The organism is Peribacillus sp. TH16, assembly GCF_016651095.1.
Classification (GTDB): Bacteria; Bacillota; Bacilli; order Bacillales; family DSM-1321; genus Peribacillus; species Peribacillus butanolivorans.
The window spans coordinates 2191517-2306859 of record NZ_JAEKEM010000002.1; the positions used below are offsets into that span (position 1 = coordinate 2191517).

Here is a 115343-nt window from a genome sequence, read left to right on the forward strand (position 1 = left end):
AAAAGACATATATGAAGGTGCTCCAAATCGGGTTTCTAGTTTACTTGGTATGGCGAGTTATTTCAGTTATCCTTCAATGGTATACATATAAATACCAAATTAAAGAAGGAACCGTTCATATTACATCAGGGCTTATCTCCAAGTCGTTTCGAACAGTTCCGTTTCTTAAAGTACAAAACGTACAGCGACGTACAACTCTATTCCACAAACTTTTCAACTTAACTTCATTAACATTTGAAACCGGGATGACTGATGATCAAGGTTCTGTACCATTTGAGGTTATTTCTCAAAAAGAGGCCCAACGACTTGAACAGGAATTATCGTTAATACAAGAACTTTCTGTTATCGAAGTCGCTGGTACTGAAGAGGATATCCTGGAAATTGTTGAATCGGTTTCTGAAAAGACGATTCATTTTACACCTACCAAACAGGATGTGCTGAAAGCCTCCTTTACATCACTCAGCTTCCTGGCGCTTATTCCGATTGTCGCTACTATTTATAATACACTCGATGATTTTTTCAATATGGAAAATGCCGAAGGGTTGCTTGCAACGTTATTAGATACATGGTGGATTGTAACCATAGCTCTCATCGGCATTATTTGTATAGCCGTTGCATTCGGAATTATTTCCACGTTCGTTAAATATGGGAAGTATGAAATATCATCAGACCATGAACGCGTGTATATTAAGAAAGGTGTACTTGACGAATCTGCTTTTTCGATTCAGAAAGAAAAAGTACAAGCAGTCGAGATCACCCAATCACTCATTAAAAGAATGCTTGGTTTAGCGGAAGTAAAACTGATAAGCGCAGGAAGTACAGGCGATAAAGAACTAGAAACAAATACTCTCTATCCGTTTTTATCGGTTGACCGTGCGTATGCGATGATAGAAGAGATTTTACCTACTTACAAAGTGGAACGTTCGATGGAACGCTTATCGAAACAAGCGTTCAAAGTACGAATGTTGCGGCCCAGCTTTTTCTGGATCATTACGACCGTGGCAATCTATTATTTTAAACCGGCCATATGGTATGTATCAGTGATTTTACTCGTCCTTATTTACACATTGCGAATATTAGATTACAAAAATAGTCGTTATTTGTTAAATAACGAGATTATTCAGTTCAAATCAGGAAGCTTAGAAACGTCACTGTTTATTACAAAAAGAAGCAAAGTCATTCAAATTGAAGTAGAACGCTCGAAATTACAAAAACTCTTCGGGCTTGCCTCAATTGAAACTGTTAACCGCTCCAAACCAGTGCATCATACAAAGCTTCAAGACGTATCAGTTGAATATGCTGACGAGTTTTACACATGGTATACTTGCCGAACGCAAAATATTCAAGTCGAATAAGGTTAAAAAACGGAAGAGTTGACTATGACAGTCAGCTCTTTTTTTATTTCATCTATATTCCCCCCTCTCTTCCATCTGTAATCTGCTCTGATAAAGATACCTAACAACATTATTAATAGTTACAAGAATATTCCAACTAAAAGCTTCAAAAAAGTAAAAACATGCCGAAATATCTATTGAAACCATTTTAAAAATTTGAAGTACTTAAGGAGCATCTCCCACATGAAAAGACTAACAGAATGGTATTTTAATTCTCTAAAAAAACAAATTTTAATTCCTTTTTTAGCTTTGATCATGATTAGTGGATTGGTCATTTCTTATAATAGCTATAATAATAGTGTTGATTTGAGGACCCAGGAACTAACGGTATCGACGAAAGAGCAAGTAAAATCAATAAATAATTCTTTCGAGATTTTCTTTCAAAAAACGGAAGATCATTTAGATAGAATAAGCAAGTATCCCATCATGAATTCTTTTAATAAGGACCCTGAATCTATAATGGCTGAGTTTTCTACGACACATTCCAGCAATGAGGAAATAAATGGATTGTACATAGCCACCGAGAAGGAAGGAAAAACCTTAATATTCCCTAAAACTGTTTTACCAGTTAACTTTGATCCAAGACAAAGAGATTGGTATCAAGCTGCATTGAAAGAAAAAAATAAAATTATTTGGACGGAACCATATACCGATAAAGCAACGAACACACTTGTCATTACCGCAGCCAAAGCCGTTTATGATGGAGATAAATTGATTGGTGTGCTCGGTGTCGACATTTCGATTGATACTTTAATCACGATGGTTAATCAAACGGAATTGGGTGAAACTGGTTATACCGTTTTATTAGATAAGAAAGGATCATTCGTTACGCATCCAGATAAAAAGAAAATCCAACAGGATATTTCAGAAGAAAATATTTTCAAAAAAATGAATAGCGAATCTGGAACAATGATTGAGGAATATGAAGGACAAAGCCGAATCATCAGTTATGTATCCAACCCTAAAACGGGATGGAAAATTGCAGGTGTAATAGATGAAAATGATGTGAAATTACGTGCCAATTCGATGATAATCGACAATATCATCACACTGATAATCGTCTTTACCATCACTGCCGTTTCTGCAATCTTCATCACTCGATCTTTAACAAAACCTATAAATAGGCTGCAAGAATCCATTCGAAAAATGACTGATGGTGATTTCACTTCCACTAATTCCATTTGGAGGAAAGATGAGATTGGGCAGCTTACAGAATACACAAACATAATGACCCGGAATATGAGTCACATGCTGGAAAAAGTTAATAACCTCTCCCATAAAGTAGCTGACTCCTCTATGACGCTCGTCGCCAGTGTAGATGAGAATTCTGCTTCGGCAAACGAAGTAGCTTTGACGATGGAGCAAATTGCGGCGGGGGCCATAGACCAAATTGAAATCGGTCAGAATAATGAAAATGCTGTAAAGCTTTTGGCTGATAAAATCCATGACCTTGAGACACGTACGAGCAAAATGTCCATGGAATCCGATAATATGTTCAAGGCTTCGGAAGATGGAATCGTTCAAGTCCAAAACCTAAAACAGCAATTCAATGAAACGACCCTGATTTCCAATAATATGAGCGAGGCGGTTAAATCATTGGATGTACGTTCCCGTGATATTAGCGATATTGTAAAGACCATTAGCGGAATTGCGGGGCAAACTAATTTACTCGCTTTGAATGCAGCTATAGAGGCAGCAAGAGCTGGTGAGCATGGAAAGGGTTTTGCAGTGGTTGCTGATGAAGTTAAGAAATTGGCCGAGCAAACGGAGCAATCTCTTAAGGAAATCTCGAAAATCATTCATGCCATGCAAACTGATACAACGAATACGGTTAATTTAATTGACCAAGTCAATCAAAAAATCCATCACCAGGATACTTTTGTAACCGATACAGAAAACGCCTTTAGTCACATAGCAAAGATAATTGCGAACACATTCAGCAATTTTGACGAAATTAAAATGATGATGAACGAGATGGTTGCTCAGGTCTCACAGATGTCTAGTAATGCAGAGCATTTAAACTCAATCAGTCAGGAAACGGCTGCCGGTACTGAAGAAGTAACTGCTTCTGTCGAAGAAACGAATGCCTCAATGGAGCAATTAAATGCCCTTGCTAATGAATTAGATACCCTATCCCAGGAAATGCACAACGAAATAAAAAAATTCACATTCTAACAAAAAAGGGACGGACCCTAAGGATCCGTCCCTTTTTATCCAAATCTATTAAAGCGGTCTACTTTTAGTAAGCGTTTCATCCGTTTCTGTAATACCTGAGTAGGAAGAATGGGCTTTTCTCGCATCTGCATCAACTAACACAAGTAGCTTGCCATTCTTCACATCTGTTTCATATCGATTTGCCTCTTCTTCAGGTATACCTAGACCAATTAATGTGCCGGCCAGGCCGCCTGTACCAGCTCCCACGGCTGCACCAGCCAATGTAGCAGCGAGTGGTCCAGCCGCTAATACAGGTCCAATTCCAGGAATCGCTAACGCCCCTACTCCTGCTAATAAACCAGCTGCACCGCCCAAGATGCCTCCGGTCGCTGCACCAGCAGCAAGTCCTTCTTCAACTTTTGTACCCGTTTCTTCATTCACTGTCCTTAATTCTTCTTTATCTTTCGCTACGACTGAAATATCTTCACGATTATATCCTTGAGCTTGCAAAGCCTCAACTGCCTTAATGGCCTCTTCTCCAGTTTCATATACACCAATTATACGTTTATCCATATCTATCATCCTCCTTAAAGAATGTAAATTGTCGCTCCCCCTTTACATACCCTGAGAAATGAAAAGAATAAACGTTTTTTAATAGGAAAATATTTTTGATTTAACCCTTTCTTAATAAGGGTATATATAATTATAGTATGCATATTTTTAGGAGGTTTTCTATTTGCTCATCGAGTTACTTAAAGATTTAGTATCTATTGACAGTTCATCAAAAGAAGGAGCCAACGAAGCAGTTGAATACTGTGCGGAATGGCTTAACAAGCAAGGACTTACCGTGAATGTAATAGTAAATAACGGGTACAAAATGCTTGTAAGCGAAATTGGCAGTGGAGAAAAAACCGTGATTTGGAATGGCCATGTCGATGTTGTCAGCGGGACGCCGGATCAATTTTTCCCTGAGATTCATGAAGGGAAATTATATGGACGTGGGGCAGCTGATATGAAAGCGGGGATTGCAGGCATGATGTGTGCATTTTCAGAACTAAAAGATAGAGACTTAGGTCTAAAAATCCAGCTCCAAATCGTATCAGATGAAGAAATTGGCGGTTTGAACTGCTCTGGATATTTAGCGAAGCATGGTTATAGAGGGGACTTTGTAATCTGTGCAGAGCCGACGCAGTTAGGGATCGGCCTGCAGGCCAAGGGAGCCCTTCGTCTGGATATTGAAGTTTCAGGTAAATCCGCACATGGAAGCCGGCCATGGGAAGGAGTGAATGCTATTGAAAAGGCGTATGATCTCTATCAAAAAATTAAAGAACTTCCCTTCACTCGGGAAAATTCTCCACTTTACACATCCCCCTCACTTAATTTGGCTAAAATAAAAGGTGGAGATGTCTATAATAAGGTACCGGATGCCTGCTTACTCAGTCTTGATATCCGTTATCTCCCTACCCAAACCATGGAAGAGATTATTGCACAGATTGAAAGCGTGACAGGAAATAATATCCATCTGAACATGTACAGCAAGCCTGTAAAAACCGAAGAGAATGACCCATTCATCACTCTTCTTCGTCCAATTATTGAAAAGAACACTAATCAGGAAGCTATCATTTTTGGGCAGCATGGCTCCGCTGATACTGTCTTTTTTGCGGCATATGATATCCCGGCTATTGAGTTTGGCCCAAAAGGTGAGAACTGGCATGGCGACAGGGAATGTGTAAGTCTCGAATCTGTTGCTGTTTATCAACAAATGCTCGTCGATTTTGCTTCTGAATTCGTTTTATCTTAATTTATTACATGTTACAAGCCGACATTCCTTATAGCTGTCGGCTTTTTCATGCGTCTATTATTACAATGATAAACTTCTTTTTACTAGATGAAGAGATGATAGTGAAATCATTGAAAATCCCGCAAATAATAGAAAACCTCAAGAACTACGAACTTCATTTCACAAGTGAATAAGAATTGATAACGCTATCCACTAAAAAAACAGAAGAATTCAGCTCTTTATGTGTTGCTTTTTTACAAAAAATACAGGCCTTTAAACCTAAACAAAACACAACCATATTTTATTTTTTTAAACAAATTATGCCATTATATCAAGGGTATTAAACAAAAAATCTATTATATTGACAAAATACATAATATTGGAACATTTAAATGATTAGTTCTTTTTACCTGGTTTATATTACAATTGTTTATCAGCAGAAACGCTTTTGTAACACAATTACTATTCCAGCGAAACATTATTGTCATATATAACTGTTATTCTAAGTCTACGATTTAAAACAAAGGAGACTATTCATTTGAAAAAAATACTACTTCCAATTTTCACTGCTTTCTTCCTGGTATTTAGTTTTTCCGGAGTTTCATCGGCTGCTACTACTACATACAAAGTTAAAAGCGGCGACTCACTATGGAGTATCGCCAATAAACATAATATAACAGTCAATCAACTCAAAAGTTGGAACAACCTAAAAAAAGATAACATCCATCCAAAACAAGTTTTAAAGGTCAAGAAGACTTCGACCTCTGCTAAACCTAAAGCTAAAACGTCATCATCCAAGAAATATAAAACGATCACCGTGAAGGCTACAGCTTACACTGCGAACTGCAAAGGTTGCAGCGGTATTACAGCATCGGGTCTTAACTTAAAGAAAAACCCTAACGCAAAAGCGATCTCAGTCGACCCTAAGGTCATTCCACTAGGAACAAAAGTTCATGTAGAAGGATACGGGGATGCCATTGCGGCAGATAAAGGCGGCGCAATCAAAGGGAATAAAATTGACGTCTTCTACTCTTCTCACTCAAAAGCTATCAATTGGGGCAGAAAAACCGTTAAAGTAAAAATCTATAATTAACAAAAAAACAGCCTGATAGATTTCAGGCTGTTTTTTTGTTTTTTCATGCTCTACTAACTACTAAACTATAGGTTTCTTTATATTTGCTGAATAATATTGGTAATGCCTAAGGAGACCAAAAAAGGCGCCTACGTATGAGGCACCTTCTTGTAATGTTCTCATTTTCTTCTTGCGAAATCGACGAATCGAAATTTATCAGGACGATGACGAGATTCGGTGAATTGAAATAAACTAGCATTATCAAGGTAAACGTGACTTTTGACAACGACTATGCTGTGAAAACCTTCAAGGTCGAGTAGTTTCCGATCTTCCTTTGTTGGCTCCTCAATCGTGATTTCTTTTTTGGCAAAGCCAATTGAAAGACCCAAATCTTCTTCCAAATATTCATAAATGGATTTCCGACAAATGTCTATGGTCAGAAGAGGGACATACTTCTCTGCAAGGAAATCTTTATCAAGGATAATTCGTTCTCCATCAATTTCACGAACACGGATGACTTTCCATACTAGTTCATCTTCTGTTTGCTTTAATGCTTCCTGCAAGGCAGGGCTCGGATTAATCTTCTCGAAGGTTTCAACATATGTTTTCGCCCTCCCGCCCATTTTTTGGGTTAGCTCCTTGAAGCTGACAAGTCCGGAAACGGGGAAGTCAAGTCGCTTCATTTCCAGAACAATTGATCCTTTACCCTGGACTTTGTGAATGTACCCATCTTCCGACAGCATCTTCAGCGCCTTCCTAATCGTTTCCCTTGACGCAGAATGACTTTCAGCCAATTCATTTTCAGACGGCAGCATATCCCCCGCGATTAGACGTCCATCAAGTATTTGTTTTGAAATATTTTCATATATCTTCATAAATTTATTTTTCATTAATTATCACCCAAAGTATTTTACCATTTCTTTTTCAATTGATAAACGACGGATTCATAAGGTCGAATTTCCATTTTGCGACATAGAGGCAATGACTGAGAATAATTTCCGATGAGTATAGTCTCAGATTCATTATTCAGAAGTTCCGCAGGCAGAATTAATTTTGTATCTTTTGCATAAAAATTATTAACCACAAGAAGCTGTTCGTCTTGGTAGCTACGGACATAGATAAATAACTCAGGATGTTCTGACTGAATTATTTTATAATCACCGCTCGTTATTATTTCATATTCTTTGCGAAGCTGGATTAGTTTCTGGTAATGATAGAAAATTGAATCCTGATCATTCAATGCTTGTGCTGCATTAACATCCCGATAGTTTTCTGCCACTGGAATCCATGGGGTCCCTTTCGTAAAACCCGCCTCCTTCAATTCATTCCACTGTACAGGCGTTCTCGAGTTGTCTCGTGACTTATGCTGTAATATACAATAAATCTCCTGCTCTGACATCCCCTGCTTCTTCATAATTCGAAAATAATTCAATGTTTCTACATCCCGGTACTGCTCGATTCTGTCAAAATTCGGATTTGTCATCCCAAACTCTTCGCCTTGATAAATGAATGGTGTCCCCTGCATCATATGAATCGTTGTTGCCAACATTTTCGCCGATTCTTGATGATATAACGCATCATCTCCATAGCGTGAGACAATTCGGGGTTGATCATGATTGGACCAAAATAGTGCGTTCCACCCCCCACCCTGATGCATCTCCATCTGCCACTTTGAAAGAATCTGCTTAAGAGATAGAAAATCAAATTCGCCAACCGCCCATTTTTCTCCGTTTGGGTAATCCACTTTTAAGTGATGGAAGTTAAACGTCATACTCAGTTCATTCCGCTCAGGAGAAGAATAAGAGATACAATCCTCAATCGTCGTCGAAGACATCTCCCCGACCGTCATGCTGTCATAATTGGAAAGTACACTTTGGTTCATCTCATGCAAAAATTCATGTACGCGCGGCCCATCCGTATAAAATTTTCTGCCGTCTCCAGGTGCAAGTGTACCGTCGTCATTGGGGAATTGCTGATTCTTAGAAATGAGATTGATTACATCAAGCCGAAAGCCATCAATCCCTTTTTCAAACCAATAATGCATCAGTTTATAAATTTCCTGCCTAACCTGAGGGTTTTCCCAATTTAAATCAGCCTGAGTTTCATCAAAAAGGTGCAAATAATACTTACCGGATTTTTCATCCAGCTTCCAGGCTGATCCGCCAAACTTAGAAAGCCAATTGTTCGGTTCATGACCGTCTATCGGATCTCTCCAAATATAAAAATCGCGGAATCGAGAATCATCACTTTCTAATGCTCGTTTAAACCATTCATGCTCAGTCGAGGTGTGATTTACGACAAGATCCATGATGATTCTAATTCCGTGTTCATGAGCTGCAGCTACCAGGTCTTCAAAATCCCTCATCGATCCATATTCTTCATCAATTGAATAATAATCACTAATATCATAGCCATTATCTTTTTGAGGTGATTTGTAAATCGGTGTAAGCCAGATAACATCCACTCCGAGCTCGTTTAAATAGGCAAGCTTTTCAATAATTCCCTTAATATCACCGATGCCATTTCCGGTCGTATCATTAAAGCTCTTCGGATAGATTTGATAAACAGTCGCTTTTCTCCACCATTCCTTCATCATGTCACGTCCTTTCTTTTATTAAACTTAGACGCTATGGTCTTCAATTCTTGTATTCTCTTTACTATTTAGAGTATATTTTTTTGATTTCCCCAGGAAAAAAGTAAGAAAAAAGGGGATGATAATTGCTATGACCATGCCGATGCTAAACGGAATCCATTTATTTGGAAAAATCGAGAATATTGCTGGTATTCCGCCAACACCGATAGAGGGTGATGTGACAGCATTTAGCATAATATAGACAGCCCCAAGTGCCGAACCGATCATTGCTGAATAAAACGGAAAACGATAACGCAGATTTACCCCGAACATAGCTGGTTCAGTTACACCAAGAAACGCTGAGATTGATGACGTCAGCGACAGTCCTCGCAGTTTTTCATCATTTTTCGCCAGAAACATCATGGCAAGTGCCGATGCACCTTGGGCAATATTCGAAAGTGCAAGAATCGGCCACAGGAAGGTACTTCCAATCGAACCGATGAGCTGAAAGTCAACCGCTAGGAAGGTATGATGCATGCCAGTAATAACCAGCGGAGCATATAATGCACCATATAGCAGCCCTCCTATAACAGGCGCCATGTCGAATATTCCAACGAATAAGGAAGTGATCCAGTTTCCAATCGTAAAAGTCACTGGTCCGATGACGATGAAGGCTAGAAAACCAGTGATTAGTAATGATATCGGTGCGACTACCAGCAATTGAAAGGAATCGGCAACCCGTTTATTTGAAAACACTTCAATTTTCGCCAGTACATAGGAAGCTACTAAAATAGGGAGCACCTGACCCTGGTAGCCTACTTTTTCAATCTGAAGGCCAAATAAATTCCACATACCAATATCGCCAGCTGCCTTTGCTTTTGGATAATCCCAAGCATTTAATAAGCTTGGATGAACCAGCATCAATCCTAGAATAATTCCAAGCAATGGATTACCACCAAATCGCTTCACGGCTGACCAACCGACAAGTGCCGGCAGGAATGTGAAGGCCGTGTTGGCTATTAGGTTAATGATATCGGCAAAATCACTCCACTGGGTATAGACTTGGACAAGGGATTTTTTTTCAAAAAAGATACCTGTCCCAGTCAGGATATTATTGATTCCCAATAATAAACCAGCCGTCACGATTGCAGGAAGGATTGGGATAAAGATATCAGCTAACGCCTTAACCGCCCTTTGAAGTGGATTTAAATTACTTTCAGCAACTGATTTCGTTTCTTCCTTCGTAGCAATCCCAATTCCGGTGGCTTCGACCATTTCCGCATATACCTTGTTTACCGTCCCCTGCCCGATCACGACCTGAAATTGACCATTAGCGGAAAAGGCACCCTTCACCACATCGATTTTATCGAGTTCCTCCTTATCCACTTTCGTTTCATCTTTCAATGCAAACCGAAGCCTTGTAACACAATGCGTTGCAGACTGGATATTCTCTTTTCCTCCTACTCCTTTGACGATTCCTTCCACTATCTGACTATATTCCTTTGCCATAACAATCCCTCCCCTTAACATTTATTGTTCGTCTCTTCCCTAAAATTGTATATACATGTTTGTTATTGATAGACTAACTTGTATATACAAGTTAGTCAAGAAAAAAATGGAACCGCTTTCTTTATTTCATCAGCCTCCGATTTTTAAACTACACCGCTTTTGTATCTTTTGGCTGTGTTCGTAAATACATAGTTTAAGAATACAACCTTATTATTCCACATAACATTTACTGAAAATTCAGTCGATGTTATGATTAGGACATCCTAATTAAAAGAGAGGTGCGCACTTTGAATATTGTCATTATTGGGGCTGGTGCATTAGGTTCCTACTTTGGTGGAAGGTTACAACAGGCCGGACAGCATGTTCAATACCTTGTCCGAAAAAAACGTGCCCAACAATTGAAAGAAAATGGCCTAAAAATAACTAGTCCTCATGGAAACTATGATTTTAACGAGCTACATATCATAGAAGATGTAAAGAAAATAGAACAAGTTGATCTAGTGATTCTTGCCGTAAAAGGCCAGCACTTGCAGGGGACCATCCCTGACTTGAAGCTTCTTGTTGAAAAAGGCGCGAAGATCCTTCCGCTTTTGAATGGAATAGAACATATCTCCATTTTGCAAGACGAACTAAGTGAAGCAGCCGTCATAGGGGGAAGCGCCTTCATTATCGCTACCCTAAACGAAAAGGGCCATGTAATTCACTCCAATAAGAATCACGATTTAATCTTTGGCCCGCTTCATCCCTCACAAACAAAGATTTGCGACGAATTTGAACAGGCAGTCAGTTCAGCTATCATGGGGGCAAGCAGAACAGAAAACATTTTAATCAGGATGTGGATTAAATATATGTTCATTACCGCTTTCTCCGGTGTAACAACCGCTTCCAACCTCCCTATTGGCACAATACGGAGATTCCCTGAAACTAATAGGTTACTAGAACATGTCCTTATTGAAATGAAGAAACTTGCAAATGCTTATAACGTCGGAATAACAGAACAGAATGTTGCTCAGGCACTAGAAAACATGGCAGGTTTACCGGACGAATCAACCTCTTCCATGCATCAAGACCTTCGAAAAGGCCAAACCCTTGAAGTAGAGCATTTACAAGGTGGTGCACTGCGTCTAGCTGAAAAGGTCAATTTAAAACTTCCCGTTATTGAAACCCTTTATGGACTCATAAAACCGTTTGAAAATTGATTTTCTCAAGTACCGGTGCTACTACACCGGTACTTTTTTTGCGGCTTTTCAAAGTAGATCCTTAATGAATTCAATATTACTTCAAATTCCTTCTTTCCCTTCAGCTACTAAACTATCCCCAAGACCAAAAAGACCAAAAAGAACAATATCACCAAAAGAATATTCTGACTCTTCCTTCTGTTACACTAAAGTTAAGTTAAGAAAGCGCTATCATATAACAAAGGAGAATGCACCTTGAAAATATTAAAAAATCTAACCGTTCAGGTCATCATCGGTATTATTCTAGGTATTACAGTCGGTTTCTTCTTCCCTACTTTCGGTGAACAACTGAAGATATTAGCTGATTTATTTATTAAAATGATTAAAATGGTCATTGCACCAATCATCTTCTTAACGGTCGTAATCGGAATTGGCGGCATGGGCGATATGAAGAAGGTTGGCCGTATCGGAGGAAAGGCCCTGCTATATTTTGAAATCGTTACCACCTTCGCCCTTGCTATCGGAATTATCGTAGTTAATCTGTTAGGACCTGGTAAAGGTTTCAACATTGATTCAGTCGAAGGCGGAGATGTATCACAATATACAACAGCCGCTTCCGAAACGGAACATGGCGCAGTTGCCTTCATTTCTAACATCATTCCAGATAATGCAGTTGCTGCGATGGCTGGTGGCGACTTGCTCCCTATTTTATTCTTTGCTGTATTATTCGGATTATCAATGGCTGCGATGGGACCAAAAGTACAACCTGTCGTCTCCTTCCTTCAGCATATTGCTGATATTTTCTTCGGCATCGTTGGTATGATTATGAAAGTATCTCCATTGGCAGCATTTGGGGCAATGGCTTACACAATCGGTAAGTTCGGTCTTAGTTCTCTAAGTTCTCTTGGACAATTAATGGGTAGCGTATACATCACGATGGCCCTATTCATTATTCTTATCCTTGGTTCAATCGCAAAAATCTACGGTTTTAATATTTTCAAATTCATTGCCTATTTAAAAGAAGAGATCTTATTAGTATTAGGAACATCTTCATCGGAATCTGCTCTTCCAAGCGTAATGAAAAAACTAGAAAAATACGGTTGTTCAAAATCCGTAGTCGGTTTGGTCGTCCCAACTGGTTATTCTTTTAACCTTGATGGCACATCCATTTACTTATCCATGGCAGCGATTTTCATCGCTCAAGCATATGGTATCGATTTAAGCATCTGGCAGGAAATAACCCTTCTAGGAATCTTGATGTTAACATCTAAAGGGGCTGCAGGTGTAACAGGATCTGGTTTCATTACACTTGCTGCAACATTAGCCGCATTCCCGATGATTCCAGTTGAAGGTATGGCTCTCCTATTAGGGGTTGACCGCTTCATGTCCGAAGCACGTGCCATCACTAATCTTATCGGTAACAGTGTTGCGACTGTAGTCATCTCTAAATCAGAAGGCGAATTCAATCCAAATCAAGCTCTCTCCGACAATGTCGGTGAAGTAGCCGTCTCCTCGGAAAAATAAAATAAGCTATAAAAAAAGAGGTGTGCAACTTGCACCTCTTTTTTTTGATAATCTATTATTATAAAAACCTTCCCGATTTTCATCCTGATTTCCCATGTCTTTTCCCCTTTCTTCACTTTATTACAATGGCTCAAAAAAATAGCCAATCAAATAAATTTCAGAAACTCCAAAAAGTGTTTATAATTTTATATAACAGGTATTGGTATAAAGGTAAAAGATTTTTAAGTAGTTTGATGGATTTAACCAAAATAGGAGGTTTTATCATGAAGGATTACGGATTATTTATTAACGGTGAGTGGTCAGATTTTGGACTGGATAAAATTGAAGTGAAAAACCCGGCAACGGATGAAGTCGTTGCCACCGTACCTAGAGGTGGTGCAGCTGAAGCGGCCAAGGCTGCCGATGCTGCTTATGAGGCCTTTACAGGTTGGGCAGCTCTCTCAGTCTATGAACGTGCCGATTTAATTTGGAAATGGCATCGATTAATCGAAGATAATAAAGAAGAATTAGCTAGAATCATGACAGAGGAACAAGGTAAACCCTTAAAAGAGGCTCTTGGGGAAATGACCTATGCTAATGGATTTTTATCTTGGTTTGCCGAAGAAGGAAAACGAGTGTACGGTGAAACAATTCCTGCTTCCGTGTCTAATAAGCGACTTTTCGTGACTAAACAGCCAGTCGGAGTGGTAGCCGTCATTACACCATGGAACTTCCCAGCAGCGATGATTACAAGAAAAGTGGCACCTGCCCTTGCTGTCGGCTGTACGGTCGTCATTAAGCCGGCCAACCTGACTCCTATTACAGCTTTAAAAATGGCAGAATTAGCAGAAGAGGCTGGTATTCCAAAAGGCGTCATCAATGTCGTGACAGGGAACTCATCAGAAATCGGTGAAACCTGGCTTAAAGATACACGTGTCCGTAAATTGACATTCACCGGTTCAACAGAAGTCGGTAAAACCTTAATGAGGGGCTCCGCCGATACAGTAAAAAAAGTCTCACTTGAACTTGGCGGACACGCGCCTGCCATCGTCTTTGAAGATGCTGATATTAATAAAGCAGTCGATGGCATTATCAGTTCTAAATTCCGTAATGCTGGACAAACATGTGTCTGTTCAAACCGTATTTATGTTCACGAATCCATTCAAGAAACCTTTATCGAAAAACTTGTGGCTAAAGTCAACGAACTTAAAGTAGGCAATGGGCTAGAAGAAGGCGTCGACATTGGTCCACTTATTGACCAAGATGCGGTGGATAAGGTTCAAAAACAAATCGATGAAGCAATCAGTAGCGGAGCTAAACTCGAAGCTGGTGGAAAATCAATCGGCGGGCTTTTCCTAGAGCCAACAATTCTTTCCAACATCGATGACAGCATGCTCTGTATGAAGGAAGAAACATTCGGTCCATTAGCTCCAATCGCCTCCTTTAAGACGGATGAAGAAGCTATTAGGCGTGCAAATGACTCCATTTTCGGGTTAGCTGCATACGTGTTTACCGAAAATATCACCAAAGGCATCAAAGCTACTGAAGCACTAGAATTCGGAATTGTCGGCTTAAACGACGGACTTCCCTCCGTTCCACAGGCTCCATTTGGTGGCTTCAAGCAAAGTGGGCTCGGCCGCGAAGGCGGACACCAGGGAATTGAAGAGTTCTTAGAAGTAAAATATATTTCTTTAGGTTTGTAATATGTTCAAGTACCCTTGATTATTGGGGAACCTTTCTTAAAAAAGAAAAACGGGACCAACTCTTTTGAGTTGGTCCCGTTTTTCATTCTAATATATCTTCTTCAAGCTTTTCCTCTTTCCGGATCCTGATGAACTTTACGATATTCAACACAATCGTTTTTACAACGGAATATGTCGGAACTGCCAAAATCATTCCGATGATACCTGAAATGTTTCCAGCAACGAGTAAAAGGATGATTATCGTAAGCGGATGAGTGTTCAATTTTTTCCCGATGACTAACGGTGAAATGACATTACCATCCAGCTGCTGAATAATCGTTACAACAAGAATGACCAATAACGCTTCTGTCGGTGAATGAATCAACGCCACAATGACCGCAGGAGCCGCTCCGATAAACGGACCTACATATGGAATGATATTGGTTACCGCACCAATCAGCGCAAATAAGAACGCATAAGGCAAACCAATGATTAAATATCCAATAAACGTTCCAATCCCGACAAACATGCAAACTAGCATCTGTCCTTGAATATAAGTAGTAAGCGTCTCTCCCGTTTCCTTAAGTACCGTTAAAGCTGGTTTTCTGTAACGAACGGGTACGAATTTCATGATGGAACTTGGAAGCTTATCCCCATCTTTCAGCATATAAAATAGGATGAAAGGAACCGTCACGACTACTAACGTAATATTCGTCACTACACTGAAAACCGAAGACAAACTATTCGTTATATTACTCGGTAAATTCGTCAAATATTTTTGAAGCGAATCTCCTACTTCTTGCAAAGGGACATAATCTTGTTCCACAGTCCACAAAAACCATTTTGACTCAGCTGAATCTTCAATGAACTTTCTTACTTGATTGAAATAATCCGGGAGGTTATTGACTAAATCTGTGACCTGTCTAGAAAGCGATGGGCCCACTAGGCCGACCAACAAACTAATCAATCCAAGGAAAAATACGTAAAGCAATAAAATCGCCAATCCCCTCGGCAATCTCCGTTTAACTAAAAAGTCAACAGTTGGGTTGAACAAAAAGAAGAGGAAACCTGAAATCAAGATTGGAAAGAACAAAGTTGAGGTAAAAATCACAATTGGCTCAAAAAGAAAAGAAATCTTTGTACCAACATAAAAAAGTAAAGACAATAATAATAACTCTAACGTCCAAAAATGCAGTTTTGTCTTGAACAAATTATCTCCTCCAATATAACCATTCTATATAACTCCCTATTTCTAAGGAAACGACATATATAATGTAAAATTCTATGTATGATAATCTTTCATTGTTAGCAGTTTACCATACTTCTATAACCTGAACGTATAATTATATACAAAAATAATCTAAAAAAACCTTATGATACAATTCCCACTCTTTTGGATACTTAAGCATGATTTATTATTTATTAAAATCTAAAAACCAGTTAATATATTGCAAATAATACAAAAAGAAAATATACAATGAAAACGGGTCATTTGAATTCGATCAGCAATTTTTGCTGTAGGGTCAGAGCAGGCATCTCAACATCAATAATAGAAACCATGCTTTAGTGAAGAAAGGAATGACTCTTAGAATCACTATCCAATGACATGCTACAGTAAATACATATAAAAAGAGGCTCAGCGCTATGTGCTGAACCCCTAAAAAAACCCCGCTATAATAGCGGGGTGGTCATATATCTTATTTTTGATCTTGAAGAGCAGCTTCAAGCATTGTACCGTTTTTAGCAAGGCTTGTATGCCAAGAGAATGCTTTTTCAAGAATATGTGGAGTTTGATGTCCACCAGTTTGAGCAACTGCTTCAGTAAAGTATGCACGAAGTTGCGGACGGTAATCCGGGTGTGCACAGTTTTCGATGATTAATTCTACGCGTTCTTTTGGTGCTAGACCACGTAAATCAGCAATACCTTGCTCTGTCACTAGTACATCCACATCGTGCTCAGTGTGGTCCACGTGAGAAACGAAAGGAACGATACTAGAAATTTTGCCGCCTTTAGCATATGATTTCGTTACAAAAATACCTAGGCGTGAGTTACGAGCAAAGTCTCCTGATCCACCGATACCATTCATCATTCTTGTACCAGAAACATGCGTAGAATTTACGTTACCGTAAATATCGCACTCTAACGCAGTATTGATTGAAATCAAACCAAGACGACGGATGATTTCAGGATGGTTAGATATTTCTTGTGGACGAAGAACGAGTTTATCACGGTATTTATCAAGCTCACCGTAAACTTGTTTTCCTTTTTCTTCAGCTAATGTAATCGAGCAGCCTGAAGCAAATTTTACTTTTCCAGCATCAATTAAATCGAATACTGCATCTTGTAAAACTTCAGAATACACTTCTAAATCTTTAAATTCAGAATCAAGGAAACCAGCGAATACTGCGTTTGCTACTGAACCTACACCAGATTGGAGCGGAGCAAGGTTTTCAGTTAAACGGCCAGCCTTGATTTCTTCACGAAGGAAGTTAATAAGGTGATTGGCAATTGTTGCTGTTTCTTCGTCTGGTGGCACGATTGTAGAAGGTGCATCAAGATCTGTAGAAACCACAATCCCTCTAACTTTTTCAGGGTCAACCGGAATACCAATTGATCCAAGACGATCGCTTGCGCTAGTCATTGGAATTGGTTGGCGCTCACCTTGTTTAGCGGGTGTATAAATATCATGCATGCCTTCTAATCCTTCTGGATGAGACACGTTTAATTCAATAATTACATTTTTAGCTTCTTGAACGAAGATGGCTGAGTTACCTACAGAAGTTGTTGGGATGATTAATCCTTCTTCTGTAATAGCCAATGCTTCGATGATTGCAAAATCGATAGGTCCGACAATGCCTTGACGAACTTGTTCAGCTGTATGAGATAAATGCTGATCCACATAAGTGACTTCATCAGCATTGATTTTATTACGAATACCTTTATCCGCTTGGAACGGTAAGCGTTTGTTAATGATACCGGCTTCCGCCATATGTTGGTCGACTTCTGGCCCTAATGAAGCACCAGTATAAACGTCAACTTTAAATTTTTCAGTTTTAGCTCTTTCAACTAGAGCCATCGGGATAACTTTAGCATCACCAGCACGAGTGAATCCACTCATACCAAGTTTCATCCCATCTTTAATCCAAGAAGCTGCTTCTTCCGCTGTAACAACTTTCCCCTTAAATTGTTCGTTGCGAATTTTTTTGAAAACGCTTTCGTTCATACAAAAGACCCCCATTTTTCGCTTTTCTTACACTTAATTTTATCAAGCCCGTGTAATTGTCACATTCGTTTTCGAATGAAAAGCCTTAAATAGAGCACAAACCAGCATTTTTATCACATCAAGGAGAAACATTAAAATCCTAGAGCTCTTCTGAATTGACTTGCATATGTTTGACTAACTTGGATTTTAGACTGATCCTTCATTACCAGTAAAAATGTAGAGTGAAAATCAGGAAGAATCTCCTGAATATAATTAATATTGACGATGTACGAACGATGAACCCTAATGAACAAATCATTCGGTAAAATAAACTCCAATTCACTTAAGTTCATTTTATGAAATCCATTCACGCGTTCGGACTGAATTTTAGTTTTCCTATTTTGCGCTTCTAAATACATAATTTCGTCATATGGAAGTGGTATCCAGTGGTCATCTGTTTTGATTGTTAAAAATGAAGTCGGTAATATTAACTGCTTTGACGGCAAAATGGCTGTTACTGCCCCTAACGGATTACCCTCGTCCATTATTGGTACGCTCAAACCATAATAAGGTACGCCAAATACATTACTTTCAACTTGTACACCAATTTTTTTTCGGACACTCAACGCTTTATAAGTAGCTGTTTTTTCACTTATTAAATCTCCTGGTTTAATTCCTAAGTCAACCTGCTTGCTCGGTTGGTAATAAATGTATTTTTCTGAGTCAGCCACAGAGATTGAAGCATCCTGCGGAACAAATTCCCTGATGATATTTAAAACGGACTCGACCGTAAATTGATCCATTTCCCCTCACCTCATAAAAGAACATATTTATAAATTCCCCTCACTATAAACAGGGCATTCTCGAACCTACTTCATTATTTATGGAAGACTTACAATTTTTTTGAAGTTTTTTTTCGCAAAATAAAGAAAAATTGAATTAACTAAGCTAAAAACGTCAAAAAAAGCAAATAAATTGGATTAAAATTTTTGTCCATATTCATTATAGTAGGAATACTCATCGATTTCTATGGGAGATAAAAAAAAGTTCCCTTATATAATAAAAATCACTTCCAAGCTATAAACTTTTAAAATCAATTGCCGATGAAATGCAGTAAAAGCATAAAAAAGCCGTTCTCCTTTATATAGAAGAAACGGCTGCAAAATGTTATTTTTTATAACTCTGATTTTGAAACGAGGATTTTATTCGAAGTGATAAAATTTCTTCTAAATTTTTCAATGGTAATTCTAATAAAAAGGGTCGGTCAGCAGGTTGATATACATTCTCTGATATGAGTGTATTAACAATCTTTTGTTTTTTTGCATTAACAATTCGGACCAGTCTCCCCATATTTAGCTCCTTTCTCTAATCTGCTGAATTCGGCACATAATGTTAGATTAATTAATCCTTCTAGTTCTCGTTTTTTAAAGCATCATGTCCTTCTTTTCCTGTTCGGATATTCACGACATTCGCTAATTCATAAATGAAGATTTTGCCGTCACCAGGTTTCCCTGTGCTCAAAAATTTCCTTGCCACATCCACAACATCCTGAACTGGAACTTCACAAACAACAATCTCGATTTTCATCCGATCATGTAACGACATTTCCCGATTTCGACCGCGATACGTTTCCACATAACTTTTCTGAAGTCCTGTTCCTTTTACTTCCGATACAGTTATTCCGCTTACCCCTATTTTTGCAAGCTCTGTTTTGAATTGTTCAAACTTAATAGGACGTGTAACGATTTCAATTTTCGTTAAAACCTCAGACATATGATCAACCTCCATTTAAAGTGATTCGTGATAGGCTTTTTCGCCGTGAAGTGTAAGATCAAGCCCCATTGACTCATCTTCTTCACTTACACGCAATGGAACGAAAAGATTTATTACTTTTGCAATGATATAAGTGACCACGGCCACGAATATATACGTTGCAACGATGGCTATAATCTGCTTCCAAAGCAAGTTGAAATCTCCGTAGAATAAACCATTAGCTCCACTTTCGTTTACGGAAGTAGTAGCAAATAATCCTGTCGCGATTCCACCCCAAGTTCCACCGATGCCATGTAAACCGAAAGCATCTAAGGCATCGTCGTATCCTAGTTTATTTTTCAGGAAGAATACACCCCAGAAGCATACTGCTCCACCAACGACACCGATAATGATGGAAGATGCTGGTGTTACGAACCCACACGCTGGTGTAATGGCAACTAACCCAGAAATCGCTCCAGATACTGCACCTAGCAATGTTGCTTTTTTATTCGCCATATACTCAACAATTAACCAACCGAGGATACCTGCAGCTGCTGCAACAGCTGTATTCACGAATACATTCATTGCTACCGCATTAATTGTCAGTGCGCTTCCGACATTGAAGCCGTACCAACCGAACCATATTAATGATCCGCCAAGGAATGTTAATGGAAGATTATGTGGTGCACTGTTACCTGATTCTTTCCTTTTTCCTAACATGATTGCTAAAACCAGACCTGCAACCCCGGAAGAAATATGAACAACGTTACCACCAGCAAAATCAAGAGTACCGAGTTCAGCTAACCAGCCGCCTCCCCATACCCAGTGAGCAACAGGAGCGTATACGAATAGAGACCAAAGAATTGTAAAAATTAAGAATGCTGAAAACTTCATCCGCTCTGCAATACCTCCTGCAATGATTGAAACGGTTAATACAGCAAAAGTCATTTGGAATAACATGAATAAACTATGAGGAATTGTTTCGCTGTATGGACCTGGTTCGAAGCCTACATCTTTTAAACCAACCCAATCCAGACCGCCAAGGAGTGCATTTCCTGGTGAAAATGATAATGAATATCCAACTAGTACCCAAAGAATAGAAATGACGGCCAGTGGCATATAACTATGCATTGCCGTATTCAGGACGTTTTTACTTTTTACCATCCCACCATAAAATAAGGCAATCCCTGGTGTCATTAGCCAAACCATCATTGTTGCCAAAAACATAAAAACCGAATCTGCCATTTGCATTTTGTTTCCCCCTTTTTTATATATGTTATGTTATGTTATTTAACATCATTATGTTATTTTTTTTATCATATACTTAATTTTCTAATAATTCAACTTTATTTTTATATTTTATCAAAAGAGCGTTAGATTTTATAACATTAGTATGAATAAATAACCGTAAATCTAAAGAATTTTGCCTTAATACCATTTCAAAAGAAATTTTTTTAGTCTAATGTTCTTATAATCCATCCCTACTTATTTCCCACGCTAAAAAACGAACCAAAAAGGGCCCTCAAATCGAGGGCCCTTCAAAAAAATAATTAGTTAACAACAACGAGACAATTTACCACCTTTAGCATTATACCGTTCATCCTGCGCTTCACAGAAAAATTCTTTCCTAGTTTTTACTGGATCTTTGGGATGGTGGACCTTCATATGGTCTACATAAGTTTCATAACTAGGTACGCCGACAAGCAAACTTACAAACTGCTTTCTGAAGCTAAGAATCTTTGTTAATCTTTTCAACATTGTCTTCCCTCCCTTATGACCTTGATACATAAGGTGATTCATGTAAATCTATTTTTTGATTTTTCAAGACCTTGATCCATAATCTTATGGCTGAAATCAGGACAGTGATGACAACAATCATGAAGATGGCACAAAGGGCTGCATCCACATAATCATTGATGATAACTCGTTTCATTTCGGCTAAGTTAGCTGCCGGGGCAAGAACCTCCCCTTTATCATAGGCGGCTTTAAATTTGTCCTTATGCGCCAAAAAGCCAATCGCCGGGTTTTCATGGAATAGCTTTTGCCAACCTGCCGTCATGGTTACAATCAATAAGAATACAGTCGGTACAAGCGTAACCCATGTGTATGCTTTTTTGCCCATTTTGAAAAGGACAGTTGTACCAAGCAGCAATGCAATGGCTGCAAGCATCTGATTTGCAATACCAAACAACGGCCAAAGTGTATTTATTCCACCAAGAGGATCAATAACTCCTTGATAAAGGAAATAACCCCAACCAAGAACACAAATGGCCGTCGCAATGATGTTTGGCAGCCATTTACTCGTCTGTGCAAATGGCTTATAAAAGGTTCCGAGAATATCTTGAATCATAAAACGCCCTACCCTTGTTCCAGCATCAATGGTCGTTAAGATGAACAATGCCTCAAACAGGATCGCGAAATGATACCAGAACGCCATCAGTGAAGCTCCACCAACCACCTGCGAGAAGATATGAGCCATTCCAATTGCAAAGGTCGGTGCTCCTCCAGTACGGGATAAGATCGTTTCTTCTCCGACATCATCTGCCAGACCAGTAATCATCTCTGGTGTCAAAATGAATCCCCAATCGGAAATCGTCGCTGCTACCTGAGCTGGCTCCGTTCCAACAACCGCACCTGGGCTATTAATCGCAAAGTAAATCCCTGGTGTCAGTACACAGGCTGCTATCATCGCCATGATGGCAACAAAGGATTCAGTCAGCATAGCTCCGTATCCTATTGGACGCGAATGAGATTCACGTTCAATCATTTTAGGTGTTGTACCGGAAGAAACAAGGGCGTGGAATCCCGACACTGCTCCACAAGCAATCGTGATGAACAAGAACGGGAATAGATTCCCTGAGAAAACAGGTCCTGTTCCATCAATAAACTGAGTGACAGCAGGCATTTCAAGGCTTGGCATGACGATAAAGATACCAAGCGCAAGCCCGATGATCGTTCCGATTTTCAAGAATGTACTTAAATAATCACGTGGTGCCAATAGCATCCATACTGGCAGAACAGAAGCAACAAATCCGTATACGATCAACATGATAGCGATTGTTTCACCACTGAACGTAAACATTGGCGCCAATGTCGCGCTTTCGGATACAAATCGACCGAAATATAAAGCAAGCATCAATAAGATAATACCAATAATTGAACCTTCACCAACCCGACCAGGCCGGATATATCTCATGTAGACGCCCATAAGGACTGCAATCGGGATGGTTGAAGCGATCGTAAACATCCCCCAAGGACTGCCAATCAAGGCTTTTACGACTACAAGGGCAAGTACCGCTAATAATATAATCATGATACCAAGAATCCCCACCATTGCAATCAAACCTGTAATAGGTCCAATTTCCTCTTTAATCATCTCACCAAGCGATTTGCCGTTACGGCGCATCGAACCGAAGAGTATAATAAAATCTTGTACCGCTCCGGCTAAAACAACTCCAACTACAAGCCAAAGTGTTCCCGGCAAATATCCCATCTGTGCAGCAAGGATCGGTCCTACAAGCGGACCAGCTCCAGCAATTGCTGCAAAATGGTGACCAAACAACACCCATTTATTTGTAGGGACGTAGTCTTTTCCATCATTATTTGCTTCTGATGGAGTCTGACGATTGTCATCTAGCTCAAACACTTTCTGTGCGATAAATTTACTATAAAAGCGATACGCAACCGAATATACACAGAGAGCTGCAGTGACTATCCACATAGCATTAATACTTTCTCCTCGGTTTAAAGCAACGAACCCAAAACTTACTGCACCAACCGCCGATATAATCCCCCAAAGAATGACTGACTTAAGCGCTTTCATTTTTTCATCTCCTATCTATTAAAATTATTAATTACTATAAAAAGTCTTCATTTCATATGGCAATATGCTTACATACTTCCCCCTTAATCAAACGAATTTAAAGAATTTTGTATATATTCAGAATTATATGTCATTAAATGGTTACTTAGCAATAGTTAATTAGTCAATTTGTAATGGATTTATAACCACTTTTATGGAATATACCGTCTTTCTTCCTGATTTGTAGGCACTTTCACGGGCCGCCAATACCACAGCTATTCCGTTAACTAATCCATGTATCCAAACGAAGCAATGGATTAACCTCATCAAACACATTGAATTAACTATGAACAAAGGCATTCCTGCTGATTCAGAGGAAGGAAGGCTGATTGCTGAAGACTTACATTTGTCTGAGTTGATTTTCGAGGGAAACAAAGAACTAGAGGAGAAATTCTGGGATGTGCGTAAATCGGAGACTGACTCTTCTTCCGCAGGCTTGTACCCGGTAAAGGCAGAGCTCCTTGCTTTTTTAGACGAAGCAATTGCATCATTAAATGAAATCGAATGCAATTCCTAGGGATAGGGTTTTGACTTTACAGTACCAACGCAAAAATGTGCGCCCAGCGGCACACATTTTTTTCATCCGGTCTGATTTTCCTTTAATGAGCTTCGATATAGTTCGGAATAAAATCCTCGCTGCTGCAAAAGCTCATTATGAGAACCTTTTTCAATGATTCTTCCTTCATCAAGTACCAGAATTTGATCACTTTGCTGAATCGTATTCAATCGATGAGCAATGACAAAACTCGTTCTTCCCTCCATCAATCGGTGTAACGCTTCCTGGATTTTCAGTTCGGTAATCGTATCTATACTGCTTGTCGCTTCATCTAAGATTAATAGAACGGGATCTGCTAAAATCGCTCTTGCAATCGATAGAAGCTGGCGCTGCCCCTGACTGATTCCACTACCATCCTGATTCAAAATGGTATCATATTGATCTGGAAGCTTCATGATAAAGGAATGGGCATTTGCAAGCTTGGCTGCATCCACAACTTCTTCATCCCCCGCCTCTAATCGTCCGTAGCGGATATTTTCAAGAATGGTCCCCTGAAATAAAAAAGAATCCTGTAAAACAAATCCCATATGCTTACGGAGGCTGGCTCTCGTTACCTGCCGGATATCCTGGCCGTCGATCAAGATCCGACCACTGTTTGGTTCATAAAAACGGGCAAGCAGATTAATGATTGTCGTTTTACCTGCCCCCGTTGGCCCCACAAGGGCGATGGTTTCTCCTTTTTCAGCATGAAAGCTGACATCATGTATTGTTTGATCCTCTTCATCATATGAAAAGGAAACTCCTTCAAAGTCCACCTCACCACAGACATTCCGAAGTTTACCGGCCTGTTTCTCATCCATTTCCTCTTCTTTTTCATCAAGAATGGCAAATACACGCTCAGCACCAGCAACAGCCGAAAGCAGCGTATTAAATTGGTTAGCCAGGTCATTTAATGGCCGGGTGAATTGCCTTGAGTACTCGGTGAAAATGACAATGACCCCGATGGAAACCGTACCAACGCCACTCAGTGCCAAAAATCCACCGACAGCAGCAATTACCGTAAAGCTTAAGTTGTTCAGTAAATTCATTAGCTTTGGAATCAGCCCTGAATAAGATTGCGATAAAAACCCAGCTTTCTTTAAGTTTTCACTCCGGGTAATAAAATCGCTGATAACTTTATCTTCCTGTGAAAAAGCCTTCACGATCCGCTGTCCGGAAATTGTCTCCTCGATAAACCCGTTCAGTTCCCCAAGATTTTTCTGCTGTTCTTTAAAAAGCTTTCCTGTCCGGTTTGTGATCCATCTCAACCCGAAGAACATAAGCGGAACGATAAAGAGAGTAAGAAGCGTTAGCAATGGGCTCAAATACAGCATCACTCCGATTGTTCCTACCAATGTCAGTATACTTGAAAAAACCTGAATCACAGAACTATTCAAAGTAGAACTGACATTTTCAATATCATTCGTTACCCGACTCATCAATTCCCCATGCTGACGGCGGTCAAAAAAGGGGATCGACAACTGATGAAGCTTTTTAAACAATTGATTGCGCATCACATACACCGTATCCTGCGCAATCCCGATCATCCAATAATTCTGCAACCACATCGAAAGTGAATAGAAAATATAGACCGCAAGAAGCCCGAACAACAGGTTTATTAGCCCTCCGCTATCCTTGGTGACAATATAATCGTCTATGGCCATCCCAACAAGAAAGGGTCCGAGTAATCCCAATACCGAGCTTATTAGTACCATAAGCAGGACATAGAATAGCAGACCTTTATTCGTTGCTAAATAGGGGATTATTCGTTTTATCGTATTCCATGAGTTGGATGGTTTTGACTTTGCATTAGCGGGAGATATTTTTCGACTCAAGTGAAATCCCCTCCTCCCCAAACTGTGAGTGAACGATTTTTCGATAAAGAGTACTTGTTTTAATCAACTCTTCATGTTTTCCTTCCGCAAGCATTTCACCATTTTCAAGCAATAAAATTTTATCTGCCTCCATGGCTGTACTAATTTTTTGTGTAATGATAAGTGTCGTGCATGTATAGGACTTTAAAGCATTAAGCAGTTTACTTTCTGTTTTTAAATCCAGGGCACTTGTACTGTCATCCAGCAGAAGAATCTTCGGTCTACGCACCAATGCCCTTGCAATCGATAACCGCTGTTTTTGCCCACCTGACAGATTCACTCCTTTTTGCCCTAACTGCGTTTCATATTGTTTTGGCAGTTTCATCACGGTCTCGTGAACCTGAGCATGCTCGGCTGCTGTCATAAGCTCTTCCATCGTGGCGTTTTCTTTCCCCCAAGCAATGTTATTCTTTATGGATCCTGAAAAAAGCAAGGCTTCTTGCGGTACATAGCCAATCCTTTTTCTAAGGGAATCCAAGGGAATATTTTTCACATCTTGGCTGTCTATAAAAATGGATCCGCTTTCAACTTCGTACAATCTTGGAATTAGCTGAAATAAGGAGGTTTTCCCTGAGCCTGTCGCTCCGATAATAGCAAGCGATTCTCCCGCTTCAACAGTGAAACTCAAATTTTTCAATACCGGTGTACCACTTCCAGGATAACGGAATGATACATCCTGAAACTCGATGCTTCCTGCTTTAACGGCCCCACTCTGACTTTCCATCTTACCTTCATCTAGATCTATGGGGGTTTCAAATATTTCAGTCACGCGTTCAGCTGAAGCCTTTGCTCGTGAAATGACCATGATCAGCCACGAAAAAACTGAAAGTGATGCTGCAATCCTCGTTGCATAGTTAACAATCGCCACCACTTCCCCGACCTGTATATCTCCAGTTGCAATAAATTCGCTTCCAAGCCAAAGAATGACCAGGATGGCCAAATTCATAACCAGCATCAGCACCGGCATCGTTGTTTCAATTAAACGAAGGGAAGTTACAGTCTTTCTTTTCAACTCGTCATTCGCCTCGTCAAATCGTTTGATTTCATGCTCCTTACGAAGAAAAGCTTTAATTAAGCGCATGCCTATCAGATTTTCCCGCATGACGCTATTAACATTATCGAGCTTTTTCTGGACGAGTTTAAATAGTTTAGCCGCTCGTTTCATAACCCACCCTAAAAAGAACACAAGAATGGGAATCGAAATGACTAACACAAGAGACAGTTTCAAATTGACCGTAATCGCCATGATCGCGCCACCAAGTACAATTAATGGAGCTCTTGCCATGATACGCAGACCCATGAAAACCGTATTTTGAAGCTGAGTCACGTCATTCGTCATCCTTGTAATCAAAGATGAGGTCGGAATGTTATTCAAATTAGCAAAAGAAAACGCCTGAATTTTTCCAAAAAGGCTTTTCCTGACATCATGGCCAAAACTCTGACTCACATGAGATGCTGTAAACGAATTAACGATTCCTCCAAGAAATGAAAAAATAGAAAGTCCCACCATAATGCTTCCCCACTTAATCACTACTGATAGATCTTTCTGTAAAATACCATCATCAATTATTTTTGCAATAAATAGCGGTTGTAACAGTTCAACACCGAGCTCAACAATCATTAAAAATAAAGCGAGAGTAATTAAGAGTCGGTATGGCTTTAGAAATGAGAACAGTTTTTTCATCTATGACACCCTTCAATTCTTCATATGTAGAAAGCATTTTTATCTTTTCATTATACATTTTTATACAGAATTTATAAAAGATTTTGAAATAATTAATAGGATTGGTAAATAACTTGAAATTTTTTTTAGAAATACTCTTGACAAATAACAGGAAATAAGAGAAAATTCTAATTGATAATGATTTTCAATTTCATTATCGATCTCTGAAATTTGATAAGTAAATACGATAATCTATTATCGTACCCTTTTGATATTGTACATAGATACAATGTCGCCCCGGCTTCTCTGTGCCTAGTAAAAATTATATGCTTAGTAGCGAATGCAAGTCACTAGAATATTGCCCCCTCTTTATTCAAGTCATTTTATTCACGTTGAAAGCATATTAGGCAGCCGGGGATTATTTTTTTTGAAAACTAATAAACGTACATATATAGATAAAAGGAGCAGGATGAGCATGAAACTTGAACAAATCATTAAAGAACGGCGCAGTATTAAACGATTTAAGGACATTCCTGTTCCCCTTGATACCATTCAATCCTTATTGGAAACATCGACATGGGCACCTAATCACAAAATGACCCAGCCGTGGCGCTTCATCGTCGTGCAGGGGGATAGCCGTTTAAAACTGGCTGAAGCAACCCGTGCTTTTATGGCAGGCAAGGAAAAGGATCCAGAAAAGAAAAAAGAAGCTGGACAGCGCGGATATAATAAACTAAAAGATGTTCCAATGTTTGTCGCGGTTGTAATGGACGAAAACCCAAATCCGATGACTCGCGAAGAAGATTATGCAGCTACAAGTGCCCTGATTCAGAACTTCAGCCTGCTTGCCTGGGAACAAGGAATCGGAATGATTTGGGAAACATACGGCATGATTCACAGCACAGAGTTCCGTGAAGCTTTAGGCGTAAATCCTGGTGAAAAAATCGTCGGTAGTCTGCACGTTGGCTACCCCGATATGATTCCCACCCCACGTCCACGGAAATCGATTGAACAACTACTAACAGTTATGAACTAACTAAAAAGGAAAGCCTCCAATCTTCAATTTGGAGGCTTTCCTTTTCTTTATTATAGATGTCGATTACGTTTTATAAATAAAACTTCATATGAGACTTTTCCTGTTTATAATAATCCAGCCTTTCCTGTAGTGTTCCCGTATGGAATTCGAACTTATGCCCATCTAAATCAGTAAAATAAATAGACCTTTTATCTCTCTCATTTCTCTCCCTGCCTGTAAGGATATTCACCTGTAAGCTTTCCAGCTTCTCATAGATTTCATCAAAGTCTTTTTCATCAATTGAAAACGCCACATGTGTATATGAATCTTTTATTTCATTTCTTGATATATCCTTTTCTAAATTAAGAGCGATCCACATACCATTCAAATCGAGGTAGGCCGTGGAATTTCCCTTAACTAGCAACTTCGCTCCAAATACAGCTTCGTAAAATTCAGTAGATTTATCTAAATCAGAAACTGAAAATAAAAAGTGATTCAACCCTTTAATATTGATAAACTTCCTCTCCCTTCCTGTAGAAAATAATCATTTGCCACAAAAAAACTATTACATAATCGCGGGAACTTTAATTTTCAGGGAGAATTCTTCACTTTTATAGGTGAAATCCAAATAGCCTTGATGTTTTTTCACGATATCAGCGATGGTTTTCGTTCCCATCCCTTCATGCGGCCCCAATTTCGTGGTTTGACCGTATTTTTCAAACAGTGCATCCAGAATGGGATTAGGTATGGGCAGACTGCTGTTGCTACATGATAAAAGGTACATACCGCTCCGTTTATAAAAATGAAGCGTGATTTGTGCTATCTCCCCTTTTTCCTCCTGCCATGATTCAGCTGCTTCAATCGCATTAGTAAGCACGTTCCCAATCAATGAGACTAGTTCCTGATCCTTTATAGGTAAAGACGAAAGCGGGACATCGAGATGATACACAATTTGTACTTGATTTTCCTTTGCCCTCCGGTACATTTGATGAAGAATCCCGGCAACGACCCCTTTTTCACCTTTAATTGATAGATTCGTTTCTTCAAACACATCTACTAATTCATTTATGTACTCTTTTGCGGTTGCCACCTCGTCACGTTCGATCATAAACTGAAGTGCAGACACGTGCTTCAGAAAATCATGACGCTGACTGCGTACCACCCGGAAGGTTTCATTAACCTGCATCCGTTCTTCTTCCATTTGCTTCTGCTGATTTTTAAGCCGGAGGAAACTTCTCCCCATATTGACCCTAATCATTTCTATCCCTATGAACAAAAGGAAAAGACCCAGATACGCGATTGAAGGTTCTATCCATGCATAAAGTATCGCAACAATCAGCTGCGTGCCTGATAGAATAGCAGTCACATAGTTTCCCAGTGAAATTTGCTTATAGAGGTGAGAATACTTTCGGTAAAGGAAAAAAGCAAGAAAGCAGATGAATATCGCTGATATGTATAGCGGGAAAGGCAAAGAAAGTAATTCTGTTAATCCATAAACATTCCATGCCCCTAATAGAGCCACAATTATCGGTAATGCATTCATAGTCTTCACACCTTAAAAGTATTGAGCTTGCAAAAAGTCCACTCTTTCCTTCGTGATCATCGCCTGCTCCTCGATCCCCTCGAAGTTCACGAGGTAAGAATTTTTTGCATACAAAGAAAAATTTTTCACAAAATGAATGTTAATGATGAATGAACGATGAGATCGGATAAAATCTCTTTCCCGCAACTCACCTTCCAGTTCATTCAAAGTCTGATAGGTTTTAATCGGACCGTTTTTCGTATGTATTGTGGTCGAACGTCCAGAGCGTTCGATGAAAACGATATCCTTTTTTTGTAAAATATGAATATCATTTTTCAGTTTTAAAAAAAGCCTTCCCGCCACTTCAGCTGTTTTTGATTTTTCCAGAAAACGATCGATTGATTTGACGAGCCTATCCTTCGAGTAAGGCTTCATGATATAGTCATGTACATTTAGCTCAAACGCATGGACAGCATACCCACTGGTACCAGTCACAAAAATGACAGCAATATTCAGTGCATGAGAATGAATGATGTCTGCCAATTCATATCCTGACAAATTGGGCATTTCGATATCCGCTATAAGTAAGTCAATCGTTTCCTGCTTAATCTGCTCATAAGCATATTCCGCGGAATCAGTAGAAAAGACAAGCTCGATACCCGGTATCTGGATCACAATACCATTCAGCTTGTCCAAATCAATTCTCCGGTCATCCACAAGTCCTACCTTCATTTTCAACTCTCCTCATCTAAAATTATCTTTATTTTACCATTTAGATTTGGAAAAATGACCTTTTCGCGACAATAAACGGCATTTTCGCGACAAAACTACAGTTTCTCATTTAGTTTATTTGTATGATTAAAACAACCAAAGAGATTGTAGGAGGTACCGAAATGATCGAAATTCATGAAATCACAAAAACGTTCCAAGATAAAAAAATATTTATAACCGCTCTTAAACATGTTTCCCTTGATGTGAGAAGAGGCCAGATTGTCGGATTGCTTGGAGAAAACGGGGCAGGAAAGACAACCTTGCTGCGTTCTATTGCCACACTTTTGACTCCAACAGATGGATATATCAAAGTTGCCGGATTTGATACTTTGGATAACCCGAATGAAATTAAGAAAAGAATCGGCGTCTTGTTCGGTGGTGAAACCGGTTTATATGACCGCTTAACCACACGTGAAAACCTCGCTTACTTCGCCACACTTTACGGATTAAGCAAGCACGAAACAAAAGTACGGATTGAAGAGCTCGCTGTCATGTTCGGGATGAAAGATTATCTCGACCGAAAAGTTGGAGGATTCTCCAAAGGTATGCGTCAAAAGGTCGCCATATCACGTACGCTAATTCATGATCCTGACATCATACTTTTCGATGAGCCGACGACAGGACTTGATATCACTTCATCTAATGTATTTCGCCAGCTTGTTCTTCAACTGAAACAGCAGGGTAAAACGATTATCTTCTCAAGCCATATCATGGAAGAGGTTACTTTACTCTGTGACTCCGTAGCAATGATGCATAAAGGGGAACTGATTTATAAAGGAAAGCTTGAGTCTCTTTATATAGAAGAAAATAGTCGTGACCTGAATTATATTTTCATGTCCAAACTTGTAAGGGGGAACCAATCTCATGTTTCTTAATATGTATGTGAAAGAAATGAAGGAAGCTTTAAGAGATCGTCGCACATTGATTTTGAGTGTATTCCTACCTATTCTCTTATTGACTGGGTTAACACTATTTTACGAAAGTTTGATGACCACAGATGAGAATGAAACCTATACCCTGGCAGTCGATCCGTCATTCAGCAAAGACGGCAAAGCCTTGCTTAGTGATTTTCCACAAATCGAAGTCAAATCATTCGATAACCCGACCAAAGCCATAGAAGAAGGCAAAGCCGCTGCAGCCCTGCAAGTAAGCGACGGTTTCATGGAACAAATTAAAAAGGGCGAACAAGTCACGTTCAGCCTCTCCGGTGACACGTATAGCCAAGATAGTTCTTTCGCCCTTTCACAGGTCGAGTCAGCTTTAACACTTTTTGAAAAGCAAATCATTCAAGAACGGCTGCAAAACATCAATACTGACTCTAGTCTGATTAGTCCGCTGCAAGTCAACATCAAGGAAGTGGGCCTTGATACCGATAACGGGGCGTCACTGAGCATTCTTTCAATCTTTTTACCGATGATTATCACGATGGCCATCAGCACTGGGGCCTACCCGCTTGCCTCTGACTTATTTGCAGGAGAAAAAGACCGCAAAACGATGGAAGCCCTGCTAATGACTCCCGTCAGCCGTGGGAAAATCCTTGTAGCCAAATGGCTTACAATTTCATCCATCGGGGCGCTTGCAGGAATTGTCTCTATTCTAGTAGTCACCTTGGAGCTCATTTTTCTAACGGAAGAACTTAGAAAAGGATTTGATTTCGGTAACGACCTATGGATGATCCTCCCTACTGCCCTATTGATTACGGTATTATTTTCAATGTTCATGGGGGCTTTGCAAATGTCAGCTAGCATTATATCCAAGACCGTCAAGGAATCCCAAAACTATATATCACCGATAACAATGCTCGTCATTATGCCTGCACTATTCTTAGGCGGAACAGGCTTACATGAATTAACAACCAAACACTTCTTGATTCCAATTTTCAATATTTTTGCTCTCTTTAAAGAATTGATTTATGGCGTGATTGATTATCAAAACATCTTCCTTACAGCCAGTAGCCTCATTGTCTCAATTGCTTTATTCTTTGCTGTATCTAGGATTTTATTTTTGAAGGATAAATGGGTATTGAATTAAAGTAGACGCGCTGAACTCTCAGCGCGTCTTTTACCTGGCGAGATTTTTGATTTACAGTAAAAAACCTCCTTTTCAAGGAGGTTTCTAAAATCTCATTCTCAAAAAAACTCGTGATATAAAGCCTGAATTGCCGTCTCTTCACTATGACCTTTTACACCGAACATCATGCTCACCTCAGAAGAGCCTTGGTTGATCATTTCGATGTTGACCTTAGCTTCAGCCAGCGCTTTTGATGCTCTTGCCGTTGTACCCACATTATGACGCATGCCTTCCCCGACAACCATAATTAACGCAAGGTTATGTTCCACAATCACTTCATCAGCATGAAGCTCCTGCTTAATGCGCGAAACGATCTTCTTCTCAGCTTCCTCTGTCATTTGATCCTGCCTTAGTATAAGCGTCACATCATCAATACCGGATGGAATATGCTCATATGAAACCCCGTAATCTTCAAGGATATGAAGCAGTTTGCGTCCAAATCCGACTTCACGGTTCATCAAGTATTTACTAATGTAAATACTGCAAAACCCTTTGTCACTCGCAATCCCAATAACCGGGCCATTCGTATTATCGCGTGTGCTCACAATACGCGTCCCCTGAGCCGCTGGGTTATTCGTGTTTTGGATATGAACAGGAATTCCGGCACGAAATGCAGGAATTAAAGCCTCGTCATGGAACACCGAGAAACCAGCATAAGAAAGCTCACGCATTTCGCGATACGTTAACTCTCGGATCCCCTTTGGATTGGAAACCACGTTTGGATTCACAGCGAAAACGGCATCCACATCTGTAAAATTCTCATACAATTCGGCCTTAACCCCATTGGCAAGAATCGAACCCGTAATATCCGAACCACTCCTTGAGAACGTTAAAACATCGCCATCTAACGTGTAACCGAAGAACCCTGGGAATACTACAATTCCCGGCTCATCACGTAGAGCATATAACCGCTCATATGATTCGGGCAGCACTTTAGTGTATCCATCTTCATCCTTTACAATCAAGCCAGCTTTCTTCGGATCCATATACTGCGCCTCTACCCCACGGCTTTGAAAATAAGCCGCAACCAGCTTCGCATTATTATCTTCACCGCTTGCCTTTAAAGCATCCATATAACGCTTCGGATTATTTTGATCTGCACGTAACAACGTGTGCAAATCTTCACGAATCTCTTTAATGACATCCTCTGAAATATCTAATTCTTCAGCAATACTCGCATACCGAGTGACCACATCTTCTATCAAGAGCTGGCCATTCTCACCGCGCAGTTGCTGTTCGGCAACTTCAATCAATAAATCCGTCACCTTTATATCATCGGAATTGCGTTTCCCTGGAGCCGAAACAACAACAATCTTCCTCTCTGGATCAGAAACCACAATTTCGAATACTTTTTTTAACTGTTCACCTGACGCAAGTGAACTCCCGCCAAACTTCGCAACTTTCATCCCGACATCCCCTATTTTTAAAAATATTCTGTCAAAATCAACTCTCCCTATTATTACGTGTTTTGACAAAACAATCAAGAGTTAATTCCGTTTCACAAGGACATTTGTGTTTTCAATAAAGACAAAGTCGATAAAATTATTGAATGAGGATGCAGAAAAACGTATAATAATCACTCTTCTTTGTAGCACTTTTCACATTTTATACGGTTCATTTACAAAAAAAAACGTCAAAACAAAATACCTAGATTCTGTTTTGACGGGTTAAATTAAATATCTTAGAATCAGTGAATCCCTCGATAGGATTCATCCTGTGTAGCTGTGTTTTTCTGTACTTTTCCCTAACCTAGTAACTGGCGATAACTGCCTAAGAGCACCATTCTTAATGAGCTTTGATTACAGAATGAAGATCCTCTTCTTCTGCATTCGGTGATAGGTACATTGCGTCTGCCAGACAATAGGCTTCGTAACAGTCATTTTTGAAAAATGACCGGAGGGGCTCCAACCGCATAAGAGGCTCCTCTAATGTTTAGCGATTATCTACAGTTTCCGGATACAAGTCGTGATTCATCAAGCGGAAATTCGCCATTTCCTCAAACTTCGTCCCTGGTTTCCCGTAGTTTGTGTATGGATCAATAGAAATTCCGCCCCTAGGTGTGAACTTGCCCCAGACTTCAATATATTTCGGATCCATCAACTCGATTAAATCGTTCATGATGATGTTCATGCAATCTTCGTGGAAATCACCATGGTTGCGGAAGCTGAACAAATAAAGCTTCAAAGACTTGCTTTCGACCATCTTCACACTAGGAATATAGCTAATGTAAATGGTTGCAAAGTCCGGCTGGCCAGTAATTGGACATAGGCTAGTAAACTCCGGACAATTGAACTTGACAAAGTAATCCCGGTTCGGATGCTTGTTATCGAACGACTCCAAAATTTCAGGCGCATAGTCGAATGTATATTTTGTGCCTTGATTCCCAAGTAATGTGATATCTTTTTTTAATTCTTCTTCTTTTCTTCCAGACATAAAAAGTCCTCCTCTTCCACGTTTCACAGGGAGATTCATAAAGTGGGCCTCTATATAACAAAAACCATATCTCCTCAAAGATATGGTTGATTCGCGAAAAATATCAAAGCCATAGTTTTTTTAAGAGGGTGATGCTATGAACCTCTCCCGTTTTTCGGGAAATATTTTAAAATTGTCATAGTAAATATAGAAAAAAATATCTAATCTGTCAATCATACTTTTTTAATTTAGTTTGATTCCTACATGTATTCAGCTTAAAATGTAGAAGAAGTTTATCCTACATGAAGGAAGAGATTAAAGTAATGTGGATCTTTGCAGCACTCATCACCAGTTTGTGTTTCGGAATCAATAACAGCATTTTTAAATGGAGTAGCGGAAAGGGTTACTCAAAGGTACATATCCAATTTTTCTTTTATTTTGTAGCTTTTATTTTGTCCATAATTTATGGAGTACTTGTGGATGGTTTGAACCTGAACTTGCTTTCTATCATGCTAGGTGCAGCAATTGGTGTACTGAACACTAATGGAAATATCCAGATGGCAAGCGCCTTTGAAAAAGGTCCGGCAAGTTTGACATCTCCACTAATTGCAGCGAATGCAATATTCCCCATTCTCTGTGCAGCATTAATTTTTCACGAACATATTTCTTCCTTGCAGTGGAGTGGAATAGCCTGCATGCTTCTCGCTACCTTAGTCATTCAGTATACACCTAATGCTAAAGGTAATCATCAATATTTACCTTGGATTATGCACACTTTATTTTCCATTTTATCTTTTGGTGTGCTCGGCATCTTAATGACGACATCAACACGTCTTCATTTAAACTCCCTTGATATTCTAGTATCAATGTATGGGGGCGGAACTCTTTATCTTCTTTCGGCTTTGGCCTTTAAGAATGAAAAAATCAAGCTACAAGAAGTTAAAATTGGTTCCTTAGTAGGTTTTTTAAGCATCATAGCCTATGGATGTTATTTCTTTGCGTTGAATAGCGGCATCGCAAGCATCATTTTCCCTGTCGTCAGCCTAAATTGTTTAGTGGTCGTATTTGCTGGATGTTATTTATTCAAAGAAAAACTAAAATCCTATCAAATTGCCGGCGTATTTGCAGCCTTAATCGGAATTATCTTAACCAAAATTTGAATAATAAATTTTCTAAAACAACCTGCCTGTTATGCAAACTAGCCAGGTTGTTTTTATTTGGGAAATAGGGTCTGACCCCTACACAACAAACCTTTAACACTGATACAACAATCTTTATGCACATACAAAATCTCGGGAAATGGGGTCTGGCCCCAAAAAGTGTTGACATTTCTTTTTAAATATCAGATAATTATGAATATTAAATCTTCACATTCATTGCTTTCGAAATGTTTGAAAAATATTCATCTTTGGGAATAAAAGAAGTACGTACAATACTCCCATTTAATACTGAATTAAGAAAGGAAAGATGCATAATGGTAAAAGTTACAGTAACAGTTGATTTCCAAGGAAAATCTTATCAAACTAACGTCCTTACTAAACCAGGTACTAATCAAGAAGAAATTTTACAACAAGCCCTTCATCAAGTGGAAAAACAATGGAAAGCATAAAAAAGCAGGCTTCGTTTTAGAAACCTGCTTTTTTTATTACCTTTTCAGATGTAATTTACCTAAATTACTTTTTACATGCACTTATACTAATAAACAAATTAACCCTTTTCAATACTGTTTTATTTATGTACTTCTATTGTTTTATTATCCTAATGCATTTTTTTGAATTTTTTCTATTCGAAGAACCCCTCGATTTCAATCCCCCCACTTTTAATTATTTTTTCCATATGATACTAATATAAAGACGTCAGTTTGTGAACGCTTTTACACTCAATCTGAATAACTAGTAATTTTTAGTATTTTCAATAAAGAAGGAAAGAAAGGTCCCTAAATGAACAGGGCTTTATTAACTATAACTTTTACCATCGAATAAAAAAATGGATTACACAATAAATAATTTTAGAAAAAAAGACAGTCTTTTTAAAGACCGTCTTTTTTTATGTTCCTTTTAAACAAAATCCCTTATTACTGGCATAGAACGTTCTTGCAGGCTATCGGAAAGCAAACTATACGCAACTAACTTCTTCTTGTACTGTTTGACTACATCCACGTGGTCGTTGTAAATGTACACAAGTAACCTAACATCCTTTTTGCCTCTTTTAGTATCAATGACTAATGGGGTCCCACTGTTTTCTGGATGTAAAAACAATTGCTCGTTCCCTGGAAATATATGATTTTTTTTCAAAAATTTAGCTTCATTAAAATAATTAATAACTTGAATTTTATCTTCACCTTCCAAGCGTTTTCCGTCAAAGGTTACGATGCAATTCGCGTCACTAAGTTCTGAATGCAGTTTAAATTTGCTTATAATCCAATTCACTGCATCGGTTGGAAGACAGGTAACTAATAGCTTAACCAAGCTTATGAGAATTGTTAAAATCAAAACAGGCAATGTCATATTTCATCATCTCCGCTAAGTTCTAAATTAATTATTATATCCCTTATTATATCAAAGGGGGCGGACAGTATTTCTTTGAAGATGTGACCGTTCTATTAACGTTTCACTTATTGTGAAACGTTGTACTTAAACAAACGGGTTCTTGAAGAAGGGCACTAAAGATACGAAGACGTAGATTAATGCTTAACCAGTCTAAAACGTACACAGTATAGTAGAAATTAAGGAAATTATAGAAGCCACTAAATTATTTTAACGGCTTGTTGCTTTCTTTTTTATATAAAAGGATGATTATTATTCTCTTCAAAACCCGGAAGAATTATTAAAGGCATTACCATTACCCTCTCCTCCAAATGAATCTAAGGTAAGCCCGTCGATAATCCGATCAAACAGTAAAAGACCCAATAAAGGGGCCGCTATCTCGTCCTAGAAATAATGAGCAATGATCAGGGTAAAAACTCAACATTTATTATTTAAATTATTATGAAAAAAGATGTTTTTTTTTGAAGATTCCTCGAATTTTCAAGGAATTCTTGTGTATAACGAATCTAGCTCCTATCTTCTTACCCATATTTTCTACCATTCCCTGTAAATAAAACATTCTGAAATGGTTATACTAAACTTAATTGGTTCATCTTCATCCTTCATAACAATACAAATTTCTATGATGAAGTGAATAGAATGATATATAAATTCCAAAACTTACTATAATTAAATACAAAAAAACTGGGCGTCATCAAGACGCCCAGTTTTGTAGGAATGGATTATTGATATCCCCAAATCATTGTTAGCATTGTACCGAAAATTGTAACCAATGCAACAAACAATCCGTAATAAACGTTTGTGTAAATCGATGCTTTATCCTCAGACTCTCCTGCATGCATGAACATTACCAATTGAAGTGCTGCTTGCATGAAGGCTGTAACAAGTAGGATGATCATTGCCATTTTAAGTGAGAGATCAAACACTATAACTGATAGTGCAACCAAAGTCAGGATTAGTGAAAAGGCAAATCCCATAACTTGGCCCCGTGGGAATAATTGTTTCATATTACATCATTCCTTTCAGGTAGACGAAACTGAAGATGAAAATCCAGACAACGTCTAAGAAATGCCAGTAAAGAGAAAAGATGAAAGCTTTGTTTGCTGTTTCTGGAATCAGACCGCGTTTTTTAACCTGCAGAATGATGAATGTTCCCCAGAATAAACCAAGTGTAACGTGAGCTCCATGCGTACCTAGTAACGTAAACAAACTAGATAAGAAAGCACTTGTTTGAATCGTTGCTCCTTCATGTACATACTCCACGAATTCATAGATTTCGACTCCCAAAAAGCCTAAACCAAGAATTAGAGTAATAACGAAGAAACTAAGCATCGCTTTCTTACTACCAAGTCTCATTGCATTGATTCCAAGTCCAATGGTAAAACTACTAGTTAAAAGAAAAATTGTTTGAAGCATTAGGGTTGGTACTTTAAAAAGGTGTTCCCCTGTTGGACCATTTCCAGTACCGTTAACTAATACAAAATAAGTGGCGAACAGTGTAGCGAAAAGAGCTATTTCTGCTCCTAGGAAAATCCAGAACCCAAAAATCTTTAAGCGATTTTCTTCCGTGCTATATTCTAGTGGCAGCGAGTTATCTATTTTCATTACTTAGCACCTCGCAATTTATTTTCAGTTTCTTCAATCTCTTCAACGGAGATATAACGTCCGTGATCTTTTTCGAATGAACGGTGAGCCATACAAGCAAAGATACCAAGTGTTGCAATGATTGCAATGATCCACATGCTGAATACCATTGCAAAGCCCCAAACGAAGAAGATACAGCTCATGATAAACGGCACGCCACTGTTATTTGGCATATGAATCTTTTCTACTTTACCGCCAAATAATTTAAAGCCCTTTTTCTTAGAATCCCAGAATGCTTCTGTAGAATCAACTGTAGGCACAATTGCAAAGTTATATTCTGGTATTGGTGTATGAGTAGCCCACTCTAGAGAACGTGCATCCCATGGATCGTTTGAAATATTTCTTGATGCATAACGAGTACTCCAATAGATGTTGTACACAATAAGCGCGAACCCTATTGCTAAGCCAATCGCTCCAACGAAAGAGAGCATATTCAATGGACCATAGCCTGTTGATTCAGAGTACGTATACATACGACGTGCTTGCCCATCCAAACCAGTGATGAACATCGGGAAGAATGTTACATTAAAGCTGATTGTAATGAACCAGAACGACCATTTCCCAATTTTTTCGCTCAACATGAAACCAAACATTTTTGGCCACCAGTACGTGAAACCAGCAAGTACGGCAAATACAGTACCAGGGATTAAAACGTAGTGGAAGTGAGCTACTAAGAACATTGTATTATGGTATTGGTAGTCAGCACTTGCCATGGCAAGCATAACCCCTGTTACCCCACCGAGCGTGAAAATCGGAATGAAAGCTAGAGAGTATAACATTGGAACAGTAAAAACGATTTTACCTTTCCAAAGCGTGAACAACCAGTTGAAAATCTTAACACCGGTCGGAACGGCAATTGCCATCGTGGTAATCGAGAAGATACCATTAACCATTGCACCGTGACCCATTGTATAGAAATGGTGAGCCCATACAACGAAAGATAGAGTAGAAATAGCTACCATAGAGATAACCATCGAATTATATCCGTACAGGTTACGACGTGCAAAAGTTGAAATGATTTCACTGTAAATACCGAATGCCGGAAGAATAACTATATAAACTTCAGGATGTCCCCAAACCCAGAACAAGTTTGCCCAAAGCATATCGCTACCGCCATTGGCCATCGTAAAGAATTGAGTTCCGAATAGACGATCCATTGTCATCAACGCAAGTGCCACTGTCAATACAGGGAAAGCGAAAACGATAATGAAGTTTGTGATCAAGATAGACCATGTGAACATTGGCATTTTCATTAAGTTCATACCAGGTGCTCTCATTTTCAAGATGGTTACGATAAAGTTGATACCAGTCAGTAATGTACCGATACCAGCTATTTGAATTGCAATCGCGTAATAGTTCGAACCTACTGATTCACTGAAATCGTTACTTGCCAGCGGGAAGTAAGATGTCCAACCTGCATCAGGAGAACCACCGACTACGAAAGAGATGTTAAATAGCATTGCCCCCATGAAGAATAACCAGAAGCTTACTGCGTTTAGACGTGGGAATGCTACGTCACGCGCTCCAATTTGTAATGGTGTAACAATGTTCATTAACCCAATGATAAATGGCATAGCCATGAACAGGATCATGACGACCCCGTGTGTTGTAAATATTTCATTATAATGCTGTCCATCCAACAAACCGTTATCAGGCACAGCCGTTTGAGCACGCATCATGATAGCATCGGCGCCACCACGGAAAAGCATAAGTAGTGCTGACAAGATGTACATGATACCAATACGTTTATGGTCAACCGTTGTTAACCACTCACGCCATAAGTAACCCCATTTTTTAAAATAGGTAATTCCGGCAACAACCGCAATCATGGTTAAGCCAATGGCAACCATGGATGCATAAATTGCAGGACTTGGATGAGGTACGGCAAATCGATCAAAGTAATCCATACTTTTGTGACTCCTTTCAGGAAAATATTCCTTATCTTGTAAACCTAGTTGTTTTATCGAACGAAATTAATTCTTAGTGATCATGATTCATGTTGCTGTGTTCTGAATGTTCCTCGTGTGAATCTTTGGAATCATTTTCTTCAGTATCAGAAGATCCGTGGTCATGACCAGCATGTTCCCCTTCAGGAGCTGGAGAAAACTCTAAGTGAGTTCCAGTGTAAGTGGATTGTCCCACATGACCAGGTTCTAATAATTTATTGAATTTTTCCTCAGTAAGCGGTTTAGCAGTAGCTTTAATTTCATCTACCCACTTATCGTATTCTTTTGCAGACAGTACATTAACGTTGAACGTTTGCTGAGCAAAACCTGAACCACTGAAGTTTGAATTTCGACCCATATACTCTCCTGGTACATCAGCTGCTAAGTGCAACGTGTTAACCATGTCCGACATCGCGTATTTTTGTCCTCCAAGTTGTGGAATCCAGAAACTAGAGATTGGTCCGAATGAATAAAGTTTAAATTCAATTGGTCGGTTAGTCGGTAAAAACAGATAGTTAACTGTTTCGATATCTTCTTCCGGATAACTAAAATGCCACTTCCAGTTAGAAGATGAAGCATAAATAACTAACGGTTCTTGCTCTTGGTATCCTTTAGGTGTTGCCTCAACTTCATTTGTTGTTTTAACAGTAACAACTGATAGGAAAGCGACGATTAAAATTGGGATCGCAACCCAAATTATTTCAAGAACCTTACTTCCTTCAATATGAGGTGGTTCATAATCATCACGCTGTTTGGAAGCACGATATTTCATTATCATGAAGATATACAGTACAATAACGACAAGAACGACAAAGGCCATTGTCCATATCGAAATCATAATAACATCTGCTTGTGTTGCAGCTACTGGCCCTTTAGGGTCCAAGACCATTAATGGGTTATCGCAACCGGTTAGCACAGTGGCAATAGTAAAAAGTATAGTTAATAAAGCCCATTTTATTTTCATAGTACTACCCCTTTCTTACATAATAAAATTCCTATTGGTAATTATTCGGACAAAGTGTTACCATGTTCACAAACCCCGACATACCAATATTAATCCCAAGTGTATAAAAAGACAATACAAAGTGACATCTGTCACATAAAGTTCATGAAAGAGCAGTAAGAAGATGGTAACTGAACTGAAATGTTCGAAAATCTTTATGAAATGAAATATAATAAATGTTTAATATCTTACTTACGGAGAATTCGCTTATTAGTGAGGATTTGCAAGTATCCCCGGTTTATTTTCCATATAATGTTACTTTAATATAATGAATTTTCACATTATATTCTTCCTCGTACATTACTCAAGACCTGATTTAAATTACCGAATATTTAGAATTTTATTACCTCTCCTGTTAAGAAGATAGCTATCAATGGAATCGTTATTGGATGTTGATGGTATCCAGGATTAAAAACGAATTTTTCTCACTCGACCATGGACTCGGTAACGGCATTGTATATGATGTTGTGTTCCCTGCTTCATTACCCTTGTCGTACAACACTTGCCCTTAAATATATATAAGGAAACAAAGAGTGTGAAATGAACATTTTGATCCTTTATGATGCCTACTTGAATGCCTTTCTAGGACATTTGCTGTGGCACATTTAGCCATTCTAATAGGCTTGGTTAAAATAGGGGAAAGGAAAATGGGGGCTTGTACTCTATAATCGGGTTAATCTTATTTAAGAACAATAATAAAATATGATTGGTAATCAGGTTCCTTCTTCTCGCAATACTTATTGCCCTGTCAGTATTACTTTTCCTAAACTGCTGTTTAGTCCTGTCCTCCTATTTTTGCGGGAGCAGGCTATTTGTGTTTTGTAAATATGAATGGGGCATGAAAAAGGGATATCCTTTCACACCTCAAAATTTATAAAGTGACCAGGGGGCAGGCCGTTTCTCCACATGTTACTTCTAGCGCATTAGTCCATTCACTTTTCTGGAATTCCTCCACCTACGAATAAAGGAAACTCACTACTTAAATATCCAATTTTGACAACTGCATCCCTTTTGTTTCTTTTATTATATGCACATAGAAAAACCACGAAAAATGGACCTTTTTAAAGTGTCCATTTTTCGTGGTATAGATCAGAGTTCAGAATGTAGAGTTAGAACTTTTCATTCAGGAATGTAGTGAGTTTGGTGTGGATGGCCAAGCCATGTTGTATGTACACATATTCTAAATCAACTGGATTTGGATCATTGAATATGCTTTCATTGTTGGAGCACTTGTTTACTAGTTGGTTACGCTTTAATCGTGTACAACCTACTGCCATACCCAAGAAATATTTCAAGCGATCCTTTGAATACACGTTCTCTAGAGTGGGCTACTCTCTGTTCCCAGTTCCAGAATACAACTTCACTATCGTACCGACAGCTGATTCTTCACTAGCATTCCGGATGTAGATTCATCTACCTGAAAGGAAATTTGAGTATGAAACAGTTATTTCCACGTAGACATGTAATGGGGTTCATATTCTCCATGGTTCTTACAGCCGTAGCTCTTGGTGTTGATATATATGACCTTTCTTTCAGAACAGGAATGATAGTCCTTATAGTAGCTTCATTCCTGCAAGTAGCGAACAAATAGTTATGTTCATGCATGTTTGTGAATCTGATGAAGAAGGCCATCTATACAAACGTTTATTACCCTCTATTAATTGCTTTAGTTACTGAATTCGGTACTTCTTTTTGTTTTAACTTTTGAATTTATTTTTATGATTTTAGTTGTTTCCGGTACAACTCTTTCACCCTTATGTGTGTTCATCACCATTTCTTCTGTCAGGACAAAAAATATACCAACTAGGAAAATGGCAGCTGCGCTTAATGTAATGGCCATTCCAACAGCAGTTAAAATATAATCCTTATTGTAATCGCTTACAAATAAACTTAAAGCAAAAATAATAATTCCGATTACACAACCTGTGCCTGATACCCACTTCACTGCATCTAACATCTTCTGATTAGCTTCCATTATTTCATCCCCTTTCTTTCTATTTTATGACATTTCACAAATTTGTCAAACTTTTTATAATTTTCAATATATTCACAATGAAAACCTTGACAAATTAAAGTGATTACAACTCACTTTTAGGTATTCAAGACTATATGGAAAATAAACCAAATAGTTAAAATACACTACCTATTTTTCCGATAATATCCATTTTTTATACTATCATTTATTTTTTATTATTTACCCAAATATTTTATCGACTCATTAGCTATAAAAATGACTCCTGCCAATTGCTCAGGAGTCATTTCTCTTTTTTTATGAATTTTGTAACGTAATCGTTAAGGTTTTCTCTTCATTACCTCGATACACTTTAACTTTTACTTTGTCGCCAATTTTCTTATCTGTGTATAGATGTTTCCTTAATTCAGCAGAGGTACTAATTTTCGTTCCATCAATCTCTACAATGATATCCTGTTGCTTAAGTCCACCATTTGCAGCAGCCGATCCAGTTTCTATACCCGTTACCATTACTCCTGACTTTGCAGCCTCAGGGACATTTTGAAGATAATACTGTGGAAGTTCTTCTGTGTTCGCCAAGCTGACCCCTAAATATGGCCGCGTGATTTTTCCATTTTCTATCAGTTCCGTTACAATCGGTATTACGTCATTACTTGGTATAGCGAAACCTAAGCCTTCCACACCGCTTTCAGAAATTTTCAAACTGTTTATGCCTATTACTTCACCAGCAGTATTGATTAATGCACCTCCACTGTTGCCAGGATTAATTGCCGCATCTGTTTGAAGGACATCAAGTTCCCACTCTCCGTCAGATGTATCGACTGATATAGAACGCCCAGTTGCACTTACAATTCCTTGCGTAACCGAACGTGAGAAATCAAGTCCGAGAGGGTTACCAATGGCCAAAACTTCTTCACCTGGACGCATTCTATCTGAATCCCCAAAATTAATTCCCTCTGGTGCTACCGAGGCATCAATCGTCAAAACCGCTAGGTCTGTTAAAGCATCTGCACCAACAACTGTTGCAGTTGCCTTTTGTCCATCATACAATGAAATTTCTACTTCCTTAGCTCCTTCAATAACATGATTATTCGTGATGATATAGGCCTTACCATTATCTTTTTTATAAATAACTCCTGACCCCGTGCCGCTCTCAACAGTTTCGCTCTCCGTGCTTTGCTGCTGGAATGGGTTCTGATTTTGCATCTCTTGTAAATTTACGACACCTACAATCGATTTTGAAGCTGATTCAACCATATCTGCTCTTTCATTTGAATCTGTGCTTGTCGATAACTTTTCTGTATTTATACTCTTATTCTTTTCCACGCTCTCGGTTTGTTCTGCCCCTGCAGTTTGTGATGATTCGGTCACTGTATTTTTCTCTGCATCTATAAAATCTCCGCCAAATACAAACACAGAAGATGTAACTATAGAAGCAACAGTTCCAGAAACAAGACTAGTTAACCAAAGCGACTTTCCCTTTTTCGGTTCAGCTTTCACCCGAACTTGCTCATCCCCATTATAATTCTCCATCCTTTATCCCTCCTATGAAAGTCCTTTACTTGGCTCCATCATAAACAGTAATTATTAAAAAATTCTTAAGAAATAAAGAATACGGCAAACTTTTTACAAAAAAGATAAAATTAATGTAGATTTGACCGAAAAAAGAACAATATTGACTGGTTAATAGCTCTGAGATTTCTTACCCCCCATTACGAAAAAAGATGCCTCAAATAACAAGGCACCTTTTTCATCCATACTATTTCTTACATAAGCTCATAGACTTCTTTTGTCTTCTTATTCACGCCATACCAACCCCAAGTAGCCTTATGCCCACTTCCCTTACTGTCATTGACCATTTCAAACACTTGGAATATGTAATCTCCCTTTTCATCTTCACGATCATATTGGATTTGAAGCTGAGGATAGTTTTCCATGTCAGCGTAGTCTTTCACCAGATTTTCCGCCTGAGCTTTCGTCAATGTCTTATCTGAATCCTTGTTACTCTCGTGATTTCCTTTATCAGCTAGCTTCGATGTGGCGGGGGCCTCCACTGGCTCATCCTCTTCTTCTGACTCGATAACTGGGTCTTCAGACTCACCCCTCGATTGCTCTGCCTCAGTGTCTTCAACTGGCTCTGCACTGGCTTCTCCAACTTCTGAGGACATTCCAATTGCCTTTTGTACCATGAGTTTACCTTTCTCATAATTTGCCTTATATGCAGCAGCTTCTTCAAAAAACACTTGAGCCGCCTCAAAATCTTGTTCCTCGTATTTCTTCATTCCATCTGCCAAAAGGACGCAAAGTTCCATTAACTCTTTCGTCTCCCCTGTTTGGTTTTCTTTATACGCTAATTCAAATGCCTCATGGGCCTCTAAATAATTTCCCTCTTCCACCTGACTTTTTCCTAGCTCCATGTTGGAATCGTAACTCCTGGTTGTACAGCCTGAAACAATTAATGCCATCATTAAAATAAATATGAGTAATCTCTTCAAAAAGTCACTCCTCACTTTTACTGAATACACATACACTTCCATATTATTCTATAAATCTATCTTACCCGATTTCACAAGAAATATCTGACATCTTTATCTCTATCGATTTATTATGGAGAATGTTCACTTTTATGATTATATTTTTACAAATAGTGGTACATCATAGATAAACGCTTGAAAGGGTGATGAAAAAATGATGCAGGAAAAACAGACCTATCATGTGGATTTGGTCAGCGGCGATGTACTAGGAAAAAAACTTGAGGAAAATCCAAGCTTTACTATACACGCTACAGATGAAGAACTAGCAGAATTAAAGCAATGCCTAGAGGAACATCGAACAGATGACTTGGAGTCATACGCTCGTTCTCATGTACCTTATCTTCTCTATCATCATGACCGGGCAAATGATAAATACGATGAAGCTATGAAAAAGCTGTACGCCATCATTTATAAATTAGGCGATGAAACAGCCCGAAACCATATTGAAGAAATCGGCATATTGGCAGATAACAAATTCAAAGGCAACGAGGAAATCCAAAACTTTAAATAGGAGAATGCTTAAACAGAACCTGAAATAACAAGTTTCTATTTTTTAAAAGAACGAGGATGAAAAAAGCATCTTCGAAAGAAAGTGATTTAACATATTGGGTACATCAGACGATCAGAGTGTTTGGAGTTTTTCAGGAAGAAAATTATGATGGGATTAGTTTTGAAAATGCATAATCCAAAATAAAAATATACCAGAACTGTTGCATTCAATAGGTAACGATTCTGGTATATTTAACGTTTTGCGGATTACTTTACGATGAAAAGTAAGGTGTCATTCACACATAAGTCTAGTGTTTTTGCTTATAATAGGTAACCGCTAGCGCTAGGGCAAGTACGGTTCCTTTAACGATGTCCATCGCGTAGTATGGGACAGACATCATAATCAGTCCGTTTTGAAGGATTCCAATCAGGACTGCACCGATGAAGGTTCCGAAGGCATTCGGTTTCCCTGCTCCTAGAACGGATGAACCAATAAATGCTGCTGCAACAGCATCCATTAAGTAAGGAGACCCGGAATTGATTTCGGATGTCATGACACGGGAAGCAAGGACAATTCCCCCGATTGCGGCAAAGAGAGCCGAAAGGAGATAGGCCAGTACTTTGTATTTATTTACCGAAATTCCAGAAAGTCTGGCAGCTTCCTTATTTCCCCCAATAATGTACATATAACGACCGTGCTTGGTATAAGTCAAAAAGATATGGGTAGCTATCACAATGACTGCCATGATCAGAATAATCCAAGGGACCTGTCCAATCTTAGCGAAAAATGGGCTGATCAGTCCTTCAGCGAACGTTCCATCAGGCATGACCATATTTTGTGAAACCGTTGCTCCTTTTGTATAGGTAAGAGCAATCCCTTGGATGATGAACATGGTCGCTAATGTCATAAGCATGTCAGGAATTCTCAATTTTACAATCATGAATGAATTTAATGCTCCTACTACAAGCGACGCACCGATTGCAGCTAATATGGCAATCAGGGTATCCTGCGAAAACCAAACAAACATCGAAATGACGATCGCATTAGCCAATGATGCTACAGAACCAACGGATAGGTCAAAACCATCCACAGTTAAGGATATCGTAATTCCAATCGCAATAATGGTCACGATTGAAATAGAACGCAGAATGTTAATTAGATTATTAGCTTGAATGAAAGATGGATTTGAAACGGCAAATATCCCAACCAAAATGATAATCGTCAAGATTGTGCCGTATTTATAGAAAAAGTCGAATAAGTCTACTTTTTTCTTCGCTTTTGTTGTCTGTGTGAGAACAGGAATCGGTGTGCTCATCCTATTTGCCTCCTGTTGAGTAGAATAGTAGTTCTTCTTCATTGGTTTTGCTTGTCTCTAATTCGATGACTGTCTTTCCACCATATAACACATAAGTTCGATTAGTAATACCGATGATTTCAGACAACTCAGATGATGCATATATAATTGCCTTCCCATTTCTGGCAAGTTGGGCAATCAATTCGAATATGTCCTTCTTGGCCCCTACATCGACGCCTTTTGTAGGTTCATCAAATATGTATACATCTGCATCAGCAATCAGCCACTTTCCGATAGCGACCTTTTGTTGATTACCACCTGACAAGTTTTCAACCTTAGCTTCCTCTGAAGGGGTTTTAATACCAAGACTCGTAATAAGTTCCTTCGCTTTTTTCTTTTCCGCCTTACGATCTACAAAGCTGAATATCTTGCTGAATTTTCCGACACTTGCTGCAGTCAAGTTCGTTGCAACTGATTCCTGAACAAGAATGCCTTCTTTCCTGCGTTCTTCCGGTACAAGTGCCAGACCACTTTTTACTGCATGGTGCGGTGTTTTCAATGAAAGCTTTCTACCATTCATCACGACTTCCCCTGTTGTGATAGCAGTATGACCGAATAGGGTTTTACACAGCTCTGTTTTCCCTGCTCCAACCAATCCTGCCAAACCAACAATCTCTCCTGCTTTTAGATGAAGGCTAACATTTTTAACTTTTTCGGCATCTGACAGTCCCTTCACTTCCAGAACAACTTCACCAATCGCAGCATTTACAACAGGGAACTGTTCATCCATTGTTTTCCCAAGCATTCCCTCGACCACTTCGTTTTGGGTAATATCCGCTACTTCTCGACATGCAACACTTTTCCCATTCCTCATAATCGTAATTTCTTCACAAATTTCAAAAATCTCTGGAAGACGATGGGAAATAAAAATGATGCCAACGCCTCTTTGCTTTAATTCATTTACAATTCGAAATAGTTCTGACGTCTCCGTATAACTTAACGGAGCAGTTGGTTCGTCGAGGATCAGGAATTTGCATTCCGTCGAGACTGCTCTTGCAATCAGAACCATCTGTTTTTCAGCCAAGGTAAGATCTCTCACCAGCTTTTTCGAAGAGACACCAATTTTCATCTCTGCCAGGATATAAGTGGCTTTTCTATGCAACTCTTTCCAATGGACCATCTGTTTTTTGCCCATGTTTTGCACCGTATCATTCAACATTACATTTTCCCCAACAGTTAAATAAGGAATGAGTGCCGTATCTACTTCCTGATAAACAATTTGAATACCTTGTTCCTGTGCAGCCTTCGGTGAACGGATATCCTGCTTCTTTCCATCCAGAAAAATTTCACCTGTATAATGGGCATGAGCGCCCGATAAGACCTTCATTAGCGTAGATTTCCCTGCTCCGTTTGCGCCGACCACTGCATGGGCTGTCCCTGATTGTACTGAAAAATCAACTTCACTAAGCGCCTTTACTCCCGGAAATTCAATCGATATCTTTTTCATTTCTAGTTGTGTGCTCATGCCCATTCCCCCTATTAAACAGACACTCTCTTCACTAGAAAGAGAGTGTCTAATGACTCTGTTTTTTACTTTTTATAATGATCTTTCAATACTTTCATCCATTCTTCTTCAAATTCCGTTGATACTCCCCATCCTTCGACAATACCGGACAAGTTGGCCATGTTGACCGCTTCTTTTGAAGCTTGAATCTGCTCTTGTGAAATAAGTGAAGCTTCTAAGTCATATGTTTGCGGTGTTTCTTCACCCGCTAATTTTTTTGCCAAAATCCTCATATTCACTGCACCAATCAATTTCGGATCGACAGCTGCCGTGTAAGACCAAGAGCTGCCTTTCGCTTGAATCTCTTGAAGATCAGCATTAGATACGTCGATTCCGTATATCTTCACTTCATCGCGGCCAGCTTCTTTAATCGCACGAGCCGCTCCAATTGCGAATGCATCCCATGTTGCGAAAATCGCATCTAGTTTGCCTTTGGGATATTTATTCAACATTGCGGCTACCGCATTTTGTGTCTGAACCGAAGTATCTGCAGATGCTACTCCGAATCTTTCGACTTCTTTAATCCCAGGATTTTCTTTTAATTTTTCCTGATACACCGCATTTCTTCTCACCATTGGCGGGAAACCATCTACCCAAAGGTATGCGATCGCTGCTTCACCTTTTTGTTCTTCTATCAATTTATCAAAAGCCAGTGTTGCCAATGCTTCATCATCCTGTGAAGTTAAGGTCACACCGTCAATTTTAGATAAGTCGCTAATAGAGTCGAATGTAACAACGCTCTTTCCTGCATCAACCAACTTTTGAACGTCATTCACTGTTGCTGCATCATCACCATGGGAGATAATATAGCCGTCATAATCTTCTTGTAAAGCCTGGGCGATTGCATCATGGAATTTAGCCGTATCGCCATTTGCTGTATACGTATCCACTTGAAAACCTAATGCTTCTCCTTCTTCCTTCGCTCCAGCTAAATATTGAGCCGTATGATCATCTCCGCCAATTTTACGAATGACTTTGATTTTGGCACCTTCCCCTTTTGCAAATCGTTCTGGGACATTTTTAAAAGATACTTTTTCATCCTTCTTTGATTCTGTTGAACTTTGTCCTGAAGAGCAGCCCGTTAAAAGCAAAGCCGAAGCTATGACCGAAACGAAAACCCTTTTAAAAATTGACTTCCTCATTTTAGTTCCCCCTACTTTTCACTCATTAATCTTATCAATTAGGTTGGTGTAAATCCCAAAATAAAAACCTCTCTAGAATAGAGAGGTTTAATCAGCTGATTTGCAGACTTGTCCCTCTCTTATCTGTCAAAACATTTCTGTTTTGCAGGATTTAGCACCAATTCCTAATGGAACGGTTGCTGGGCATCTTAGGGCCAGTCCCTCCGCCACTCTTGATAAGAGAATATAATGTGTTACGTTTTTCGTAATTACCACTTTATAGGGATATAGTCGTAAAGTCAATAGATTTTTGAATATTTAAAATGTTTCTTATTACACTTATTTTCTTTGTAGCTTAGCCAGACGCTTTTTCTCGATCTTTTCAAGTCTTTCTAACTGACGTAGTTTCACTTCAAATAGAGTAATCGGGTCACGGTATACTTCCGGATTTTCTCTCATATGCTCCAGTGCTGCCTGATGATCTTTGATTTCAGTCTGTGTTTGTTCTATCGTTTTTTGAAGTAAGGCAAATGAACCGCGATAGAAAAGTGAGATATCTCTATCCAAAGATTTTTCAAACAATCCGAATTGTGTAAGGAAACGGTCACTGATCATCTCTGCAACATCCTGGTAGTCTTCACTTTCTAGGTACTTCTTATACCGGTTGTACATATTAGCTTTATTTTGCGGAATCGCTCCAAACAGCTTCCCTGCCCCTTTAAGCAGCAATTGCGATGGGGTCCGGCGTAGTAAAATATTAACGTCTTCAATGCGGATACTGCTTGTCATCCGATCCGCATCACGGCGCCAATCATCCAAAACTCTAAAGTCTCCCGCAAGTGTAATTCGCTCTTCTTTGTACAATTCATTGAACCCTGTGCTCATCTCATCCATAAACTGTTGAATTTGTGTAAATTCCAACTGAGATGTAGCAATCCAGTCTTGAAGAGAACGGTAATATTGCGGCATAATCTTGTCTGAAATATATGCCTGAATCTGCTCATTCATTTCATCGTTCAACTGTATATGAACTTGGCTGAAATCGCTACTTTCCGTTAATGATTTAGAACATTCTCTTAGTAATTCAGGGATTCTTGAAGAAAGCTGTTTTTTCACTTCTTCTTTAATTGAACGATACGACCTTATGATATTTTCACTTTTTTCTTTTTCCAAATCTGCCAGTTGATTGACGGCTCCATTCAATTTGACTTCCATCTGCTCATTCCAAGAAATGGAGTGCTCGCATTTCCGCTCATTAGCTGCCCGTTTTTCTAGCAGGTAAGATAACGTTTTGCGAATGAATGCAAGAATCTTCTCAGATCTTCTTTCCTTCCAATTATCAGCTTGATAATTCGAATCAAGGAAGGATGAAAGGTCCTGTAACTGCTGTTTGCTGTCATAAAGTTTGGAGAACGCAAATACTTTTGCGTTCGGGAAATACGCATTCACTTTATCCCATGTTTCATCTTCCATCCGGACTGCCACTTGGTCACTGTAAATCGTATCCATCTTATTTAGTAAGAAATGAATCGGAAGTTTCGGTGCCATCATTTGAATTTCCAATAACAAATCTCGTTCACTACCGGTGAAAGGCGCTCGTGCATCGAGAACAAACATCAATCCATCGCTGCCCTGTAAATACCCTTGGAAATCAGAGTCTACACTTTTTTCCCCATTGAACCCTGGTGTATCAAGTAAACGCAGGCGATTATTTCTTAGGTAGTCACTAATAAGGGTCACGTCGACAATGGTTCCGCGCTGACGGCGTGTTTCATCCAATTCAGTTAACTCACCAACGACTTTGTGATCTGTATCTGTAATTTCATAGATTTCCAGATTATCTCCATCTTTGACACTGACAAGGGACGAATGGTCCTCGGCAGCAATACTCTCTCCAGCAAGTGACTGAATAAAGGATGTTTTGCCATTGCCTGTGCTTCCGACAAGAAGAAGATTGAAATTTTCGGTATCCTTAAGTCCGTCTACCATCCATTTCAGCTTATTGCCAACTGTTAAGTTATTCTCTTCAGCCCACTGAATAATGGAATTGAACAGTTTTTCGCCCGCTTCCAATCCGCCTCCCAATTTAGGCGATTTTGCTAACAGACTTTCTGCATCCTGAACAACCAGTGCATTAATTGTATCAGGGAAAATTTCATTCCATGACAGAACGGACGCCGCTGCAAATAACGAAAGCTCTCCATCCGCGATTTTTAACCAATTTTCCAACAATCTCGGCACAACAGGACTCAAATCTTTGATTAAGTGTGTTCCTTCAAGCAAACCGGCATAAGCATCCCGGTAATAGACAGAAAGCTCATCCCATACATCACCTGGATGTAATTCGATGCCATCTATCAAATTATTAATGACTCTAAGCCATTCAAAGTAGGAATCTGTATATTTATAATTTTTCCAAAGTGCAACCGTCATTTTTTCAAAGCGATCCTGATCAAGGTTGTATAACGCCTCGAGAACATTTGAGAAATAATCCGGAGCCATCGATTGAGCAACACCTTGCTGGATATACGTTTTCAGCACATCAAACCAAATCATTGATTCCGTACGGATACTTTCATTCGCGGCTAAAACTACAGCACTGTTCCAATCCTTTTGTTCTTCAAAAAAGGAGCGTGCAATTGCGGTGACATTCGGGTAATCAGGTTGAAAATCGACTGCTTCCTTAACAACTTTAGATGCCAAATCATTTCTTGATTCTACTATGTAAAGAGAGAACAGCTGTAGAAGGACTTCCGTTTTCAATACCGCTTCATCCGTACTGACGGATTTATATATATCCTCAGCGGTCGAATACATCTCTAGTTCAAAATAAGCATCAGCAATATTCTTTTTCGCCCATGAACCAAGTTCACCTTCTATGTTTTCCCACTTAAAAATGGCTGCTTCATAGTCATGATGCTGGAAGTATACTTCTCCTTGAGCAAACCGAACTGCAGTTAAATCCGCTCTTTCCTTTTTTTGTTCCACGAGAAACATTTCACCTAATGTTTGAATTGGGTGCTTGCGTGTATCCTCAATCATTGTTTCATAGTATTTTTTTCCAATCAGTCGTTCGTCCATCTTTATTCCCCCGATATATTTCATATTTTCAATTAAAGGATAATCATCGATATGGAGTCTTTATGAAAATCGAATAATAACTTTTCTCAAGACTTTGTCTATGAAAAGAGATTTATAGGTTCCTTTAGTTAAGAAAATTATTTATAAACCTTTAAAATATTATTTTAACAAAACAATATGGTAACAACATTTCATGACTCTTACAATTTTAAAACAGAAACAAATAGAATTGTAATGAATTTAATATAAGACTTGAGAAGTGATTTCTACTTTTGTAAAAATATGTTTTATTTAGTTTTACCAATATCCGAAAAGGTAGGAGGGAACAATTCTTATACCATTAAATTACCAGAAATCCCGCCCGTAAACTACCTATAAGTGGTGAAAACAAAAATAATTTTCACTTGAATACTTCCTAAAAGCGAAAGTACAATCTTCTCCCTAATAATAATAAATTTCTATTTGAAAGTTCATATAAAAAAAGCAGTACCTTTATTCATGAAAGGTAACTGCTCTCTGATAAGCACCGAACAGTAATTGTCCTTTGACAAATTGGGATTATACCCCTGTACGCTTACGTTGATTATTTGGCTTTTTAGTTAACTGGCTTTTTAGCTGTTTCGTTTTTTTCACAACGCCGGTTTCCAGTTTATCTTGACTTGAGCCCGCTTGCTTTTGTGCCAATTTTTGTTTGACTGCATCCGCCAGGCTTAACTTTTTATTTTCAGACATAATGTTGTCTCCTTTAGTGTTCTGTCTTCTATTATAATATAGATGCGGTTAGAAAGATAATAGGGAGTTATATCCGATTCTTTTCACAAATAGTATCTCCAAATAAAGGAAGGATCGATTATAGGGGACTAATCTCCTGCTCTTGAATAATGAAAATTGAATGATTTGTACTGTCAAATTATGTTGACTTAATAATTAGAATTTGCTAAATTATCTTTATATTATAAAATCTGTGAAGAGAAAGAGTAAGATAAGAACCCTGTTCTACAGAGAGTCGACGTATGGTGGAAGTCGATGTCCAAGGCCTATCCGAAAATCATCTCTGAGATGCAAAGCTGAAAATGAAGTAGGCTTTGACGGGCTTTCCGCCGTTACAATGGATCACGTATGAATTCGTACGTTGACTGAGTGCCGTAGCTTCTTATGAAGCGCGGAATATGGGTGGTAACGCGAGCACAAACTCGTCCCTGATTATTAGGGGCGAGTTTTTTATTTGCAAAATAACACTTTTAATAGCCTTTTTGGGCCAGTCGGCGGGTACTATCATTTTTAAAAAAGGAGAAATCATCATGAAAAAAACAGACACATTATTTATCGGCCTTATGCTTTTCTCGATGTTTTTCGGAGCTGGAAACCTTATTTTCCCTCCATTTTTAGGAGCTTCTTCCGGGACTTCCTTCTGGCCCGCCATTGCAGGTTTTGTCGCCACCGGTGTCGGCCTTCCAATTTTAGTACTCCTCGCCGTTTCACTTGTTAAAGGTGGGGCGCAAACAATCGGAGCGCGTGTGCATCCTATATTCAGTACACTGTTCATGGTCGTCATCTATTTGAGCATCGGACCGTTTCTTGCGATTCCACGGAATGCGAACGTTGCCTACGAAATGGGATTCAAGCCGTACCTTGGCGACTCGATGAATCAATCCCTATTTCTATTCTTATTCACGGCCGTATTCTTTACCATTGTTTATGTCATTTCTTTGAATCCTAAAAAAATGGAAACTTTTATGGGACGCTGGATTACACCTACCCTGCTTTTGGCCATGGTCATTCTCTGTGTCGTTGGATTTGTAAAGCTTGATGCTCCATTCCAAGCTCCAACTGATGCGTATGCAACAGGAGCATTTTCAAAAGGTTTTATCGAAGGCTATAACACGATGGATGCTTTAGCTGCCCTTGCTTTCGGGATAGTTATCCTGACTTCGATACAGCAAAGAGGGATTTCAGATCGGAAACAATTGACGAGATATACATTAAAAGCAGGCCTCATCGCCGGTGTATTGCTTTCTTTAGTTTATATCTCCTTAGGTGTAATGGGAGCTCGTATGGCAGCAGATGGTTCATTTGAAAACGGAACAGAGATCCTGACTGTCGCATCCACCCTTTTACTTGGAACAGGCGGCAAGATTCTATTAGGCGTTATTTTCACCTTAGCTTGTTTCACGACCGTCGTCGGTTTGACAACTGCCTGCGGACAGTATTTTTCAAATCTTATTCCCAAGGCCCACTACAAAACCTTAATTCTGATTGTAACACTTGTCGGCTTCATTCTTTCAAACATGGGTCTGAATCAAATTTTAAAAGTATCGGTACCATTCCTTGTGATGGCTTACCCATTAACAATTGTCCTGATAGTTTTAACGTTCTTCAGCCGTCATTTTAACAACCCGAAAAAAGTATATCGGAGTGCAATGATCTTCACCGGCGTTTTTGCTCTAATAGATGGATTAAATGCATTCGGCTTACCATTAGGGCCCGTACAAACGTTTAGTGATGCCCTTCCTCTTTCTTCATACGGAATGGAATGGATCATCCCAGCTCTTGTCGGAATTGCCAGTGGCCTTCTACTCAGTCAGATCGGACAAGCAGCCCAATCTGAGGAATTGGAAAGCGCAACCTTATAATAGGAAAGCAGATGATTTTGTACAAATCATCTGCTTTTTTTGCACGATAGTGTTTTTAACAGTTCCCACTCTGCTCACATTTCTTTATTTTGGTATTTACCTGCCACTTTTTGTTATGATAATGCTAAAGGAGATGATTAGTAATATGTCGAAGCAAACGCGAATTGGTAAAACAGATCTATATGTGAATCCGATTGGTCTTGGCACGAATGCCATTGGCGGACATAACCTTTTTCCTAATCTAAGCGAGGATACAGGAAAAGATGTCTTAATAACAGCTCTTGATGAGGGAATTAACTTTTGGGATACAGCTTTCATTTACGGTCCAGAGCGTTCAGAAGAAATTATCGGTGAAATTCTTAAAAAGACCCGCAAACGCGAGGATGTAGTCCTTGCTACAAAAGGGGCGCATAAATTTGTCGATGGGAAAGTCGTATTAGATAACTCTCCTGCTTTTCTGAAAAACGCAGTAGAATCTAGTTTAAAAAGACTCCAAACCGATTATATCGACTTGTTTTACATTCATTTCCCTGATGAAGATACACCAAAGGATGAAGCGGTCGGTGCCTTAAAGGAATTGAAAGATGCAGGTAAAATCAAGGCAATCGGCGTCTCAAATTTTTCCTTTGAGCAATTAAAGGAAGCGAATAAAGACGGCTATATCGATGTCCTGCAATCCGAGTACAACCTATTCAGACGGGAAGCAGAGCAAGATTTACTGCCCTATACAGCTGAAAATCATATTTCCTTTATACCTTATTTCCCGCTTGCTTCCGGTTTGCTCGGTGGCAAATATTCTCAAGATTCGACATTTGAGGATGGCCGTGCAAAAAGTCCACTTTTCCAAGGACAAGCCTTTGTTAGCAACCTGCAAAAAGTAGAAGAAGTCCGAGAGATAGCAAACAGAAGAAATGCCGATGTTGCTGATGTGGTACTAGCTTGGTATTTAACTCGGCACTCGATAGATGTCCTAATTCCTGGAGCGAAAAAACCAGAACAGGTCACACGCAACTTAAAAGCATTAGAAGTGGAATTAACCATGGATGAAATTGCCGAAATCAGCGCGATTTTCGCTTAAATAGGATTTAAAAGACAAAGGAAAAAAATAATAAAAAAGGTTCTATGTTTCTAACAAATATGGTTAGAAACATAGAACCTCAATATACTTTTCATTTATGAATTACTACTCCTAATAATTTATGTATGCATTAAATCTCGCTTTGGACAGGCTTCCCCACTTATTGAAGTTGTCCTTTTTCCAGCATATGCATCACCTCCACTTTACAGATAATCTGTTTGGCTGAACCCCCTATTTAATCAATATTTCCCGCAGCAATCCCCTATCATTAAAATAGAAAATAGCATCATATTTTTCACCATGATATAGAATCGCCTTGTGCACAAGCTGTATACTTGGAGTACCAAACAATTCAATCATTTCTTCAATAGACCTACTTTGGTGATTAGTATCTATACTAATCCCTTTTATGTGTTCATCATCGGTATAGGCAAACTTCACAATTTCATTTAATTCAGTGGCGTTACTTTCCTCTTTACTTTGCCCAATGAACGATAATAATTGTTCAAGGTTATCTACTTGAAACATATCACTAATATTCTCAAATAACTGCTCTTCTTCAATCGTATTAACATCCTTTGACAGAATCTGTTCACTTACCCAAACAGCCTGCTCGTTCTTCATAATTTTCAACCAATTAAAATCTTCCACTGGATCTTTTTGAATTTCTTCGATAATATAATAATCTCCAAAAATTATCATACTTATTTTTTCACTTTTCAACAAATCCGGATTATCTCTAACAAATCCTGCATTAACATTCACATATCGAATGTCCTTTTCTTCTGGGATTGGTGCATCCGTACTAGAACCTACATGTTTATCCGGCTTTTCTGCAATTTTAAGGTCCTGACCATTTTGTTCTTTCTGGATAATGGCCAAAAGTCTCTCCGATTGTGAAAAAAGAAGAGCCGCCGCTATTATTCCTATCGCTAAAAAGGCACTGGCTATAAGTCTTTTTCTTTTTCCCTGCGCTTTTCTTTTCATTTGTTTCTTATAAACATCTGTTCTCGTAATCATCCCGTCATTGTCATCGATAGCTGTATTAAGCTTGCTTCTCTTTTCCATAATCATTTGCTTAAAGCTCTTTTGTGCTTCAGGAGACAATTCTTTGTAATCTTTTAAAAACTTCTCATAAGCGGGAGCTACTTCTTCGATTGGCCCATACGCCTTTATCTCTCCTGCCTCCATCCATATCGCCTTTTTACAGAATTTTTTCACCTGACCAATTGAATGACTGATAAAAAAGATCGTCTTCCCTCTTTCTTGAAAACTATTAATTTTATTCAAGCACTTTTCGGCAAAAGTCTGATCCCCAACAGAAAGAGCTTCATCAATGACCAAAACATCAGGATCGATATTTACAGAAATGGCAAACCCTAACCTCGATTTCATACCACTTGAGTATTTCTTCACCGGCTGATCAATAAACTTCCCAAGCTCCGCAAATTCAATAATCTCAGGCATCAATTCCTCTATTTCCTTTTTGTTGAACCCTAACATTAAACATTTCAGCTCAATATTATTCCGACCTGTCAATTGATTATTTAACCCCGATGCAATGGCAATCAAAGACGCTTCCCCTTTAATTTCGACACTTCCCTCACTAGGAGGAACAACACCCGTAATTAAATTGGATAAAGTCGACTTCCCGGCTCCATTTACACCAATAATACCAATCACATCGCCCTTTTCTGCCACAAAATTAATGTTCTGTACAGCAAAAAAATCTTCCCCATACCCTTTGGGCAAAATCAAATCCAAAAATTTCTCAGAATTATTTTTATACATTTTATAACGCTTCGTAACATTTCTAAAGACAACAGCTTTGTTCATAAGAACCCCTTAATAATTATAATTTACTTAATCAACTTCGCACCCACACAATTAGTGCGCAATAAGTTGGCTGTAGTGATTATACGTAAGAACCATTGGATTAGTAAAAGATGAAACCAACTCGTTCTTCGGTATAATGAGATTGTCGAAAAATCGGTACCAAATAGAAGAAGTGTCCCATATATATAAGTCCAAAAACCCCAATTTAATATTTATTTCATCAAAAGCTTTCACTTCGGCCTATTCATCAAAAAAGAGGTAATATAATTTTATTACCCCTTCCATCTTATCTATTTTATTGGTTGGTCATAATTTGGATCTTTTTGGCATTATCAAACAATAAAATACTACCCTCTTCTTTTTCAGCGTTTAAAGAGGACATAGCTGATAACCTTATTTCCTTTTTATTCACCTTCAATAAACATGACTTTATATATTCAAAGTGCTTAAAGATATATAAATTATTTATCTTCATAGTACCATAGACTCACTAATTGTAAATATTTTTTAAATTTTCCCCTCAAATCATCCAATGAATATTTTAATGTTATTGGGAAATTACACAATAATTTATTTAAATAGAGATCATCAACCTGTAACTCACCATGAGCTACGCTGTCTTTAAATTGAAAATCGATGGGTACAATTTATTAAGGCAACAGGAAAAATCATACGGGAGTCTTGTTCGACGCTGAAAGAATGCTTTTCTCCATAGAAATGAGTAATATAGGCGGCCACCTTCCCATTTCGAATGCTAGATGTACATAGACTGCTTACAAAATATGCTATCAAATCAATAAATTAAGCGAATTTCTTGAAGAATCATGCCAACTTTATGAATAATCTTGCTAATTAACCCTAAAATTATGCGAATAGTAATTTTTGCACAAAAAAAGAATCCAGAGCCTTTTCCTTCTGAATCCTTGATTAAAACCAACATATTCAAGACGAGCTTTTGTATAATCCTGAATTTCATGATCGATTACATCGAGATGTATCAGGGCGGTATTCTCCCTTTTCAAGGGTATCAAACCCCATAACTGCTGTTAGAGGATTTCTAATTTCACGAAAATATTGGACGATATTCGTCGCAGTAACACCAATGTAGCTTTGTGATTTTCGGTTATGGAAGTGTTCTTTTCTTCTATATAATGATTCCCTTTAGATCCTTCCTCAATTATCCTGCTAAAATGGCTGATCCATAGGATCCTCTATTAAATTGCTTCCTTTTGTAGATTGCTTACATTTTTCTACTTTGATATATTTAGTGAATATTCCTTCAATTAGAAAAGAGGCTACCTTATGAAAAAATCCTATATTCTCTTATTTCTCATCTTGGCCAATCTGTTTTGGGCCGGCAATTATATATTTGGCAAATACGTTGTGACTGAACTTTCCCCAATCCAACTAACATTTACCCGCTGGCTAATTGCCGTTTTCTTATTATTCCCACTAGCCCATTGGATTGAAAAACCAAATTGGAAGAGTGTATGGAAAGCCTGGAAAGTACTTTTAGCAATGGGTTTACTCGGCATCATCAGTTATAATTTTTTCCTTTATTGGGCTCTGACCTATACAACATCCATGAATGCTGCTCTTGTCAATTCAATTAATCCTGCATTAATCGTTCTTTTTTCTGCATTGCTGTTAAAGGAGAAAATTTCAATCCATCATGTACTAGGCCTTATCATTTCATTATTCGGCGTATTATTAGTCTTAACAAAAGGACATCTCCTGGAAATTTTCCATCTCACTTATAATAAAGGCGACCTATTGATGATTCTGGCTATTCTCGTTTGGACCTTCTATTCAATAATCGGGAAAAAGCTGAAAAGCATTCCGATTATTTCAGCCACAGCCGTTTCTGTATTTCTCGGTTTGATTCTCGTTGCTCCATTTGCCATTGGCTCTGGACTGAACTTTGATTTAAGTGGCCCAGCAATCACAGGTCTTTTATATATTGGAATCTTCCCATCCGTAGGTTCCTTTATTTTCTGGAATATTTCGCTTCGTCATATCAATGCCAGCCAGGCTGGAATTTATCTTAATCTGATTGCCGTCTTTACCGCCATTCTAAGCCTGATTTTAGGACAAACGATTACTATCGTCCAAATCCTTGGGGGGCTACTTGTCTTCACTGGCGTCTACTTGACGAGTAAAAAGAAAAAGGACCTTCAAGCTGTCACGAAGTCCATGTAAAAGTCATTCGGTAATTTGCATCCATGAACGCTTTCTTGCCTTTCCCTCTTGTCTATCTATCATGATTTACGTTATCCTTTAAAGAAGAAAATCTGAATGTAAAGGTGTGCTTTAGTTGAGGATCAATAAATATATTAGTGAGTCCGGGATTACTTCGAGACGAGGCGCGGATAAATGGATAGCCGAAGGCCGCGTAACGATTAACGGATCTGTTGCTGAGCTTGGCAGTCAGGCTGAACCAGGCGATGATGTTCGGGTTGATGGTAACCCCATAAAGGTAGAACAGCAAAATGTCTATATTGCGCTGAATAAGCCAATAGGCATTACGAGTACGACAGAAAAACACATTAAAGGAAATATTGTTGATTTTGTTAATCATCCACTAAGGGTTTTTCATATTGGACGTCTTGACAAAGACTCAAGCGGCCTCATCCTGCTTACAAATGATGGTGATATCGTGAATGAAATTCTGCGTGCAGAGAATAAGCATGAAAAGGAATACATCGTAACTGTGGATAAGCCGCTTACCTCTTCTTTCATACAAGATATGGCATCTGGCGTGGAGATTTTAGGTACGAAGACACTTGCTTGCAAGATCAAACAGTTGAACAAATATACGTTTAACATTACATTAATGCAAGGATTGAACAGACAAATCCGCCGTATGTGCTCAGCGCTAGGCTATGAGGTCCGCGATTTACATCGAATTCGGATCATGAACATCCATTTGGATGGGTTAGCCCTCGGACAATGGCGCGACCTAACGAAGGATGAATTGAGGGAACTGTTTACCGAGTTGGATTATACGCCTAGGCAGAGATGACTCAAAAGGATGCCCCTGAGTTCGGGGGCATTCTTTTTTAATTCAATCTGTCCTAGACTTTTCAACATAGACTTAACTTTACTCGCGAATTTTGCACTTTTACTCGTGAAATTGACTATTTTACTCGTGAGTTTCGATTATTTACTCGTAAATTCCAAAATAAAAAGCAACCTGCGATAGGCTGCTCGTTATCGGCTATAAATTACACCCACCATAAATCAGTTGGGCTTTCGTTGATGAGGACAGTTTTCAAATTGGTTACTGCACGTTGAAAACCTTCTTCAACTGACATTAGCGGGTCTTCATGTTCAATGCTAACGACATAGTCATAGCCATATGTGCGAAGTGCACTCATGATGTCGGACCACTCTTGAAGACTGTGGCCGCAGCCCACCGAGCGAAAGTTCCAGGCACGGGTTTGGATGTTTCCATATGGCTGCATATCGGTAAGGCCATACATATTGATGTTATCCTGATCCAAGTATGTGTCTTTTGCATGGAAGTGGTAGATTGCTCCCGCTTTCCCAAGGATTTTGATGGCTCCCACCGGTTCGATCCCCTGCCACCAAAGATGGCTTGGGTCAAGGTTAGCGCCGATTGCGTCCGATGTAGCTTTCCGTAGTTTTAGCAAAGTGTAAGGTGTGTGAACGAGAAAGCCTCCGTGCAGTTCGAGTCCGATTTTAATATTGTGTTCATCAGCAATTGCTGCAGTTTTTTTCCAATAAGGAATCAACTTTTCTTCCCATTGCCATTTCAAAACATCTGTATACTCATTCGGCCATGGCGCAACAGGCCAGTTTGGATATTTAGCTCCTTCGTGGTCACCCGCCGTACCGGAAAATGTATTGACGATTGGGACATTCAATAAGGACGCAAGCTTGATTGTTTTTATGAGCGTTTCATCACTTTCTTTGGCAAATGATTTATCTGGAGAGATGGGATTGCCATGGCAGCTGAATGCACTGATAGTTAGGCCTCTTGTTTGAACAGATTCCAAGTATTTTTTGCGCTTTTCTTCACTTTCCAACAGTTCATCTAACGGACAGTGGATATTACCTGGATACCCGCCTGTACCGATTTCAACTGTTTTTAAACCGGAGGCTGCCACATAATCAAGCATATCCTCGAATGATTTTTGTGCGAATAGTACTGTAAAAATCCCTAACTTCACTAGCCCCACCCCACCTTTACATTAATTGATACTCATAACCTTTCCACTTGCTGAGCTTTGATAAATGGCTTCTATTATCTTCGAAACTTTCATGGCTTCCGATGGTTTTACCAATGGTTCGGCAATTCCGAGGCAGCTATCAATAAAATTCTCTGCCTGTTGGAGATCGGGTGTATCCTCTCCAGGCATCCATACCGCCTCACTATTTAATAGCATACCGTGCTTTGCCTGATTCAAAATTAAGGGGAACACATCCAGTCCGCCCTGCGTTCCGGATAAACTCAAGACTGTTGCTTCTTCACGGATATTCGCGGCCCATGATGTTTCGAATAATAAAGATGCACCGTTGGCAAATTTGATATACGCGGTAGCATGATCATCTACTTCAAATACAGAGGCATCGAAATTGCCCCATAGATTGACCTGATCGACACCCTTACTGACATAATTATATGTTGAACCTACAATTTCAATCGGCTCCGGGTCATCCATCAGCCATAAGGCCAAATCAAGTAAATGGCAACCGTAATCAATAACGCTTCCTCCACCCTGCAATTCCTTACTCGTAAAAACTCCCCACCCAGGAACTTTCCGACGTCGGATTGCCTGCACACGCGCTACATACGGCTCACCAATTTCACCGGCCTGGATCATTTTCTTCGCAGCCTGAGCTTCCTTCATAAAGCGGTAATGGTAAGCGATAGATAGTACTTTCCCCGATAAATTTGCAGCCTCGGTTATTGCTTTACATTCCTCGGTTGTAATCGCCATAGGCTTTTCGCACAACACATGTACACCTGCTTGCAGCGCGGCGATAGAAATTTCCGCATGAAACTTGTTTGGCGTGGCAATCGTAACTGCATCCACTTCCGCGAACATTTCTTCATAATTGGTAAAGACCTTTTCGATATGATATTCACGTGCCACATCTCTCGCCTTCAGTTCATCTATATCCTGAATTGCGTATAAAACTACCTTGTCTTGAAATTTTTGAAAAGCTGGGATATGCCTTTGTTGAGCAATTCCACCAGCACCGATTATTCCCATTTTTAATTTGTACATGATGACTATTAACCCCTTTATAAGCGGATGATTTTTCTGGATGCATTCGATTCCATCGCGCCAAGAATGACTTTTAATGATTTTAATCCTTCAACTCCTGAGACGAGAGGCACCTCATTGTTTACCACACATTTTACAAAGTGGCTGATTACTTCAGAATCATGCTGTCCTTCAGAGTCATTTGTCTGGATGCTACCTAATTCAATGGTTTCCGTCTTACCATTATCATGATGAATAATCAGAGAGTATTTAGGATCGTCTTCAAGACGTAATACGGCTTTTTCAGCATAAATGACCGTCGCATTGTCTTCTTTCGCATACGACCAGCTGGCTGTGAGAGTACCAATAATTCCGCTCTCCGTTCGCAGAATACAGGCAGCACTGTCATCAACATCTGTATTTTTCTTGGCAGTCGTTTCTACAAATGCTCCTACTTCAACAAATTCCTCTCCCAGGATATAACGCAATAAATCAGCTTTATGAACGCCTAAATCGCCCATAGCACCGATAACTGCCTGATCTTTTTTAAAAAACCAACTGTCCCGTCCGTCCACGGCCCAATTCTCTGGTCCGGAATGTCCAAAAGCCGTTCGGAAGCTGTAGACCCTCCCTATCTCACCACTATCAATAAGCTGTTTCGCTTTTTGATGAGAGGGGACAAAACGCTGATTATGACCAATCATTAATATTTTGCCGCTTTTTGAAGCTGCTTCATTCATTTTTTCTGCGTCATTTAAAGAAGTTGCCATTGGTTTTTCACAAAGAACATGCTTACCTGCTTCCAAGGCAGCAATTGTGATTCGGGCGTGCAAGTAATTAGGGGTACATACACTGATAGCCTCAATCTCCTCATTCTTCAAAAGTTCTATATAATCAGTATATGCTTGTGCCTTATACCTTTGTGCTGCTGTATTCGCCCGGTCTTGCACAATATCACAAACGGCAATTATCTCTGTTTCCTGGATCGCTTCGTATTCTGGAAAATGCCTGTTTTTTGCAATACTGCCGCATCCAATGACGCCTACTTTCACTCTGCCCATTCTACTCTCTCCTTCACTTCATCTCTTTATTGAGATAGTTTCCAACGGTTCGGCTTTTCCATATACCGATTTATTGTTAACTTCCGGCTTGACCCACTCAACTGCATTCTTAATCACCCGTTGTATTTGCGGATTATGGTATGTCGGATATGTTTCATGACCTGGCCGGAAATAAAAAATCTTACCTTTACCACGCTGATACGTACAACCGCTTCTGAATACCTCCCCACCTTCAAACCAGCTGATAAATAATAGTTGGTCCGGCGTAGGGATATCAAAATGTTCCCCGTACATCTCTTCCTTTTCAAGTTCTATATATTCTCCGATTCCCTCAACGATTGGGTGACTTGAATCAACAACCCAAAGCCGCTCCTTTTCATCCGCTACCCGCCATTTCAAATCGCAAGTCGTGCCCATTAATTGTTTAAAGATTTTTGAGAAATGTCCAGAATGGAGGACGATAAGACCCATTCCCTCGAGTACCCGCTTATGAACCCGTGTGACAATTTCATCATGAACTTCTTCATGTGCGACATGTCCCCACCAGAGAAGTACATCGGTTTTCATCAGTATCTCTTCAGTTAAACCATGCTCTTCTTCCTCGAGTGTAGCCGTCTTCACCTCGACCTGTTCGCTTTGTAAAAAGCCAGCAATCGCACCATGGATTCCATCCGGATAAATTTCAGCAACATCAGGTTTTTCTTTTTCATGGCGATACTCATTCCATACTAGAACTCTCATGAACAATCTCCTCCACATTAATTTGTCGGCAACTTGCTCTATATGTTTAACTACTACCTCTTAATTTCGAACGCAAACGTTTGCGTTTGAAATAATAAAAACTCAGTCGATTATAAGAACATACTTGGCATTTCGAAAAGTATGAATTTCAAAAAATTGTTAGTGATAATCTTTATTGTAAATTTATGTTAGCAAAAATCAAGCTTTAATTGGAAAAACATTTCTACACTTTTCATTTATTTTCCTTTTTAACAACAAAATGCGACTCTCGCTTTATGATTTTAGTTGGAATCCTGATACTTTTTTCCATCATTTCGGGATTTGCAATTAAATCAAACACACATTTTGCCGCTTCAAAGCCTAATTGATACGTATGAATATCGACTGTTGTAAGTGGCGTACTTAAAAATTCAATAAACTCTGAATGATTAAAACAGACGACGCTAACTTGCTCAGGTACTTTTAAATTCTTTTCCGCCAACACCCCTAGTAAAAGTACTCCCAATAAAAGATCCATTACCATAAAAGCGGTTGGAGCTTCCGGTAGATTTAGTAATTCCTTGATTGCCTTTATTCCATCTGCTCGATTTAAAGGGATCAGCTTGATATATTCCTTTGGCACATTTAATTCGGCCTGTTCCATAGCTTGTTGAAACCCTCTTAAACGGGCTTGAATCACTTCAAACTCAGGGCTCCCCCCTAAAAAAGCGATTCTCTGATGACCAAGATTGATTACAAACTCCGATAATTCCCTGGCTGCTTGAACATTATCGTTATCAATGAAGGTGATTCCGCTCATGTTCGTACTTGGTTTCCCAATCAAAACAAATGGAAAGCCCTGCTTTAATAAATAGGGCACCACTTTATCATCCTTTTTCGAATACAAAACAATCATACCGTCCACCCGTCTACCCTGAACCATTTTCACGACGTCTTCAAAAATAGCATCCTCGGTTTCACCGGTCGTTAGAGAAAGACTGTATCCCTCTTTATTGCAAAAATCCCCGATTCCACGGATAACCTCTGGAAAAAAAGGATTGTAAAGCGATTCTCTGGCTGAATTTTTCATGACGATTCCAATGGCCTTGGTGGATTTCGTGACCAAATTCCGGGCATTTTCATTCATATGATAGCCCATTTCCTTTAATACCTTACGTACCTTACGCTTTGTCTTTTCACTGATTGCTGGACTGTTATGGATAACACGCGATACCGTTGATGGAGCGACATTCGCTTTTTTGGCAACGTCCTTTATCGTAACAGACATATTCAACACCACTTCCCGTTCACCGCACATGGCTTAATATTCCCTATATTTAAATACTTATTTAACGGCACCATCCGCAATTCCTTTGATAATTTGCCTCTGAGCAAAAAAATACGCGATAATGACTGGAATAATGGATAAAGTAAGCCCAGCCAAGGCTAGATGCCATTGTTTCGTATACTGTCCGAAAAAGAAGAATAATTTAAGCGGGATTGTCTCCGAGCCAGCGCCTCCAATAACAAGGGATGGCAACAGGTAGTCGTTCCAAATCCAAATAACATTTAAGATTCCAACTGTAATCGACATAGGTTTTAATAAAGGAAAAATGATATACCAAAATACTTGAAACCTGTTCGCTCCATCTATTTTCGCAGCTTCGTCAAGCGAGGTAGGAATCCCTTTTAAAGTACCGTGATACAAGAATATCGAGAGACTGCTGCCAAAGCCTAAATACATGAAAATCAACCCAGCCTTGTTCAACATCCCAAGCTGTCCGAATTGGGCAACAAGCGGTATCATCACAGATTGAAATGGAATCAACATGGCTGCCACAAACACGAAGAAGAGCAAAGAACTGACTTTACTTTTGTTTCGTGAAAGCGCATAAGCCGCCATTGCTGAAAAGATAATAATTATTACTACGCTGACGCCCGATATCAATAAAGAATTAAATAAAGTCCGAAGGAAATCCAATTGTTCGAAAGCTTGAGTAAAGTTTTCGAATGTCCAAGTTTTAGGCAACCCCAGCGTGTCGGCAAAAATATCACGTTTCATTTTAAAAGCATTGACAATCATTAAATAAAACGGAGCGAGCCACAATAATGCCAAGATGAAACCGATGAATCCAACCAGCCATAGCTTCCATTTTTTTCTCATTACAGCTCAACCTCCCTTTTCTTATTGATATACACTTGTGTTAGAGAAACTGCTGCCACAATTACGAAGAAGATAACGGCCTTTGCCTGTGCATATGCCATATCATTTTCGGTAAAAGCGGATTTAACAATGTTCATCGCAACCATTTCAGTTGAGTTATAAGGCGCTCCGTTAGTCAAAGAAAGGTTTTGATCATAAATTTTAAAGGAGTGGGAAAGCGTTAAGAACAAACTAACGGTAAAAGCCGGTGCTACAAGCGGAAAAGTAATATGGCGAAAACGTTGAAAGCTGTTGGCCCCATCAATTTTAGCCGCCTCGATCAGTTCTTCAGGAACCGCTTGTAAATAAGCAATATAAATGATCATGATATAGCCAGCCATTTGCCAAGACGTTAAAATGATTAATCCCCAAAAACCGGTTTCTGTCGTTGACAACCAGCCATTAAAAGCTTCAATCCCTGTCAAATCACCAATTGCGCCGAATACTTTAATAAAAATAAACTGCCAAATAAAACCGAGAATCAAGCCACCAATCAAATTTGGCATAAAGAAAACTGTCCGAAGTAGGTTGCTTGATTTAATTTTCGACGTCACGATAAGCGCTAAACTCAAGCCGATAATATTAATTACCACAATAGCTGCTACTGAAAATTTAATGGTGAACCAAAATGTATCCAGAAACCCTCTATCCGTAAACAAGTCTATATAATTTTTAAGCCCTATAAAGTCCGGAGTTCCAAGACCGTTCCAATTCGTAAATGAATAATAAAATCCGTAAATGAGTGGCACAATCACCACCAAAATGAGTGCAGCCAGAACAGGTGTCAAAAACAGCCAATATGCGGCATCCCGATTTCTCAATGAAACCGACCTCCTTATGAAAGATATATTAGTAGAAAATGAGTTTTAATTTCGGAATCGAAAATCGAAGAATATCTAGTAACCGAACTTTCCCTTTAACGACTTTCTTGTAACAAGGAACAACCAATCGACACAGCTTTCGACGGCGATTGGTTGTTTCCCATTTACGGAATACTTATTTACTGTGAATTTTCTCCCAATTTTCAATATTTTGTTGCACAAGTTCATCCCATGTTAGTTTACCGGTTACGTATTTTTGGACACTTGCACCTAGGTCATCATTCCAACCAACTGGATATCCATTAAAAACCCAGCCAGTCGTCTTTCCATCTTGTGAATATTTATAAATTTCTTTTGAAAGTGGATCGGCAATTTTTTCTACGTCATACCCTTCATAAGCTGGAATGAATTTAAAATCCTCCAAAACAGCTTTTTTTCCTTCATCAGATGTATACATCCAGTCGAGGAATTTCTTCGCTTCTTCCTGAACTTTTTCATCTGATTTTTTGTTCACTGCCCAATAGTTTGGAACCCCAACTGGCATCCCCGCAGCTGTATCCCCATTCGGAATCGGGATAATACCAATACCGTTTTCGGCTAACTCAGGATCCATATCGTACACTGTGTTATACACCCAGTTTCCTTGCTGAATGATTGCAACCTTTTCAAGCGAGAACAACTCTTCCACTTGTTGTGAATAATCTAGACTTGCCGTCGGCTGAACGGAATATTTATTTTGAATATCGACCAGTTGCTTAAACTTGTCTCCATCCGTAAATTTAACGGTTGGTGACTTGCTCGCAGTTAATACATTCCCATCAAATTCAGGTGCTAAAAAGACATTTGATAAGTGGTTTCCTGTTACCCACTTCTCTTTAACCGGATAAGCGAAAACCGCCTCGATTTTCAATTTATCTTTCTGTGAATCCAGTTTTTTAACCGCAGCCTCTAATGCTGAATAACTAGTAATTTCTTCAGGTTTAACTCCGGCTTCTTCTAAAATTCGTTTGTTATAAATCAAGCCGTATCCTTCTTGGTTAAATGGAAGCCCTAGAACGTGCCCGTCCTCTTCCACGCCATCCAATGTACCATCAAGCGCAGCAGCTGCAGCCTTTGTATCCTTTAAATCTAATAATCTATCTTTATATTGTTCAACATCTATTGGTCCGCCAATGTTAAAAACTGCTGGCTCCTCACCTGAAGCAAACTTTGCAGTAATGGCTGATTTATAATCATTTCCACCACCCACTGTTGATATCTTGATTTTTACATTTGGATTTTCTTTTTCATATTGTTTTGCCAAATTCTCAAATTGCTGCTTAAACTCTACTTTGAATTGAAAGATATCCAGCGTCACTTTATCTTTGTCTTTAGAGTCACTGTCTCCACCTGTAGAAGAAGAGCATCCAGCCAAAATCACACTAAAAATTAATAAAACAGAAAAGATTCCCCCGTACCATTTTTGAAGTTTCATGCCTACCAACTCTCCCTTTTTCATAAGATCTTATGCAAATTCAAGAAAACGTTTGCATAAAAAGATAAAAAAATATACACTTCTAAATCTACTATATTATTATTCTATCCAACCTTTTATACATCACCTCCTTACAGGAATACTGTAAACGTTTTCATTTATGCGTTTTATATTACCACTAAATTCCATACTTTACAATTAATTTGTATTTTTTTGTAAACAACAAGTAGGATATAAGCCTTGTCTACTTAATTATATGATTCACAAACCTAAGATTATTCCTTTATTTGATTATAAAAATTATCGTAATGGACATTTATTCTAAATAAGTTTTAAATAGGGAAACCCAAAGGCTCCCCTCTATTCACTTCAATATCATCTTCACATTGGATGAACCATACTCATCCTTTAGTTCATAATATTTATCACTTGCTTGTCCAAATTCTTCAAACACACCACTAATAATCAGTTCATTCGTTTCCTTATCAACTATGCTGTACTTGATATTGCTTTTCCCAAACTTTCTGTCATCCACTTTTAAAAGGATCATATTGGACACACCTCCATATTTAATGGCTGCACTCCTCAGGGTGTTTGGATTCTTACTTACATAATATAACAAATTATTCTTAATTTACAGATTTTTCTCTTTTTGGAAAAATAAAAAAAGCCTATTTAGGCTCTTTGCAATTATTTCTTTAGTTCCAAATCAAATGTTTCAAAAATACTATATAGGATTCCCCATTAAAAGGAACCTCATTGGCTCCTCAATATGGTTTTAAGACTTCGAAATATCTAAGAATCCTTCCCCAAATACATCACGAACATCATGTATGGCTATAAAAGCACTTCTATCAGTAGACTGTACAATTCTCTTTAATTTGAGTACCTCTTGCTTACTAATAACAATATATAGGATTTCCTTGGATTCTTTTGTATAGTATCCATGACCACTAAAAACAGTCACCCCTCTATCCATCAAAACGGTTACTTGTTTTGCAATCTGATCTGCTTCTTTTGAAATAATAGTAATAGCTTTTTTCGGGTTCAATCCTTCAATGATGAATTCCATCGTTTTTGTTCCAATATAAAGCATAAGGATAGTAAGCATTAGACCTTCTGCACCAATAATAAAATAAGATGAGAACGCAACGATTAAATCGAAAAACAGAAGTCCATAGCTTAAGCTCCATCCCAAATACTTATTCGTAATTCGGGCTAAGATCGTTGTACCGGCAGTCGTGCCTCCAACTCGAATGATTATGCCAATACCTGCACCGGCAAAAACACCGCCAAATATCGCATTGACGACCAATTCATCTGAAGATATACTCCAACTTTCGGTTAAATGGAGGAAAAGTGAATTAAATGCAACGGCTATGATTGTATAAACCGTTGTTATTTTCGACAAATATTTATAACCGACAATGAGCAGGAAAGCGTTAATAATCAAACTTAACAGCCCTGGTGACCATTCAAAAAGATAAAACAAAATGATGGTTATCCCCGTGACTCCTCCCTCACCAAGTTCATTGGGAATAACGAAAAGATTTATTGCCAAAGCGAAAATAAAAGCTCCTATTAATATAAAGAAAACATCTAAAGAAATCTTTTTCATATTTAATTACCTTCCTTTATGTAATGGTTAATGTGAAAAGAAATAGGTTAATTTCACTGCTCTATAGTAACATGGAATTCCATTTAATCCTTCAAAGATTTGAAGGTTTAACAAAAAGACTACGTTGGAAGTTAGATTATCTTCAATGAACAAGATTAATACATACAAAGGCACTAATTTTCACTAAGCTCTTTTATACATTAGCTTAACAAAGCCACTGTCTCCTTCTCATTAACCTATTATTATGTTAGTTTCATGCTCCTCGAATTGGTTCAAATAACCAACAGCATGCTTATGATAAGTGTCTTTTTTCGCCCCTTGATTTCTCCTAGATTAATGGATAATCAATTTATTATCATGTTCCTTTTCAAAGCTTGACAGTTTCATTGAGTCATGATTAGAATGTTTTATATGTTAACCTATATTGTTTTTAGTTAACATATAAAAAGGAGAATGGCTATGCACAGTGAAAAACAATTACCTTGTTGGGAAGAAAAAATTAAGAAAGAACTGGCTTATTTAGAAGAGATATCGCAAAAACGTGAACTCGTTTCAACGGAATTCGCCGAGCAGCCATGGCTTATGATCAACGGGTGCAGGATGCTGAATCTAGCTTCTAATAACTATTTAGGATATGCAGGGGATGAGCGGCTGAAAAAGGCTATGGTAGATGCAGTACATACATATGGTGCAGGAGCAACGGCTTCACGTTTAATTATTGGCAATCATCCTCTTTACGAGCAAGTAGAACAAGCTCTTGTCAATTGGAAAAAAGCCGAAGCAGGACTCATTATTAACAGTGGATATAACGCGAACCTTGGAATTATCTCCACCCTGCTGTCCCGTAACGATATTATTTATAGCGATAAATTGAATCATGCAAGCATTGTCGATGGAGCTCTTTTAAGCCGTGCAAAGCATCTGCGCTATCGTCATAATGATTTAGATCATTTAGAAGCATTATTGAAAAAATCATCGATGGAAGCACGTAAATTAATCGTGACGGATACGGTCTTCAGCATGGACGGTGACTTTGCTTATCTTGAAGACCTTGTTTGGTTAAAAGAACGTTATAACGCTATGTTAATGACTGATGAAGCACACGGAAGCGGCATCTACGGTAAAAACGGTGAAGGTTATGCCGGTCATCTCCATCTTCAAAATAAAATAGATATCCAAATGGGAACATTCAGTAAAGCGCTCGGTTCATTCGGGGCCTATGTCGTCGGGAAAAAATGGCTCATCGATTATTTAAAAAATAGCATGCGCGGATTCATATATTCAACTGCGCTCCCCCCGGCCATACTCGGTGCTATGAAAACAGCGATAGAACTTGTACAGCAAGAACCAGAACGCCGCTCACTGCTCCAAACACATTCAGAACACTTTAGAGAAGAACTCACATATTACGGGTTTAATATTTGTGGAAGTCGATCACAAATTGTTCCTATCGTCATCGGGGAAAACGAAAAAGCGATGGAATTTGCCACACGTTTGCAGAAAGAAGGAATTGCAGCTATTGCTGTCAGGCCGCCGACCGTTCCTGAAAATGAGGCGAGAATCCGTTTTACCGTAACAGCTCTCCACGATATTAAAGATCTTGATTGGGCAGTTGAAAAAGTTTCGATCATTGGAAAAGAAATGGGTGTTATTGAATGAAACAGCCGAATTTAGTCATGCTTCCTGGCTGGGGAATGGAAAAAGATGCGTTTCAACCGTTAATCAAACCGCTGTCAGAAGTATTTCATCTCTCATTCATAGAATGGAGAGATATGAAAACACTAAATGACTTTGAAGAACGAGTCATAGACACAATCGCTTCCATCGATGGTCCTGTTTATTTACTGAGCTGGTCATTAGGAACAATAGTATCACTTGAACTTTCAAGTTCGTATCGAGAAAAAATAAAAGGTTATATCCTTTTTGGCGCAACAAGTCGGTTTACCACAGGAGATAATTATTCATTTGGCTGGGATCCACGAATGGTCGAGCGCATGAAGAAACAACTGCAGCGCAATAAAGAGAAGACTTTGACTTCTTTCTATGAAGCAATGTTTTCCGAAGCTGAAAAAGAAGAAGGTTTTTATCATCAATTCATCACGACAATTCAAAGCGAGTTTCATGGGGATGACGTATTTTCGCTTCTGATTGGTTTGGATTATCTAATTCAGAAAGATGCTAGATCAAGACTCGACCGGATTGAAGTCCCCTTTATATTGCTTCATGGGAGAGAAGACAAAATTTGCCCACTCGAAGCCTCATCTTTCATTAAAGAAAATCTGGGTGGGAAAGCCGAGGTTCATATTATCGAAGGCGCTGGTCATATTCCATTTTTCACAAAACCACAGGAATGTATGGAGCATATAAAAACATTTATTCAAAAGGAGTACATTCATGATAGATAAACGATTGTTAAGTAAGCGGTTCAGTGAACACGCGAAAACATATGATGCGTATGCCAATGTTCAAAAAAACATGGCGAAACAATTAGTGGATTTGCTCCCTCAAAAAAACAGCAAACAAAGAATTAACATCCTTGAAATTGGCTGCGGCACTGGTTACTTAACGAGGTTACTCGTTAATACATTTCCTAATGCTTCTATTACCGCTGTTGATTTGGCACCAGGAATGGTTGAAGTGGCGAAAGGAATGACAAAGGAAGATCGTGTTACATTTTTATGTACTGATATCGAAGAAATGGCGCTTAATGAAAATTACGACTTGATTATTTCTAATGCAACATTTCAATGGCTGAATAATCTTCCTGCAACTCTTGAAAAATTGATTGCACGATTAACGGCTGAAGGAAGCCTGATATTTTCAACGTTCGGAATCGATACCTTTCAAGAGCTTCATATGTCATATGAACATGCGAAAGAAAAGCTTCAACTTTCCATTGATAGTTCACCAGGCCAAATGTTTTACACACTAGAAGAATTATCCCAAGTTTGTGAAGAAGCACTCCCCTTTTCATCAGCATTTCCAATCGAGATAACAAAAATGGAAAAGCTTGAACTAGAGTACTTTCATACAGTACGTGAATTTTTCACTTCAATTAAAAAGATTGGTGCAGCTAACAGCAACAAAGAAAACTACTGCCAGCGCCCTTCTTTTTTTCGAGAGTTAATCAACATATACGAAACAAAATACCAAGATGAATCAGGTGTGAAGGCAACCTATCATTGTTTGTTCTTTAATATAAAAAAGCATGCACCCTAACACCTTAATCCGAAGATAACGGTCTGGTATACCAGCATAGTATCCTTTTTCTATCTTATAGCCGTTTATAAAATATACTGGGAGATCACCTTTTCCCGTCTTTCCTTACATAATTTAAGTCCGTTCTATAAAGTATTTATATAGACTACTGTTTCCTCTAGAATTCAGGTGCTTACTGTGCATGCATTCGGATTAGTTTTTTATAAATAAGTAGAGCTCATCTTGTTATTGAATTTAACTAAACAAGGTTCCAATTCAAGAAAAATTAGGCCGCCGCTTCTCCAAATTCCTTTGGAGAAGCGGCGGCCTAATTAAAGTTTTTTATTGTGTCTCATTTTACTAGGTCCGTTCAAACCTTGTTCTCTTTTAAAAGAATATTAATATTGTCTTATTATTTTAGGTTCAGTCCAATCGGAATATTTCAGCCTTTATTTCAATTGAAAATTACTCAAATCATCTTAAGATGAAAATGTGTTTACGTTTAACTTTTTCACCCGAAAACCCGGCCATCTGTAATATTGACTACTCGATCACATAAATCTAACATTCTTTCATCATGTGTCACCATAATGGCTGCTTTATTTCTTGACTTCACCTCATGAGCAAGCATTTCAACAACATCCCTGCCTCTTTTGGAATCAAGACTTGCGGTTGGTTCATCCGCTAAAATGATTTCAGGATCATTCATCAACGAACGGGCGATGGCTACACGCTGCCGCTCTCCGCCCGACAGTGCTTCTGGCAAGTGATCTGCCCGATGTCTAAGTCCAAGGTGGCTAAGCAATTCGTCCGCTTTTTTCACAGTTTTTTTATCCCGTTTGCCAATCAGTTCAGAAATGAGCAGAAGCTGATCTCGTACGGTTAGATATGGCACAAGATTCGATGATTGGAATACAAACCCGATCTTTTCAAGGCGCACTCGAGTCAATTCCTTTGAAGATAGTGATGTAATATCCTCATTATTCAAAAGTAAACGTCCTTTACTCGGGGAAAGTAACGCACCGGCTATGGAAAGAAAAGTACTTTTTCCTGAGCCTGATGGACCCACGATGGCGACGAATTCCCCCGCTCTCACATTCAGGGAAATATTATCAAGGGCTGTCACCTTATTATCGCCTTCCCCATAAATCTTACTGACGTTTTCAAATAATAGTTTATCTCCCATCATGATACCCTCCCTATTGCTTCGATCGCATCTATCTTCGCTACTCGATAAAGTGATAGCAGCGAACCCAATACGGATACAACCAAAAGTAACACGGAATATTTAATAACCAAATTGGTACTCAATTCAAATGGCATTCCTTCTGGCATAATTAAAGTGGCGCCATATGTCAGTGTAACACTAATGGCTATGCATGCCACGGCAAGTAGCATAACCTGACCAACGATACTTTTTGCAAGGTAGCTCGTATTAGCTCCAAGTGCCTTAAGTACACCAAATTGATTCGTTTTTTGTAAAGTAATGACATAGAAGAACACTGCCAAAACAAAAGCTGCTATAACAAACAAAAAGGCAATCATCATCGTCAATGTACCCTGTTCCTCTTTGAACCCTGGAATACTCTGAAGTGATTCATCTTTCGATATGAGTGTTACATCACCAGACATTGATTTGCGTACAGCTTCTTCTGCCTTTGAATCCATCTGAACTGCTATAGTGCTAATTGAATTATTGTCTTGATTCTTCAATACAGGATTCATCTCCTGCCATCCCTTAATATTCATGTAAACTACCGGGGAATGGCTGTAAGACTGTTTTTCAGTAAAACCAACAATGGTTAATACTTTTCCTGACAAGTCATCTTTTAATGAATCACCTAATCTATAGCCAAACTCTTTTAAGGAACGATCCGCAACTATTTCACCTTGCTTCTTATTGTCATAGTTCGTTCCTTCTATGATCTTCGGTGCCAATATACCGCTAGCATTGGTCGCAAAAATAGTGACATCCGTTTTTTCCGATGAGCCAACTTTGTTTAAAGTAATCATCATTTGCCCAAGACCTTCGGCTGCTTTAACATCAGATGAAGCCCGGATTTCATCTAGCTTTTCCATGGATATAATTGATCGGTTCAGTTTATTTTTAGAGTCATGCTCCATAACGAAATAGTCGGCCTTCATATTTTGAATGGATGAAGCATTATCTGAAGAAAGTCCATTAGCTAATCCTGAAATGATAAAGACAAGCAAAGCGACCAATACCATAATCAGTCCAATCAGCAGATAACGTAACTTTGAATGCTTTAGTTCACGTATTGCTAAAAACATTATTTCATCTCCCATTCCTTTTATTTACCGATCAAGTCCTACTTCAATCGGTATGTTTTGATTGTAATCAATCAATATGAATGGAAGATGAACGAATGATTACATAAGGGGCAACCGGATATAAAAAGTGGTCCCTTTGCCAAGTTCGCTTTGAACCTCAATCGTTCCGCCATGTAGTTCAACCGTCTTCTTTGTTATCGAAAGTCCTAAGCCACTGCCTGTTTCACTGCGATTTCTCACTTTATCAACTTTATAAAAGCGATCAAGGATATAAGGGAGGTCTTCTTCTGGAATTCCCATACCCGTGTCCGCAATCTTCACTTCTACAAAGCCATCAATTTTCTTGATTTGAATAACAATCGAACTACCGATATCAGAGTATTTAATACTGTTGGTTATCAAGTTAGTCCATACTTGGTTTAATAGTTTCTCATCAGCAGAAATGATGGTTGAAGGTAAATCCATTTCGATCACCATATCTTTTTCCCGCCAATTCCATTCCAGCATGAACATCACTTGCCGTATTTGTTGCGCTAAATCGAAATTTGACCGTTGCAGCGGGTCATCCTCTATATCCAAGGAAGCAAGCATTAGGAGCTGTTTACTCAACAAGGACATGCGCCGGCTCTCTTTTTCAATAATAGACAAGTAATTATTTCTTTGTTCCTTTGTTAATTCCTCCGATTGAAGGGTTTGAGAAAAACCTTGTATAGATGCGAGCGGAGATTGAATTTCATGAGAAACATTTGAAACGAATTCCTGTCTCATATCATCTAACCGCTGGATGCTTTGAGTCATTTTCGAGAAATGCTGTGCCAAATCCCCTATCTCATCGCTTCGGGTTACATTCAATTTACTACTATAATCCCCATCAGCGATTCTCTTTGTGGCTTCTGTTAATTTCGTAATTGGCTTAACAATGAATCGCGTGTTAATGATCACAAATAAAAAACTGAGAAGGAGCGTAAGTACGAGCAAAACAGCAAGGAAAAAGCGGAACTCTCCAAACTGCAGTTCTATATTCGGCCTTACAAACAAGGCATATTTCTCGCCATCCACATTAATTGGTACCCCAACGCTATTGATTAATACATCCTCAAAAAAACCCGTAATAAACAGCCCATTATTATAATTAGCGATCCCTTGATAGGTTTTCCCGTTCAAAACTCCTGAAATCGTGTCTGAATCCAAAGCTGTTTCCCGAAACGGCTCCCCATACAAAGTCCCTTCACCCTGCTCATTAAATAAATACATTTGATAGTGCAATCCTGCAATATGATTTAAATACGCATCAATATCCTGACCTGGATTTTCTTCATATAAGGAGACGATATCACCAGCAACTTTGCTTATCTTCTCACCATTGTGTGGTTTCTGAACCTTATGATAATAGACATTGGAAATTAAAAAAGCGATGACACTGGCAAGTACCATGATCAAAATGGTTTGAATAACTATCCTGAAATAAAGTGTTTTCACTTCTTATTGACCTCCAGTTTATAACCTAAGCCACGGACAGTCGTTATCACAAAATCATCGGTCCGCCCTGCAAAACGTTCCCTTAACCGTTTAATATGGACATCAACAGTCCGATCATCCCCTTCAAAATCAGCACCCCACACCAGTTCAATTAGCTGCTCACGTGTAAAGACCTGATCAGGAAAACTCCCCAGCTGAGCTAGTAGCTCAAATTCCTTAAGCGGCAGGAGCAACGTACTCCCCTTTATTCGCACTTCATAACTTTTACGGTCAATAACCGTTTGATTCAAGGAAATCAATTCAGAATTAACCATGCGATACCTGCGCAAAAGAGCTTTAATTCGAAATAATAGCTCTCGGGGTTCAAATGGCTTGACGAGATAATCATCAGTACCAGCAAAGTACCCCTTTTCTTTATCGATAAGTTGATCTTTAGCTGTCAATAAAATAATCGGTAGATCATATTGATCCCGTATTTCCTTACAAAGATCCAGTCCGTTTTTATATGGCATCATAATATCTACAACAGCAAGATGGATTCGTTCTTTCTCTAGTATTGATGAAGCTTCATTTCCATCCTTTGCTTCGAACACCATGTACCCTTCTTTTTCTAAGTGAAATTTTAATAATTCTCTAATATGACGATCATCATCAGCAATTAATATATGTATCAAAGAAACCACATCTCCACTTCATTTAATAACCCTAGTTATTCTTACAATAGCAATAATTGAGCTTTTAAAACAACCAATACTGATTCGCGCTCTAGAAAACCAGTGGTTACTTTCCTTATAAATTAGTTTGCCAATAATATATAGGCCTATCTAAATAAAAATAGCGAACAAAGTTTTTAAAACCTTGTCCGCTTTTTTATTAAAGTTTATCTTCATAAACATAAGAAGTAGTAAATTGATTCCCAAATGGCTGGTTAGAAACGCATTGATATTTTTTATTACTTAAAAGGGTTTTAAATATTCTGAATATAATTTATAATTGATTTATTTTAAAACATCTAGGAGGTCACTATGGGTTTAGTAGAGAAAATCAGCTCTTTTGCTGGTAAAACGTTTACCTTATGGGTCATTATTTTCGCAATTATTGCGTATATCATGCCTAATCATTTTATATGGATTGGAGCCTATATTGTTCCATTATTAGGAATTGTCATGTTTGGCATGGGACTTACACTATCAACAGCGGATTTTAAAGAAGTTTTCCGTCGACCGAAAGAAGTAGCACTAGGGGTAGCAGGACACTTTATCATTATGCCATTATTAGCGTTTGTATTAGCAATAGGGTTCGATTTACCGAAAGAAGTGGCTGTTGGTGTTATTTTGGTTGGGTGTTGCCCAAGTGGAACAGCATCAAATGTCATGGTGTTTCTTGCGAGAGGAAATGTTGCGCTTGCAGTTGCCATTGCTTCTGTTTCCACTATTCTAGCACCTATCGTAACCCCCCTGCTTATTCTGCTCTTGGCAAGTAAATGGGTTAATATTAGTATTGGATCATTATTTATTTCTATCATTCAAGTGGTGATTATCCCACTGATGCTTGGATTTGTTGTTAAAAAGTTTTTCGGCAAACAAGCAGAGGCTGGTGCAAAGGCTTTGCCTCTAGTATCTGTCATTTCTATTGTTCTGATCGTATCTGCTGTAGTAGCTGGCAGCCAAGCACAGCTGGCTAAAACAGGATTGCTGATTTTTGCAGTAGTCGTTCTTCATAATGTTCTTGGTTTTTTCCTCGGCTTTTTCTTTGCTCGTTTATGCGGGATGGATTTAGCTAAACAGAAAGCAGTTGCAATGGAGGTTGGTATGCAGAATTCCGGTTTAGGTGTAGCAATAGCAACAGCTCATTTCTCGCCTTTGGCCGCGGTACCTAGTGCCATTTTCAGCGTTTGGCATAATATATCTGGCTCCGTTCTAGCCTTTATTTTCAGTCGCATGAAAGATAAAAAAAATGGAGAGAACGCTAAAAATAATTCGATAAAAATAGGCGCATAATAATGTGTATATGATCCAAAAAATCGATAATCTGGAGGGCTTTTTTGACTCTTTTAATTAAATTAGTGGATTAAGCCGATTGAGTAAATCGGCTTTTTTTATTGTGAATTAACTATCTGCATATTGAACATTTCAAGGAAGATAACAAATATTCAACGTGATATATTAATGATTGTAGGGCTGATTCATATTGTGATGCATTTTTAAGGTTCCATTACTTAATAAGTGATATGCTTTTTCCCCTGAATAAATGAACTTACTGCCTTTGTTGGGGGTAATTTTTTGAACTACCTGCTATACTACTAGATAAAAGTAAGACATAAAACTCTTGCTAATGATTTGGATATAGTAATTGAATATCATTTTAAGGATGAGGGAATATAATGTCACCAAAAATAAAATCGTCAAGAAAAATTGCTAGATATTCACTAATTATCATGGGGTTGGGTTATATTGCAACCACTCCATTTCAAGGTTCGTTGCCGTTAGATTTATTACATGGAGGGTTTGAGGCAGGTCTAGTTGGTGGATTAGCAGATTGGTTTGCAGTCACTGCATTATTCCGCCATCCGCTTGGATTACCAATCCCTCATACAGCTCTTTTGCCCAACAATCGTAAAAGAATGACAAATGCACTTGTTTCGATGTTAAAAAATGACTGGCTTTCAAAGGAAAGTATTCAAGACAAAGTAAAACATATTCCTTTTACAGAAAAATTGATCCCTATTTTAGTAAAAGAGATACAAAGTGATGCTTTTAGAAAAGTTCTTATTAAACTTATCAAGCAAATGATTTGTTATATAGATATTGAAAAGATTACACCTTTCGTTGCAAAAAAAATTGAAGCTACACTTTCTAACATAGAAATGAGCAAGCTTCTTCATTTAGTAAGTTCACAGCTACTTAATGAACAATTTGATAGGAAAGCTTTGGATCATGTTTTGAAAAAAGCTGAAGATTGGTTAAGAAAAAAACAAACAAGTCACCAACTAGGCACTGTTTCCATGGATGTACTTAGTAAGATTGAACTAGATGGTATGCTTCAGTTTGCCGTTAAATCCATTCAAAGTCTACTTAACGAAGAGAAACTTGGGAATATCATACAAAACCTTTTATTAAGTGTCGTAAATAATTTACAAAACGAGGAAGAACCAAATAGAGAGGCTTTAATCTTATATATCAGGAAAGAGATACAAGGCATTGACCATAACCGGGAACTGTTAGAAGGAGTTGAAAAATGGAAAAAACAACTTCTAACAAAATGGGAACCTGAAGCAACAATAATGGGAAGTCTACAACAAATTCAACAAGATGCATTAGATTTCGTTGAAGATAAAAATTTCATGGATACTTATCTTACTCCATTGATTTATCACATACTAGACAACATAAAAGAAAATAGCACCCACATTGATAATTGGATTCAGAAACAAATTACTGTTCTCATTGAAAATAATCATACGCAGATCGGCAATCTTGTACAAGAAAATTTAGATAAGCTAGACAACGAAACTCTAATTGATATGATGGAAAATGGTGTAGGAAAAGATTTACAATGGATTCGTGTGAACGGAGCGGTTTGTGGTTTTATAATAGGGATTATCCTAACAGGTATACAGGCTCTACTTAAGCTGGTATAATTCCGGCGCTGCGACCGATATGGTTTCAGCTTCTTGCAGCTTGCTGCCGTTACCAGATCGAATCCGGTTTCTAGTTTGTTCTTTTGGCACTGATTCTCTCAGTTTCGGACTCGTGCTGATTCGCTGCCTCAGTCGTAATAGCAATGATGATAAGCCCTTAACCTTAAGGGCTTTTTAATGGGGAAATGATTTTGCCAAAGCTAATGAGATTTTGACTAAGAATAACAATATCGTATCTTCTACATTTTTTTGGACGATTTTGATATATTGCTCAAAGACCTTCTTCAGGTTGGTTTCACGATCAATCCACTTCGAGGTGAATTCCAATTGCTTCGTTACGGCAGGATGATTCAGTTTGATTGTCGTCATTAAAACAACCACCCTTTTAAATATGATATTTTACTTTCCAATTGATCAATGACGGCTTCTCCTTTTCCTAAAAGAGCATCCGCTTCATGCGCTATGGTGCCTGCTGCACTCATAGCTTTTTTCTCTATATTTAGCATCGTGGTTTTTCCATTTTTAAACATAAAAAAAGAGTGCAAGCTGCACCCTCTAAAATTCATACTTTTTTTAATGAATTATCTCAATTCCTTTTCGTCAAATAAATGCGGCGCTTTCACCTTTTTCCCTTTTTTATGATTTGGATTAGGTTTTTTAGCTTCCAATTTAGCTTGGTCATAGACAGCGGTGCCGACAATTTCAGCAACATCTTGAAGCTTTTCTTTTGAGATTTTATCAATGGTATCATCAGGAGTATGATACCAAGGTTCTGATGGACTGTGTATGAATAAAGCAGCGGGAATCCCAGCCTCAGCGAAAGATACATGGTCACTTCGCCCGCCTTGTCCATATGGAGTCGGCTCACCATTCAGTCTTGTACTTGATTCCTGAGCCAGCTCGGTTACAAGGTTCATTTCTCCATCATTAGTCAAAATAACCAAATCCCCAGCGTCCCTGCTTCCTACCATATCTAGGTTGAAGTTAGCAATCGTCCGCTTGATATCTTCATCAGAGAGGTTGTCCACATAATGCTGCGAACCTAGCAATCCATTTTCCTCGGCGCCAAAGGTAACGAAACGAATTTCCGTATCTGTAGGAAGATTCTTCAAAACACGTGCAAGTTCAAGTGTAACGGACGTTCCTGATGCATCGTCATTCGCTCCAGGTGCCCCGGCGACGGAATCATGATGACCTGTGATATAAATGATATCGCTCTTCTTTGCTTTATTGTTCTTGGTTGCTTTTTTTGTGGCCACTACGTTATAAGAGGTTTTTTCTCCAGAATAAGCCCCTTCAATTTTTAATGATGCCGTTAGCTTAACTCCAGCATTCAATTTTTCAAGCAGGGCTTCTCCATCCTTTTTCGTTATCGTGACAGATGGAATATACTTATCATTAGCCCCTCCAAGGGTCCCATTTAATTCCCCATCTGCATTATTGAATAGGATGACACCCGCTGCTCCTTTTTCTGCTGCATTCAATACTTTCTCTGCAAAAGTGAGGCTGCCTCTTCGAATAAGGGCAATCTTCCCTGTAACACCCGCTTTTTCAAGCTCTTCCTTCGTTCCTAAACCGGCGTATACCATTTCACCGGATAGATCACCATTTACTGAATAGGTTAAATGGTTTGATTGGATTTCCCCATCAAATCCGTCAACGGACAGCTCGACCAGATTTGGGTCTGTATAGGATAAAAAACTGAACTCTTCAATATCGGCTTTATAGCCATAAGATTTAAATTGCTTTTTGATGAACTGGACGGCCTTATACTCAGATTCCGTCCCGGCTACTCGAGGTGTTTGTGAAAGGTATTCAATATTCTTGTAGATTTTGTCGACATCGATCCTTTTAACGATTTGCTTGTCTGTGGATGGCGCCTGATGTACTGGAGAAGAATGCGGTGTCGCTAAAGCAGTAGCAGTAGTAGTAGTGGTTCCGGCTGCCCCGAATGTTAATGCTGCGACTAATGATAAGGATAGAAATTGTTTTTTCATAGATTGCCTCCCAGTTTAATAGATTCCCTCCATTATTTTACAATATACAGAAAATTCTAACTAGGTAGGTTTATCCCTATTAATCTGTGCCTTAAGTAACAAATTTACAAATTTAAGAAACTAGCAGGAAATTTGATCTATACCAAAAGTTGTATTTTATTTAATAATTTGTCACATTATATAAAAATTCCTGCGATTCAAACAGGATTTTCGCCTTTCTTCGGGAAAATAGTACAAAGAGAAAATGACTTTAATCAGGGAAGAAGGCGCGAAGATGTCGATAACTAAATTTGTGATGCCGGAAGTTATTTTTGGAAAAGGTTCTATTGAACAAGCTGGCGAGGCTTGCTTGCGGTTGGGTGCCAAAAAGACACTGATAGTTAGTGATTCCGGTGTAGCCAATGCTGGTTGGCTTGATATTGTCATGGAAGCCTGCCAAAATGCGGGGCTTGCTTTTGCCACCTTCATTGAAACGACGACCAATCCGAAAGACAGGGAGATAGAAGCCGGTTGTTTATTTTTTAATGATCATGAATGCGACGCCATCATAGGTGTGGGGGGAGGCAGTGCCTTGGATGTGGCAAAAGGGATCGCCCTTTTGGCAACGAATGGTGGAACCATCAGTGACTATGAAGGGGTTGATAAAGTCCATTCTCCTCTACCCCCTATGGTGATGATCATGACCACTGCCGGATCGGGTTCGGAAGTCTCACAGTTTTCTGTGATTGTCGATTCGTTCCGGGAGAAAAAAATGACGATCATTTCAAAATCCCTCGTTCCTGATATTGCGATTGTTGACCCGGCTACCTTAACGACCTTAGAAGCAGATTTGACCGCCGCTACTGGAATGGATGTTTTGACACACGCCATTGAATCTTATGTATCTATCGCTGCAACTCCTTTGACCGATGTACAAGCCAAAAACGCCTTGTCCATTGTTTCCCGTTACCTACGCCCTTCCGTTGCGTCTAAACATAATGAGGAAGCAAAAGAAGCGATGGCGATGGCCAGCCTGCAAGCAGGTCTTGCCTTTTCCAATGCCATATTGGGAGCAGCCCATGCAATTTCACATGCCATTGGCGGAAAGTACCTGCTTCCGCATGGTGAAATCAATGCTATCCTTCTTCCCCATGTCATGGACTTCAACCGAATTGCGGCCCCGAAGCGATTCAGCCAAATAGCAGAGATCATGGGGATTGATACGAGAGCTTTAACTGAGCAGCAAGCCGGCACCGCTGCCGTACACTTTGTAAGGGACTTGTCCCAGGATATCGGGACACCCAGGAGCCTAGGTGACGTGGGCATTACCAAAGACATGATTGATACAATAGGAATGACCGCCCTCGAGGATGCCTGCATGATTACGAACCCTCGGGATATGTCATTAGAACAGATTAGGCAGTTGCTCCTTACAGCCCTATAAGAGGTGAAAACATGAACAAATCTGAGTTGATCGATTTAATGACAGGCGTTAAGTCTTCGAAAAAAACATATTACACGGAACTTAAGAAAACCGTGGATCAGTTGAAGAAGAAAAATATGCAGCTTGAAATTATGAACGATATCACTAAAAACATGAATATAGACATGGATATTCACGAAATTCTCCGAAATGTTATCTCAAAGCTCAAGCACCTAATTACATTCGATGACAGTCATTTTGTCATTTTATACGAAGAAGAACCAACTCTTCTCCATATTTGTCCTAATGGCCAATGCGAGCTTGAAATTGAATCCAACAACCTATTACACCCTTTTCAGGACTTCTCATCTGCCTTGAAAGACGAACAATCCATTCAGGTGGAAATCAAAATGCTACAAGACTTCCCGGAAAAAAAAAGACTGCTATCTCTTGAGATTGAAACGCTTCTATTGGTGCCCCTGTATGGGAAAAATAAAAAAATAGGGGTTTGGACCTTCGGCAGAAAGAAAAAGAAAACGTGGCATAAAGATGAGTTGGATTTTCTTGAGCAACTTTCCAACCAGCTTGCACTGACTTTGGAGAATGCCCAGCTCTATAAAGAAGTTCTCCATTCCAAACAAGAATGGGAGGATACCTTTAAGGCCGTCGAAGATATGATCATCGTCTTTGATCGCCAAGGAGAAGTCTACCAATCAAATGATGCAGCCAGAGCTTTTTTTGACTTAAGTCCTTTAATTGAGAAATCTCAGACACTGATTCAAGAGACCTTTGTACAGGATAAGCCAGGGTTTCAAGAAATTTTGCTTCAGCCTGAAGCGATCTTGGAAATGCATGCCTATCCGATTCAAAATAAGGATCAACAGGTCTATGGAGTCATTGCTTATTATAAAAATGTCACCGAGAGAAGACAGATGGAAGCTCAATTGTTACATGCAGGCAAGCTCGGAGCCATCGGCGAAATGGCAGCTGGAATTGCCCATGAATTGAATAGCCCATTAACGGCCATTCTTGGAAACTCACAGCTTTTATTACGGAACACTTTACCAGACAACGAAGATTATATGCTTCTAAACGATATTAAAAATTGCGGCGACCGGTGCAGGCAAATCGTGAAAAGCTTACTTACCTTTTCCCGTCAAGATGAATATAGATTCCACTATTACTCTATTAACGAGGCCATACATCAGGTAATGAACCTTCTGAAGTTTCAACTAGGGAAGAAACAAATTTCCCTTCATCTTTCCCTTCAGGAAGATCTTCCTTTCATAAAGGGAAGCCAGCCTCAGATAGAACAAATAATCATCAACTTGCTATTGAATGCCAAGGATGCATTGGATGATTGTGATATATCGGAAAAATCCATTACGATTCATACCTATTCTGAAGAAGAATTCATGGTGGTGAAGGTTGCTGATAACGGGGCTGGGATTGAAGCAGAGCGGCTGCCGCTCATTTTTCATCCTTTTCATACGACTAAGGACCGTGAAAAAGGTACAGGCCTAGGATTATCTGTGAGCCTTGGCATTGCGAAAGACCATGGAGGCAAAATTGACGTAATAAGCGCACCAGGAAAAGGAAGTGTATTTTTCCTGAGGCTTCCCTTGCAGCCTGAAGATGAAAGGAGATGATGAGATGATTAATTTACTTGTGGTAGACGATGAAAAAGAAGTTGGTACCTTTTTATCCCGCCTTTTTTCGATGAAAGGATATCACGTACAGGTCGTGAACAGTGGAAAGGAATTTCACCAAATAGATTTTAATCAGCAGCGCTTTGATGCCGCGATGATAGACCTAAAGCTTCCAGATTGTGATGGCCTTTCTCTCCTGCAGCATCTGAAACAAAAACAACCGCTTTGCAAGGCACTGATTATGACCGGATACAGCACAGTCAAGACCGCTGTCGAGGCAATGAAACTTGGAGCGAGTGATTATATGGAAAAACCCTTTGTGGATATTGAAGTATTGGAAAAGCAACTTGACAACCTATTGAATGAAAACGACGATTTGAATCAACATTTTATCCATAACCTTGCCAAAGAGTCGGGTCTCATTGTAGGAGAAAGTTTATTAATGAAGGAACTGATTGAAATGGCTTTCAAAGTGGCTCAAAAATCCGTCAATGTCTTGATCGAGGGAGAAACAGGGAGTGGCAAAGAAGTACTTTCCCGTTTCATTCACTCAGCAAGCCCACGAAGCCACGAGCCCTTTATTGGTATTAATTGTGGAGCAATCTCGGAATCCCTTCTCGAAAGCGAATTATTTGGGCATGAAAAAGGGGCCTTCACCGGAGCAACCCAACAACGAAAAGGTTTCTTTGAAATTGCAGGGAATGGCACCCTTTTCCTCGATGAAATTGCCGACGCGAGTCCGGCCATACAAGTCAAATTGCTTCGAGTTTTGGAAACACGGAAATTTATGCGTGTCGGAAGTAGTGGGACATTAAGAACAAATGCCCGCTTAGTAGCCGCCTCCAATGAAAGTCTGCAGCAGGCAGTTGAAAAAAACAAATTCCGGGAAGACCTATTTTATCGACTGAACGTCGTCACTCTTGATATCCCCGCCTTGCGTAACAGAAAAGAAGATATTCCCCTCCTTGTCCGACATTTAGTTGAAAGAACTGGCCAGGCAGATATCTCCTTTTCCAATGAAGCTATTGAAAAATTACAGCAATACGACTGGCCCGGTAATATACGCGAATTATCTAATGTAATCATGCGAACTCTCACTCTTGCTGACCATAAACAGGAAATCTCGGCAAATGATCTCCTTCTATCTACCAACCAGGTTATTCCAATAAAAAAAGACCCGCCGAATGCGAATCAGTCGACTGAAAATCATCTCGAAGAATGGCGTAAACAGCTGGTTGCCGACTTTAATGAGAAAGATGAACTAATGCTCGAGGAAATCCTTAAGGAAATCAAACAACTCGAATCTACAATTGGCAAAGAACTCGTCATGCAGGCACTTCAAAAAACCTATGGAAACCGAAATGAAGCGGCCAAGCGTTTGCAGATCTCCATGAGAAAATTGCGATATATATTAAATGAGAAGAATCAGACATAATCTAATTATAGAATTCTTATAAGCTACCTAGAACAAACGAGGGTGCCCGATTTTAGGACCCCCTCGTTTGTTTATTTCTATTCTAAAGTTAATACGATTCTTCCGTTGATTTCGCCCTTTTCCATCATTTGAAACACGTCGTTGATTTCATCAAGCGTTCTCGTTTCAATATTCGTCCTTACTTTGCCATCAGCCGCAAATTGAACAGCTTCTTGTAGATCTTTTCTTGTACCAACGATTGACCCTTTTACAGTCACCCCATTTAGTACCGTATCAAAAATTGGAATTGGAAGTTCGTCATTCGGCAATCCGACAACGACCAATGTTCCACCCCTTTTAACTGAACTGTAAGCCTGTTCGAAAGCTTTTTTCGTAACCGCTACAGAAATGGCCGCTTGTACTCCACCAACTTTTTCCTTAATGGCTTGTACAGGATCGCTCTTAAGACCATTAACCGTGAAATCTGCTCCTAATTCTGTAGCCAGATCAAGCTTATCATCTTGAATATCAACGGCAATGACATTAAAGCCCATAGCTTTCGCGTATTGAAGAGCAACATGACCCAATCCACCAATTCCATAGATTGCTACCCAATCTCCAGGTTTAGCTTCTGACACTTTAAGCGCTTTATAAGTCGTTACACCAGCACAGAAAATCGGTGAAACTTCCGCAAAGTCAAGACCTTCAGGAACCTTGACCACATATTTTGCTGGCGCTTTGCAATATTCCGCATAACCGCCATCCACAGAATATCCTGCATTCAATTGATCCAGGCAAAGCGTTTCCCGTCCAGTCAGACAGTATTCACAATCGCCACATGCCGAGTAAAGCCATGGAATCCCAACGCGGTCACCAACCTTTAATGTAGTAACGCCTTCTGCCACCTTCTCAATAATGCCTACTCCCTCATGTCCAGGAATAAGCGGCAGCTTCGGTTTTACCGGCCAATCACCATGTACCGCATGTAAATCGGTATGACACACGCCACATGCTTTAATTTTCACTAATATCTCACCATATTCTAATTCAGGGATTGGTACATCTTTAATCTCAAGCTCTTGATTAAATTCATTGACGACCGCCGCCTTCATTGTCTTAACGTCTTGTATTTTTTTTGCATCCGCAGTACTTGCCCCTTGTTTTACATTCATGATTCATATTCCTCCCTTTTTTAAGTGGATATTTCTCACTTCCACTTATTTATGATGCAAGTGCCATGCCAGAAGAATAAAGCCCGGACAACAGTCTTTTCATAAAAAAATGCCGAAAAGTCGGCCCATTTTGACAAAAATGCGGCTCAATCTGGACGAAACCTGGTTTGTATATTGCTGACCAAATAGCTCACCCTATAAATAGGAGGTGTCCAAGCATGGACCAATTTGAAAAAGCATATGAATCCTACAAACAGCAGGGAACCCCACAAGTAAACCAACATGATACAACTGGAAAAGAAGAAATTATCGCAGTACGAAAAAATGAAGATGACAATATTATTGCCATCAAAACAAATTCTGGGCGGGAGCTTGACTATCCCACCGCTCTTTCGGAAGCTAAGGCAGGCAACCTCGCCAATGTTGATGTCTTCCATAAATATGGCCGTGACATATTGCGGAGTGAGCCCGATGGGGTAAAGGAAAATAACCTGGATGAACTACCGGAGTTCTAACTATTTGAAGAAGCTGCCTCACGTATGGGCAGTTTTTTCTGTCAGGGGGGTTAAACAAAAAGGAACCAGCATAGTAGCTGGTTCTCCTTAATTCCAGTTCGTCTTGAGGATGCTTTACAGCTCTGCTTTAAAAATTGCAGAGTTATTTGAAGTATGGTCTACCTAAAACGTCTCTCACCATCATTTTATTTTTCATACCGATAGGATTCAGAGATTTCGAGCAGTTGGCCACAGGATTCCACCACTTCGATGATTTCTATCCAGGACATGTCCAACCCAAGTTCATTAGCATGAGAAATCTTATCCCGTAATTTTCGAATGGCATTCGCATCTTTCTTTCCTTTACTTTTAGAAGGAATTTGGAAGAAGAACCTCAATTCCTGATCTTTATGAATGATATCGAATTTATCACTGATTTGCAGACACTCTATTAAATTGATATCCTCATTTTTATCGATTCTCCTCCTATATAATTCGGTAGCCTTTTCTAAACGATCTCCGCTGATCATTGGATACCAACTGTCATCCCCGAATTTATCCATGATGATATCGCTCATCCTCATTTCCAAAAGGGTAATATATCCAAAAATCAGCATTCTGATTGGAGGCTTTTGAAGGTCAGCGTGGGTAATCAACTTTTTAATTGAATTATTCTCTAACACGAACACCCTCGTTTTATTCTTAAAAATATGAAGAAGTTGAATCAAAGGGGTTGAGTCCGAAACCAATTCTCTTGGTGTAAAACATTTCAAATACTCCGCAATCTTACCTTCACCAAGTTCTTGCCTTTCGATATATCCGATAATTTCCCCTTGATCCTCTACCGCCAATATATCGAAATTCTTTTTTTCCAATTCTTTTTGTATCCCCAGTGCTAAATCGTTTTTATGGCAAAACTCAAGTTCCTGGGCAATGCTCTTAACCGTGATATTTTCTTCATAAAGAGTTTTAAGACTGAGGTAACTGCTATTGTTTTTTTTATAGCTTTCATTGAACATCTTTTACCCTCCACTTACGAACTTTCTGAACGATTTGCCTATGCGCCATGTTGAACAAACCTCCCCTAATTAGACCGTTAATTTACATCTGCGGTCAACTTTTCAGAAGAAAATGGGAGCAAACCTATTCGGAACAAGTTAAAAGCTTATAACTAAAAACCCAGTAATAAAAAGGGAACAGGTAATGTCTCTCGTTATCAACAAATAAAGTCCACCCAAGTGGACTCATTTCCATTCTATGTGGTTCTTTTTGGTACGATAAATCAAAATCCATCAACTGCCTTACCTACTGCTGCTTCCTCATTCTGCTCTTCTTCCCATGCCTTACAAACATCAACCCAATCCTTTGCTCCTGAATATTCAAATAATTCAGCGAGTTTAAGTTCTATTGCAGAGTTCGCACTTCCGCATGCTGGGAATAAAGACTCAAAGCGCTTCATCGACACATCAAGGAAAACATCTAGGTCATTTGCCAACCCAAACGGGCAGACTCCTCCAATGGCATGACCAGTCTGCTCAAGCACATCCTCAGCTGACAGCATTCGTGCCTTGAAACCGAACGTCTGACGAAATTTCTTATTATCCACTTTTGCGTCCCCTGCGGCAACAACCAAAATCGCATGCTCACCTTCCCCCTTAAAGGAAAGAGTCTTAGCAATTCGCGCTGGAATAACACCGATGGTTTCTGCTGCTTCAATCACCGTAGCACTCGATGTTTCGAACTCCATTACATCGCCTTCCCGATTCCATTTTTTAAAATGGCTCTTGACACTCTCGATCGACATATTATATCCACTCCTTTGAAGTACATGTAAAAATAATATCATCCTTTATTGCAATAAATCAAAATCATTGAGACATCCACAGCTTGAAACCTTATTATTTTGAAACCATTCTTTACAAATTGACGAAACAAGCTTACATGGGATACTATTAATCATTGGGCAAACGCCTAACCGTGGTTCGTAACCATCCCACGATAAAAAACTAGGGAGAGATTAAAATGAATGTTCGTACACTTGTGATAAACGGGTTATTGGCTGCCTTGTATGTGGCGGTCTCATTGGTGTTTAAACCAATAGCTTTTGAGATGTTTCAATTTCGTGTACCGGAAATGTTGAATCATCTGATTGTATTCAATAAAAAATATATCTACGGCATAGTGGGCGGCGTTTTCATATCGAATCTGCTCTTTTCGCCGATGGTGCCGTATGATTTGATTTTTGGGGTAGGGCAATCCGTGCTCGCCTTATTGCTTGTCATTTTTGTATCTCGGTTCATAAAAAGCATTAAAGGACGAATGATCGCCACGATTATCTTTTTCACATTCACAATGTTTTTAATTGCAATTGAACTGAACCTTGCCTTTGGCTTACCTTTCTGGTTTAGCTGGATGACCACGGCTGTCGGTGAGTGCGTTGTCCTCTTGATTGGTGCGCCAATCATTTATGGAATGAACAAAAGAATTCAGTTTGAAAAGTGGCTATAAAGGAATCTTTGCGTCGTTAGCCCACTATAATGGAAAAGAGCTGTCTGCTTCATGCGGAAGCTCTTTTTTTCACCATTGAACCTGAAGATGATAAACTATTAGAATGAATGGTGGTGACCTTTTGAAAAAAATACTGACCTTAATCGGTCTACTGGTAATAGTAATATTTATCGTTTCCAATGCAGAATTGTTCACCATGGTTTGGAAAAGTGATTTGGATTCAGTTATAACCATATTGACAGAAAACCTTTTGCTTACTTTTGTTGTGACATTTGTGTTGATGATTGTCCAAAATTCTTTTACCATTATACCCTTAATTTTACTCCTAACCATCAATGTCGCGATATTTGGATTCATATATGGGTACCTATGGAGTTGGGTTACAAGTGTCGTTGCATCAGGATTCATTTTTTATGCAGCCAGGAACTGGTTTCAGGCACCTCTCTTAAAGAAAATGGGCCCAAAATGGAAAGAATCCGTTGTAGAGCATGGCTTTATGTACGTGTTTACCGGAAGGATATTCCCACTCATACCAACAAGTTTAATTAACTTGGCAGCAGGAGTCAGTTCTGTAACCTTCAAGGATTTTTTATTAGCGACCGCACTCGGCAATCTTATATACTTTTTCTTTCTATCCTTAATCCCTTATGGTCTCCTATCTGTGGAAATGAACCAATATACACTAGCTGTACTCGCCTTCCTCTTCTTACTATTTTTCCTTATCTATAAACGCTTTAAGAAGAAAAAGAAAGTAACCTTCTTCAGGAAAAACAGGTGACTGTTAGGGTTCCTGTTTTTTTATTTATGATTCTGCATATATTTTTCTTTGATAGTTTGTTAAAATGTGTATGTATTTTTAACCTTTGAAATGTCGTAAATCAGGGAGAATCTCCATGTCCAAACGCTCCATTTTAGTACTATATATCCTATTTGGGATTCTTACACTAGTCGTGTTCGACTACTTTTTAACTACTAATATTGAAAACAAAGAGATCTTTATTCAACTCCAAAGAGCAGAAGGAATTGTTTTTCTTTTATCAATAGGCTTGATTTTATTTCTTTATTTGGCTAAAAGAGAAAAATTCAAGCAATTAAAAGAAGAGGAACAGCGTCGTCGCACGCTCATTAATTCAATGGTAGACTTCGTTAACTTCAAGGATGGAGATGGCCGATGGCTTGAATCCAACACCTTTGGTCTGCAATTATTTCAATTGGAACATGTAGACTATAAGGGAAAAAAAGACAGTGAGCTCGCAGAATACTCCGAATTTTATAAAGAGTCGTTAATCTACTGTGAAATTTCAGATGAAGAAACGTGGATAAAAAAGGAGATTACGCGGTGTGAGGAAATCATCCCGCTACCCAACGGCAATCATAAGACCTTTGATACCATCAAAGTTCCTTTGTTCTTTGAAGATGGTTCCCGAAAAGGATTAGTGGTCATTGGCAGGGATATTTCTGAAAGAGTTGTCGCAGAAAATCAATTATTTGAGAGTGAACAGCGCTATAAATCATTGTTCGAACACAACCCTTATCCGATGCTGATGCTTGATTTAACCGGAATAATTACCACCGTCAATCCAAGGTTTGAAACAGTTACAGGCTTTCATCAAGAAGAAATCCAAGGTGCCTCTTTTATTGAGTTAAACTTTTCCGCAGAAGATGAAGAACTGATTCGTACATCCTGTCAATACGTCGTCGAAAACCAAAAGGGGATAAAAAAAGGAAAAGATATAGAGTTTCTCACGAAATACGGGGAGTCTCTTTTACTTTCATGTACATTTGTCCCGATGCTTATTGGAAATGAATTAGTCGGAATTATTACCTATGCTAAAGATGTAACTCAAATCCGAGAAACGGAAGCACGCTTAAGAAGAACCGAAAAGTTGTCAATAGTCGGTGAACTTGCTGCCAGTGTAGCACACGAAGTACGTAACCCATTAACTTCTTTAAAAGGATTCGTCCAGTTACTTAAAAAGAGCGACCACCCCTTTGAACAATACTACACTATTATGCTCAGTGAATTAGACCGAATCAATCTGATTGTAAGCGAATTACTTGTTCTTGCAAAACCTCAGGAACTCCCATTCAGTAAACACCAAATTATTGGACTGATGGATGAAGTCAAAACCTTGCTTAAACCAGAGGCAGACTCATATTCTACAAAAATATCGATAGATGTAAAAAATGAAATCCCGCTTCTTTCATGTGAGGCAAATCAGCTCAAACAAGTGTTTATAAACATGATTAAGAACTCTATGGAGGCCTCCGCCGATCACATTTGGATTGATTTCGAGCAAATAGACAATACCCTTTCCATAACCATCAGGGATAATGGAAGTGGAATCGAAAAAAATCGTTTGAAACATCTAGGAGAACCTTTTTATTCATCTAAAGAAAGAGGAACGGGTCTAGGATTGACCGTTAGCTGCCGAATTATTGAGGCGCACAGAGGAAAGGTTCGTTTTAACAGCGAGCTAAATCATGGAACCGAAGTCAAAATTGTTTTACCAATATAAATTTCAGGACAAGCCTATTAAATCTTGTCCTTTTTTGTAGTCTAAAAAAAGACCCCCTTCAAATTTTTTGAAACAGTCCCTTGGTAATATTAAAAAAGAGAGAGAACGAATTTCTTTATTTTCCCCAAAAATGGGATGGATTCTGTTGATTGATTATCCATCGGCATCATCTGGCTACCTCTGTTATTGGATTTAAGGTTTTCCGATTTACTAGATGTACTCATTTGTGTTGCTCCAACTACTGCCTCTTTTTCAGTTTTGGCATCATCTACAGTTTCTTCCTCATCCATGTCTACATCGATATCTTTATCGAAAACAAGGACGTAGGTATGTCGTGCTCCATCTTTTGAGACTGTAACTGAAATTGCAGTCTTAGCTTTATTCTTAATCGTTACGGTTTTACTGCTTTCACCGTCATATTTTATCGTAGCTCCACTTGCGCTAGCTATAGCTTCAATTTGGACTGAGGTAATATCCTTATCGACTTCGATATGATATGTATGCTCATCAGAATCAAAAGATTTGTTCCACGTTCCTTTTGATACTGTCAAAGTGTTCAACACTGGTGTGTTATTGCCTTCTTCACCTACGGACCCAGCTGAAATTGCCTTTTTAACAGAATCCGATAAGGGTTTTTGTGTGGAAATGCTTGCAATCTGCTGTGCTTTAGGTGCTTGGCTACTTAGCACTTGACCTTTGGATAAATCCGAAGGAGTTGATGATGGTTTGTCACCGTTATCGGAGGAAGGTTGAGTTTTACTTGTTCCCGTTGAAGATTCCTTTTTAGCTTCATCTCCTTTAGAGGTATCCTTATCTTCGGTTCTCTTTGCTTTAGCTGCAGCCCTTGTAATCGTAAGCGTGTATGTTTTTTTATCTCCATTTTCTGCTGCAACGACAATCTTCACCGTTGTCTTACCAACTGGAAGGTTCACCTTTACTCCTTTACTCGTTGCATCTATTCCATTTACGTTTACCCTTGCAGTACTGTCACTCACTGTTGGAGCCACCGTAATGGTATTGACTTTATTCGCCAAAGAAACCTTATAAGCTGTTACAGACGCATCAAATGTGAAAGAACCTTTTGATAATCCAATCGCAGTTAAAAGGTTGTCATCGCTTTCCAATTTATCAACCTGGATGGTATAGGTAGTCGTTTCATTTATCCCATCACTGACCGTGATCGTGAACGTATTCTTACCAGTTTGAAGAGAAAAATCCTCAGCCTTCCCATTTGTCAGTTGTATACCATTCACTGATACGGTAGCAGTCTCACTGGAACTCTCAGCAAGTAAGCTGATTTTTTTAACATTCTTCCCTACTGTTGCACTATACTCTAAAACATCGGCAGAAAACTGTTGATTCAATGTTATACCATCTATTTCGAGCTTAGATAGAGTATTTACCGTTTGGGCCTCTCCCTGTGTGACCGCTGTATCCTCCGTAGCCTCTGCTGTAGGCATATAAGTGAACGTTCCCATTCCCACAAGAGAACCGACCAAGATCACCTTCACACCTTTTTCTTTAAACCTTTTCTTTAACAACGCCTATCCCCCCTATTATTCCTGCAAATGTGGTAGGGTCAGGTTAACAAAGAAACCTTAATTATTTCTTAATGTGGGAACGACTAAATGGATGACATTTCCTGACGGATCCTTTGTTACAACAGCTTCTTTCTCCTGGTTTATAAATGATCCTAATTGCTGTAATCGCTCTACTGTGTTTTTTCGTGCCTCTTCACTTGGTAAAATAAGCGTGAACGATTTCAGTCCTACACTTGTTGCCTCCGGTGCAGGAGCCCCGACTCCATTCCATGTATTAAGGCCAATGTGATGATGGTAGTTGCCTGTAGAGACAAATAGGGCTTGCCCTCCATATCGTACAACAATTTCAAAGCCTAGTCCTTTTGTATAAAACTCTTCGGTAGCACCAATGTCTGCTACGTGTAAATGAATGTGGCCCATTACGGTTTCACTTGGCAGACCTGCCCAAGGTGATTCATCATTTTCTGCTAATAGTCCTTCTGCATCAAGGGCCTCCGTACCCATTTCGACTTGCCCATTCTGCCACTTCCAGGTTTCTTCCGGCCTATCACAATAAATTTCAATTCCATTTCCGTCAGGATCCCCTAAATAAATGGCCTCACTTACATAGTGATCCGAAGCTCCTTGCAGCGGATATCGACATTGAATCAAGTGCAGTAATATCTTAGCCAAATCAGCTCTGCACGGTACTAAAAGCGCAAAATGATATAAACCAGTCGTCCTCAATTGCTTCGGTGTTACACCATCTGGTTGTTCCAAAATCAGTAGTGGTGTCTTCCCATCTGCTGTTAACACTGCTTTATCAGCAGATTGCTCAAGTACTTCGAATCCAATAATCTCCTTATAAAATTTTAAACTACGCGATAAATCCTCTATAATGATATTTACATAGCCGACATAGGTGTTGGGATAACTTTGAAATTTCATTTTCTGTCCTCTTTTCATTTTAGTTACGTTAAGTGGTAAATTTATTATAGGTATTTTATCTCTTTCTAGTATTTCTTAATTTCCTTATATAAGTATTTTTTTTTTCACTGTTTTTTCACATTTTTATTTTATACTGAGCTTGCATAATCTTATGAAAGGGTGATGACGCACCAATATGAAGAATTATTTATGGCTGGTTATCAGCCTATTCAGTTTGCTTTTATATCCAGTAACGGCTTCTGGTCACGCTTCTGTTATAAGTTCTAATCCTAGTCCAAATGAATCAATGGATACTCTTCCTGAAAAGATCAGCATTCAATTCAGTGAGAATATACAACCAGCTTTCCATTCACTTGAGGTATTCAGCCAAGATGGGGACAAAATACAAATTCAAGACAGTACAATCTCGGAACAAAGTGAAAAAATACTGGAAGCTAAGTGGAAAGGCACTATCGATGAAGGAATTTACAACATAAAATGGAGAGTGGTTTCGAGTGATGGCCACCCCATTGAGGGGACAATCCCCTTTCAATTCGGAGATTCAGCGGGCCTATCAGACCAAGAAAATCCCGAAATGAATGCAGGTTTTCCGAATTCCATCAACGTTTTCCTGCAAAGTCTTCAATACATATCTTTTGCAGCCCTTACCGGAATCCTTTTTTTCCAATTATCGTTAATGAAGGATTCTCGCCTTTTTGAAGCCAGCAGAAGAGCCCGTCTATACCTTTGGCTTTCATATGCAGGTCTAGCATTTTCCATCTTCTTCAGTCTGCCTTTAAAGGTGACGATTGACGCTGGCGTAGGTTGGACTGATGCATTTAATGTGAGTTATATAAAAGAAGTATTGAATGCTACAAACTTTGGAGCCATCTGGATCGTTGAAATTCTAATATTGCTCTTTCTATTTTTAGTGATTTATTTCATGCTGGAGAACTCCCTGAATAAATCACTACCCTATCTTTCTTTCATCATAATAGTCAGCTTGATGGTTTGTAAGGCTTCAATTGGACATACGGCAGCTGTTCCTAATCAGGTTCTGGCCGTTTTGATGGATTTCCTCCATTTATTGTCCATGGCTTTATGGTTGGGCGGCCTTATGGCCTTATTGGTGATATTGCCTGGGCTTGCTGATCGGCAGACAGAAGATAAGAAAATATTTTACTGGTCAATCATTCAAAGGTTTTCCAGATGGGCATTTCTGTTTGTAATCATACTGATCGTTAGCGGGATATATAGCAGCTTACAGCATGTACCGACTATCCATTCATTGTTAAAAACAACATATGGACAATTGTTACTTGCGAAAGTTGGTCTCATGTTAGTCATGATCGTTTTAGGAGCATTTCATTTTTTCAGGGGGAAAAAGAAAGAAAAAAAACTTGGTTATAGTGTGGGAATAGAGTTTGGTGTAGGAATCGTCGTTCTCCTTGTAGCCGCTCTATTAACAAATGTCCAAACGGCCATGTCTTCTCCAGGACCAATTGAGAAAACTTTGATGACTGCAGAAAATAATGAGGTTACGTTAATGGTAACTCCCAATGAAGTCGGTGAAAACAGAATCCAAGTAAACATATCCAATGATGAAGGCATGCCTTATACCGAAGTTGAACAGCTTACAATCATAATGGAGCCTGTAGATACCGGCGGAGGAGAAATAAAACTTCAACTTCAGGGAGAAAATACAGGTACGTTTACATCCAAGTCGATTCTAACCATGTCAGGAAAGTGGAAGATTCAGGTCCATGGATTAACTGAAAGTCTAGATTCAATTGATGCCGATTTTACAATATTAGTAGGAAATTCATAACAGAAGGGATTTATTTAAATGAAAAACATTTCAAAGCTTCTTATCTCTACATTTGCTGCACTATTCATTTTTTCTGGTTCAGCGAATGCACACGTTACTGTTAAGCCTAGTTCATCTGCACCTGAGGCTTGGGAAACCTATACACTTAAAGTACCCGTTGAAAAAGAAACTGCCACCACCAAGGTGACTTTAAAGATACCGGAAGGCATTACTTTTGAAAGCTACCAGCCTGTACCAGGGTGGAAAGTAACAACTGAAGGCAACAAAGAAGGTCATGTAAAAACGGTAACATGGGAAGCGACCGATGAAGGAATTGCCGCTGGACAATTCCAGCAATTTTTATTCGTTGCCCAAAACCCTAAAGAAGAAACAAATGTAGCTTGGGATGCCTTTCAATATTATGAAGATGGTGAAATTGTTGAATGGAGTGGAGATGAAAGCTCCAATCTACCGCATTCTGTAACTGAGATTTCGGTAGCTTCCAAAGCTAATACAGGATCTGAGGGCCATAGCCATGCAGAAAAAAGTGATCACGCAGCTTCAAATTCAGCCGACAGTTCAAAGGATTCTGCAAAAACAGAAGATGATAGCAATGAAACACTGATCATTACTCTTGCAGGGATATCTTTGATTCTCTCTATTGTAGCCCTTTTAGCAGCCCTTAGGAAAAGTAAAAAATAATCTTTTAGGTGTCCCAAAATTTCTTGGGACACCTTTTTTATTTTTAATATTCCATGACCACCGTTTTACTTGGTAACTGAAGATTTTCTGATTCTATGGTAATCTTAATGGATTTTTCAACTCTTTGTTCCGCTATTGTTAAGTTTAGTAGCCCATTCCCCTGGGCTCTTTTGCTTATTCCCAGATCTTCTGTACTTTTCACTAACTGTGCATATAATTCCGCTTCAGTTAGCTTACGGCCAAATTCCTTTTCAGCAATCACTTTCAAAAGAGCTGCCGCACCGCTTACATGAGGCGTTGCCATAGACGTTCCGCTCAGCCTAGCATATCTATTTCCTGGATACGTAGAGAGAATATCAACTCCTGGCGCTACCAGGTCAATTTCATCATTTGTATTTGAAAAATCCGCCAAATTTCTGCTTAAATCCACGGCTCCGACTTCCACTACCTCGGGATATGCCCCTGGGTAATCCAATTCATCCGTTTCATCACGCCCATCCCCACTATTTCCAGCTGCACATACAACAAGGATATCTTTCTGAAGCGCTCTTTGAATAAGCTTATGTTCCGCCTCATCTGGAGGACCACCGAGGGAAAGTGAAATAACTGAAACCTTTTCTTCATTAGGCCCCTGCCAATTAATCGCATACTCTAAAGCTCCATTAATCCAATTTATATCGCCTTGTCCTTTTCCATTTAAGGCTTTCAACGCTAAAATACTTGCTTTCGGAGCCACTCCAACTACTCCAACTTTATTAAGGGCAGCCAAAACCGTACCGCTGACATGTGTTCCATGCCCGTTATCATCTTGATAATCCCCGGTATTGGTAAAATCCTTTCCACCAATAATTCTTTCTTTGAGGTCTGGATGCTCTTTATCAATGCCTGTATCGATGACAGCAACGACCACGCCTTCACCATAATTGCTCTTTTCCCAAATTGCCGGGGCTTTCACAAGCTCTACACCCTCAGGAATTTTTTCTTTAACCGTGTCCATTACTTCAAGAACTTTGTAAGGTATTAATCTTTTTTCTTTTGTCATTTGATTACCCCTTCCTTCGTTCAATAAGTTAAACTGCCATCAGTGGGGGATCTTCTATCCCGTCTGGTTGCCGTCTACCGTTGAAAGAGATGAGATCAAAAAACTCTTCTCTCTTATATATACCAGATTTTCGAAAATAAAAAAGGAGTATTCGGAAAATTCCGTCTAAATTACTACTTTTTATTTCTTCTTCTTGTCATTATCTGGTACCCTTATTATAGAACGAACGTTCCTGTAATACTATAGTATTTTTTTTATTTATGAAATCATTCTATTTTTCCATGTTAGATTTCAAAAAAGAAGCGACTCCGAATCGAGTCAGCCTCCCTTAAATGAACTTAAGCTGCACCGCAGCATTTTTTGTATTTTTTCCCGCTGCCACATAGACATGGCTCATTTCTTCCGATGACTGGTTCTGTATGAACATGAGGCATTTTAGCCGCTTTTGCACTCTCCATGATAATTTGTGAGCCTTTTTCCTTCATTTGCTGATAGCGCTTCTTAAACAGTTCCATTACGTCTTTACTGTACTTTAACGTGTCTTCAGCAATATCCATCGCCTTTTGCTTGGAAATATTATAATCCTCTAGGACGAATTGATTATCTCGGAATGAAACCCGAACTCCAAAATGCTGTCCGGCCTGACTGGTGGTCTTGCGCTCCTCCACGAATTCAAGGTACACTTCCTGGCAATCACAGGTCTGATGCATGCAATAATAATCATATATCCAATACGTTTTATCTTCATACTTACTCTTTAAAGCAATTCCATCCTCAACGCCAAAAACATCCAAATATTTAATCGCTTTTCCATCTAGAATCTCAAATGGATCAATCGTTCTCATCTATAGACACATCCTAATTCATCAAAATTTATTCACCCTATGTATTGTACAACCTAAAACCTCAATCGTCACTTGAAACGAAGCATAAGAAAGCCAAAATCCTATATGGTAAAAACCTATTAAAGAAATCTTATCGAACAAAAAAACAGCTGCCGCAGTGTGTTTATACTGATGCAACTGCTCCTATATTTACTTCCCATTAATTTTTCATTCGATCCAAGTAGTCAATTCATCAATCGGTGTTTTTTTAGCCGGTTTTGGCTCCATATCGGGATAACCCAAGTAAATGAATGCTAGTATTTCTCCTTTTGAGGATAAGTTGAAAAATTCCCGAACCTTCGTATTATAGGTGATTTTGCCAGTTCTCCATACTGCCCCAAGACCTAGAGAATGTGCGGCAAGAAGCATATTCTGAACGGCACTGTTCACTGCTGCATATTCTTCGGATACTAAAACATTATTCTTATCACTAGGTTCAATACCTACTGCAATAATGACCGGAGCTCTTAGTGGATTCTTTTTTTGTCTTTCCATCTTACTTATTAAACTCTCCGGGGTATCATCTGCATTTTCAATTCTTGTTATCTCTTCAAAGACCTGCCCTAGTTTATTTCTTCCTTCTCCTGTTAGTACAAAAAAACGCCAAGGCTCTGTTCGATGATGATTAGGTGCATACGTTCCAGCTTCAATTATTTGTTCAATCAATTCTTTTGGTACCGGATCTTGTTTAACAACCCCAATACTTCTTCTCGTTTTTATAGCTTCAATAGTTTCCATGTAATCTCTCCTTATCCCTTTATCTCTAAAAGTTTCTGCTTTAGTTCATTCTCCATCGCAGCCAGTTCCTGTTCAGCATGTCGACGTTTATGCCTGCCTTCTTCTTGAATTCGCATTGTTTCTTCAAGCGTGGAAATTAAATTAGCTTGGGTGTTCTTTAATGTTTCAATGTCGACAAGCCCTCGCTCATTTTCCTTAGCCGTTTCAATGGTATTTATTTTCAGCATTTCCGAGTTTTTTAATAGCAAATCATTTGTCGTTTTGGAAACCTGCTTTTGTGCCTCCACAGCATGACGCTGCCTGATCAAGGTCAATGCAATTGCAACCTGATTTTTCCAAAGTGGAATGGCCGTCATTATTGAAGATTGGATTTTCTCGACAAGCGCCTGATTTGTGTTTTGTATCAGCCTAATTTGCGGGGCGCTTTGAATGGTGATTTCACGACTCAATTTCAAATCATACAGCCTTTTATCTAATCTTTCAGCAAATTGGCGCATATCATTGACTTCTTGAAACTTCATTTGATCATTGCTTAATTCCGCAGATTTCTTTAGCTCTGGAATTGTTTTCTCATGAATTTCTTCAAGTTTAATTTCCCCCGCTGCAATGTAGACATTTAACGCTTGAAAATATTCCTTATTCGTTTCATAAAGCTTTTCAAGGATTACGATATCCGATAGCAGGATATTCTTGCTCCGATCGAGTTTTACACTGATTCGATCAATTTGAGCCCCTGTTTTTTGATACTTAGAAAGTACTTCCTGTACAGATCCCGTCAACTTCCCGAACATACGCGCAAAAAACGAGGGCTTATCCGGTTTAAGCTCATCCGGGCTCAGATCATTTAACTTCTTCATTAAATCACTGATAATGTCGCCCACTTCACCTACATCCTTTTTTTGTACATGCTCAAGCATCGAATTCGAAAAGGTTAAGAGTTTTGATTGAGCGGGTGTACCATAGGAAATCATTGCCTGGTGATTTGTTGGGTCAATTTGTTCAGCAAGCTGGTAGGCCTTTGCCCGGTTTTCTTCCGGAATGACATCAATCAGTTTGACCGGCTTTGCTTCCTGGGGAGAAAGCTTCTCCAACTGCTGCACCTCGTCAAATGGATTGGCTAAAAGATCATCAATTAAATTGGCGTTAGTCGTATTATTTAACAGGTTTGGATCATTATTATTCATTTTAACCTCCTGCTTTCATCGATTACTTGTGACTCTTTTCTAGTTTTAATGGTTTGCTTCGCAACGTCCAATTCAAAGTTGAGGTTATCTATATCATCGGCAATCACTTTATATAAATCCTTTTCTATAGTTTTAGTAAGATCCTTTAAAGTTTTACGTGTTTCTGTTAAAGATAGTTCGAGCTCCTTATTCTTTCTGGGCTGCTGAGATAAAAAAACATATTTCTCTGCCAACTCCGTGGCTGAATCCAGATGGGAATAATAAAATTGTTCCGCCTGGTAAAAGCGCTTCGGTTCTTTTTTGGTAAGACTATATATTTTCCTGATCATCTTTATCATATCCTTCCTCTGTTTAAAAGAAGAGATATGCCTGACCGAAATTAGTGCCTTTTGCACTCGCCATATTTTCGGTTTTGCTTCACTTAAATTTTTCTTTATATATTGATATTCTTTTCTTGTCAATTCATGTTTTTTGAGGAATCGTGAGGAAAAGTAGACGGAACTTAGCCAGTATGCGAGGCCCCCTCCAACTAAGGAAAAGACAACAGAAAGAACAAACGATTGATTCAATGCAAAATAGCTAATCAGCCAAACCGGCAAAACCATTGGAAATGCAATTAATATTGGAACAACATCGGCAAGAAAGCGATTCATTTTCACTACACTCCTGACTTACACTCTTTTCTATATATACGATTATCACAGTAATTGGTTTCAAGATGGAAGAAAATTTTCTCCTACTTAAACGATATAGGAACAGGATGGTTTCTGCAAATTTAGCGATGAATTTATATTTTCATTGGAAAATGCCCCCTCTTCATTATACTCTTTTTAGGCTATCGCCTTGCCACTTTACTACAACTCACATAAGTTATAGGGTATCTATCCCGTTTGCAAAGGAGAGCTAACTATGAATTCACACGGTTTTTATCCTTTTCCACAACAAAATGGAAATCATCAGTACATTCAGGCTAATTTCAACCCATACTTCCAACAACCCGAACGATATGAATATGTACCACAGCAAGATTGGAATTTTCAGCAGATTCAAGACGATCCATATAACCATTTGCCCGAGGAGTTTGATTTTGAAAGACAACCGCCGCAAACTCAACAAATTGAAAGAAGAGTTCGGGAGCTTGAGCGTCAAAATGAGCAACAAACGAGAGAAATCAATCGACTGAACCAAGAGATTACGCGGGTGAATCGAGAAGTGAACCGTGTTAACCAAGAAATAACTAGGCTAAGCCAAAATGATCAGCGTCATACGAACAGATTGAACAGACTTAATCAAAGACTGCGGGCCGTGGAAAGGAACTTGAGTATCCCATTCTCCGCTACAGATGATGGCTTTTAGGAAAAAAACAGCAGGAGCTCATTATGGGCCTCTGCTGTTTTTTTACGTTTTCACTAGCTCTTTCATCAAAAGAACATGAAATTAATCAAACGATTGATTAAGAGGTATAAAGCTTAACAAAACGGTCATTTCGGGTTGCCTTAACTGATTTACCAGTTCTCCAAACAATCATCCGTTTCGCTTAATAGTCTGTATACTACTTCTTCTAGGGATATGTTGTAACAGCCTTATTCCCCGAAGCTTTCGGCCGCTTCCTTGAGGGTACCTGTGATTCATGACGCCATATTGCAGAACACCGATTCGGTCACAGAGCTTCATGATTTCACTCATGTCATATGTAATGTACACCATTGTTCTTCCTTGCTGGGCCGTCTTTTTTCAACAATGATTAATTTCCAGTTTGGTTTTGCAGTAGCTCTTCTGCCTCTTTTTGATCAACCTCCAAACTTGGTCATAATCCCGTTCAAATGTGGACTATCTGTAAGCTGTTCGATGACCAACTTTGTTTCAACCGTAGGATCATCTTTACTATCGCTACTTTAAATGGCTGTACTCGGCTCTCTTCTTTCAAAAAGTAGTTTCCAATGACTGCTGCGCCCAATAAAAAGAAAATAGGAGTCAGCCATTCCTTCGGCTGCCTTCCTATTTTCTAATAGCACCTTCAAATAAAAGGAAGTAAAAACCAACGTGTTTCTCATGTAAAACACACCCTACCTAAAACTTATCATCCGAATGTTTGTCTTCAAATTGATAATAACCGTCATAACTAGCTTCATCGTAAATATCGAACTGATACCTATCTTCCGGAATGAGCCCATATTTGACACCAAGCTCCATTAAATTCGTTCCTACTTCTTCCTGAATTTTATACATCTCATTTTCAGAAATGTTCACTACGCTTAACCCTTCACCAGAATCAAGCTCCAAATCTGGCAAATCGGCTTTATCCTTTAGCTTCGTCTTAGAATCTAGCTTGACTGTAACCGTTCCTGAATCCAAATCACCCTCTAGACCAAGCTTTACTTCAAATTTCCTATTGGAATAGTCTTTCTTTAGGTTAAGATCGCTCGCTTGTTTAATTGTTCCTTTAAAGGCAGAAGGCATATCAGATAAATCACCACCGGCGAAGTTCAGGTTAAAATTCCTAATGATGTTCTGCTTACCACCGTTTTCTCCGTTAATATCACTCTTCATCGCAAACTTGATTTCCTCACTCTCCCCGTACTCTTCATACATAAAGGAAGCCTTAAGATTTTCAGCCCGCGTATCTTTATTAACAGCCACATCATTTGTAACTTGGAACATAACCTGGGAATCCTCATCTTTTTCAGGAGATAATGCAACGCTAAATTCTTCAAATATCTGATCATTCCCATAAGGAATATTTTTACTGTTCACTTTCATATTGACCTGATCTGAGTTTCCTCCTACCGCCATTGTTACTTTACGGTCGATAACTTGCTCACTCTTGTTAATTAGTAATGTAGACGAAAACCCATTTGGAAAACTAATATCCTTCATTTCATTCTTTGCATCTTTTAACCCATTAATTAATTGTCGTTTCATTTCTTTTGTATCAAGTACCTCTACGTCATCTGCCATCGCATTAGCCTTCGCCACTTTTTGTGCTCGATTAACTATCATGCTATGAAGCTTATTATCTTCAATTAATTGATCCATAAAATCATTTACAAGGTTTTTAGTTTCCGAGGCAGATAACTTAAGAGTCACTTCCCTTAACTTCATCGTCTCGCCTTCATGCTTATATTCCACGCCTTTTTGTACCTTAAAGTTCTCACCCTCTAATCGGTCCAATAAGAATAACCCATACCGTTTTTGAATATATTTCTGTTCTTTCTCCGTTAATTTCAGGTCCTGCCATTTAAGATCCGATACTTCTAAGGTTTCAGGCCCCTCATATAAGGGATCAATCATACGCATGAACTCACCATATTCAACAAAATTCAAATAAAAGAATTTTTCATATAACTCCGGAACCTTCAAACCGAGTTTATCCTTACTTTGGAACATTTCAATTTCCAAAGCATTCTCCTTTTCGACATTCAAGGCTAATTTGTAGTGACCTTGTTTGCTTATAGGATCCTGTTCAGTATTGGCTGTAAAAGATATATGGCTCAATAATTCTTGAATCATTTCAAAGTCTGGATTATTTCCTAATGAATCCATTTCGACACTTCCACTAAGGGTCATATCTGAACTAGAAGGTTGCTTCATCATTTTCTCTTGGAATTCAATTGAATTGCCATACTTATTGGTCCATTCCTCTTTGTAATTCTGATACGTTTTGTATTCAGACAGAAGATACAGCTCTTTCGGGGATTTATGAATAATAGCTGCAACTGCACTGGTAATGATGATAAATGCTAATACTGCCGTAATAATTAACGTTTTTTTCTTGAATAGCTTTTTTGAGGGCTTTTCCTCGATTTGTTCTTGCCTCAATTCAGAAGTAGCCATTTCCTCTTCTGTTTTTTGGTCTTCTCCTACAGAAGCGCCACATGATAGGCAAAGTTTAGAATCCTCACTCACCGTCTTACCACATGATTTACAATTTTTCATTTATTAGGACTCTCTCCCTTTTCCTACTCACTTAACACATAAACTCCTATAAATTTAGTACTTTTTCATCATAAATAATTCATTTCAATAATTACACATTTTAGGTAAATAACGACGGAAATAACGAGCACTATTATTACCCATATTATTAAATTATTGTTAATTAATATCCATATTCTAAATTTCTAAAAATAACTCTCAAATTCATGTTCGGAAATCTATGCCTTCTCACCTCATCTGTTCAAATATCATGAATAGCCGTTGAACAATAAATCACCTCCATCCTTTACTTGTTATTACATTAAATACTCCTCGAAACAGGTATCTAATAATATCAAGGAGCGAGTTTCCCTGCGCCCTCTGTATAAGTATGTAAATACCCCATGAAATTATCACTTAAGAATTTTTTTAAAGCCTCCCATGATCCTCATTTCTCACTCCGCTCAAAAAGAATGTTTAACCATTTATTTTCGGAAATATTACAAATTTAAACCAGAAACAAAAAAAGAACAGGAGCCATTCTTGCACTCCCGTTCTTTCTCGATCATCTCATAAAATGATTTAACTTTTCATTTCTTGCATCTTGTTCTTCCTTAGAAGCCAAATCGTACTTCTTTAAAAGATGAAACAATTCGTTCAGTGTTTCCTGCGAATTTTCGTTTTCTAGAAAGCGGCCCAATTTCTTACCTAAGTCCTTTGGTAAAAATCTCATTTGACTCTCTAATTTCAATCTGACATCTTGCTGGGAATGATTTAGATTGCATGTACCCATTTATAAATCACCTCTTACTCTATTCTAAGATAAATCTTACCTTTTTACCTCTTCTTCCTGCTTAAAGTAATTCTCTGACTTAATAAACTCTGGAGAGGTATGAGTGGCCATGATACCATGATAGCTGATATCCAGGCCTAGCTCTTCTTCTTCATCCGTAGACCGAATTGGTACCCAAATATTGATGACTTTAAAAACCATCCATGTTAATACAAATCCCCAAATACACAATACCATTAATCCCAACGCTTGAACCCTAAGTAAATGCCATCCTCCACCTGTAAATAGACCACCTTCTGTAGCAAAAAGACCTACAGCTATTGTTCCCCACATACCAGAAGCCGCATGGACAGGAAAGGCCCCCACTGGATCGTCAATCTTACGGGCTTCTAACCAGTTAGTCGCTGCTATCATAAGCATTCCGGAAACTGCCCCAATTAGGATCGCAGCAATATCACTAACGAAAGCGCAGCCAGCAGTAATGCCAACAAGTCCTGCTAGTGAACCATTGATGACGGACGGAGCATCTGATCGTCCATAGCGAAATAACGTATAAAGCATAGTACCTGCACCACCTGATGCAGCTGAGAGCATCGTGACAATGGCAATATGTCCGATACGACCATCTGTAGCCTGCAGAGTACTTCCTGCATTAAACCCAAACCAGCCGAACCATAAGAGGAACGCTCCAACCGATGCCAACGGGAGATTACTAGGCAGGGAAATAGAACTAGGTCCCTCTGACGGAAATTTTCCCACTCTCGGACCAATCACCATGGCTGCTGCCAGTGCAGAAAAACCACCTAGTGCATGAATGACCGCTGAGCCTGCAAAATCCCGCATCCCTAACTCACTTAGCCAGCCGCCGCCCCATACCCAGTGACCGGCAATCGGATAGATAAACGCCGTCATCATGACCACATAGATAAGGTACGCGCGAAAATTAATCCTTTCCGCAACGGCTCCGGAAACGATGGAGATTACCGCAATTACAAACGCCCCTTGAAATAGCCAAAATGCATCTATTGAAATGGTCAAATCGATGTGCGACAAATCACCTTTCAGCATAAAACCACTCGTCCCGATACTCCCTATTAAATCCGTCCCATACATTAACCCAAAACCTAATACGAAATAACAAAGCGTACCAATCGTAATATCAGCAAAAACCTTCATAATGATGTTCACATTATTCTTAGTACGAACAAACCCTGCCTCTAATAAGGCAAAGCCGCCCTCCATTAATAGAATCATGGCTGCTGTCAGAACAACCCAGATTGTATCCAATCCAGCATTTAACGTTTCTAATGTCATATTGGTAGTCCCTCCACTTTCCGCCAAGCCTTTATATCTTCTATGATGGTAGGTGGCAATATTATTTCGCGTTTTTCCGGGTCTGCTTCCAGTAAGCCCATCGCCTCATTTATAATAGCGACCTTTTGTTTTATACTCTCAATTTTGATATATCTTTCTTTAACATTCACCAAATGCTCTACAGCCTGATGATGGCTCGGAGCCCGTCCCGTAAAAAACCGTTTAAATGGGGATAGCGATTGATACCACGCTTCCTCTGCTCTTCGTTTTTGCTCGTATTTATGTATCCTATTTTTCATTGATTCAATCTCCGACTCTTGTTTGCTCTTGATTCCTTGCAGAACTTTCATTACTTCTTCCAACGAAATTTGAAAAACCACTCTATTATACAAATCGTCTAAAACCACCATCATGTTATATCACCTCACGTTATCACGTTAGCTTTAATATGATTATATGTATAATTCTGAATTGAGTCAACTTTTTAAAAATTTTAAAACACTATGGCAGTTTTTAAATTAGAGTGAATAATTGAATCGTACAATGCACTTATTTGTTTAAATAGCTGACTCCCTTACATACAAAAAAAGCTAGCTATCTCCCCATATTTATTACTATTCCAGCTATTAATCAATCGTTTGATTAAATATAGATAAGCGCAATTCCCCTTAAATAATCGAACTCAGTCCCTTTACTTTTTTACACATAAAAACTGCTCAGTTCCCCCGGCACACCCTCAGTTTAAATATACCAACCATCACTTGACGAAACAGAGTGGCAGTTAACTTTCATGAAAACAAACTGTTTCCATCAGACGCTAAAGCCACATCCGCCGTATACTGATAACTGGTTCTTCAGTAATCCGGGTTACTTGTTCAAAAGAAGTATCAGCCAATCGGCGTTTGCTACCTTTTTATACTGAAGAAGCAAAACTAAACCCCCTCAATAAAATACTTTGAATCGGAAACAAATTATTTTATAAACCTTATCAAGTTTCATCCTCAAGGCCATGCGATTTTTAAGCAAACAAGGGATTGAAATCACTATTTTTCACAATCTAGAGAATTTTGGTAGGTATATAAAAATTGATGTTTCCTTATTCTAAAAAGGCAGTTAAAAACCAAGGAGGTAACACCCATGACAGTAATCAGTGATGTTAAAACGACTTTAGCAGGACTAAAAAGTGCTCAAGCAAGCTTCGAGACCTTCGCCCTTTCAACGGACAACGAGCAAGCCAAACAACTTTATCAACAAGCTGCTCAACAAACACAATCGATTGTTGACAGCGTTTCTCCTCGTATTGATCAGATTGAGCAAGAAGAACCACAATATAAGCAATAAGTAATCATATAAAAAGGTTGGTTGAGGCAACCAACCTTTTTTATATCTTTAATTTGAGGAGGCAATTCCTTGAAATACAAAATGAAGACATTAAAAACATTCCTTTTTTTAATAACTGTTATCGGGTTTGTCTCAGGATGTTCCGGAAATTCGAATCAAATAGATAATAATAAAAACTTGAATATTTCGAAGGTACATACTAGCAGTCCAATAAAGCAATCCGTGGCCAATCAAGCTAAAGATAGGCTATTAGCAGAGGAAGAGGTTTCGGATGTAAAAGCCGTAAATAGCGATAAGGAATTGTTAGTGGCAGTCAAAGTAGATAATTTTGATCGTTTCCGTTTAAAGAGCGTTAAAAAACAAGCACAATCAGACTTAGAAAACATGTTCCCAGATTATAAAATTCTTATCTCAACTGACCAAAAGATGTTTTTAGAACTTGACCAGTTGGAACAAAAGCTCGAAAAAGATAAGACTAAGATGGACTCACTGAAAAAAGACTTCAAAGAAATCAAAAGTTTAATGAAGGAACAGACGTAGATGGAAGAGGTGATACAAGCATGTCAAATAATAAAAAGAAAAAATTAACCCCTGTCCAACAAGAATATCAACAACTTCAAACCCAACTGGAAACAAAAAGACCAGTACTACTAAATTGCATTAAAGCTTTTATAACAGGTGGAATCATTTGCCTTATCGGGCAGTTTATTCAAAATATTTATATTCATTACTTTGATTTCACAGATCAAACGGCTGGGAACCCCACTGCAGGAACGCTAATTTTCATTGCTATGCTTCTTACTGGATTTGGAGTGTATGACCGAATCGCTCAATTTGGGGGAGCTGGATCTGCAGTACCGCTTACAGGATTCGGGAATGCTGTCATATCAGCCGCTATTGAACATCGAACAGAAGGATTTGTTTTAGGAGTTGGTGGTAATATGTTTAAATTGGCAGGCTCCGTCATCTTATTCGGCGTTTTTTCCGCTTTTATTGTTGCTCTGATTAAAACAATTCTTATTCAATGGGGTGGTTTATAATGCTGACGGGTCATCGTACATGGGTTTTCGATCAAAAACCTGTCATACTCTCCACAGGAACTGTCGGGGGACCATTTGAAGCTGAAGGATTACTTGCAGATGATTTTGATTTACTTCATTCCGATTTATGGATAAATCAAGATTCCTATGAAAAGGCTCACAAAGTCCTCATAGAAGAAGCAAGTACAAAAGCAATCGAAAAGGCTGGCCTTCAAAAAGATCAGATTCAGTTTTTCCTTGGCGGCGACCTCATTAATCAAATAACACCTACAAGTTTTGCCTGTCGAACTTTGGGTACACCCTATCTTGGCTTGTTTGGAGCGTGTTCTACCTCTATGGAAGGACTTGCTCTCGGCGCTTACCTTGTTAACACTAAAGGAGCGGATTATCTGTTAACAGGTGCTTCTAGTCATAACACCGCTGTTGAAAAGCAGTTCCGTTACCCAACTGAATACGGCGGTCAAAAGCCTCCCACTGCCCAATGGACCGTTACGGGTGCAGGAGTTGCCTTATTAAGTAGTTCCGGAAAAGGCCCTCGAGTTACTTCAGCCACAATCGGCCGGGTCATTGACATGGGATTGACCGATCCATTTAATATGGGAGGAGCCATGGCTCCAGCAGCTGTCGATACAATTGAGACCCATCTAAGAGAACGAAACATCGACCCTTCCTATTATGATTTGATTGTAACTGGAGATTTAGGAAAGATTGGGCAAAAAGCTTCATTAGAATTATTTAAAAAACATGGAACCCCTATACGTGAAGAACAGTATAAAGATTGCGGATTAATGATTTATAGAGAGGGGCAACCAGTTTTATCCGGAGCCAGTGGACCAGGATGTTCAGCAACGGTTGTATATGGGCATTTATTAAACCGCATGAAAAAGGGAGATTTCAAACGTATGTTAGTCGTAGCTACCGGCGCATTATTATCTCCTCTATCCTTTCAGCAAAGCGAGACGATTCCATGTATCGC

The 115343-nt window shown here is 39.0% G+C and carries 104 protein-coding genes, 3 riboswitches and 1 other annotated feature (2 of these 108 running past the window's edge); of the genes, 39 read left to right on the top strand and 65 right to left on the bottom strand.

Features of this window, described 5'->3' with window-relative positions; translation table 11 throughout:
- Positions 1-1355 carry the 3' portion of a PH domain-containing protein gene (locus JFV29_RS10550; RefSeq protein ID WP_201183084.1) on the top strand. 115 nt of this gene lie to the left of the window's left edge, so 1355 of the gene's 1470 nt are visible here — the last part of the coding sequence; its start codon lies off the left edge, out of view; its stop codon occupies positions 1353-1355.
- Positions 1356-1577: 222 nt separating this feature from the next.
- The gene (locus tag JFV29_RS10555; RefSeq protein WP_201183086.1) at positions 1578-3569 is read left to right on the top strand and encodes a methyl-accepting chemotaxis protein; all 1992 of its coding nucleotides are present in this window, start codon (positions 1578-1580) and stop codon (positions 3567-3569) included.
- A 48-nt stretch (positions 3570-3617) separates the two neighbouring features.
- Here the strand turns inward: JFV29_RS10555 and JFV29_RS10560 are convergent, their stop codons facing one another.
- Positions 3618-4121, bottom strand: coding sequence for a general stress protein (locus JFV29_RS10560; protein ID WP_098176950.1), 504 nt, complete (start codon positions 4119-4121; stop codon positions 3618-3620).
- Between the two features lie 163 nt (positions 4122-4284).
- Here JFV29_RS10560 and JFV29_RS10565 point away from each other — a divergent pair, with 163 nt between their 5' ends.
- Together JFV29_RS10565 and JFV29_RS10570 are read left to right on the top strand one after the other, a co-directional pair.
- Positions 4285-5349 carry a M20 family metallopeptidase gene (locus JFV29_RS10565; RefSeq protein WP_201183088.1) on the top strand — a complete coding sequence of 355 codons (1065 nt, stop codon included), beginning with the start codon at positions 4285-4287 and terminating at the stop codon, positions 5347-5349.
- A gap of 517 nt (positions 5350-5866) precedes the next feature.
- Entirely contained in the window at positions 5867-6421 is a 555-nt protein-coding gene (locus tag JFV29_RS10570; protein ID WP_201183090.1) for a 3D domain-containing protein, read from the top strand.
- 158 nt (positions 6422-6579) lie between these two features.
- On the opposite strand, the gene treR is transcribed toward JFV29_RS10570, so the two are convergent.
- The 3 genes from treR to treP are packed head-to-tail and all read right to left on the bottom strand — an operon-like array spanning position 6580 to position 10481.
- Entirely contained in the window at positions 6580-7290 is a 711-nt protein-coding gene (gene treR / locus JFV29_RS10575; protein ID WP_201183092.1) for a trehalose operon repressor, read from the bottom strand.
- Positions 7291-7310: 20 nt separating this feature from the next.
- Positions 7311-8996 carry an alpha,alpha-phosphotrehalase gene (treC, locus tag JFV29_RS10580; protein WP_201183094.1) on the bottom strand — a complete coding sequence of 562 codons (1686 nt, stop codon included), beginning with the start codon at positions 8994-8996 and terminating at the stop codon, positions 7311-7313.
- A 24-nt stretch (positions 8997-9020) separates the two neighbouring features.
- The gene (gene treP / locus JFV29_RS10585) at positions 9021-10481 is read right to left on the bottom strand and encodes a PTS system trehalose-specific EIIBC component (RefSeq protein ID WP_201183102.1); all 1461 of its coding nucleotides are present in this window, start codon (positions 10479-10481) and stop codon (positions 9021-9023) included.
- A gap of 287 nt (positions 10482-10768) precedes the next feature.
- Between treP and JFV29_RS10590 the strand changes: the two genes are divergently transcribed.
- The 3 genes from JFV29_RS10590 to JFV29_RS10600 all read left to right on the top strand — a co-directional run bounded on the left by JFV29_RS10590 (position 10769) and on the right by JFV29_RS10600 (position 14865).
- Positions 10769-11680 (top strand): ketopantoate reductase family protein, encoded by a 912-nt coding sequence (locus tag JFV29_RS10590; protein ID WP_201183104.1) that lies wholly within the window; start codon positions 10769-10771, stop codon positions 11678-11680.
- Positions 11681-11914: 234 nt separating this feature from the next.
- On the top strand, positions 11915-13183 hold the full coding sequence (locus tag JFV29_RS10595) for a dicarboxylate/amino acid:cation symporter (RefSeq protein ID WP_057218203.1): 1269 nt from the start codon (positions 11915-11917) through the stop codon (positions 13181-13183).
- 263 nt (positions 13184-13446) lie between these two features.
- A complete protein-coding gene (locus JFV29_RS10600) occupies positions 13447-14865 on the top strand; it encodes an NAD-dependent succinate-semialdehyde dehydrogenase (protein WP_201183107.1) in 1419 nt (472 codons plus the stop codon).
- 82 nt (positions 14866-14947) lie between these two features.
- Here JFV29_RS10600 and JFV29_RS10605 read toward each other — a convergent pair whose 3' ends face one another.
- From JFV29_RS10605 to JFV29_RS10640, 8 genes are all read right to left on the bottom strand, one after another.
- A complete protein-coding gene (locus JFV29_RS10605) occupies positions 14948-16054 on the bottom strand; it encodes an AI-2E family transporter (protein ID WP_201183108.1) in 1107 nt (368 codons plus the stop codon).
- A gap of 487 nt (positions 16055-16541) precedes the next feature.
- On the bottom strand, positions 16542-18068 hold the full coding sequence (locus tag JFV29_RS10610; protein ID WP_201183110.1) for an acetyl-CoA hydrolase/transferase family protein: 1527 nt from the start codon (positions 18066-18068) through the stop codon (positions 16542-16544).
- A 131-nt stretch (positions 18069-18199) separates the two neighbouring features.
- Complete coding sequence (locus JFV29_RS10615; RefSeq protein ID WP_098176956.1) at positions 18200-18850, bottom strand: LytTR family DNA-binding domain-containing protein; 651 nt, start codon at positions 18848-18850, stop codon at positions 18200-18202.
- A gap of 607 nt (positions 18851-19457) precedes the next feature.
- Positions 19458-19820: a P-II family nitrogen regulator gene (locus tag JFV29_RS10620; RefSeq protein WP_201183112.1), complete on the bottom strand. Its 363-nt coding sequence runs from the start codon at positions 19818-19820 to the stop codon at positions 19458-19460.
- A 15-nt stretch (positions 19821-19835) separates the two neighbouring features.
- Positions 19836-21050, bottom strand: a complete 1215-nt coding sequence (locus JFV29_RS10625) for an ammonium transporter (protein ID WP_201183114.1) — start codon at positions 21048-21050, stop codon at positions 19836-19838.
- 303 nt (positions 21051-21353) lie between these two features.
- The gene (locus tag JFV29_RS10630; protein ID WP_201183116.1) at positions 21354-21557 is read right to left on the bottom strand and encodes a YbdD/YjiX family protein; all 204 of its coding nucleotides are present in this window, start codon (positions 21555-21557) and stop codon (positions 21354-21356) included.
- A gap of 13 nt (positions 21558-21570) precedes the next feature.
- Entirely contained in the window at positions 21571-23622 is a 2052-nt protein-coding gene (locus JFV29_RS10635; protein WP_201183118.1) for a carbon starvation CstA family protein, read from the bottom strand.
- Positions 23623-23781: 159 nt separating this feature from the next.
- Positions 23782-23928 (bottom strand): hypothetical protein, encoded by a 147-nt coding sequence (locus JFV29_RS10640; protein ID WP_201183120.1) that lies wholly within the window; start codon positions 23926-23928, stop codon positions 23782-23784.
- A gap of 19 nt (positions 23929-23947) precedes the next feature.
- Between JFV29_RS10640 and JFV29_RS10645 the strand changes: the two genes are divergently transcribed.
- Positions 23948-24178: a hypothetical protein gene (locus tag JFV29_RS10645; protein WP_201183121.1), complete on the top strand. Its 231-nt coding sequence runs from the start codon at positions 23948-23950 to the stop codon at positions 24176-24178.
- A 62-nt stretch (positions 24179-24240) separates the two neighbouring features.
- Here the strand turns inward: JFV29_RS10645 and JFV29_RS10650 are convergent, their stop codons facing one another.
- Together JFV29_RS10650 and JFV29_RS10655 are read right to left on the bottom strand one after the other, a co-directional pair.
- Positions 24241-26031: an ABC transporter ATP-binding protein gene (locus JFV29_RS10650; RefSeq protein WP_201183122.1), complete on the bottom strand. Its 1791-nt coding sequence runs from the start codon at positions 26029-26031 to the stop codon at positions 24241-24243.
- Complete coding sequence (locus tag JFV29_RS10655; RefSeq protein ID WP_201183123.1) at positions 26006-27754, bottom strand: ABC transporter ATP-binding protein; 1749 nt, start codon at positions 27752-27754, stop codon at positions 26006-26008. The genes JFV29_RS10650 and JFV29_RS10655 overlap by 26 nt, the downstream gene beginning before the upstream one ends.
- A gap of 454 nt (positions 27755-28208) precedes the next feature.
- Between JFV29_RS10655 and JFV29_RS10660 the strand changes: the two genes are divergently transcribed.
- Positions 28209-28769: a nitroreductase family protein gene (locus JFV29_RS10660; protein WP_053344308.1), complete on the top strand. Its 561-nt coding sequence runs from the start codon at positions 28209-28211 to the stop codon at positions 28767-28769.
- A 70-nt stretch (positions 28770-28839) separates the two neighbouring features.
- Here the strand turns inward: JFV29_RS10660 and fosB are convergent, their stop codons facing one another.
- Genes fosB through JFV29_RS10675 form a run of 3 tightly spaced genes read right to left on the bottom strand, consistent with a single transcriptional unit; the run spans position 28840 to position 31002 of the window.
- The gene (fosB, locus tag JFV29_RS10665; RefSeq protein ID WP_201183522.1) at positions 28840-29262 is read right to left on the bottom strand and encodes a metallothiol transferase FosB; all 423 of its coding nucleotides are present in this window, start codon (positions 29260-29262) and stop codon (positions 28840-28842) included.
- Between the two features lie 51 nt (positions 29263-29313).
- On the bottom strand, positions 29314-30291 hold the full coding sequence (locus tag JFV29_RS10670; protein WP_201183124.1) for a sensor histidine kinase: 978 nt from the start codon (positions 30289-30291) through the stop codon (positions 29314-29316).
- Between the two features lie 12 nt (positions 30292-30303).
- Positions 30304-31002: a LytR/AlgR family response regulator transcription factor gene (locus tag JFV29_RS10675; protein ID WP_201183125.1), complete on the bottom strand. Its 699-nt coding sequence runs from the start codon at positions 31000-31002 to the stop codon at positions 30304-30306.
- Positions 31003-31163: 161 nt separating this feature from the next.
- Between JFV29_RS10675 and JFV29_RS10680 the strand changes: the two genes are divergently transcribed.
- Positions 31164-31916 (top strand): ATP-binding cassette domain-containing protein, encoded by a 753-nt coding sequence (locus JFV29_RS10680; protein WP_201183126.1) that lies wholly within the window; start codon positions 31164-31166, stop codon positions 31914-31916.
- Positions 31906-33072 (top strand): ABC transporter permease, encoded by a 1167-nt coding sequence (locus JFV29_RS10685; protein ID WP_201183127.1) that lies wholly within the window; start codon positions 31906-31908, stop codon positions 33070-33072. The genes JFV29_RS10680 and JFV29_RS10685 overlap by 11 nt, the downstream gene beginning before the upstream one ends.
- A gap of 98 nt (positions 33073-33170) precedes the next feature.
- Here JFV29_RS10685 and JFV29_RS10690 read toward each other — a convergent pair whose 3' ends face one another.
- Positions 33171-34517, bottom strand: coding sequence for an aspartate kinase (locus JFV29_RS10690; protein WP_053344305.1), 1347 nt, complete (start codon positions 34515-34517; stop codon positions 33171-33173).
- Between the two features lie 526 nt (positions 34518-35043).
- Complete coding sequence (gene queF, locus JFV29_RS10695) at positions 35044-35544, bottom strand: preQ(1) synthase (protein ID WP_053344304.1); 501 nt, start codon at positions 35542-35544, stop codon at positions 35044-35046.
- 105 nt (positions 35545-35649) lie between these two features.
- Positions 35650-35695, bottom strand: a riboswitch (PreQ1 riboswitch).
- Between the two features lie 130 nt (positions 35696-35825).
- Between queF and JFV29_RS10700 the strand changes: the two genes are divergently transcribed.
- A complete protein-coding gene (locus JFV29_RS10700; RefSeq protein ID WP_242486813.1) occupies positions 35826-36683 on the top strand; it encodes a DMT family transporter in 858 nt (285 codons plus the stop codon).
- A 314-nt stretch (positions 36684-36997) separates the two neighbouring features.
- Positions 36998-37132 (top strand): BA3454 family stress response protein, encoded by a 135-nt coding sequence (locus tag JFV29_RS10705; RefSeq protein ID WP_098176965.1) that lies wholly within the window; start codon positions 36998-37000, stop codon positions 37130-37132.
- A 448-nt stretch (positions 37133-37580) separates the two neighbouring features.
- On the opposite strand, the gene JFV29_RS10710 is transcribed toward JFV29_RS10705, so the two are convergent.
- The 5 genes from JFV29_RS10710 to qoxA all read right to left on the bottom strand — a co-directional run bounded on the left by JFV29_RS10710 (position 37581) and on the right by qoxA (position 42623).
- A complete protein-coding gene (locus tag JFV29_RS10710; protein WP_201183128.1) occupies positions 37581-38030 on the bottom strand; it encodes a YfmQ family protein in 450 nt (149 codons plus the stop codon).
- A 761-nt stretch (positions 38031-38791) separates the two neighbouring features.
- A complete protein-coding gene (qoxD, locus tag JFV29_RS10715; RefSeq protein ID WP_053344301.1) occupies positions 38792-39076 on the bottom strand; it encodes a cytochrome aa3 quinol oxidase subunit IV in 285 nt (94 codons plus the stop codon).
- 1 nt (position 39077) lies between these two features.
- Complete coding sequence (qoxC, locus tag JFV29_RS10720) at positions 39078-39674, bottom strand: cytochrome aa3 quinol oxidase subunit III (RefSeq protein ID WP_053344300.1); 597 nt, start codon at positions 39672-39674, stop codon at positions 39078-39080.
- Complete coding sequence (qoxB, locus tag JFV29_RS10725) at positions 39674-41620, bottom strand: cytochrome aa3 quinol oxidase subunit I (protein WP_201183129.1); 1947 nt, start codon at positions 41618-41620, stop codon at positions 39674-39676. Before qoxB ends, qoxC begins: the two co-directional genes overlap by 1 nt.
- Positions 41621-41693: 73 nt before the next feature.
- Complete coding sequence (gene qoxA, locus JFV29_RS10730; protein WP_201183130.1) at positions 41694-42623, bottom strand: cytochrome aa3 quinol oxidase subunit II; 930 nt, start codon at positions 42621-42623, stop codon at positions 41694-41696.
- A 1206-nt stretch (positions 42624-43829) separates the two neighbouring features.
- On the opposite strand from qoxA, the gene JFV29_RS10735 reads away from it, so the two are divergent.
- Together JFV29_RS10735 and JFV29_RS30330 are read left to right on the top strand one after the other, a co-directional pair.
- Positions 43830-44069, top strand: coding sequence for a hypothetical protein (locus JFV29_RS10735; RefSeq protein ID WP_201183131.1), 240 nt, complete (start codon positions 43830-43832; stop codon positions 44067-44069).
- A 28-nt stretch (positions 44070-44097) separates the two neighbouring features.
- Positions 44098-44253: a hypothetical protein gene (locus JFV29_RS30330; protein ID WP_242486814.1), complete on the top strand. Its 156-nt coding sequence runs from the start codon at positions 44098-44100 to the stop codon at positions 44251-44253.
- Positions 44254-44328: 75 nt separating this feature from the next.
- Here the strand turns inward: JFV29_RS30330 and JFV29_RS10745 are convergent, their stop codons facing one another.
- From JFV29_RS10745 to JFV29_RS10755, 3 genes are all read right to left on the bottom strand, one after another.
- Positions 44329-44637, bottom strand: a complete 309-nt coding sequence (locus JFV29_RS10745; protein WP_201183132.1) for a hypothetical protein — start codon at positions 44635-44637, stop codon at positions 44329-44331.
- Positions 44638-44931: 294 nt separating this feature from the next.
- Complete coding sequence (locus JFV29_RS10750) at positions 44932-46167, bottom strand: S1C family serine protease (protein WP_201183133.1); 1236 nt, start codon at positions 46165-46167, stop codon at positions 44932-44934.
- A 233-nt stretch (positions 46168-46400) separates the two neighbouring features.
- Positions 46401-47129: a hypothetical protein gene (locus tag JFV29_RS10755; RefSeq protein WP_201183134.1), complete on the bottom strand. Its 729-nt coding sequence runs from the start codon at positions 47127-47129 to the stop codon at positions 46401-46403.
- Positions 47130-47322: 193 nt separating this feature from the next.
- Between JFV29_RS10755 and JFV29_RS10760 the strand changes: the two genes are divergently transcribed.
- The gene (locus JFV29_RS10760; RefSeq protein WP_201183136.1) at positions 47323-47679 is read left to right on the top strand and encodes a hydrolase; all 357 of its coding nucleotides are present in this window, start codon (positions 47323-47325) and stop codon (positions 47677-47679) included.
- 286 nt (positions 47680-47965) lie between these two features.
- Here the strand turns inward: JFV29_RS10760 and JFV29_RS10765 are convergent, their stop codons facing one another.
- From JFV29_RS10765 to JFV29_RS10785, 5 genes are all read right to left on the bottom strand, one after another.
- Positions 47966-48973, bottom strand: a complete 1008-nt coding sequence (locus JFV29_RS10765; RefSeq protein WP_056522618.1) for an ABC transporter permease — start codon at positions 48971-48973, stop codon at positions 47966-47968.
- 1 nt (position 48974) lies between these two features.
- Positions 48975-50477, bottom strand: a complete 1503-nt coding sequence (locus JFV29_RS10770) for a sugar ABC transporter ATP-binding protein (RefSeq protein WP_201183138.1) — start codon at positions 50475-50477, stop codon at positions 48975-48977.
- 65 nt (positions 50478-50542) lie between these two features.
- Positions 50543-51658: a sugar ABC transporter substrate-binding protein gene (locus JFV29_RS10775; RefSeq protein ID WP_053344291.1), complete on the bottom strand. Its 1116-nt coding sequence runs from the start codon at positions 51656-51658 to the stop codon at positions 50543-50545.
- A gap of 116 nt (positions 51659-51774) precedes the next feature.
- Positions 51775-51880: riboswitch (SAM riboswitch) on the bottom strand.
- 96 nt (positions 51881-51976) lie between these two features.
- A complete protein-coding gene (locus tag JFV29_RS10780) occupies positions 51977-54718 on the bottom strand; it encodes a GTPase domain-containing protein (protein ID WP_242486815.1) in 2742 nt (913 codons plus the stop codon).
- A gap of 558 nt (positions 54719-55276) precedes the next feature.
- Positions 55277-55450: a hypothetical protein gene (locus tag JFV29_RS10785; RefSeq protein ID WP_162878730.1), complete on the bottom strand. Its 174-nt coding sequence runs from the start codon at positions 55448-55450 to the stop codon at positions 55277-55279.
- A 223-nt stretch (positions 55451-55673) separates the two neighbouring features.
- Positions 55674-55922 (top strand) — a binding site (T-box leader).
- A 97-nt stretch (positions 55923-56019) separates the two neighbouring features.
- Here JFV29_RS10785 and brnQ point away from each other — a divergent pair.
- The gene (gene brnQ / locus JFV29_RS10790; RefSeq protein ID WP_201183140.1) at positions 56020-57351 is read left to right on the top strand and encodes a branched-chain amino acid transport system II carrier protein; all 1332 of its coding nucleotides are present in this window, start codon (positions 56020-56022) and stop codon (positions 57349-57351) included.
- Positions 57352-57496: 145 nt separating this feature from the next.
- Positions 57497-58429, top strand: coding sequence for an aldo/keto reductase (locus JFV29_RS10795; RefSeq protein WP_201183142.1), 933 nt, complete (start codon positions 57497-57499; stop codon positions 58427-58429).
- Positions 58430-58660: 231 nt separating this feature from the next.
- On the opposite strand, the gene tagH is transcribed toward JFV29_RS10795, so the two are convergent.
- Positions 58661-60265, bottom strand: a complete 1605-nt coding sequence (gene tagH / locus JFV29_RS10800) for a teichoic acids export ABC transporter ATP-binding subunit TagH (protein ID WP_201183144.1) — start codon at positions 60263-60265, stop codon at positions 58661-58663.
- A gap of 1302 nt (positions 60266-61567) precedes the next feature.
- Between tagH and JFV29_RS10805 the strand changes: the two genes are divergently transcribed.
- Both JFV29_RS10805 and rluF read left to right on the top strand, forming a co-directional pair.
- Entirely contained in the window at positions 61568-62464 is an 897-nt protein-coding gene (locus JFV29_RS10805) for a DMT family transporter (RefSeq protein ID WP_201183146.1), read from the top strand.
- Positions 62465-62579: 115 nt separating this feature from the next.
- Entirely contained in the window at positions 62580-63287 is a 708-nt protein-coding gene (rluF, locus tag JFV29_RS10810; protein WP_201183148.1) for a 23S rRNA pseudouridine(2604) synthase RluF, read from the top strand.
- A gap of 202 nt (positions 63288-63489) precedes the next feature.
- On the opposite strand, the gene JFV29_RS10815 is transcribed toward rluF, so the two are convergent.
- The 10 genes from JFV29_RS10815 to JFV29_RS10860 form a co-directional block, all read right to left on the bottom strand.
- A complete protein-coding gene (locus JFV29_RS10815) occupies positions 63490-64458 on the bottom strand; it encodes a TIM barrel protein (RefSeq protein WP_201183150.1) in 969 nt (322 codons plus the stop codon).
- A 21-nt stretch (positions 64459-64479) separates the two neighbouring features.
- Complete coding sequence (locus JFV29_RS10820; protein ID WP_053344283.1) at positions 64480-65520, bottom strand: Gfo/Idh/MocA family protein; 1041 nt, start codon at positions 65518-65520, stop codon at positions 64480-64482.
- Between the two features lie 17 nt (positions 65521-65537).
- Entirely contained in the window at positions 65538-66560 is a 1023-nt protein-coding gene (locus JFV29_RS10825; protein WP_201183152.1) for a Gfo/Idh/MocA family protein, read from the bottom strand.
- An 18-nt stretch (positions 66561-66578) separates the two neighbouring features.
- Complete coding sequence (locus JFV29_RS10830; protein ID WP_056522646.1) at positions 66579-67301, bottom strand: ThuA domain-containing protein; 723 nt, start codon at positions 67299-67301, stop codon at positions 66579-66581.
- 232 nt (positions 67302-67533) lie between these two features.
- Positions 67534-68568: a LacI family DNA-binding transcriptional regulator gene (locus tag JFV29_RS10835; protein WP_053344280.1), complete on the bottom strand. Its 1035-nt coding sequence runs from the start codon at positions 68566-68568 to the stop codon at positions 67534-67536.
- 57 nt (positions 68569-68625) lie between these two features.
- A complete protein-coding gene (locus tag JFV29_RS10840) occupies positions 68626-69444 on the bottom strand; it encodes a carbohydrate ABC transporter permease (protein ID WP_053344279.1) in 819 nt (272 codons plus the stop codon).
- Positions 69444-70304 carry a carbohydrate ABC transporter permease gene (locus JFV29_RS10845; protein WP_053344278.1) on the bottom strand — a complete coding sequence of 287 codons (861 nt, stop codon included), beginning with the start codon at positions 70302-70304 and terminating at the stop codon, positions 69444-69446. The genes JFV29_RS10840 and JFV29_RS10845 overlap by 1 nt, the downstream gene beginning before the upstream one ends.
- 175 nt (positions 70305-70479) lie before the next feature.
- Positions 70480-71778: an ABC transporter substrate-binding protein gene (locus tag JFV29_RS10850; protein WP_201183154.1), complete on the bottom strand. Its 1299-nt coding sequence runs from the start codon at positions 71776-71778 to the stop codon at positions 70480-70482.
- 364 nt (positions 71779-72142) lie between these two features.
- Positions 72143-72328 (bottom strand): hypothetical protein, encoded by a 186-nt coding sequence (locus tag JFV29_RS10855; RefSeq protein ID WP_201183156.1) that lies wholly within the window; start codon positions 72326-72328, stop codon positions 72143-72145.
- Between the two features lie 228 nt (positions 72329-72556).
- Positions 72557-73396: a YitT family protein gene (locus JFV29_RS10860; RefSeq protein WP_053344275.1), complete on the bottom strand. Its 840-nt coding sequence runs from the start codon at positions 73394-73396 to the stop codon at positions 72557-72559.
- A gap of 459 nt (positions 73397-73855) precedes the next feature.
- Between JFV29_RS10860 and bioF the strand changes: the two genes are divergently transcribed.
- From bioF to bioC, 3 genes are read left to right on the top strand one after another with little or no spacing between them, the layout of a single operon-like run.
- Complete coding sequence (bioF, locus tag JFV29_RS10865) at positions 73856-75055, top strand: 8-amino-7-oxononanoate synthase (RefSeq protein WP_201183158.1); 1200 nt, start codon at positions 73856-73858, stop codon at positions 75053-75055.
- A complete protein-coding gene (locus JFV29_RS10870; protein ID WP_201183159.1) occupies positions 75052-75801 on the top strand; it encodes an alpha/beta fold hydrolase in 750 nt (249 codons plus the stop codon). Before bioF ends, JFV29_RS10870 begins: the two co-directional genes overlap by 4 nt.
- Positions 75791-76615 carry a malonyl-ACP O-methyltransferase BioC gene (gene bioC / locus JFV29_RS10875; RefSeq protein WP_201183161.1) on the top strand — a complete coding sequence of 275 codons (825 nt, stop codon included), beginning with the start codon at positions 75791-75793 and terminating at the stop codon, positions 76613-76615. Before JFV29_RS10870 ends, bioC begins: the two co-directional genes overlap by 11 nt.
- A 490-nt stretch (positions 76616-77105) precedes the next feature.
- On the opposite strand, the gene JFV29_RS10880 is transcribed toward bioC, so the two are convergent.
- The 4 genes from JFV29_RS10880 to JFV29_RS10895 form a co-directional block, all read right to left on the bottom strand.
- On the bottom strand, positions 77106-77783 hold the full coding sequence (locus JFV29_RS10880) for an ABC transporter ATP-binding protein (RefSeq protein ID WP_201183163.1): 678 nt from the start codon (positions 77781-77783) through the stop codon (positions 77106-77108).
- Complete coding sequence (locus JFV29_RS10885; protein WP_201183165.1) at positions 77780-78886, bottom strand: ABC transporter permease; 1107 nt, start codon at positions 78884-78886, stop codon at positions 77780-77782. The genes JFV29_RS10880 and JFV29_RS10885 overlap by 4 nt, the downstream gene beginning before the upstream one ends.
- A gap of 99 nt (positions 78887-78985) precedes the next feature.
- Positions 78986-80365, bottom strand: coding sequence for a sensor histidine kinase (locus tag JFV29_RS10890; protein WP_201183167.1), 1380 nt, complete (start codon positions 80363-80365; stop codon positions 78986-78988).
- Positions 80362-81039, bottom strand: coding sequence for a response regulator transcription factor (locus JFV29_RS10895; RefSeq protein WP_201183169.1), 678 nt, complete (start codon positions 81037-81039; stop codon positions 80362-80364). The genes JFV29_RS10890 and JFV29_RS10895 overlap by 4 nt, the downstream gene beginning before the upstream one ends.
- Positions 81040-81390: 351 nt before the next feature.
- Here JFV29_RS10895 and JFV29_RS10900 point away from each other — a divergent pair, with 351 nt between their 5' ends.
- Both JFV29_RS10900 and JFV29_RS10905 read left to right on the top strand, forming a co-directional pair.
- Entirely contained in the window at positions 81391-82365 is a 975-nt protein-coding gene (locus tag JFV29_RS10900; protein ID WP_201183171.1) for a bile acid:sodium symporter family protein, read from the top strand.
- A gap of 383 nt (positions 82366-82748) precedes the next feature.
- Positions 82749-84005, top strand: coding sequence for a DUF445 domain-containing protein (locus JFV29_RS10905; protein ID WP_201183173.1), 1257 nt, complete (start codon positions 82749-82751; stop codon positions 84003-84005).
- A gap of 174 nt (positions 84006-84179) precedes the next feature.
- On the opposite strand, the gene JFV29_RS10910 is transcribed toward JFV29_RS10905, so the two are convergent.
- The 3 genes from JFV29_RS10910 to JFV29_RS10920 are packed head-to-tail and all read right to left on the bottom strand — an operon-like array spanning position 84180 to position 86002.
- Entirely contained in the window at positions 84180-84374 is a 195-nt protein-coding gene (locus JFV29_RS10910) for a DUF5344 family protein (protein ID WP_201183175.1), read from the bottom strand.
- Positions 84374-84535: a hypothetical protein gene (locus JFV29_RS10915; protein ID WP_201183177.1), complete on the bottom strand. Its 162-nt coding sequence runs from the start codon at positions 84533-84535 to the stop codon at positions 84374-84376. The genes JFV29_RS10910 and JFV29_RS10915 overlap by 1 nt, the downstream gene beginning before the upstream one ends.
- A 51-nt stretch (positions 84536-84586) precedes the next feature.
- Positions 84587-86002 carry a M28 family peptidase gene (locus tag JFV29_RS10920; RefSeq protein ID WP_201183179.1) on the bottom strand — a complete coding sequence of 472 codons (1416 nt, stop codon included), beginning with the start codon at positions 86000-86002 and terminating at the stop codon, positions 84587-84589.
- Between the two features lie 274 nt (positions 86003-86276).
- Here JFV29_RS10920 and JFV29_RS10925 point away from each other — a divergent pair, with 274 nt between their 5' ends.
- Genes JFV29_RS10925 through JFV29_RS10935 form a run of 3 tightly spaced genes read left to right on the top strand, consistent with a single transcriptional unit; the run spans position 86277 to position 90488 of the window.
- Positions 86277-87425, top strand: a complete 1149-nt coding sequence (locus JFV29_RS10925) for an iron-containing alcohol dehydrogenase (RefSeq protein ID WP_098176995.1) — start codon at positions 86277-86279, stop codon at positions 87423-87425.
- A gap of 11 nt (positions 87426-87436) precedes the next feature.
- Positions 87437-89053, top strand: coding sequence for a sensor histidine kinase (locus tag JFV29_RS10930; RefSeq protein WP_201183181.1), 1617 nt, complete (start codon positions 87437-87439; stop codon positions 89051-89053).
- A 4-nt stretch (positions 89054-89057) separates the two neighbouring features.
- Positions 89058-90488, top strand: a complete 1431-nt coding sequence (locus JFV29_RS10935) for a sigma-54-dependent transcriptional regulator (RefSeq protein ID WP_201183182.1) — start codon at positions 89058-89060, stop codon at positions 90486-90488.
- Between the two features lie 77 nt (positions 90489-90565).
- Here the strand turns inward: JFV29_RS10935 and adhP are convergent, their stop codons facing one another.
- The gene (gene adhP, locus JFV29_RS10940; RefSeq protein ID WP_053347932.1) at positions 90566-91579 is read right to left on the bottom strand and encodes an alcohol dehydrogenase AdhP; all 1014 of its coding nucleotides are present in this window, start codon (positions 91577-91579) and stop codon (positions 90566-90568) included.
- A 278-nt stretch (positions 91580-91857) separates the two neighbouring features.
- Here adhP and JFV29_RS10945 point away from each other — a divergent pair, with 278 nt between their 5' ends.
- Complete coding sequence (locus JFV29_RS10945) at positions 91858-92154, top strand: DUF3892 domain-containing protein (RefSeq protein ID WP_053344256.1); 297 nt, start codon at positions 91858-91860, stop codon at positions 92152-92154.
- Between the two features lie 185 nt (positions 92155-92339).
- Here the strand turns inward: JFV29_RS10945 and JFV29_RS10950 are convergent, their stop codons facing one another.
- The gene (locus tag JFV29_RS10950) at positions 92340-93152 is read right to left on the bottom strand and encodes a hypothetical protein (RefSeq protein ID WP_056522703.1); all 813 of its coding nucleotides are present in this window, start codon (positions 93150-93152) and stop codon (positions 92340-92342) included.
- Between the two features lie 263 nt (positions 93153-93415).
- Entirely contained in the window at positions 93416-93937 is a 522-nt protein-coding gene (locus JFV29_RS10955) for a YbaK/EbsC family protein (protein WP_201183184.1), read from the bottom strand.
- 167 nt (positions 93938-94104) lie between these two features.
- A riboswitch (PreQ1 riboswitch) is annotated at positions 94105-94149 on the top strand.
- A 6-nt stretch (positions 94150-94155) separates the two neighbouring features.
- Here JFV29_RS10955 and JFV29_RS10960 point away from each other — a divergent pair.
- The 3 genes from JFV29_RS10960 (at position 94156) to JFV29_RS10970 (ending at position 97160) form a co-directional block, all read left to right on the top strand.
- Positions 94156-94641, top strand: a complete 486-nt coding sequence (locus tag JFV29_RS10960) for a QueT transporter family protein (RefSeq protein WP_201183186.1) — start codon at positions 94156-94158, stop codon at positions 94639-94641.
- A gap of 121 nt (positions 94642-94762) precedes the next feature.
- Positions 94763-95419 (top strand): TVP38/TMEM64 family protein, encoded by a 657-nt coding sequence (locus tag JFV29_RS10965; RefSeq protein WP_201183188.1) that lies wholly within the window; start codon positions 94763-94765, stop codon positions 95417-95419.
- 115 nt (positions 95420-95534) lie between these two features.
- Entirely contained in the window at positions 95535-97160 is a 1626-nt protein-coding gene (locus JFV29_RS10970; protein ID WP_201183190.1) for a PAS domain-containing sensor histidine kinase, read from the top strand.
- 89 nt (positions 97161-97249) lie between these two features.
- Here JFV29_RS10970 and JFV29_RS10975 read toward each other — a convergent pair whose 3' ends face one another.
- The gene (locus JFV29_RS10975; RefSeq protein WP_201183192.1) at positions 97250-98701 is read right to left on the bottom strand and encodes a cadherin-like beta sandwich domain-containing protein; all 1452 of its coding nucleotides are present in this window, start codon (positions 98699-98701) and stop codon (positions 97250-97252) included.
- A gap of 57 nt (positions 98702-98758) precedes the next feature.
- Positions 98759-99628, bottom strand: coding sequence for a VOC family protein (locus JFV29_RS10980; RefSeq protein ID WP_201183195.1), 870 nt, complete (start codon positions 99626-99628; stop codon positions 98759-98761).
- A 175-nt stretch (positions 99629-99803) separates the two neighbouring features.
- Here JFV29_RS10980 and JFV29_RS10985 point away from each other — a divergent pair, with 175 nt between their 5' ends.
- Positions 99804-101435, top strand: coding sequence for a copper resistance protein CopC (locus JFV29_RS10985; RefSeq protein WP_201183197.1), 1632 nt, complete (start codon positions 99804-99806; stop codon positions 101433-101435).
- A gap of 18 nt (positions 101436-101453) precedes the next feature.
- A complete protein-coding gene (locus tag JFV29_RS10990) occupies positions 101454-102116 on the top strand; it encodes a YcnI family copper-binding membrane protein (protein WP_201183199.1) in 663 nt (220 codons plus the stop codon).
- A gap of 43 nt (positions 102117-102159) precedes the next feature.
- On the opposite strand, the gene JFV29_RS10995 is transcribed toward JFV29_RS10990, so the two are convergent.
- From JFV29_RS10995 to JFV29_RS11015, 5 genes are all read right to left on the bottom strand, one after another.
- A complete protein-coding gene (locus tag JFV29_RS10995; protein ID WP_201183201.1) occupies positions 102160-103158 on the bottom strand; it encodes a S8 family peptidase in 999 nt (332 codons plus the stop codon).
- Between the two features lie 338 nt (positions 103159-103496).
- A complete protein-coding gene (locus JFV29_RS11000) occupies positions 103497-104003 on the bottom strand; it encodes an SEC-C metal-binding domain-containing protein (protein WP_201183203.1) in 507 nt (168 codons plus the stop codon).
- A 207-nt stretch (positions 104004-104210) separates the two neighbouring features.
- Positions 104211-104780 carry a nitroreductase family protein gene (locus JFV29_RS11005; protein ID WP_057218282.1) on the bottom strand — a complete coding sequence of 190 codons (570 nt, stop codon included), beginning with the start codon at positions 104778-104780 and terminating at the stop codon, positions 104211-104213.
- Positions 104781-104791: 11 nt separating this feature from the next.
- Entirely contained in the window at positions 104792-105964 is a 1173-nt protein-coding gene (locus tag JFV29_RS11010; RefSeq protein ID WP_201183205.1) for a toxic anion resistance protein, read from the bottom strand.
- Positions 105961-106617 (bottom strand): 5-bromo-4-chloroindolyl phosphate hydrolysis family protein, encoded by a 657-nt coding sequence (locus JFV29_RS11015; RefSeq protein ID WP_201183207.1) that lies wholly within the window; start codon positions 106615-106617, stop codon positions 105961-105963. The genes JFV29_RS11010 and JFV29_RS11015 overlap by 4 nt, the downstream gene beginning before the upstream one ends.
- A 256-nt stretch (positions 106618-106873) precedes the next feature.
- Here JFV29_RS11015 and JFV29_RS11020 point away from each other — a divergent pair, with 256 nt between their 5' ends.
- Positions 106874-107320, top strand: a complete 447-nt coding sequence (locus JFV29_RS11020; protein ID WP_207196240.1) for a hypothetical protein — start codon at positions 106874-106876, stop codon at positions 107318-107320.
- A gap of 539 nt (positions 107321-107859) precedes the next feature.
- Here JFV29_RS11020 and JFV29_RS11025 read toward each other — a convergent pair.
- From JFV29_RS11025 to JFV29_RS11045, 5 genes are all read right to left on the bottom strand, one after another.
- Positions 107860-108018, bottom strand: a complete 159-nt coding sequence (locus JFV29_RS11025; protein ID WP_201183209.1) for a hypothetical protein — start codon at positions 108016-108018, stop codon at positions 107860-107862.
- Between the two features lie 16 nt (positions 108019-108034).
- Positions 108035-109900: a DUF6583 family protein gene (locus JFV29_RS11030; protein ID WP_201183211.1), complete on the bottom strand. Its 1866-nt coding sequence runs from the start codon at positions 109898-109900 to the stop codon at positions 108035-108037.
- A 544-nt stretch (positions 109901-110444) separates the two neighbouring features.
- Positions 110445-110672, bottom strand: a complete 228-nt coding sequence (locus JFV29_RS11035; protein WP_201183213.1) for a group-specific protein — start codon at positions 110670-110672, stop codon at positions 110445-110447.
- 36 nt (positions 110673-110708) lie between these two features.
- Complete coding sequence (locus JFV29_RS11040; RefSeq protein ID WP_201183215.1) at positions 110709-111986, bottom strand: ammonium transporter; 1278 nt, start codon at positions 111984-111986, stop codon at positions 110709-110711.
- On the bottom strand, positions 111983-112399 hold the full coding sequence (locus JFV29_RS11045; RefSeq protein ID WP_201183216.1) for a hypothetical protein: 417 nt from the start codon (positions 112397-112399) through the stop codon (positions 111983-111985). Before JFV29_RS11045 ends, JFV29_RS11040 begins: the two co-directional genes overlap by 4 nt.
- Positions 112400-113123: 724 nt before the next feature.
- Here JFV29_RS11045 and JFV29_RS11050 point away from each other — a divergent pair.
- The 4 genes from JFV29_RS11050 to spoVAD form a co-directional block, all read left to right on the top strand.
- Entirely contained in the window at positions 113124-113327 is a 204-nt protein-coding gene (locus tag JFV29_RS11050) for a DUF1657 domain-containing protein (RefSeq protein WP_053344237.1), read from the top strand.
- A 69-nt stretch (positions 113328-113396) separates the two neighbouring features.
- On the top strand, positions 113397-113867 hold the full coding sequence (locus JFV29_RS11055) for a YhcN/YlaJ family sporulation lipoprotein (protein WP_201183218.1): 471 nt from the start codon (positions 113397-113399) through the stop codon (positions 113865-113867).
- Between the two features lie 20 nt (positions 113868-113887).
- Complete coding sequence (gene spoVAC / locus JFV29_RS11060) at positions 113888-114367, top strand: stage V sporulation protein AC (protein ID WP_201183220.1); 480 nt, start codon at positions 113888-113890, stop codon at positions 114365-114367.
- Positions 114367-115343, top strand: partial view of a stage V sporulation protein AD gene (gene spoVAD, locus JFV29_RS11065; RefSeq protein WP_053344234.1) — the 5' portion only. 34 nt of this gene lie beyond the right edge of the window; only the first 977 of its 1011 coding nucleotides appear in the window; the start codon lies at positions 114367-114369; its stop codon lies beyond the right edge, outside the window. Before spoVAC ends, spoVAD begins: the two co-directional genes overlap by 1 nt.

Bases quoted from the DNA above. Each gene is read 5' to 3' on its own strand.
- JFV29_RS10555 (WP_201183086.1), top strand. From the start codon at position 1,578: ATGAAAAGACTAACAGAATGGTATTTTAATTCTCTAAAAAAACAAATT.
- JFV29_RS10560 (WP_098176950.1), bottom strand. From the start codon at position 4,121: ATGGATAAACGTATAATTGGTGTATATGAAACTGGAGAAGAGGCCATT.
- treR (WP_201183092.1), bottom strand. From the start codon at position 7,290: ATGAAAAATAAATTTATGAAGATATATGAAAATATTTCAAAACAAATA.
- treC (WP_201183094.1), bottom strand. From the start codon at position 8,996: ATGATGAAGGAATGGTGGAGAAAAGCGACTGTTTATCAAATCTATCCG.
- treP (WP_201183102.1), bottom strand. From the start codon at position 10,481: ATGGCAAAGGAATATAGTCAGATAGTGGAAGGAATCGTCAAAGGAGTA.
- JFV29_RS10600 (WP_201183107.1), top strand. From the start codon at position 13,447: ATGAAGGATTACGGATTATTTATTAACGGTGAGTGGTCAGATTTTGGA.
- JFV29_RS10610 (WP_201183110.1), bottom strand. From the start codon at position 18,068: ATGAACGAAAGCGTTTTCAAAAAAATTCGCAACGAACAATTTAAGGGG.
- JFV29_RS10615 (WP_098176956.1), bottom strand. From the start codon at position 18,850: ATGGATCAATTTACGGTCGAGTCCGTTTTAAATATCATCAGGGAATTT.
- JFV29_RS10620 (WP_201183112.1), bottom strand. From the start codon at position 19,820: ATGTCTGAGGTTTTAACGAAAATTGAAATCGTTACACGTCCTATTAAG.
- JFV29_RS10625 (WP_201183114.1), bottom strand. From the start codon at position 21,050: ATGCAAATGGCAGATTCGGTTTTTATGTTTTTGGCAACAATGATGGTT.
- JFV29_RS10630 (WP_201183116.1), bottom strand. From the start codon at position 21,557: ATGTTGAAAAGATTAACAAAGATTCTTAGCTTCAGAAAGCAGTTTGTA.
- JFV29_RS10635 (WP_201183118.1), bottom strand. From the start codon at position 23,622: ATGAAAGCGCTTAAGTCAGTCATTCTTTGGGGGATTATATCGGCGGTT.
- JFV29_RS10640 (WP_201183120.1), bottom strand. From the start codon at position 23,928: ATGAGGTTAATCCATTGCTTCGTTTGGATACATGGATTAGTTAACGGA.
- JFV29_RS10645 (WP_201183121.1), top strand. From the start codon at position 23,948: ATGAACAAAGGCATTCCTGCTGATTCAGAGGAAGGAAGGCTGATTGCT.
- JFV29_RS10655 (WP_201183123.1), bottom strand. From the start codon at position 27,754: ATGAAAAAACTGTTCTCATTTCTAAAGCCATACCGACTCTTAATTACT.
- JFV29_RS10660 (WP_053344308.1), top strand. From the start codon at position 28,209: ATGAAACTTGAACAAATCATTAAAGAACGGCGCAGTATTAAACGATTT.
- JFV29_RS10670 (WP_201183124.1), bottom strand. From the start codon at position 30,291: ATGAATGCATTACCGATAATTGTGGCTCTATTAGGGGCATGGAATGTT.
- JFV29_RS10675 (WP_201183125.1), bottom strand. From the start codon at position 31,002: ATGAAGGTAGGACTTGTGGATGACCGGAGAATTGATTTGGACAAGCTG.
- JFV29_RS10680 (WP_201183126.1), top strand. From the start codon at position 31,164: ATGATCGAAATTCATGAAATCACAAAAACGTTCCAAGATAAAAAAATA.
- JFV29_RS10685 (WP_201183127.1), top strand. From the start codon at position 31,906: ATGTTTCTTAATATGTATGTGAAAGAAATGAAGGAAGCTTTAAGAGAT.
- JFV29_RS10690 (WP_053344305.1), bottom strand. From the start codon at position 34,517: ATGAAAGTTGCGAAGTTTGGCGGGAGTTCACTTGCGTCAGGTGAACAG.
- queF (WP_053344304.1), bottom strand. From the start codon at position 35,544: ATGTCTGGAAGAAAAGAAGAAGAATTAAAAAAAGATATCACATTACTT.
- JFV29_RS10700 (WP_242486813.1), top strand. From the start codon at position 35,826: ATGAAGGAAGAGATTAAAGTAATGTGGATCTTTGCAGCACTCATCACC.
- JFV29_RS10705 (WP_098176965.1), top strand. From the start codon at position 36,998: ATGGTAAAAGTTACAGTAACAGTTGATTTCCAAGGAAAATCTTATCAA.
- JFV29_RS10710 (WP_201183128.1), bottom strand. From the start codon at position 38,030: ATGACATTGCCTGTTTTGATTTTAACAATTCTCATAAGCTTGGTTAAG.
- qoxD (WP_053344301.1), bottom strand. From the start codon at position 39,076: ATGAAACAATTATTCCCACGGGGCCAAGTTATGGGATTTGCCTTTTCA.
- qoxC (WP_053344300.1), bottom strand. From the start codon at position 39,674: ATGAAAATAGATAACTCGCTGCCACTAGAATATAGCACGGAAGAAAAT.
- qoxB (WP_201183129.1), bottom strand. From the start codon at position 41,620: ATGGATTACTTTGATCGATTTGCCGTACCTCATCCAAGTCCTGCAATT.
- qoxA (WP_201183130.1), bottom strand. From the start codon at position 42,623: ATGAAAATAAAATGGGCTTTATTAACTATACTTTTTACTATTGCCACT.
- JFV29_RS10735 (WP_201183131.1), top strand. From the start codon at position 43,830: ATGTACACATATTCTAAATCAACTGGATTTGGATCATTGAATATGCTT.
- JFV29_RS30330 (WP_242486814.1), top strand. From the start codon at position 44,098: ATGAAACAGTTATTTCCACGTAGACATGTAATGGGGTTCATATTCTCC.
- JFV29_RS10745 (WP_201183132.1), bottom strand. From the start codon at position 44,637: ATGGAAGCTAATCAGAAGATGTTAGATGCAGTGAAGTGGGTATCAGGC.
- JFV29_RS10750 (WP_201183133.1), bottom strand. From the start codon at position 46,167: ATGGAGAATTATAATGGGGATGAGCAAGTTCGGGTGAAAGCTGAACCG.
- JFV29_RS10760 (WP_201183136.1), top strand. From the start codon at position 47,323: ATGATGCAGGAAAAACAGACCTATCATGTGGATTTGGTCAGCGGCGAT.
- JFV29_RS10765 (WP_056522618.1), bottom strand. From the start codon at position 48,973: ATGAGCACACCGATTCCTGTTCTCACACAGACAACAAAAGCGAAGAAA.
- JFV29_RS10770 (WP_201183138.1), bottom strand. From the start codon at position 50,477: ATGAGCACACAACTAGAAATGAAAAAGATATCGATTGAATTTCCGGGA.
- JFV29_RS10775 (WP_053344291.1), bottom strand. From the start codon at position 51,658: ATGAGGAAGTCAATTTTTAAAAGGGTTTTCGTTTCGGTCATAGCTTCG.
- JFV29_RS10780 (WP_242486815.1), bottom strand. From the start codon at position 54,718: ATGGACGAACGACTGATTGGAAAAAAATACTATGAAACAATGATTGAG.
- JFV29_RS10785 (WP_162878730.1), bottom strand. From the start codon at position 55,450: ATGTCTGAAAATAAAAAGTTAAGCCTGGCGGATGCAGTCAAACAAAAA.
- brnQ (WP_201183140.1), top strand. From the start codon at position 56,020: ATGAAAAAAACAGACACATTATTTATCGGCCTTATGCTTTTCTCGATG.
- JFV29_RS10795 (WP_201183142.1), top strand. From the start codon at position 57,497: ATGTCGAAGCAAACGCGAATTGGTAAAACAGATCTATATGTGAATCCG.
- tagH (WP_201183144.1), bottom strand. From the start codon at position 60,265: ATGAACAAAGCTGTTGTCTTTAGAAATGTTACGAAGCGTTATAAAATG.
- JFV29_RS10805 (WP_201183146.1), top strand. From the start codon at position 61,568: ATGAAAAAATCCTATATTCTCTTATTTCTCATCTTGGCCAATCTGTTT.
- JFV29_RS10820 (WP_053344283.1), bottom strand. From the start codon at position 65,520: ATGTACAAATTAAAAATGGGAATAATCGGTGCTGGTGGAATTGCTCAA.
- JFV29_RS10825 (WP_201183152.1), bottom strand. From the start codon at position 66,560: ATGGGCAGAGTGAAAGTAGGCGTCATTGGATGCGGCAGTATTGCAAAA.
- JFV29_RS10830 (WP_056522646.1), bottom strand. From the start codon at position 67,301: ATGAGAGTTCTAGTATGGAATGAGTATCGCCATGAAAAAGAAAAACCT.
- JFV29_RS10835 (WP_053344280.1), bottom strand. From the start codon at position 68,568: ATGTCTGTTACGATAAAGGACGTTGCCAAAAAAGCGAATGTCGCTCCA.
- JFV29_RS10840 (WP_053344279.1), bottom strand. From the start codon at position 69,444: ATGAGAAAAAAATGGAAGCTATGGCTGGTTGGATTCATCGGTTTCATC.
- JFV29_RS10850 (WP_201183154.1), bottom strand. From the start codon at position 71,778: ATGAAACTTCAAAAATGGTACGGGGGAATCTTTTCTGTTTTATTAATT.
- JFV29_RS10855 (WP_201183156.1), bottom strand. From the start codon at position 72,328: ATGATCCTTTTAAAAGTGGATGACAGAAAGTTTGGGAAAAGCAATATC.
- JFV29_RS10860 (WP_053344275.1), bottom strand. From the start codon at position 73,396: ATGAAAAAGATTTCTTTAGATGTTTTCTTTATATTAATAGGAGCTTTT.
- bioF (WP_201183158.1), top strand. From the start codon at position 73,856: ATGCACAGTGAAAAACAATTACCTTGTTGGGAAGAAAAAATTAAGAAA.
- JFV29_RS10870 (WP_201183159.1), top strand. From the start codon at position 75,052: ATGAAACAGCCGAATTTAGTCATGCTTCCTGGCTGGGGAATGGAAAAA.
- bioC (WP_201183161.1), top strand. From the start codon at position 75,791: ATGATAGATAAACGATTGTTAAGTAAGCGGTTCAGTGAACACGCGAAA.
- JFV29_RS10880 (WP_201183163.1), bottom strand. From the start codon at position 77,783: ATGATGGGAGATAAACTATTATTTGAAAACGTCAGTAAGATTTATGGG.
- JFV29_RS10885 (WP_201183165.1), bottom strand. From the start codon at position 78,886: ATGTTTTTAGCAATACGTGAACTAAAGCATTCAAAGTTACGTTATCTG.
- JFV29_RS10900 (WP_201183171.1), top strand. From the start codon at position 81,391: ATGGGTTTAGTAGAGAAAATCAGCTCTTTTGCTGGTAAAACGTTTACC.
- JFV29_RS10905 (WP_201183173.1), top strand. From the start codon at position 82,749: ATGTCACCAAAAATAAAATCGTCAAGAAAAATTGCTAGATATTCACTA.
- JFV29_RS10910 (WP_201183175.1), bottom strand. From the start codon at position 84,374: ATGACGACAATCAAACTGAATCATCCTGCCGTAACGAAGCAATTGGAA.
- JFV29_RS10915 (WP_201183177.1), bottom strand. From the start codon at position 84,535: ATGTTTAAAAATGGAAAAACCACGATGCTAAATATAGAGAAAAAAGCT.
- JFV29_RS10920 (WP_201183179.1), bottom strand. From the start codon at position 86,002: ATGAAAAAACAATTTCTATCCTTATCATTAGTCGCAGCATTAACATTC.
- JFV29_RS10925 (WP_098176995.1), top strand. From the start codon at position 86,277: ATGTCGATAACTAAATTTGTGATGCCGGAAGTTATTTTTGGAAAAGGT.
- JFV29_RS10930 (WP_201183181.1), top strand. From the start codon at position 87,437: ATGAACAAATCTGAGTTGATCGATTTAATGACAGGCGTTAAGTCTTCG.
- JFV29_RS10935 (WP_201183182.1), top strand. From the start codon at position 89,058: ATGATTAATTTACTTGTGGTAGACGATGAAAAAGAAGTTGGTACCTTT.
- adhP (WP_053347932.1), bottom strand. From the start codon at position 91,579: ATGAAGGCGGCGGTCGTCAATGAATTTAATCAAGAGCTTGAGATTAAA.
- JFV29_RS10945 (WP_053344256.1), top strand. From the start codon at position 91,858: ATGGACCAATTTGAAAAAGCATATGAATCCTACAAACAGCAGGGAACC.
- JFV29_RS10950 (WP_056522703.1), bottom strand. From the start codon at position 93,152: ATGTTCAATGAAAGCTATAAAAAAAACAATAGCAGTTACCTCAGTCTT.
- JFV29_RS10955 (WP_201183184.1), bottom strand. From the start codon at position 93,937: ATGTCGATCGAGAGTGTCAAGAGCCATTTTAAAAAATGGAATCGGGAA.
- JFV29_RS10960 (WP_201183186.1), top strand. From the start codon at position 94,156: ATGAATGTTCGTACACTTGTGATAAACGGGTTATTGGCTGCCTTGTAT.
- JFV29_RS10970 (WP_201183190.1), top strand. From the start codon at position 95,535: ATGTCCAAACGCTCCATTTTAGTACTATATATCCTATTTGGGATTCTT.
- JFV29_RS10980 (WP_201183195.1), bottom strand. From the start codon at position 99,628: ATGAAATTTCAAAGTTATCCCAACACCTATGTCGGCTATGTAAATATC.
- JFV29_RS10985 (WP_201183197.1), top strand. From the start codon at position 99,804: ATGAAGAATTATTTATGGCTGGTTATCAGCCTATTCAGTTTGCTTTTA.
- JFV29_RS10990 (WP_201183199.1), top strand. From the start codon at position 101,454: ATGAAAAACATTTCAAAGCTTCTTATCTCTACATTTGCTGCACTATTC.
- JFV29_RS10995 (WP_201183201.1), bottom strand. From the start codon at position 103,158: ATGACAAAAGAAAAAAGATTAATACCTTACAAAGTTCTTGAAGTAATG.
- JFV29_RS11000 (WP_201183203.1), bottom strand. From the start codon at position 104,003: ATGAGAACGATTGATCCATTTGAGATTCTAGATGGAAAAGCGATTAAA.
- JFV29_RS11005 (WP_057218282.1), bottom strand. From the start codon at position 104,780: ATGGAAACTATTGAAGCTATAAAAACGAGAAGAAGTATTGGGGTTGTT.
- JFV29_RS11010 (WP_201183205.1), bottom strand. From the start codon at position 105,964: ATGAATAATAATGATCCAAACCTGTTAAATAATACGACTAACGCCAAT.
- JFV29_RS11015 (WP_201183207.1), bottom strand. From the start codon at position 106,617: ATGAATCGCTTTCTTGCCGATGTTGTTCCAATATTAATTGCATTTCCA.
- JFV29_RS11020 (WP_207196240.1), top strand. From the start codon at position 106,874: ATGAATTCACACGGTTTTTATCCTTTTCCACAACAAAATGGAAATCAT.
- JFV29_RS11025 (WP_201183209.1), bottom strand. From the start codon at position 108,018: ATGAGAAACACGTTGGTTTTTACTTCCTTTTATTTGAAGGTGCTATTA.
- JFV29_RS11030 (WP_201183211.1), bottom strand. From the start codon at position 109,900: ATGAAAAATTGTAAATCATGTGGTAAGACGGTGAGTGAGGATTCTAAA.
- JFV29_RS11035 (WP_201183213.1), bottom strand. From the start codon at position 110,672: ATGGGTACATGCAATCTAAATCATTCCCAGCAAGATGTCAGATTGAAA.
- JFV29_RS11040 (WP_201183215.1), bottom strand. From the start codon at position 111,986: ATGACATTAGAAACGTTAAATGCTGGATTGGATACAATCTGGGTTGTT.
- JFV29_RS11045 (WP_201183216.1), bottom strand. From the start codon at position 112,399: ATGATGGTGGTTTTAGACGATTTGTATAATAGAGTGGTTTTTCAAATT.
- JFV29_RS11050 (WP_053344237.1), top strand. From the start codon at position 113,124: ATGACAGTAATCAGTGATGTTAAAACGACTTTAGCAGGACTAAAAAGT.
- spoVAC (WP_201183220.1), top strand. From the start codon at position 113,888: ATGTCAAATAATAAAAAGAAAAAATTAACCCCTGTCCAACAAGAATAT.